Source organism: Ralstonia sp. PBBBR1 (genome assembly GCF_002256165.1).
In the GTDB taxonomy this organism is placed as follows: domain Bacteria; phylum Pseudomonadota; class Gammaproteobacteria; order Burkholderiales; family Burkholderiaceae; genus Ralstonia; species Ralstonia thomasii.
Window position 1 is genome coordinate 224,873 of sequence record NZ_NKIL01000004.1, and the last position, 115,343, is coordinate 340,215.

A 115,343-nucleotide genomic window follows, 5' to 3' on the forward strand; every position below is an offset into this window, starting at 1 on the left:
CTTCCTGCCCTGGAGCCTGGGCGTGGAAGGTGGCGGCATTTACTGCCGCCAGGTTCGGCGCGGCAATGTGGTGTTCGGCGGCGGGCGCGGCTACGTGCTGGATGTCCAGCGCGCACGCTCGTCGCACGTGGCAATCCTGCGCCAGCTGCCGCAACTGGCGGCGTTGCTGCCGCAACTCACCGGCGCCCACATCATCCGCACCTGGAGCGGCACCGAAGGCAACCTGCCCGACGACCAGCCCGTGATTGGCCCCAGTGCGCGCCGCCCCGGCCTGTTCCACGCGTTCGGCTTTGCCGGCGCCGGCTTCCAACTCGGCCCCGGCGTGGGCGATGTCATGGCCGAGCTGATCGCCGAAGGCCGCACCACCACGCCGATCGAGCCCTTTTCCATCCAACGCTTTCTGCCACCCGCAGCTTGATGCACTTGATGCCCCAGGAGATCACCATGCTTGTGAAACACGCGAAAACATCGTTCACGTCCGTCATTGCTGCGGCTGCCGGTATGGCCCTGCTCGCCGCGGGCGCCGCCCACGCCGACACCAAGACGCTGTACATCGGCATGAACGGCGGCAACATGGAACGCACCTACACGCAGTTCGTATTCCCGCCGTTCGAGAAGGCCAACAACGTCAAGGTCGTCGTCGTGCCCGGCACCTCGACCGACATCCTCGCCAAGGCGCAAGCGACCAAAGGCAAGGCGCAGATGCACGTGATGACGCTGGACGATGGCGTCATGTTCCGCGCCATCGGCATGGGACTGTGCGAAAAGCTCAAGCCCTCGGCGAACCTGTCGGCGGTGCCCGCCATTGCGCACCTCAAGGGGGACTACGCGGTCGGCTTGTCGATGGGCCTGACGGGCCTGGCCTACAGCACCAAGGTCTTCGCCGACAAGGGCTGGACGCCGCCCACCTCGTGGGGCGACCTGGCTGACCCGAAATACAAGGGCAAGGTGGTCGTGCAATCCATGCCGGCTTCGTCGTTCGGGTTGGACGCCTTCCTGATGTTCAACCGCATGAAGGGCGGCACGGAAAAGAATGTCGACCCGGCATTCAAGGCATGGCCGACCACCATCGGCCCGAACGTGGTCGAGTACATCCCCAACTCGTCGAAGGTGGTGGAGATGATGCAGGCCGGCGATGCGGCGCTGTTCCCGTACACGCTCACGCAGGTGGAGCTGATGAAGTCCAAGGGCATCCCGATGGAATTCGTCGCGCCCAAGGAAGGTGCCGTCGTTCTGCTCACAGCGCAGTGCGTGCTGGCCAACAATCCGGATGCCGAGCTGGCGCAGAAGCTGGCGGATTACCTGATCAGCCCCGAGGCCCAGGCGCTCGCCATGGAAAACGGCTCCTACAATCCAGTCAACCCCAAGGCCCCGCTCAAGGGCAAGGCGGCAGAGGAGCAGAACAAGATGAACACCATCCTGAAGACGGCCGTTGCGCTGGACTGGGACGTGATCAACGCCGAGCGCCCCGAGTGGAGCAAGCGCTGGAACCGCATCGTCGAGCGTTGAGCCTTACGCATCACCGCATCGCAACAGTTTTTCGATTGAACACGAGAGAAGAGCAAGGATTCACGCCATGTCAGATTCCCGAACACGATTGCAGACCGTACTGAAGGCCCTCGGCCTGGACCTGAAGGCCTATGAAGGCACGGACTGGACGAGCCGCGCCCCGCGCGACGGCACGGTATTGGCGACCGTGAAATCGCATACCGCCGGCCAGGCCGAGGCTGCCATCCAGAGCGCGCATCAAGCGTATCTGGCATGGCGCGTTGTGCCGGCACCCGTGCGCGGCGAACTCGTGCGCCGCCTGGGCGAGGTGCTGCGCACGCACAAGGCAGCGCTGGGCGAACTGGTCTCGCTGGAGGCGGGCAAGATCACCTCCGAGGGGCTGGGTGAAGTGCAGGAGATGATCGACATCTGCGACTTCGCCGTCGGCCTGTCGCGGCAACTGCATGGCCTGACCATCGCCAGCGAGCGCCCTGGGCACCGGATGATGGAAACGTGGCATCCGATGGGCGTGGTGGGCATCATTTCGGCGTTCAACTTTCCGGTGGCGGTATGGTCGTGGAACGCCGCGCTCGCCCTGGTGTGCGGCAACGCCATCGTATGGAAGCCGTCGGAGAAAACGCCGCTCACCGCCATTGCATGCCACCACCTGATGCAACAGGTGGTCGACGCGTTCAATGCAGAGAAGCCGGGCGCCATTCCGGCCGGACTGAGCCAACTGCTGATCGGCGGGCGCGACGTGGGCGAAGCGCTGGTCGCCAGCCACCTGGTGCCGGTGGTCAGCGCCACGGGCTCGACGCGCATGGGCCGCCAGGTGGGCGTGAAGGTGGCGGAACGCTTCGGCCGCTCGATCCTGGAGCTGGGCGGCAACAACGCGATGATCGTCACGCCGTCGGCGGATCTGGAGTTGGCGGCGCGCGCCATCACGTTTGCCGCCGTCGGCACCGCGGGCCAACGCTGCACGTCGCTGCGCCGTTTGATCGTGCACCGCTCGGTGGCCGATACGTTGCTCGCTCGCCTGGAAAAGATCTACCAGAGCATTGCGATTGGCGACCCGCTGGCTGACGGCACGCTGGTCGGCCCGTTGATCGATCAGGCCGCCTTCGACGGCATGCAGCAGGCACTCGCGCAGGCCCGCGCCGAAGGCGGCGAAGTGCTGGGCGGCGAGCGCGTGCGCGAAGACCTCGGCGCCGACGCCTGGTACGTCCGTCCTGCGCTGGTCAAGATGCCGAAGCCGACCAAGGTGATGGAAAGCGAAACCTTCGCGCCGATCCTCTATGTCGTGACGTACGACGGCGACACCGAACAGGCCATCGCGATCCAGAACGGCGTGCCGCAGGGCCTGTCGTCTGCCATCTTCACGGCAAGCCTGAGCGATGCCGAGCGCTTCATGTCGTCGGCCGGCAGCGACTGCGGCATCGCCAACGTCAACATCGGCACGTCGGGCGCCGAGATTGGCGGTGCATTCGGCGGCGAGAAGGAAACCGGCGGCGGGCGGGAATCCGGCTCGGACGCGTGGAAGGGTTACATGCGCCGCGCCACCAACACCGTCAACTACAGCGGCGCGCTGCCGCTGGCGCAGGGCGTTCGATTCGACGTTTGATCAGCGCCTGATCGATGGGATATTCGGGCGGCGGCGCCAGATGCACCGCCGCCCTGATGGTCAACGCGCGCTCAACGCGCCGCGCCGCCTACATCGGTGATCGCGCTGTAGACCAGCGTGCGCAATTGCCGGCGCACAGGGTAGGCGGACGAAGGTAGCACCTGTGTCAGGAACAGGCCGATCAGATCCTCCTGCGGATCCACCCAGAAGAAGGTGCCGGCCGCGCCGCCCCAGAAGAAATCGCCCGTGCTGCCGGGAATCAACGTGGCGGCCTGCGAGATCGTGGTCGCGAAGCCCAGTCCGAACCCGACGCCGTCATACGCGGCCTCGCTGAACATCGAAGGCGACGACAGGCTAGACATGTCGCGCCCGCCCGGCAGATGGTTGGCAGTCATCAGCGCCAGCGTTTTCGGCGCCAGCAGGCGAACGCCATCCAGCTCGCCGCCCTGCAGCAGCATGCGCGAAAAACGCAGGTAGTCCGCCGCCGTGGAAACCAGACCACCGCCGCCTGAGATGAAGCTGGGCGGCTTCAGGTAGGGGCTGGTGCGCGGATCGTCCTGCAAGACCGGTCCACGTTCAGACACCGCCTTCGAGCCCAGCGCGCCCACGGCATAGCACGCGCAGAAGCGCGATGCTTTCTCCTCCGGCACATAGAAGGCCGTATCGACCATGCCCAGCGGATCGAAAATCCGCTCCTTCAGGAACGTCTCGAACGGCATGCCGCTGATCTTGCCGACCAGGTAGCCCAGCACATCGGTGGAAACGGAGTAGTTCCACGCATCGCCCGGCGAGAACTCCAGCGGCACGCCGGCCAGCTTTTCGATCATCTCGTCGAGCGTGCCATCGGTCGCGATGTCGCCCAGCTTCAGCCGGCGGTACGCGGCGTCGACATTCGTGTTCTGGTGGAAGCCATAGGTCAGGCCCGAGGTGTGCCGCAGCAGGTCGACCATGCGCATGGCACGTTTGACCGGCCGCGACTGGAAGCCTTCCATGAAGCCGCCGGCGTGCACGCCCAGGTTCGCCCATGCGGGGATGAATTTGCTGACCGGATCGTCCAGCGCGACCTTGCATTCCTCTACCAGCATCATGAACGCCACCGACGTGATCGGCTTGGTCATCGAGTAGATGCGGAAGATCGAATCCTCAGCCAGCGGCACCTGGCGCTCGCGGTCGGCCAGGCCCAGCACGGAGTTCAAGGCCAGCTCGCCACGCCGCCACACCTGGACCAGCGCGCCGGGCAGCTTGCCGGTGGCAATGTAGGCGTCATCGATGAAGCGCTCGACCCGTTCGAGCCGATCGCGGGACATCCCCTGCGTTTGCGTGCCTTGCCTGTCCATGCATTCTCCTTGCATTGATCCCGACTCCGATCCAGCCTGCGCCGATTCTGACGCGCGCAGCCCGCCCAGCGACACTGTACAGCGCCGAATCATTGGCCGCGAGAGCGCTCTGCCAGCGCCTATGCTTCAATGCAGTTCGACCGCAACCCCGTCCCAACATGAAGCGCTTCGACGACCTGTACCTCTTCACGCGCGTGGTGGAAGCCGGTGGCTTTTCCGCTGCCGAGCGCGCCACGGGCATTCCCAAGTCACGCCTGAGCCGTCGCATTGCCGAATTGGAGGTGCAGCTCGGCACGCGGCTGTTGCAGCGCTCAAGCCATCGCGTATCGGTCACGCCGGTGGGCGAGGCGATCTATCGGCATGCGCGCGACATGGCCGATGCGTCGGCAGCCATTGAAGCGCTGGCCGGCGCGGCACGCAGCGAACCGGCTGGCGTGCTGCGCGTCGGCACGTCGCCGCTACTGGCAGAAACGCTGGTGGCACGCTGGCTGGCCGAATTTGCCGATGCGCATCCGAAGCTGCGCATCGAACTGGACTTGTCGAACACGTACGTCGACCTGATCGAGCAGCGCATTGACGTGGCGATCCGCGCGGCCACGGGGCCACTGCCCTCGCGCGACGTGGTAGCCCGGCATCTCGCGGTCTCGCCGCGCGTGCTGGTGGCCAGCCCCGCGTTGCTTGCCCGTGTGGGCGAACCCGACACACCCGCCGCGCTGGAAGACTTTTCCTGCCTGGGGCAAGGCTCGCTCACCCGCAGCCGCGATTGGGTACTGCACGATGCGCGCGGGCACCGGCTGTCGCTGCCGATTCGCCCGCGCTTTGCCAGCGACAACATCATCGCCCTGCGCGAAGCTGCCATCGCAGGGCTCGGGCTGGCCATCCTGCCGCAGCATTGCTGTCATGCCGCGCTCGGCAGCGGCAGCCTGCGTACGGTGCTGCGGGGTTGGACACCCGAGCCGGCCGACCTGCACGCACTCTATCCATCGCGTGCAGGCGTACCGCCGTCGGTGAAAGCGCTGGTGGCGTTCCTGCGCGAGCGCTTTGCCACGGAAGCCACCATGCAACCGTTGACCTGAACCGCGCGTTACTTCACCACGCGGCCAAGAAAGTCGAGCATGCGCGCACCAATTTCCGCATGGTGCGTCTCCAGCGCAAAGTGGCCGCTATCGACAAAGTGGATCTCCGCATCGGGCAGGTCGCGCTTGAAGGCCTCCGCGCCGGGCGGAATGAAAATGGCGTCATTGCGACCCCATACCGCGAGCAGCGGCGGACGATGCGCGCGGAAGTACGCATGCAGCGCCGGATACAGCGCCACGTTGCTCGCGTAATCCAGGAACAGATCCATCTGGATGTCGAGCTGGCCCGGACGGCTCAGGAAATATTGATCGAGCAGATAGCCATCCGGCGCGACGCGCGTCGGGTCGGGCACACCATCCAGGTATTGCCACTGCGTCATCTCGTCTGAAACGATCGGATGCAGCTCACGGCGATGCGCTTCGTCCGGGTTGTCCCAATACGCCTTGACTGGCGCCCACGGACCTTCGCCCAGCCCTTCCTCATAGCCGTTGCCGTTTTGCGTGACGATGGCGCTGATGCGCTCCGGGTGCGCCATCGCCAGGCGCCAGCCGACCGGCGCGCCGTAGTCGAACACATAGATGGCGTAGCGCGACAGGCCGACCGCCTGCGTAAAGCCGTCCACCACATGCGCGAGGTTGTCGAACGTGTAGCGGAAATCGCTCGGCACCTGCGTCAGGCCAAAGCCGGGAAAGTCCGGCGCCACCACGTGATAGCGCCCGGCTAACTGCGGAATCAGGTTGCGGAACATATGCGATGCGCTCGGAAAGCCGTGCAACAACAGCACGGTGGGCGCGTCGGCTGGGCCAGCCTCCCGATAGAACACGCGCACACCTTCGACATCCACCGTGCGGTGGCGCACAGCGCTGGGGGCATACGCATCGACAACCAGATCAGCGGTTCGGGCAGGGGCGTTCATGGCAAGGCTCCGGAGGGGTTTCGAGAAAGAGCAACGAAACCATTGTAACCGCTTAAACAACGTTTTTCAAGTTACATGAAATTTTCCCATCGCTCGCATGCCGATTTGTGATGTGAAACAAAACGGGCACGCCGTCTGGCGTGCCCGCGCGGGAAATGATGCAGCCGAAAAACTCAGGTGAGTCGCTCGAGCGCCTCGGAGGCAATGCGCCGCGTGATGGCTTCGGCCGAGTCTTCCGTGGCCAGCTGGCCGGCCTGGCCCGACCACAGATTGATGAAATCTCCCGAGCCGGTCGGCTCCGTCTTGGCGCGCAGCGGCGCCAACGCGCCGCCGGCTGTCGGAAAGGCCGGCGCAAACGGGCTCATCGGGCCGATCTCGCGCATCAGCCGGTTGACGATGCCGCGCGCCGGTCGGCCGGTAAACAAATTGGTGAGCGCGGTGTCGGCATCCGTTGCCTGCTTGAGCGCCGCGCGATGAATGGCCGATGTCTTGGCCTCCGGCGACAGCATGTAGGCCGTGCCGATCTGCACCGCCGATGCCCCCAGCGCCAACGCCGCCACCACACCGCGCGCATCGCCGATGCCGCCGGCTGCAATGATCGGCACCTTCACCGCATCCGCCACCTGCGGCACCAGCGCGAACGTGCCGACCTGCGATTCGATCGTCTTGGCGAGGAACATGCCGCGATGGCCGCCCGCCTCGTTGCCCATGGCGATGATGGCGTCTACGCCGCGTGCTTCCAGCCAGCGCGCCTCTTCCACTGTGGTAGCGGCGGAGATGATCTTTGCGCCTGCGGCCTTCACGCGGGCCTGCAGCTCCGGTGTCGGCAGGCCAAAGTGGAAGCTCACCACCTCCGGCTTCAATTCCTCCACCAGCGCGCAGGTCGCCTCGTCGAACGGTGCCCGGTTGACGGCCGGCGCTTGCGCATTCAAATCGATACCGAACTCGGCGTAGTAAGGCGCCAGATGGGCACGCCATTTGGCATCGCGCTCAGGATCCGGCTGCGGCGGCGTGTGGCAGAAGAAGTTCAGGTTGATGGGGCCCCGCACGGCCGCCCGGAACTGCTCGACCTGCTGGCGGATCTGGTCGACGTTGAGCATCGCGCAGGGCAGCGAACCGAGGCCCCCGCCCCGCGCCACGGCAATCGCCAGCTCCACGCCGGCCACGCCCGCCATCGGTCCCAACACGATGGGCACTTCGATGTTGAACAACTCCAGCACGCGTGCATCGGGCCATGCGCTCATGATCGTCTCCGGCTAGGAACTTGGTTGAGACATGGTAATGCGGCGGGCTTTTCATCGGACTGCTCTGCTGAAACGCGCATGCAATTTGTAACTGGAATACGCCGCTGAATTGGTTACAATTCAACTACCCGCTTTCTTGTAGACCGCCATGTCCTCACCTGCCGACGCCTCCGCTGATACGCCCCTGTTGATTGCCGACGATCCGGTGCTGGACATGCTCAACACCGTGGCCAACGTCAACGGCCAGACGCACGATTTCTGGCAGAACGACGCCGATGTCTCCGATTGGCTGGTGCGCGCCGGCTGGCTCGCGGAGCCCGTGGCAAGCCGCTATCCGCCCGGCGTGCTGCTGGCCGTGGCGCGGCACCTGCGCGGGGTGATTCGCTCCTTGGTGGAGGCACGCAAGGCGGGCCGTGCAGCCAGCGCCGATGCGCTGAATGTGTTCCTGCGGCAGGCGCCAAGCCATCCCGTGCTGGTGTGGGAAAACGGCACCCCGCGCGTCGAGCGCCTGCGGCCCTCCGATTCTGTCGAGCAATGTCTGGCGCCGCTGGCGGAAGCCGCCGCGCATCTGCTCGCCGAAGGCGATTTCCAGCTCGTGCGCGTGTGCGAACACCCCGAATGCACGCTGTGGTTTTACGACCGCACCAAGTCGCACAAGCGCCGCTGGTGCAGCATGGCCGTCTGCGGCAACCGGCATAAGGTGGCCGAATACCGCAAACGCCAGCAGGGCTGATCGCGGCCTCGGTCGTTCCAATGCTGGAACGCCGCGTCGCGGCCGAACGGGCTGCGCGCAAGCCCGCTCGTTCGTAACCTGTTCTCCGGAAACATCGCACCCATTCAGGAGAACAGCATGTCCGCAACTCAAACCACCCAGTCCACGCCCCAACGCCTGGCAGGCCGCACCGCCATCGTTACCGGAGGCTCGCGCGGCATCGGCGCCGCCGTGGCGCATCGACTGGCCGCCGACGGCGCGCGCGTGGCCGTGGTCTATCGCAGCAACGCCGCAGAAGCCGACGCCGTGGTCAACAGCATCCGCAGCACCGGCGGCCAAGCCATTGCCGTGCAGGCCGACGTGAGCGATGCCACTTCCGTCGACGCGATGGTGAGCACCGTGCGCGAGACCTTCGGCGCCATCGACATCCTCGTCAACAATGCCGGCATTCTGGAAAACCAGCCGGTCGGCAGCATCGATCTCGCATCGTTCGACGCGCAGTTCCGCACCAATGCCTTCTCGACGATTCTCGTCACGCAAGCGGTGCTGCCGCATGTGCCGGCGCGCGGCGGGCATATCGTGAACGTGTCTTCCAGCCTGGTGTACCGGCCCCGCGCAGGGCTGGCGGTGTACGCGGCAAGCAAGGCCGCCGTCAGCGCCCTCACCCACGCGTTTGCCGTAGAACTGGGCCCGCGCAACATCACCGTCAACGCCGTGGCACCGGCGCTTACACGCACTGACATGACCGCCCCGATTCCCGATGAAGTCAAAGCGCGCATGCGCGAATCGACACCGATGGGACGCCTGGCCGAACCGGACGATATCGCCGACGCCATCGCCTTCCTGGCCTCGGACGACGCCCGCTGGATTACCGGCCGCACCTTGATGACCGACGGCGGCTTCATCTGAGAAGTACCCACCCAGAACACGCGCCGCGCCGCCAACTCCCGCACGCAGAGGGTGTGGCCGTACCCTGCCCTAGATGGCGCCTTGGATTTTTGTCACGGGGAGGAAAAAGAGGGGAGACTGTCTGAGCGCAGCGAGTTTGCCTCCCCTCCCTCCCCGTGACACAAATCCAAGGGGAAGTCGCCATCTCGGGCGCGCCTTTCATTGCCTACCTTTTCTTTGGCAAGACAAAGAAAGTAGGTCGTCCCCTGCAGGGGACGAAACCCAACACAAACCAGCACTAACAAGCCGCGCCCGAAGACAAACACGAGCGCAGCGCCCAACAATTTACTCGGCCAACCGCTTCACAAGCCGATAAAGAAACTCCCGTCCGTCATACAACCGTGCAATCTCGATACGCTCATCCAGACCATGCGTGCGCAGGTCAGCCGGCTCGGTAAACAACCCCGACACGCCATACATCGGAATGCCCGCATTGCGCATGAACCGGCTGTCGGTCGCGCCCGTGCTCATCGCCGGAATCACCGGCACATTCCACATCTGCTGCGTCAGCGCTTCCACCGTCTTCATCAAGTCGCCGTTGAGCGGCGACGCGGGACTCGCCAGCGGCTTGTTGACGTAACGCACGCTGATCTTCTCGTTGCCGATCACCTGCTTCAGCTGACGATCGATATCCGCCGGATCATCGAGCGGCAGGATGCGGCAATTGACAGTCGCCTTGGCCGATTGCGGCAGCGCGTTCTCGGCGTGGCCGGCGTTGACCATGGTCGCCACGCACGTCGTGCGCAACTGTGCGTTGTAGAACGGAATGGCCGAGAGCCGATCGATCGCGGCCTGGTCCGGCTTGCCGGTGCCCACCGAACGCATATCGTCCGCCAGTTGCCCCGTGGCCAGAGGCGCGCTGCGGGCAAAGTAAGTCTGCGTCACGTCGGCCAGCTTGACGGGAAACTGATACGCCCCCAGCCGATCCAGAGTGGCTGACAACGCATAGATCGGGTTTGTCTTCGTGGGCACCGCGCTGTGGCCGCCCACGTCACGCACTTCCAGCTCGTACGTCGAGTACATCTTCTCGGCCACCTGAATGCGGTGGAGCACCGGCTTGCCGTGGCGCAACTCGCCACCGCCGCCTTCGTTGATGCCGAACTCGGCCTTCACCAGCTCGGGCTTGTTGCTGACGATCTTTAACTCCATTCCGAGGGTTTCCCCGAAGAACAAAGCCTCGTGCCACTCTTGGCTCACGCCTGCATGCGCACCATCAACGCGTTATCGAGCAAGACACCGCGCACCGTCACTGCCTGGCGTGCGATCACTTCAAACCCATTGCAGGCAAAGAAGGGCTCGGCGCTCAAGCTCACGTGCGCTTGCACACGCGGCATGTCGCGCTGCGCTGCCAACCCGAGGATGTGGCTCATGAGTTGTTGCCCGATGCCTTGTCGCGCATGGTCGCCGGATACGAAGAAGTGATCGATCTATCCATTCGCCTGCAAATCGGCGTAAGCGACAGGCTGCGCGTCGAGTTCCGCCACGAACGGCTGGATGCGGCGGATGCGCTCATGCCACTGGGCGACGTCGTAGTCGGTAGGTGCCCAGGCTTCGCATCGCTCGGGGGCGTACCGGCGAGCGGCGATGCCGTGCACAGCGCAATGGAAGACGGCGTGCAAGAGCGGCTCGTCGCCAGGTCTGAAGGCGCGGATGACAACGGGCGAGTGCTGAAGCGGTGCGTTCATGATCATTGCCCCGCATGCGGCAGATCCATCGACGCCAGCACATCCTTGATGTGCTGCGCCGCCTGCTGGGCATTCTGTGCGGCGGGCACGGGCGGCTGTTGATCGGTCGACAGGTTGCGCACGTGGTCATCAATGCTGATACCGGTACCCAGCGGCGCCAGCATCGCCGCCGATTCGTGCATTGCCCATTGGAAGTCGTTGAGCGGTGCGTTGCGTGCCGCCTGCAAACCGGCCGGGTTCGCTGCCATGGCACGGGCGACGACGGGCTCGCGGTTGTCGTCGGGCACGCTCAGCTCCAACACGTGGCCAAGGTCGGGCGCACTGGCATCGCGCGCGGTCAGCGGCGTCTGGATGTTGTACCGCATGCGCAGCGTCTTGATGATGGCGGTGTGATCGTACGGCTGCGCCACGGTCGAGCGGAAGATCGTGCCCTTGGCAATCCATGGCGACACCACTACCGCCGGCACGCGCACGCCCAGCCGGTCGAACGCGAAGAGTTGCCCCGGTTGCGGCGGGCTGGGCGGCACCACGGCAGGCGGCGGCACGTGGTCGAAGCAGCCACCGTGCTCGTCAAAGGTGATGACGAGCAGGGTCTGATGCCACTGCGGCGAACTGCGCAGCGCGTTGTACACCTGCGCGACCAGCGCATCGCCGTAGCCGACATCGTGCGGCGGATGCATATCGTTGGGCCAGTCGAGATCGGCAAAGTAACGTGGCTCGATAAAGCTGTACGAGGGCAGCTTTCCGCTGGACGCATCGTCGAGAAAATCGTCGAACAGGTGAAAATGATCCAGATGCAGCCACAGCCGCGTCAGCGTGAGCGACTGCGCGAAGTCGTGGTAATAGACAGCCCAATCGTCGGGCACCACGCCGTCGAGCGCATTGAACAGCGTCGGCATCAAGTACGGAAAGTGCACCGGCGAGTTGTTCGGATAACCGTGCGCGGTACCGGTGTGCACAAAGAACCGGTTGGGCCACGTCTGGCACGGCGCCGAGGCAAACCACGCATCGCACACGGCGTAATTGCGCGCCAGCGTGCTGAGGGCCGGCACCTGGTCTGACGTGAAGAAATGCATGATGTCGCGCGGGTCGCCACCGTTCTTGGCGTAGTTGGTGGTGAAACCCTGCATGGTGGGCGTCTGCCCCAGCGGCATCTGCTGGCCGAAGAGCTGCTGGTTGATGTCGGTGAAGAGTTCGCCCGGGTCGGGGTTGGGCAGCGTCATCACGTTGGGCGGTGCGGGCGTCGTCCACACGCGGATGGCCTGGCCGCCGCCATCCGGGTTGGTCTCTTCGCCCGACAGCCCGTCGAACTCTGCGCTCTTTGAATAGAGCGTGCCGAACAGGTTGTCGAACGACCGGTTCTCCAACATCAGCACGACCACGTGCTCGATTGCATTCAAGCCTGCCATGGTGGCCCCCTCGTTTCGTTGCGTTGTTCTGCGGGGCACTATAGGAAGAAACGAGGGGATTGGCGTTGCGCGCGTCTACTGACGTACCGCCGGCAGCACACGCCATGCAATCAGCGCGCTGCCGGCCGCCACCAGCCACACCACCGGCCACGACGACCACGCCAACACCTGCGGCAGGCACAGCGACGTCAGCCCGAGTGCCGCAAACGCGCCCGTGTTGCCGAGCCCCAGCGCCGTGCCGGCGCGCTGCGCACCGGCCAGCGTGGCCAATTCGGTATAGCCCACGCCATGCCACGCTGATACGCAGATGCCGCCCGCCACCACGGCCGCCACCAGCGCGACGCGCATGACCGACAGATCGATCGACAGCGCTGACGTCATCCACGCCACGCCGGCCAGCATGACGAACAGCACGACGCTCAACCGTGCACACGCGAGCAGATAGGCACGGCGATTGCCATGGCGGTCGGTCCAGCGGCCGCTCCACACGCGCATGACGGCCGCCCCGCCCTGCACCGCTGCCATGGTCAGGCTGAGCGTGAGCACATTGGCGTGCGCAAAGTCGCGCAGGAATACTGTGGCAAACGCGACGACCGCGCCTTGCGGCACACACAGCAGCCCAATGGCCAAGGCCATGCGCAACAGCGTCGGATCGCGCAACGGGCCCGTACCGCCGGGCGCCGCAGTGTGTGCAACTGCATTCACCGTGTCTGGTGCGTCATGCACCCACAGCCACGTCAGCGCCGCAGTCAACGCACACGCCGCCGCCAGCACCCCATACACAGCGGCAAACCCCGCGTGCGCGGCCAAGCTCGGCAGCACGAGCGCGCCAATGCCGCCGCCCAGCGGAACGGCGGTCTGGCGGATGCTCATGGCCAATCCGCGCTCGCCTTCGCGAAACCAGCCCATGACGGCGCGCCCGCTTGATCCGTTCACGCTGCCGCCCAAGAGGCCGACGCTCAGCATACCGCCCACCAGCCACGCAAGCGGCGGCACGAGGCCATGCAGCGGCGCCACACAATATGCCATCACGAACAGCGCCAGCGCGGTCAGCCCAAGCCCCGTCAGCAGCACCGCGCGGTCGCCCCAGCGGTCGGTCAGCAAGCCCCACGGCAACTCGCTGATAGCGATGCCCAGTCCCAACGCGCCCAGCGCCACGCCCAGTTCCGCATTGCCAAGGTGATACGCCGAGCGGATGAACACGGCGGTTGTGGGGATGCCCGAAAAGGCTGCCGAAAAACTCGCATTGGCCGCCACACCCACGCCCAGCACCTTCCAGCGGTGATGGCGCGACATGGGCGTCGACGTGGCCGGCAAGCCCATCGCGGTTGTCATGATCGTCTCTCCAGAAATGCGTTTGACAGCAGCAGTCTGGCGGAGCAACATCGGGCCTAAATGACGTTAATCCCTCATTTCAAGACATCATGCGCAGAATTGGCTTTTTGGTGTTTCCGGGCTGCAGCCTGCTCGATTTCACCGGCCCGCTGACAGCCTTTGACGTGGCGAACCGGCTCGCGGCCCAGCCGGCGTATCGGATCGACGTGCTGTCCGAAGGCGGCGCGCAGGTGCAGAGCGCGCCCGGCCTCGTCATGCAGACGCGGGGCCTGGACGATCCGGCCTTCGATACGTTGGTCATCTCGGGCGGCAACGGCCCGCGCGAAGACGCGTTCTCGCCGCGGCTGATCGCCTTCGTGCGGGAAGCGGCAGACCACTCGCGGCGCATGACGAGCGTGTGTTCCGGCGCGTTTGCGCTGGCGGCGGCAGGCCTGCTCGATGGCCGCCGCGCCACCACGCATTGGCGCATGGCGGCGCTGCTGCAGCGGCGTTATCCGCGCGTGCAGGTGCAGAGCGATCACATCTTCATCCACGACGGGCCGGTGTGGACGTCGGCCGGCATCTCGTCGGGCATCGATCTGGCGCTGGCGCTCATCGAAGAAGACCTGGGCGTCGACTTGTCACGCGCCGTGGCCCGCGAACTGGTGGTCTATCACCGGCGCCCCGGCGGGCAGTCGCAATTCTCCACCTTGCTGGAGCTGGACCCGGCATCGAGCCGCATTGCGCGGGCGCTGGGCTATGCGCGCGAGCACCTGCACGAAGCGCTGGACGTCGACCGCCTGGCCGAAGTCGCCCATCTGAGCCGCCGCCAGTTCGACCGCGCCTTTGTGGCGGAGACCGGCCAGACGCCCGCCAAGGCCATCGAAAAGCTCCGTGCCGAAATCGCGCGGCCGCGCGTGGAAGCGGGTGACGAATCGCTGGAACAAGTCGCGCGCGCCGTGGGCTTTGCCGACCCCGAACGCATGCGGCGGGCGTTCATCCGCGTGTTCGGCCAGCCGCCACAATCAGTGCGGCGCTCGGGGCGGTCAGGACGACCGGGGCACACACGCCTGGTGGCCTAGCGCGCCGCGCCATGCATCCGCTACCCTGGCGCGCCTGAAATCCGTAGCCTCGCATTCGCACCGATGTCCGACAATCCAGTCTTGCCCCTGCTCTACAGCTATCGCCGATGCCCCTACGCCATGCGTGCGCGCCTGGCTATGCTGCAAGCCAATCGACGCTTCCAGACGTTCGAGATCGTCATGCGCGACAAGCCTGCCGAACTGCTGGCGCTGTCTCCCAAAGGCACCGTTCCCGTCTTGCGTTTGACCGATGGCAGCGTGCTGGAAGAAAGCCTCGACATCATGCGCTGGGCCTTCGAAGCACGCGACCCGGAAGGCTGGTGGAGCCGCGCGCAATCCGACGACAACCTCGCCCTGCTGCGCGCCAACGACGGCGAATTCAAACGCCAGCTCGATCGCTACAAGTACCCCGATCGCTATCCGCAAGAGGCAACGCCGCGCGAGACGGCGCGTGCCCGGGCAACAGAAACGCTGCTGATGCCGCTGGAATCGCGCTTGCTAGATCAACGCTATCTTGGCGGCCCAACGCCGTGCGCGACGGATCTGGCGATCTTTCCGTTCGTGCGGCAGTTTGCGGCGGTGGAGCCGGACTGGTTTGCCCGCCAGCCGCTGCCCGCAGTACAGGCCTGGCTGGCCGGGTGGCTCACCAGCCACCTGTTCGAGGTCTGCATGACGAAGCAACCCGTGCAGGCCATTGCCGTGTTTCCCGAGTATCAGCATCTGGATTGATCCAGTGACCGACTGACCGACTCATCCACCGATGGAGGCGTGTAAGCAATGGACGAACCACAGACAGCATCCCCCGACAGCACCGCAGCACGCGTCGCGTTGTGGCGCGCCTTGCACATGCACAGCGATGCACCGCCGCACGTGCTGGAAGACGCAGTAGGCTTGAAGCTGCTCGCCCCGGAGCCCGGCTGGCAACGACGCGGCGACATGGACCCGCAGTTCACGCGTCCGTTTCGCGCGTCCATTGTGGCGCGCGCACGTTTTATCGAAGACCTCGTCATCGAACAAGCGGGCCGTGGCTTGAGCCAGTACGTGATTCTCGGGGCGGGGCTGGACAGCTTTGCGCAACGCCGGCCCGATGTGGCATCGCGCATGACGGTGTTTGAAGTCGATCAGCCCGGCCCGCAGGCCTGGAAGCGCCAGCGTCTGCAAGCGCTGGGCTTCGGCATTCCGCGTTGGCTGCGCTTCGTGCCGGTGGATTTCGAGGCGCGCGAATCCTGGCAGGATGCGCTGGGCGCAGCCGGGTTTGATACGCGCAGGCCGGCCATCGTGGTCTCCACGGGTGTGAGCATGTATCTGTCGAAGGAAGCCAATGCGGCGACGCTGCGGCAGGTGGCGTCGATGGCGCCGGGGTCGATGCTGGCGATGACATTCCTGCTGCCGCTGGAGATGGCGGACCCGGACGTCCGCCCCGGCCTTGAGATGGCGGAGAAAGGTGCACGCGCGAGCGGCACACCATTCATCAGCTTCTTCACGCCGCCAGAGATGCTCGCGCTGGCCCGCGAAAACGGCTTTCGCGATGCCCAGCACATTTCGGCTGACACATTGACGGAACGCTATTTCTCCGGCCGGACCGATGGCCTGCGCCCGCCGCGCAACGCAGAAGAATTGCTGCTGGCGACGGTTTAACCGCGCACGCGCCTACCGCTCGCGCAGCGGCCCGGGCAGCGCTTTCAGGCCGATCCACAGCACCCCGATGACTACGTTGACTGGCACGCTCAACGCGCTGGGCACATAGAACAGCACCGACAGCCCCGGCGTGTTGAGCCCCAGCTCCAGTACGCCGCCCAGCGTGTAGCAGAGCAATCCGCACCACAGCCAGCGTCGCATATAGGCCAGCAGCCAGTGCGCGTGCGCCTGGTTGAAACGCCAGGCGGCCGACCGTTCGAACAGGTTGCCGCGGCTGGCATCCTTGAACAGCCAGCCGAAGAAGAAGTAGCGGTACAGCAGCGTGCGAAAGGCGAGCTCTTGCATGATGGCTCCCTCGGCCAAACGAGCTTCAGGCAAGCAAGTTTGGCTCCAAAATCGCGCGGGCGCCATGCCCTGCAGCGCCGGGTTGAGCATGGCGCACCCGGCTGCATTGCCTCGCCTCTCAGCTTGCCAGCTTCTTGAACGTCTCAAGCACCGCGTCGCCCTTGAACGGCTTGACGATCCAGCCCTTCACGCCGGCGGCCTTGCCACGGTCTTTCATGGCAGGGCTGCTTTCGGTGGTGAGCATGATGACGTTGACCGTCTTGTTGCCCAGCTCGCCGCGCACCTTCTCAACCATGGTCAAACCGTCCATGTTGGGCATGTTCACGTCACTGATGACGAGCTTGACGCCGGGGTTGGCCTTGATCTTGGCCAGGCCGTCCTTGCCGTCCACGGCGGTATCCACCGCCAGACCGTGCTTCTTCAGAAAGCCGGCCACCTCATCACGGACGGTGCTCGAATCGTCGACAACCAGAATCTTGCTCATGACGCTTTCCTCGTTCTCAAACTTCCAAATCAAAACAATTCCAGCTCGCCACCGGATTCCACTTCGTCGCTCACATCGGCCACGAAATCCAGGGGAGCATGGGCACACACGCACACGGTGGCGTCCACGCGCACCGTGTCGTTGATGGTGACCGCGTAGGTGGCCACGTAGCCTGGCTTGAGCACATCCAGATACGGCAGGCAGCGCGCGCTCACCACATAGGGCGTGGACATGCCAAGGTCGGGAAACACCTGCAGCAGTTCCTGGTTCAGTGCGCCGCAGCACAGGTTGCCGATTTCCAGACGCGCTTCTTCAAAAGAACGCCCGGCGCCTTCGCCCGTGAAGTACGCGCGCGTGGCGTCGGATTCATCAAATCGCAGCACCAACAGAAGACGGAAGGCGATGGACGAGATGGTGAGGATCAGCGCCTCTTCGCCGTTGATGGAGTCGCCTTCGGCTGCGGTGCCGATCTGGCACATGTCTTCGGCCTGCCGCACAAGCCGCGTACGCGCGGCCTTGCGGAAGATGCGATCGAAACTCTCTTGTGCGTTGCTGCGGATCACGTCAGACCTGCCTAGTGAAGCTGGTGTTGAAACTGGCTCGCCAGCGCCTCGACGCTCGACAGCGATGCAGTGATCATCTTGCCGCCGGCCTGGATGTCCTGGAACGTGGCGGTGGTGGTCAGATCATTCAGGTGCAGGCTGTTGCGATAGCTCTTTGACAATTCTTCCGAACGCGCAGCCAGCGAACGCACCTCACTGGCCACCACCGCAAAACCGCGGCCCGCCGTCCCCGCACGCGCCGCCTCGATGGACGCGTTGAGCGAGACGATCACCACATGCCGGACGATGGACTGCAGTTCCTCGTTCTTCGCGTGCATGTCGTGGTTCTGCTCCATGAGCGAGATCATCTGCTCGTGCCAGCGCTCAAACGTCAGCGCCAGGCCGCGCAGGCGCACCGCTTCTTCGGCAATCTGCCCCGCGCGGCTCGCCCAGTGCTCCTTGGCAGCCGTGGCCGACTGCAGTTCGGTACGCAGTTGCTCGATGACCTCCAGCTGATCGGCAGCGGCATCGCGCATCTGGCCGACCGTGGTTTCCAGTGCAGCAACTTCCTGCATGCCCGTTTCGACCAGCGCGGCGTGCTTCGAAAGATCAGCTGACAGATCAGCAATGCGGCGATCGGCATCGCCCAAGGTGCGCACGAGCGCATTCACCTTCCGCTGCCGGATCACCCACATCAGCACACCGGCAACCAAGCCGCCAGCGATGACGGCCATAACAATCGTCCCCATCACGATGCTTCCTTATCAAGATCCACGCGTACTGCCGGTGCCACGCCGAGCGTCGCGTTCACGCTGTCAACGGCAAAGCGTTCGGGCAGGCACACCACCGTCTGGAACTGGCGGAACGCTGCGCCCTTGTGCTCGTCGGTGAAGCGCAGCTCAATGCGGCCATGCTCGCGCTTGAGGAACTCCAGCACGGCATCCATGCCAACGCCGCGCCCTGACACTTCCGTCACCTTGTCGGCAGTCGAGAAACCCGGGCGGAAGATGCACTGCGCGATGTCTTCGTCGGTGGCGTGCTGGTCTGCGCCGAGCCAGCCGCGCTCCACGGCGATACTGCGGATGCGCTCGAGCGCCAGGCCGCGGCCGTCATCGCACAGGGTGATCTGCAGCATGCCCTGGTCAACACCAACTTCGATGTCGACCTTGCCTGCGGCCGGCTTGCCGTGGGCGATACGCTCTTCGGCCGGTTCGATGCCGTGGTCGATGGAGTTGCGAAGCAGGTGCATGAACACGTTCTGCAGGATGCCGCGCGCCTCGGCGCGTACACGGTAGCCGTTGTCGTCGATGCGCACAGCCACCGGCTCCTTGCCCAGCTCCTGCGCCAGCGACGGTAGCGATTGCAGCGCGCCGGACAACAGCGTGTCCACCGTCTCGCTGCCCAGCAGGCGCAGCAGTTGATGGACGGAATCGCGCATCGCCAGGAGTTCGTGCAGGCTACCCGGGTTGGCCGATTCCACCAGGCGCAGACTTTCCTGAATGCGTGCCATCACATCGGGCGCGGCATGCGTGGCATTGCCCTGCGCCGCGTCCCCCTTGCGGCCCAGCTTCACCTCGTTGATGCGGGCGTAGTTCTCGATGGCCTCGCGCACGCGCGACAGCTCTTGCATCAGCCAGTCCTGATCCCAAGCGTGCTCGCTGTCGGGTTCGCGCAGCGCGTGGTAGGTCTGCTCGGTCTCGTGCACCACGTTGGTCAGGTGCTGCAGGTTGTATGTGCGCGCGTTGCCCTTGATGGTGTGCATGTTGCGGAACAGTGCCGCAATGGCTGCGCTGTCCGCCTGCGAATACTGGCGGATGATCCGTTCGTTCTCGTGCACGAAGGTCGTAGAGCTGTCGATGAAGTGCTGGAACTTCTCCTGGCTCACCGCCAGGATCTCGCCAATCATCTCGAGGTTGCGGCGCTGCTCGCTGGCCTCGGCGGCCAGCTTGCGCAGTTCGGTCACATCGCGCACGCACAGCATCAGGCGCAGGATCGTGTCGCTCTCATCGGTGATGGCCGACCACGACAGGTCGAGCGTCTTCACGCGCCCATCCGGCATGCGCTTTTCCACCTCGCTCGCCAGCAGATGCTGGTTGAACGCGAAGTTGATGATGTCCTGCCCGAGGCAGGCATCGACCGCCGCTTCCACCTGCGACAGCGTATCGGCGCCCAGGCTGGTATCGGCAAAGATCAGCTCCATCAACTTGCGGCCCGCGATCTCCTGCGTCTCAAAGATCGATTCGAGGTAGACCGAGTATTCCTCGTGCACCACACCGCCATCCACCACGGTCAGGATGCCCTGCTGCATGTTCTGCAGCATCGCCTGGATGTCGGCCGTCTTCTGCTTGAGCAGCGCGGCGTTCTCCTGGATCTTCTCGATCATCTGGTTGAACGCGACGACCGAGTGGCCGATCTCGTCCATGCGTCCCACCGGCACACGGCGCGTGAAATCCTGGCTGCTGGCGATCTCGCTCATTTCGGCCTGCATGCGCGTGAGCGGCCGGGTGATCTGGCGATACAGCAGCATGCCGACGGCGGTGAGCAGCACAATGGCCACGCCGCTCACCACGCCGATGGTGGTGGCCGTGCTCGCAAGCTTGCCGTTCAGGCCGGCAATGGCTTCATCCTTCTCGCGGTTCTTCTCGATGCGCAGCGTCTCGACAATCTTTTCCAGCACGTCGCGGTAGCTGGCCACGTTGGCAAACAGGAAGGCCTGTGCCAACTCGTCCTTGCCCGCGAGCTTCATGTCGGTGGTCTGCTGGATGGCGTCGACGTAGCTGTCGACGGCCTCTTTGGCCTGGGCAACCAGACCTTCCTGCGCGTGGCTGTTGGCACGTTTGGCCTGTACATCCAATGCCGCACGCAGGGCGGCTTCTTTCGCCTTCAGGTCGTCCTTGGCCTGCGCGACGATGTTGGCGTCCGGTGCATACACCAACACCATCGTCGCCAACTGCACGTCCTTGACGAGCGATACCAGGTCGGCCGACGCCAGCGCGCTCGGCACCACACCTTCGGTCACCTGGCGGACCTCTGCAGCGCTGCTGCGGGTCTGGTAGACCGCGTATCCGCCGATGGCCGCCAGCGCGACAAACATCAACACCACCAGCAATGTAATGCGATGACGAATGGTCATTTGAAATTCTCTCGATTCAACCGCTCCCCCTGAAAGAAGGGGGCGGTCCAATATGCTTTCCTAAACATCGGAGACGCAATTATTGAAGTCGGAAGATGACCACTCGATGACTGCCACATCAACCATCCGGGCATTTCGGCATTGCGTTTCCGATGATGATGGGGTTGCGGCGCGTATCCGCTCGCCACTTGGTTACCAGCGAAATCGTTTGGCACCCCTACTCAAGTGGGGAATTGTGCGAAAGCGCTAAAGTTATTTTCCCAGTCGCCGTTAATTAAGTGCCTTTTTATTTTTCTTTTTTATTTCGCGAATGATTCTTTCGCGTTGATTCCAAAAATAGAAAAAAGGTATTTCTCAGTTTCCCGGCATGCAGCCTGATGGGGCGTCTCGCCCACTGTTGCGAATTGGCTACCGGCCCATGTTCCTGCCAGAATGTTCTGCTTGGCCCCTCCACCGAGGCAGACACATGAAGAAAAGCACGCAGGACACCGCCACACCCGCATCCGAGCTGATCGACGCACGCATTGCAGAGCTGGACGACTGGCGCGGCGAGATGCTCGCCCGCCTGCGCGCCGTCATCCGCGCGGCCGACCCCGACGTGGTGGAAGAATGGAAATGGAGCGTGCCCGTGTGGTCGCACGATGGCCTGATCTGCACCGGCGAGGCCTATAAGCAGACGGTCAAGATGACGTTCGCCAAGGGCGCCTCCGTGCCTGACCCGTCTGGCCTCTTCAATTCCAGCCTGGACGGCAACACGCGCCGCGCCATCGACTTCCGCGAGGGCGACAAGGTGAACGAAAAAGCGTTGAAAGCGCTCATCCAGGCGGCCATTGCCGTGAACCAGGCCGGCGCCAAGCGTTGAAGAACGTGCAAGCTCGCGCGGGTCGGGCCGGAGCCGTTAACATACGGCCCGCCTGATCAACCAACGGAGCAACCGCAGTGATTCAACCGACCAACGTATTCAAGGACAACCTCGCCCAACTGCCCGCCATTGACGGCATCGAGCGCATCGATCTGGTCGACGGCCAGGGCGCCGTGGTCGCCGACATCGAAAACAAGCCGGGCAAACAAGGTTCGGTGGCGGTGTACCACTACCTGCAGCAGGCGTTCGGCCAGCTTGATGCCAAGGCCGCCGAGCACGGCCTCGCCGTGTTTGCCGAGCACACCATCGACGCGCGCAACCGCCCCGGCGCCCACCCGAATGTGGACCGCCTGCTGGCCATCGCGGCCGGTGAACCCGCACTGCGCATCAACGTCGTGAAGGCCTGACGACGCATCGCTGATGCCCGCTACAAGTAGCGAGTGAACCACCCGTTTTCTCGCTGCACTGCACACAGCCGCATCAACAAAGTGGAGCGCCGCCGACGCGGATTGCCAGCCATGGGCACGCGGCGTAGCATGAGGCAGCCCTTCTTCGGGAGCCGCCTCATGTCTGCCCAGCACGAAGACAAGGTCCGCCAGCACATGGCGGATGCCGTGGCCCTGGCGCGCGAACGTGCGCCCGATATTGCCGACCTGTTCGAGCCGTTCCTGCGGCACTACTACGGTCTGGCAGACCCCGAAGACGTGATCTCGCGCAGCGTGGCCGACCTCTACGGCGCAGCGATGGCGCACTGGCAGCTGGGTCAGAAATTCGTGTCGGGGCAACCGCGCGTACGCGTCTACAACCCGAGCCTCGAACAGCACGGCTGGTACTGCAGCCACACGGTCGTTGAAATCGTCAACGACGACATGCCGTTCCTGTTCGACTCCGTGACAATGGAGATCAACCGGCAGGGGCTGGCGCTGCATTCCGCCTTCCACCCGGTCTACCGCGTACAGCGCGATGGCGCAGGCATGCGCGTGGCGGTCGAGGCCGGCGGCGGCGTACAGCGCCCGGCGGCACTCGCGGGCGACATGCCCGACACGCCCGCCGATGCGGACAAAGAAGCTCACGGCGTTGCTCGCTTCGAGTCGGCCATCCACATCGAGGTCGACCGGTTCTCCGAGGCGGACCGCCTGCAGGCTTTGCACGACGGCCTGATGCGTGTGCTGGGCGACGTGCGCGCCGCGGTGGAAGACTGGAATCCCATGCAGGCTGCCGCCCAGACCGCCATCGACGCGCTGGCCGCACGTGCCGCACAGCCCTCGACCGGCGACGTGGAACGCGCCGAGATTGCCGAAACACAGGCCTTCCTCAGTTGGATGCTCGAGCGGCACTTCACCTTCCTTGGCTACCGTGACTACGAACTGATTACGCAAGACGATGGCCATTACCTGCGCGGCATACCCGGCACAGGCCTGGGCGTGCTGCGTGAAGCGCTGCGCGACACCTCCACGCCGGACACGACGCGCCTGGCACCGGGGGCCGCAAAATTCATCGACGCGCCCGAGCCCATCTTCCTCACCAAGGCCAATTCGCGGGCGACCGTGCACCGGCCCGGGTATCTCGACTACATCGGCATCAAGCTGTTCGACGCGCAGGGGCGTGTCTGTGGGCAGCGGCGTTTCCTGGGCATGTACACGTCGAACGTCTACATGGTCCCGGCCGAGGACATTCCGCTGGTGCGCCGCAAGGTGGCCGACGTCATCCGACGCACGGGCTTCCTTCCCGACGGGCATCTGGCCAAGACACTGGTCACGATCCTGGAGCAATACCCCCGCGACGAACTGTTTCAGATAGACGCCGAAGCGCTGCACGACATCGCACTGGGCATCCTGCGGTTGCAGGAGCGCCAGCGCACGCGCCTTTTCGTGCGGCGCGATCCGTTTGACCGCTTCGTGTCGTGCCTCGTGTTTGTGCCGCGCGAGAAGTTCAACACCGACCTGCGCGTGCGCATCCAGGGCCTGCTGCAGGCGGCGTATCGCGGCACCGCCGTGGAGTTCACGCCGCAGCTGTCGGAGTCGATGCTGGCGCGCATCCATATCACCGTGCGCACCCAGCCGGGCAACGTGCCCGAGGTGGACGTGGCCGAGTTGGAAGACCGCATCGTGCAGGCCGCCCGGCGCTGGCAGGACGACCTGGCCGACGCGCTGCTCGAACGCGGCGGTGAAGAGCGGGGCAACCGCCTGTTGCGCCGCTATGCCAGCGCGTTTCCCGCCGGTTTCCGCGAGGACTATGCCGCACGCCTGGCCGTGCGCGACATCGAACTGATGGAGCCGCTGCTCGCCGCCAATGCGGCGGACAACCTGCTGACCATGCAGCTCTACCGGCCGCTCGAAGCGCCGCCCGGTGCACTGCGTTTCAAGATCTACCGCGCCGGCCAGCCGACTTCGCTGTCGCACAGCCTGCCGATGCTTGAACACCTGGGCGTGCGCGTCAACGAAGAGCGGCCCTACTGCATCGAACCCGCCGATGCCGCCCCGATCTGGATGCACGACTTCGGCATGGAGACCATCGACGGCAGCGAAGTCGAACTGGACGAAGCCCGTGCACGCTTTGAAGACGCGTTCGCGCGCATCTGGAGCGGCGAGCTGGAGAACGACGATCTCAACCGCCTCGTGCTGCAGGCTGGTCTGACCTGGCGCGAGGTGCGCATCCTGCGCGCGTATGCGCGCTACATCCGCCAGATCGGTTCGACCTTCAGCAACGCGTATATGGAAAGCGCGCTGAACGGCAATCCTTCGATTGCGCGGGCGCTGGTGCGGCTGTTCCTGGTGCGCTTCGACCCCACGCTTGCCGAGGCCGAGCGCTCGCGTGCAAGCGAAACGCTGCGCAAGCAGATCGACGAGGCGCTCGAAGACGTACCCAACCTGGATGAAGACCGCATCCTGCGGCAGTTCCTGGGCGTGCTGGAAGCCACGCTGCGCACGAACTACTTCCAGAGCCCGCCGGACACGGCACACGGCCAGGGACACGGGCAGCCCAAGCCGTATCTCTCGTTCAAATTCGACCCGGCGCGCGTGCCCGGCCTGCCCGAGCCCAAGCCGATGTTCGAAATCTGGGTGTATTCACCGCGCGTGGAAGGCGTGCACCTGCGCGGCGGCAAGGTCGCGCGCGGCGGCTTGCGCTGGTCTGACCGGCGCGAGGATTTCCGCACCGAGGTGCTGGGCCTGGTCAAGGCCCAGATGGTCAAGAACACGGTGATTGTGCCGGTGGGTTCCAAGGGCGGCTTTGTCGTCAAGCAACCGCCGCCGGCCGCCGACCGCGATGCGTATCTGGCCGAGGGCGTGGCGTGCTACCAGACCTTCCTGCGCGGGCTGCTCGACCTGACCGACAACTACGTCGACGGCCGCGTCGTGCCGCCGTGCGATGTCGTGCGCTATGACGAAGACGACCCCTACCTGGTCGTTGCCGCCGACAAGGGCACGGCCACGTTCTCCGACTACGCCAACGCCATCTCGGCCGAATACGGCTTCTGGCTGGGCGATGCGTTCGCCTCCGGCGGCTCGGTAGGCTACGACCACAAGAAAATGGCCATCACCGCGCGCGGCGCATGGGAATCGGTCAAGCGCCACTTCAGCGAGATGGGCGTCGATACGCAGACGCAGGACTTCACCGTCGTGGGCGTGGGCGACATGTCGGGCGATGTGTTCGGCAACGGCATGCTGCTCTCGCGCCATATCCGCCTGCTCGCGGCGTTCGACCATCGCCACATCTTTCTCGACCCGTCGCCCGATGCCGCCACGAGCTTTGCAGAGCGCGAGCGCCTGTTCAACTTGCCGCGTTCAAGCTGGGCCGATTACGACCGGGCGCTGATCAGCCCCGGCGGCGGCATCTTCCCGCGCACGGTCAAGTCGATTGCGCTCACCCCAGAAGTGCGCGCCATGCTGGACGTAACGGCGACCGAGATGGCACCGAACGACCTGCTGCACGCCATCCTCAAGGCGCCCGCCGATCTGCTCTACAACGGCGGCATCGGCACGTACATCAAGGCCAGCACCGAAACGCATGCCCAGGTGGGCGACCGCGCCAACGATGGCCTGCGTGTGAACGGCGCCGAGCTGCGCTGCAAGGTCGTGGCCGAGGGCGGCAATCTGGGCTGCACGCAACTCGGCCGCATCGAGTACGCGCAGCATGGCGGGCGCATCAACACCGATGCCATCGACAACTCGGCCGGGGTGGACTGCTCCGATCACGAAGTCAACATCAAGATCCTGCTGGGCCTGGTCGTGGCCGACGGCGAGATGACGCTCAAGCAACGCAACACGCTGCTGGCCGAGATGACCGACGAGGTGGGCGAACTGGTGCTGCGCGACAACTACTTCCAGACGCAAGCGCTGTCACTGGCGCGTACGCGCACGGCGCTGTGGCTCGACCCGGAAGCACGGCTGATGCGGCATCTGGAACGCAGCGGTCGCCTGAACCGTGCGATCGAATTCCTGCCCGCCGATGAAGAGATCGACGCCCGCCGGGCCAGCGGCGGTGGTTTGACCACGCCCGAACGCGCGGTGCTGATGGCCTACAGCAAGATGTGGCTGTACGACGTGCTGCTAGGCAGCGATCTGCCCGATCAACCGTTCGTGGCCGATGGTTTGCCGGCGTACTTTCCACGGCCCCTGCACACGCGCTGCGCCACGTCGATCCCTCGGCACACGCTGCGGCGCGAGATCCTGGCGACGATGCATGCGAACGCGCTCGTCAACCGAGCCGGCGTGACGTTCGTGCACCGGATGGCCGAAGAAACCGGCGCGGAACCGCTTGCAGTGGTGTGGGCAAGCCTTGTTGCGCGCGCAGTCTACCGGCTCGATGGGCTCTGGGAAGAAGTCGATGCCCTCGATGCGCAGGTGCCGCACGAGACGCAAACCGCCCTGTTCACCTCACTCGCGCAACTGCACGAGCGCGCCACCCTGTGGTTCCTGCGGCGGCGCGTGTCGGACGTGCCGACTGCGGTGGAACGGTTCCGGGCGGCGGTGGATGCGCTCGCTCCCGAAATCAGCGCGCTGCAAACGGAGGAATCAGCGCAGGCCGCCGCGCAACAGCAGCAGGTGTTCAGCGAAGCCGGTGTGCCGGAAACGCTGGCGCGTGTGGCGACCGGTGTGCCAGCGCGCGTGTCGTTGCTCGACATTGCCGAAGTTGCAACCACCCGCGGCTGCGATGCACGGCTCGCCGCCCGCGTGTACTTTGCCCTCGACCAGCCGCTGGGTTACGGATGGCTGCAAGGCGGCATCCTCGGCCTGCCGACGCAAACGCATTGGCAGATGCTGGCGCGTGCAACGCTGCTCGAAGAACTGGGGCAACTGCGACGGCGGCTTACGCAGTCGGTGTTGCAAGATGCGGCGCCCGGCGCAAGCGCCGACGCCCTCATCGAGACCTGGCGGGCAACACGGCAGGAAGCGCTGGCGCGCTATAACCGCGTCATCGCCGACCAGGTGGCTACCGGCTCGCCTGACCTGGCGATGCTGTCGGTGGGGCTCCGGGCACTGGCCGAGGTCGATGCCTGATGCAGTCCGCTATCGGGCACGCGCCAGTGCCGCATTGACGCGCACCGGCGGCGTGTCGTGCGAAAACGGCGGCTGCACAACGAAGGCATCCACCACGCCGGGCTCGAAGAACAGGCAGTACGTCGAGCCGCCGTACTGGAAGAAGCCAAGCTCCTCCCCCTTGCGTACATGCTGGCCCGGCGTCACGTCGACCATGCACGACGACACCTCGGCCATGCCGATGAACACGCAACCCACGGTGCCCATGTCCGGGTCGTCGCAGGCGATGGTGATGATGGCGCGGGCGGCCATGGCCGCGCTGTAGCCTTGCGAATCGTTCAGCCCTTCCGGGTCGGCGCCCTCGGATTCCACGCACGAGTAGTACGTGCCGTCCACATGATAGGTATCAACGATGGTACCGGCGACGGGCGCGTGCCAGCGGTGGTAGTTGTAGGCGCTCAGGAACGCCTGATACACGCTGCCGCCGGCATAGCGTTCCGCCAACTGCGCCTTGTCCGGCCCGAAGATGTCGCGCAATGAGTACGGTTGCGCCTTGATCCAGAACGCATCTTCATAGCGTGTGTCGTGGCTGATGTTGTAGGGCGCTGCCTCGCAGGCGCTGACGATCAGCTTGTTGTCGTCCTCGCCCGCGACCGGCCGCACGCCGGCACGAAAGCGGCGCGTGAAGAAGTCGTTCCACGAGGTGAAGCCCCAATACGGCAGCGACGGATCACACAGAAACTGCTCCATGCCGATACGCCGTGTCGCTTCGGGGCTGAACCAGCCGTCCGGCTCGTGCGTGTTCAGGTACGCACGCGAATGCGGGCCGCCGAGGAAAGCGCTCCAGCCATTGAGCACCGCCTTGAGTGCATCGTTGAAGCGTCGATCACGGAACAGCGCATAACCGGAAGGCATGCACATCGGCCAGTCGAGCAACGCGTTGAGCGGACAGATCACCAAGGCCTTTTGGCTGAAGCGCGGCGCGCACGTAACGATGTGGTCGATGGCAAGCAGCAATTCTGTGCTGTCCTGGTAGCCAAGTTCGTATCCTCGGTCCCTCGCTTCGTCGATGGCCCGGGCGAGGTGCATGCGCAATGCGGGCTCGCCATCGATCAGGCTGGCGAGCCCGCGCACGGCAGCCACCGAGGGTGTCTTTGACGGACGTGACAGTGCTTGTGCCACAAGCTCGGTGCGAAACGCCGCCAGCTGCGCCTCGCCTTCGGGCAACCAGTTGCCGAGCCGGCGGCGCCGGTCCAACGGAACGTTCGATGCAGCTTCCAAAGAGTCCTCCTTAAGCGCGCCGTTGCCGCAGGCAACGCACCAGTTCCTCCGCATACGACAACAGCTCCAGCACCAAGAAAACCAACAAGACGGTCGCGACATAGCCCCACGGCAGGGGCAGATCTTTCCAGCGCAGCGAAAAATCGCGCGATGCAGACCCCATGCCGAACAAGCCGAGCACCTCATCCCAATGCAACTGCGCGACAACGGATAGCGCCATGAGCGGGATCAGGAAGTACATCAGGTACGACTCAAATGGCTCGCGCATGGGCCGGCTCCACGGAGATTGCGATACACATGTGCAGGCCGAGACCCCACGCAACCCGCGTTCCAGCAGCGGCGGTGGCATTGAGGTTGCTGAGAATTCCTCCCGCAGGATTCCCGCCGATGAAAGCGCCGCCGCCCACCTCCCCGAGCCCGATGAGACCGACCCGCACCAGCCGGCGTCGCTTGGCGATGCACGCGCACGCCTGCAAGACCACTTCAACAGGCCGGTGCGACATGAAGGGCGTACGGTGTTGGCAACTTGGCATCCTTCCTACGCACTTCGCGCCCCGGACCCGGCCGCGCGCGAGGGCGCCTATCCCGACATCGTGACTGCCCTCAAAGATGCGCGGCGGCTGGCCGCCGGCAAGTAGCCGCACGGGCCCGCGAGTTGCGTCGGTGGCACCGACACTGACACTTCACGAGAGGACGATGATGCATCGCACCACCTATCCGGCACGTGCATTGTGCGCGGCGGCCGCAATGTTCATGTCACTGGGCGGCGGCGCGGTATTCGCACAAGCAACGGGCGGCCAATCCGGCAGCAGCGACAACGCACGCGCAGCCCGCGCAGACAGCACCACCGCGACTGGCACCACAAGCCGTACCGACAGCCCCACGGGGCGTGATACCACGCGCAACCGCACGCGCAACGACCGCGCCAATCCTTCCGGCGAATACGTACCGCGCACGGGTTCCACTTCGCATCAAGACAGGAATGGCAACGTGGTCAAGGACAAGTCGACCGGCGGCAGCCCACAGGGGCGGGAGCGTCCACCCGCCAGCCCGGCGAACATTCCGGCCACACACCCTTGAAACGACACGTACCGCGCCACGCGCAGGAGCACCTCATGAACAATGAAAATCCACTCCCCGGCACGCCGCCCGCACCCGCTGCACCCGGCGACGAAGCGGCGCCCGGAGCGCCCGGCAGCGGCGAAGCGATCTGCCCGGAGTGCAACGGGACGGGCCAACGCGACGGCGGCAGCCCGTGCCCGTCTTGCGAGGGCAGCGGCAAGATCATTCAGGGGATTGGCGGAGGGTGAGCACCAACCTCCTCGGCGTGTGCGCGCGATGCGCGACAGACTCGGGATACCGCGTTACTTGATGAAGCTGAGCTGCTTGTTGATGCGTTCAAGCACGGGGGCGCTTCCAATTGGCGTGTGGGAAAGAGCTGAGGTGAAGGCCGGTTTAGTGAGCCACGGCCTGCGCTGCAGCCGCCTTCGACTTCTGCGTGCATGACATCACCAGCGTGAGCACAGCCGAGAGCATGAGCAGGCCGGCGACGAAATAGAGTCCGCCTGCGAAGCTACCGGTTCGGTCTTTGATCCAGCCGATCATCGCGGGGCCAAAGAAACCGCCAAGGTTGCCGATTGAGTTGATGGTGGCGATGCCAGTGGCGGCGGCCGCCCCGGACAGGAACATCGTGGGCATGCTCCAGAGCGGCGGCTTGGCGCAGCTAATCCCGACGTTCACAAGCGTGAGTGCCGCGATGAGGCCAATCACACCGCTGGCACTGCCGGCCACCACCAGACCCACGGCGGCAGCCACGCACGCAATCACGACGTGCCACGTACGTTCCCCACTCCGATCGGAATGGCGAGACCAGAAGACCATCGCGACCACCGAGACAATTGGCGGAATGGCGTTCAGCAAACCAACCCTCATGGACGACATGCCCAACTGCTTGATGATCTGGGGCGCCCAGATGCCGAGCGTGTAGAGGCCGGCGGAGGTGCCGAAATAGATCAGCGCCAACGCGATCACCCGCAGATCAGCCAGGCCACGCAGAATGCTGTGATTGGCGCTCGCTGTGTTGCTGCTGGATTCCTCGTGCATGACTTTGACCAGCCAGGCGCGTTCGTCTTCTTTCAGCCAGGACGCCTGTTCCGGGCGATCCGTCATGTAGAAGAACACCACCACGCCGAGAATGAATGCCGGAATGGCTTCGAGAATGAACATCCACTGCCAGCCAGCCAGCCCCATCACACCTTGCATTTCCAGCAATGCGGCAGATATCGGCGAGCCCAGTGCGGTGGACAGTGGCGCGGCAGCCATGAAGAATGCGGTGACCCCTGCCCGGTGACGCGCCGGAAACCAATAGCTGAGATACAGGATGATGCCGGGGAAGAATCCAGCCTCTGCGGCGCCAAGCAGGAACCGGATGATGTAGAAGCTGGTTGCCCCCTGGACAAAGGCCATCGCTGCCGAGATGATCCCCCACGTGACCATGACGCGGGCAATCCAAATGCGCGCCCCGATCTTGTGCAGCACGATGTTGGAGGGCACTTCAAACAGGAAATAGCCCCAGAAGAAAATGCCCGCTCCAAGGCCAAGAATCGACGCCGTAAAGCCGAGGTCCGCCTTCATCGTCAGGGCTGCAAAGCCGATGTTCACCCGGTCGATGTAGGCGATGAAGTACAGCAGCATGATGAACGGCACGATGCGCCAACTGATCTTGCGCAGCGTACGCTTTTCGATATCTAGTTCCATTTTTGTCTCCTTGGTGCTCCATACAATCCCAAGCTCGGTGCGGGCTCTTTCTTTATCGAGTTCTCATCGCACTTCGCTGGTCACGTTCCTGCATGCTTCATCACTGAACCTGCGCGATGCGCAGTAGGTTGGTCGTGCCGGCGACCGTGAAGGGCAGCCCCGCAGAGATCACGATGGACTGGCCACGCTCGCCGAAGTGCTCGTCGAGGACGGTCCGGCTGGCCAGCTCTGTCATCTCCAGCACGTCGACCACTTCGTGGCACAACACCGCATGCACGCCCCAGGCAAGCGCCAGCCGGCGCGCAGTGGCCATGCGTGGCGTCATGCCGAGGATCGGCACTTCGGGGCGCTCCCGCGCCATGCGCAGCGCGGAGTATCCGGAGCTGGTGTAGGCGACGGTGGCGGGCACCTTGAGCAGCCCCGCCACATGGCGCACCGCATAGCCGATGGCATCAGCGGCGTCTGCGCGCGGAGGCGTATGGGAGGCCTGGATGGCGTCGTGATAGAGCGGATCGGATTCGGTCCGTCGGATGATGCTGTCCATCATCGTCACGGCTTCAATCGGATAGCGGCCGGATGCCGATTCCGCCGACAACATGACCGCATCAGCGCCATCGTAGACAGCGGTAGCAACGTCGGATGCCTCGGCGCGCGTGGGCACCGGAGCCGTGATCATCGACTCGAGCATCTGCGTGGCAACGATCACCGGTTTGCCCGCCTTGCGGCAAACACGCACGATCTGCTTCTGGATGGAAGGCACCTGCTCGGCAGGCATCTCCACGCCAAGGTCACCGCGGGCCACCATCACGGCATCCGCTTCGTCAATGATCGCTTCCAGGCTTTGAATGGCGGCAGGCTTCTCGAGCTTGGCGACGATGCTGGCGCGCCCCTGGACGATCGCCTTGAGCTCCCGGATGTCTTCGGGCCGCTGGACGAACGACAGCGCAATCCAGTCGATGCCGAGTGTCAGACCGAAATCGAGGTCGCGGCGGTCCTTCTCAGTCAACGCCGACAGAGGCAGCACGACGCCCGGCACGTTCACACCTTTGCGATCCGACAACGTGCCGCCGTTGACAACGGTGGTGTCTGCAAAATCAGCGCCGCAGGTGTCTACGCGCAACCGGATCTTGCCGTCGTCGAGTAGCAGCTCCGTGCCCTTGTGCAGAGCGGCGAAGATCTCCGGGTGCGGCATGCCGACACGCTGGTGCGAGCCGGGTGCATCGCGGTCGAGATCGAGTCGGAATGCATCGCCGGAAGTCAGTTTGACGGGACCATTCTCGAAGGTACCGATGCGCAGCTTCGGACCCTGCAGGTCCAGCAGGACACCGATGGGCCGGCCGCGCTCGCGCTCGATCACGCGGATCGTATCCAGGCGCCGCCGGTGGTCGTCGTGTGTGCCATGGCTGAAGTTCAGCCGGAAGACATCGGCCCCCGCCTCGAACAGGGCGTCAATAACCTCCGGGGTGGTACTCGCCGGGCCCAGGGTGGCGACGATCTTCGCGTTGCGCAGGCGTCTCATGGGAGTTGCTCCAAATCAGGCGCGATCAGGATCGCGCGGAAGTCGTTCACGTTGGTCATCGTGGGGCCGGTCACAACCGCGTCGCCCAGCGCCTCGAAGAAGCCGTGTCCATCGTTGCAAGCCAGCGCGTCCTGCGCACGGAGGCCGAGCTGCCAGGCGCGCTGCAATGTGTCCGGTGTGACGATGGCGCCGGCGATCTCCTCCAACCCATCGACGCCATCGGTATCGCCCGCAATCGCGTGAACCCCAGGCTGCCCGCGCAATGCGAGCGCGAGTGACAAGAGGAATTCAACATTGCGCCCGCCCCTGCCCTTGCCGCGAACGGTGACCGTTGTCTCGCCGCCCGAGAGCAACACGCACGGGACCGGGAACGGTTCAGCGTGGCGCGCCACCTCCAGCGCCATGCCGCCTAACACCTTGCCGACGTCGCGCGCTTCGCCTTCGATGGCGTCGCCCAGAACGTATGCGGCGAGGCCGGCTTCGCGGGCCACACGCGCGGCAGCCTGTAACGCCATGCGTGGTGTGGCGATCAACCGGGTTTCGATGCGCGGCAGGCGTGTCTCGCCCGGCTTGATGGTCTCCGCGTCTTTAGAGGTAAGGACATTGCGCACCGGCGGAGGAATCGCAATGTCGTAACGGCGGATGATGTCGAGCGCATCGGTCAGCGTGGACGTATCGGGAACGGTAGGCCCAGACGCGATATCGACCGGATCATCGCCTGGCACGTCGGACAGCAGCAGATTGCAGACGCGCGCCGGATAACAGGCCGCAGCCAGGCGTCCGCCCTTGATGGCAGAAAGATGGCGCCGCACGCAGTTCATTTCGGTGATGGTCGCGCCGGAGGCCAGCAGCGCACGGTTCACGGCCTGCTTGTCGGCAAGCGAAATACCCGGCAGGGGTAGCGGCAGGAGTGATGAGCCGCCGCCCGAGATCAGGCAGACCACCAGGTCATCCTCCGTGAGCCCCGACACCAGGTCGAGCATCTCGCGGGCGGCCAGAAGGCCAGCGGCGTCCGGCACGGGATGTGCCGCTTCGACAATGCGAATCTGTTTGCACGGGACGGCATATCCGTAACGCGTCACGACAAGCCCGTTCACCGATGTGCCCCACGCCTGTTCGAAAACGTGCGCCATCGCGGCCGACGCCTTCCCCGCTCCAATCACGATCGTGCGGCCTTTCGGGCGTTCCGGCAGATACGTGGGCAACGTCAGTGCCGGCTGCGCGGCGGCGATAGCAGCGTCAAACATATCGCGCAGCAGCTTGCGGGCGGTGTCGTCGCGCATGTCATGTCTCATCGGGTTAGCCAGCAGCGCGCTGGCGCAGAGATGGCACAGCGGGATGCCGAGCTTGCCGGGTGCGCTTTACCACCGAGCAGGCACAAGGCTCGCCGAACACGCGTCGAGTCATTGCTGTCTCCTATCTGCCTTGTAGTTGACACACGCCTGCAGCTCTTTTTCGTCTGCTTCAGTGATTACGTGCTTTTCGTGCGGGGACGGTCTCATGGGCGAGCCTCCTGGCCCGCCCCGCTGTCATGCGGCTTTGGCTGTTCGGTTCGTAGCGAGGTATTGGCAGACGGCCTGGGTCACCTGCGCAGTGGTCGCCTTGCCCCCCAAATCGCCGGTGTGCAGTGCCGGGTTGCCGGTCACCGCTTCAATGGCAGCCATGACCTGACGCGCGGCCTCGGTCTCGCCGAGGTGTTCAAGCAGCATCACGACCGACCAGAAGGTGCCGACTGGATTGGCCAGCCCCTTGCCCATGATGTCGAAGGCCGAACCGTGGATCGGCTCGAACATGGACGGGTACCGGCGCTCCGGATCGATGTTTCCGGTGGGCGCGATACCCAGACTGCCGGCCAGCGCGGCGGCCAGATCACTCAGGATGTCGGCGTGCAGGTTGGTTGCAACGATGGTGTCGAGCGTGGCCGGGCGGTTGACCATGCGCGCGGTGGCGGCGTCCACGAGTTCCTTGTCCCACTTCACGTCTGGGAATTCCTTGGCAATCTGCACGGCGATCTCGTCCCACATCACCATGGCATGGCGCTGGGCGTTGGACTTGGTGATGACAGTCAGGAGCTTGCGCGGACGCGACTGCGCCAGCTTGAAGGCGAAGCGCATGATCCGTTCGACACCGGCTCGGGTCATCATCGACACGTCGGTGGCAGCCTCGATCGGGTGGCCCTGGTGCACACGACCGCCCACGCCGGCGTATTCACCTTCGGAGTTTTCACGAACGATCACCCAGTCGAGATCCTTCGGGCCGCAGCGCTTTAGCGGCGCGTCGATGCCGGGCAGGATCCGTGTCGGGCGCACGTTGGCGTACTGATCGAAACCCTGGCAGATCTTCAGGCGCAGCCCCCACAGCGTGATGTGGTCGGGAATCTGCGCGTCACCGGCCGAGCCGAACAGGATGGCGTCCTTGTCGCGCAGGGCGTCCAGGCCGTCCTCCGGCATCATCGCGCCATGCTGGCGGTAATAGTCACCGCCCCACTCGAAGTTCTCGAACTCGAAGCCGAAGCCGGCGCCCGCGGCAGCCAGCGCTTCCATGACTTCCCGACCGGCCGGCACGACCTCCTTCCCAATGCCGTCGCCAGGGATGGTTGCAATACGGTATGTCTTCATGGGGTGTCTCCTGAATGGAACCGGCGGTGCGTCGCCGTGGGGTGTGCAGCGATTCTCCGGCGTGGACACGGTTGCTGATCGGCTCTAAAGTTAATCCATTCTTAACTATGAGTTAAAGGTAAAACGGTGTCGGCTCCTGGCGTCCAACCTGCAGAACTCGGCTTTTTCGTAGCGCTGGCGACCGCCGGCAGCCTGAGCGCGGCGGCGCGTAATCTGGGCATCACCACGCCCGCAGTCAGCAAGCGCCTGGCGCAGATGGAAGCGCGCATCGGCATGCCCCTCGTGACGCGCACGACCCGGCGCATGAGCCTCACCCCGGAAGGCGAGGTCCTCCTGGAACGTGCGCGTCGCATCCTGGGCGAGATCGACGATCTGGACCAACTGCTCACACAGGCCAAGGGCCGCCCCAGCGGCCTGCTCCGCGTCAACGCCACGCTCGGCTTCGGGCGCATGCACATCGCGCCGGCCATCTCGGAGTATGTAAAGGCGTATCCAGACGTGGACGTGCAACTGCAACTCTCTGCCGACCCGCCCCCACTGAATGAGGACCTGTTTGATGTGTGTGTGCGCTTTGGCGAGCCACCCGATGCACGCATCGTCGCGCGCAAGGTGGCATCCAACCGGCGCCTGCTCTGCGCGTCGCCCGCCTACCTGCGCGAGCGCGGAACGCCCACAACGCCGGCCGAGCTGGCGCGCCATAACTGCATCGGTATCCGCCAGGGCAGCGATGCCTATGGTGTGTGGAGGCTGGCATCCGGCAAAGGTGCCAAGCGCCGGACCGAAACCGTGCACGTGCGCGGCAATCTCACCACCAATGACGGCGAGATCGCGGTGAACTGGGCGCTGGAGGGGCACGGCATTGTCATGCGCGCCGAATGGGATATCGAGCGCTATCTCAAGAGCGGCCGGCTCGTGCAGGTGTTGCCGCAATACGCAACGCCCGAGGCGGACGTCTATGCGGTGTACCACCAACGCCATCAGCTTTCATCTCGCATCCGGCTGTTCGTGGATTTTCTGATGGGCAGGTTCGAAAAGACCCGTATGGGATGACGCCCGATCAGCGATGTTCCATGTCTTCATGAACCTCGTGTGCACACTCGCGTGCCTCGTGCTCACGGAGCTTCAGGGCTTCGCGGTCACGCCGGATGTTGCGATGCTCGGCACGGAGGTCACGGTGCTCGTCGCGGCGCTCCATGTGTCGCTCACGCTCCATGCGTTCGGCACGTTCATGACCATGGTCTTCCGGATGTGTTGGCGGCATGGGCTGCGCAAGGGCAGCAGTACCGGCGACAGCAAACAACCCAGCGAGCAAGGTGTGTTTGGTTTTCATGGGGTGGCTCCTCTTGAGTTGTCATGCGTGCCTACCCCCGACGGCTGGTGCGTCGAAATTTCAGGATAGGCCTCTGCAATTGAGCAAGAAGCCGGCCCCGTGGCGCGCAGGCGCGCGCATAAGCTGCGCCCGGGCCACCGACGGTGTGTTTCTGTTTGTATCGACCGCAGGCACGTCACTTGACGCCTGGACTTTGCGCCCAGGCGGCGACTGGCTGCACTGCCATGAGGAGGATGGCCTAGTGAGACACGGCGACCGTTCGGCGGCCGCTGGTGCGAACGTGTCCGGATGCCTTGAGTAGCGCGTAGCCCTGGAGAGTCACCCGGGCATAGCAATGATCCGGGCCACGGCGCTCCAGCGTCACGAGCTGACGTTCGATGAGCGCTTCGACGTCGGCGCGGTCGAGGTCGTCGGATTCGGCACCGTCGTTGACGAGAAGCAAGACAGCAAATTCATGGGGACTCAGCACAGTTGGCTCCAGCTTGTCTGTTGGCCGTCGCACGCAATCGGTGCGGGTGGGCGGGCGTGGTTTTCACTGACACCATGAGCACTGCAAGAGCCGCCGAGAACACCGGGAGAGAGCAGCTGGGTTTGCAGGAGAAGCCAGCATAGGCACGTGCGCAGCCGCATTCAAGAGGGCAAATCCCGTGCGTCGTGCGAGGAGATCTGCGACCCCTTGGTCGATGGTGGTCCGCCAACCGTTTGCCGTGCCGTACAGCGCACAGGCGGCAACGATTGCGCATTGCAGAAAAGTCCGCCCTCCTCCGTTTGCGCTAAGTCAATTGCACAAAAGAATGCGCCCCGGTGACTCGCATCACCGGGGCGCTGAGCACTGCGCTCTGGGTTGACCTTACACGTCGTCGGCGACGACGTTGGCGCGGCGGCCAAAGCCATGCAGCGGGTCAACGCGTTCGACGCGCTGGAGTCGCGCGTAGGGGTCGTCCAATTGTGCATGCGCACCAAATGCATGGAGTGCGCGATGGCGTTCCGTGGCACGGTCCGCTGCCTGCACTGCAGCACGGCCATGCACCACGGCGGTCACGCTGCCGTAATGGCGGGCCATGCCGGGCCGAATCGCGTACGTCTGCGCCGGCGAGTCGGGCGATTGCGGCTCGACCCAATCGCTGCGGCCCAGGCGGCCGCGATAGCCAAACCGGTGGAAGCCCGCGGCATCGGCTGTCACCGCATCCACGGCCTTCACGACGTCGCGCGGTTGCTGTGCAGGCGCATCAACGCGTGCCAGCGAGGGCTCTTCGCGGTCGAGGTTCTTCAGAACGATCGCCTCGCCGACAGGGCGGGAGCCGAGCACCGGCTCGTCCGGGTCGTATTCCGGGCTGCGGGTAAACGGCGTGGGCGGTGTGGCGGTGCCGGCAGGTGCGGGGCGGCCCGCCCACTCCTGCCACGAGCGCACGTGGGTGATATCGCCGTCATCGTCGTGGTCGACCACCAGCAGGCGCGTATTGCGCGGACGCTGCCAGGCGGGTTGCTGCTGCCCATGCAGCCCCCCACGCGACGCGCGAGCGGCAGCACCGGCGGAGGCAGCCGGCGCTGCCGGCGCACGGGCGATCTTGCGGCGAATGGCGCGGTCCAGCCGCGACAGCACCATCCACACCACGAGCACCCCGCCCATGCCGGCGATGATGTTGCCGTACATGCGCAGTTGCTCGAACGGCAGGCCGCTCGGGCCCACGCTGCTGATGGAGTAGCCCACGTACAGGCCCAGCAGGCCCCAGATCGAGATCACGAGCACCGGCCGGAAGATGCGGAACCACAGCACGTGGTGCAAGGTACCGACGACACCCTTGTCCGAAAACGACTGTCGGATCGAGTTTCGCGAAACATCAATGACGAGCATGGTCATGGCGAATTCCCCTGTTGTTGTTGGATGCCCCGGTCAGGGCTGGTCCAGCGGGCACGGGCACGCGTACGCTGGAAGGCGACGGCCGGAAAGCCGACCACCGTGGTGACAAGGTTCAGGATCCAGAACGCAACCGGATACCAGACCGTGTCGATGAAATAGCGCAGGATGTTGTCGTCGTAGCGGCGATCGATAAAGCAACCAACCAGCAACTGCAGCACACAGGTGATGAAGAGCAGCGTGCCGTGCCAGCGCGGGAGCGCTTCCATACGCCATTCGGGCGGCAGGGTAATGAAGAAACCGAGCACCGACCACGTGATGACGATCAGCATGTTGTACGCCCACACCACCGACAGTGCGTACTCGAAGAAGATCGGCCACATCATCGACTGCCGCAGGCTCGCCATCGCCGGCGCGTACTTGATCAGCGCCTGGATACCGCCCTTGGCCCAGCGCAGGCGCTGCTTGTACAGGCCGCGGAAGGTCTCGGGCATCAGGATCCACGACAGCGCGCGCGGCTCATAGCGGATCATCCAGCCGCCCACCTGCAGCTTCCAGCTGATGTCGATGTCCTCGGTGAGCATGTCGTTGCTCCAGTAGCCGACATCCTCGATGGCGTGCTTGCGGAACATCACGACCACGCCCGACACCGTCAGCAGCCGCCCATAGATCTGCTGCGTCCGCTTGATGAGTCCCACGATCGACGAGAACTCGCCCACCTGCATGCGCCCGAGCAAGGTCGAACGCGTGCGGATGCGCGGGTTGCCTGTCACCGCACCAATGGTCGGGTTCTCCATCAGGTGGCGGATCATCCAGGCAATCGCATCCACATCCAGGATCGAATCGCCATCAATGCACATCAGGTACTCGGCGTCGGTCACCTGCGCGGCGGTGGTGAGGCCGATCGCCTTGCCCTGGTTTGACGACTGGTGGATCACCACCAGCTGCGGGTATTCCGCAGCGAGTTCGTTCAGGCGTTCACCAGTGCGGTCGGAACTGCCGTCGTTCACGGCGATGATGTCGTAGTTCGGATACCGCATGCGCACGAGGTGGCTGATCACCTCGCGCACGTTCGCCTCCTCGTTGTAGCAAGGCACGATGATCGACACCTTGGGGTAGCTCTTAACCCCCAGCAGCGCCAGCGGATGCCGCACATTCTGCGTGCCCCGTTCGAGCAGGAAGTAATGCAGCAGCCCGCCGATCATCCAGAAATACGACATGAAGAACGGGTAGTAGAAGACAAAGCCGGAGATCCAGCGCTTGGCGGCGAGTGCGTCCACCATCTCAGCCTCCCGCCTTGTTGGTGTGGGACGGCGCGGCCGCTTCCGTCGTCGCGGGCTTCTTGTCTGCAGCCGCCTCGCCGGCCTTTGGCGGCTGGCTCTGCGGCGCAGCGCTGCTGTTGAGCTTCTCGACGCTTGCCGCATTGCCGCCCGGCGGCTTGCGCGTCTCGATATACGTCTTGAGCGACATCACATCGCGCAGCACCTCGGTATCGGGCCGACCGGCAATGAAGTCATCCGGGTAGTAGCCGTAGTTGAGCGCACCGGCCGAGCGCAGCGCGCGCATCTGGTCACGCAGTTCGGTCGTCGGGATCGGCTTGTCCTGGTTGCGCCAGTCCACCGCCTGCAGCTCGAAGATGGTCTTCTTCAAGCCATCCTTGTGCTTGGCCACGGCGGCGGTCAGCTTCTTCATCCAGTCCTTCGGGTCCTTGGCCTCTTCCATATACGGCATGGCTTCGAGCGCCACGTAGTCGTACGCTTCCAGGAAGTCGTCATAGTTTTGCGCCGTCCACGTTTCAGCCTTCGGATCGAGCACCGGGCCCGAAAAGATGTTGCGCGCAGTCAGCATGTCGCGGCCGTTCTGATAGCCCTGCGCCACCGCGATCAACTCTTTCGAGAACGAGATCAGCGCAGCGGTCTTGGCCCGCGACCACTTGCGCATCAGCTCGGGCGACTGGCGGATCTGGTTGATGTCACCGGGCAGGCCCATGGCCTCGTAGGCCTTGAGCGCAGCGGGGCTGGCATCTTCGTAGTCATCGAGCACGCCATCGTCGTGGAACAGCACACCGTCGATGATCGAGTTCTTGGCCAGATCCTCATAGATGTCGCGGATCATCTGGCGCGCCTGCGGATCGAACGGTGACAGCCGTGGCGGCTTGACCGTGCCCGGCTTCTGCGGCGCACCCGGCAACGACTGCACGAGGTGCGTGGCGGCCGGGTTGTTGGCCGGCAGCTTGTACGACAGCATCGGCAGCCAGGCGTACACCTCCACCTTGGCCCGCGTCTTCAGCTGCCACGACACGCGCGAGAACAGGTCCGCACGCACCGGCATGTGCCGGTTCGGGAAGTACACCGCGTCCACGGCGCCGTTGCCCTTCGGATCGGCGAAGGCCTGCAGGTAGACCACGCGCGGCGCGAGGTCCTTGATGCGGTCGATCAGCTTGCCGAGGTTGGCTTCCTGCTGCTTCGGGTCCGGGTCATAGATGTAATCCATGTCGACCTGCACCACCCGCTGCACAGGGTTGATCTCGCCGTGGTGGGTCACGGGCTCGCGCAGCGAACGCTCAAGATCGCCGGTGTTGGTGTCGTAGCCCATCAGGCTTCGGCGGATGGCGGTCAGCGGCACGTCGGGCGTGTTTGGGCCCGGCTCCAGCGTGAGCATGTACTTCAGGCCCACGTTGGCGGCCTCCTGGTCAAGCATCAGGTTGTGCGCGCCATACGGCCACACCACGGTCTGCACCTTGGTGCCCACGTTCTTCTGGATGATGTCAACGCTGCGCTGCAGGTCGTCGCGCACGCGCTTGCGGTACTCATCATCGGTTTCGTACCGACCCAGGTTGCGCAGGTATTCGTGCGTGCTGGCCGCCGGCATCTCGTTGCCCTGCGGGTTACCCAGCGCGCCGTGGTGCATGTCCTGCGTATGGGTGGCGAACTCGGCCAGGCCCGAGGCCTGCATCTCGCGGATCTGGTTCCAGTTCATGAAGAAGTCCCGCGGCACGATCTGCTTGTCCGACAGCTTGATCTTCGCGCCGGGTGGGGCGTTGGTCCACTCCGTCACCAGACCGAACACGGCGGGGAACCGGAACTGCTTGAGCAGCGGGAAGACCTTCGTGTAGTGGCTTTCATAGCCGTCATCGAACGTCAGCAGGATCGGGCGCTTGGGCAGCGGCTTGCCGCCACGGCGCGCCGCATCGATCTGCGCGAGCGTGACCGGGTGGTACCCGTTGGCCTGGATCCAGCTGAACATGTTCGTCAGCATCTTGGTATCGACGGCAAACCCGTCGGGCAGCGTCTCGAAGCTGGCGCGCAGGTTGTCGCGGATGTCGTGAAAGCACAGCACGCGGAAGGTCTTGCCGTCGTCCGGATCGGGCTTGGGCAGAAAGTCGACCTGGACGGCGGCAGCAGGGCGAACGGCGGCCACGAGTGCCAGCACCACGGCCAAGGCCATCCAGGCGATGAATCGTCGCAATGACGGTTGTCGGAGAGCTTGCATGGGCATCACAGCGGAATGTTGAGGTTCAGGTACAGGAACTTGCGGTTCTCGGGCTGGCCGTCGTAACGGTGGCGGCCAAAGCCGATGCCGTAGGAAACCTGCGTCTTGCGATTGATCTGCCACACATGTTCCAGCCGCGCTTCGACCATCGGGCTGTTGCCGAACGACTGCTGGTTGTACACGCCGCCAGTCAGGTACAGGCGCTGCGTGAACGACTTGTCGGCATAGCGCCAGGGCGTCCACGACCAGATGGCGGTGGCCGTTCCGCTGTAGTCGCGCGACGGCGTGAAGTAGTTCAGGCCGGTCATGGTGTTGGTGCTGGTATCGGCCCCCAGCAGCACGCCGACGGTGTGGCGCGGCGAGGTGAACACCTGCTGGTAGAAGTTCGCCGCCCAGCGCTTGCGAAGGTTGTTGTCGGTGTAACGCGACACGCCGTACGTCAACGACGCGTAGCGCGTTTCATCCCAGGTGTAGCGCACGTTCCCGCTGAGGGTCTTGCCGGTCACGCCCACCTGGTACGCCTTGTAGGGCACCTCCAGGTCATCGTTGGTGACCATGCCCGACACCTTCCAGTGATCGCTCGGGATCCACGCGGCATCAAGCGTGCCGCCGGTCTTGCCCGCCGCACCCACCGACTGGTGCACCTCGCCATTCACTTCGACGCCGGTGTCGAACCACTGCAGGCCAGCGCCGTTGCGCACGCGGCTTTGCGATGCGCCGTCAAACTGCGCACGGCCGGCAAAATTGTGGAAGAACAGGCGGTAGTGATCGGCAAACGGGCCGCTGTAAGCCTTGGTGCTGATGCCGAATTCGTTGTTGGCGAACACTGAATTGCCCTTGTCCGCCGTGGATTCGATGATGAGCTGTGGGCTCTGATAGACGTCCAGATCCTTGCGCAGCGCGTGCACGGAGCCGTTCTCCGGAAAGCGCTCGTCCAGTCCGTTGGCGACATCCTTGGCCGTCTTCAGGTCGTCCACCGCCAGCGACGCGCGGCCATAGCCAGCCACCACGCTCAGGTCATCCGGGTGCTCGGCAAGCGCCGTCTTGTACATGTCGCGCGAGCGGTACGGCTCGGTCTGCACCATCGCGCCGTCGGCACGAGCGCTGACGAGCGAGGCGGCGAACGGCGCTTCGTGGCGCCACTTGTCCAGCTCGGCAATGCCCTGGTGCGTGCGGCCCGTCAGGATCAGGTACTGCGCTTCCAGCCGCTTGATGCGCGAGTAATCGGGGTTGGGCGTGCCGGCTTCCGGCGCCAGCCGCACGTATTCCGGGTTGTCCGCCTTCATCTTGTCGAGCAGCGCGCGGGCGTCTTCAAAGCGGCCCGTATCCAGCATGGCGTAGAACAGGCCTTCCTGAACGTCACCGGTTTCGATCTCGCCGGGGCTCGCATCCTTGAGCGCACGGGCGTAGGCATCGGCAGCCTTGTCGGGCGTATCGAGATACGCATACGCATCACCTGCGGCCACACGCGTGTACGCTGGCACCTTGCCCGCCTGCGACATGGACTGGTAGCGCTTGACGGCGTCTTTCATGCGCCCGCGCGAGGCCAGAGCCACCACTTCATCGGCCACAATCTCCTGGCGGAACTCTGCGTTCTCTGGCGTATCGGGCACCTTCTTGAGCAGCACCTCGATCTCGGCCACGGCCTGATCGATGATGACGAAGCGTTCCGGCCCGTTGATGACCTTCAACTGCTGGCGCCCCCAGCGGATGCGCTGTGCGGCGGCCGCATGGTCGACGTGCCACGATTCGCTCTCCTTGAACCAGTCCGGGTGCTCGCGCAGATGCTCTTGCGCCAGCGTGGCTGCGCCCTCGCGCGACTCCCGCATGACCTCATCGTGAAAGGCCTGGCGGTCGGTCGGCATCGGGCCGACAGGCGCGTTGTCGGGGGCATTGCCGGCGGCATGTGTGGCGGCGGCATTGGCGGCTTCCGGCGACACCTGTAGCGGTTCCAGGGCACCCGGACCCTGAGCGCTCGGGCCCGACGGCATGGCCGGCGCCTGTGCAGCCGGGTCCGGTGTCGGAGCGCCCGGCGGCAGGATCACCGTAGGCGACGGCGGTGCAGACGGAGGCGCCGGGGGGGCTGCCTGGCCAGCAGGCATCGGCGATGCGGGGGCCTGCGTGGTTGCCGCGGGCGATGTCGTGACGGACGACTCTGCGGGCGGCACCGCCTGTTGTGCAACCAGCAGCGTGCTGGCCGGAGACACCGGCAGATCGTCACCGCCGACGATGACGGTGGTAGATGCAGAGGTGGCCGGGCCCTTGCCCGCCGCGTCGGCCAACTGCGTGTCGATCAGGCGACGCGTGGCCGCGCTGGAAGCAGCGTCGGTCGCGGCGTGCGCGATCATGGGCACCGTACCGACCACCACAACGGTGGCGGCAGCAATTGCGCAGCGGCGGGGATGCCATGCCACAGCCGCGCGGGTGCGCTCGGCTGGCAGGCTCCAGGAGAGTGGCTCGTGGGGTGTCATTGTTGTCATGTCCAGTGGGCGGCCCGTGCAGGCGCACGTCATCCGCATTGCATGAAGAGGTGCCTGGGCTGCGTCAGCCGAGGCGGGCCGTACCGTTGGCGGTGCGCACCGGGGCGCGCATCGGCTTGGCAGGAGCTACACCGCCGGTCACGCCGCCAAAGGCCCGCGTCATGGCGGCCCAGCGGGATTCGGCGCCCAGTTCAGTGACCGATGCGTTCACCGATGCATTCGTCCGCTCGGGCGCCCCCATCTGGGGGGAGGAAGACGCCATCACCGCGTCTCGGGCCGGTGCGCTGGCCTGGAGCGGAGTCGGTGTGCGTGCAGCGGTTTGCACGAACAGGTCTGCGTCTTGCGCATCGCCAGACACCTGGACGGATGTCTGTGCAGATCCAGCGCCGATGGTGGCGGCAGCCCCGCCCTGCAGTTCCAGCGGAATCCCCAGGCGCATGGCGGCGTAGACCGCCTCGCTCTTGTTGCGCACGTTCAGGCGTCGATACAGCGTGCACGCGTGCGTCTTGACGGTGGCTTCCGAAATGCCCAGCAGGCGACCGACACCCTTGACGGAGTGGCCGCGCGACAGCAACACGAGCACTTCGTACTGTCGCAGCGAAACATTCAGCCGCTGCGCCGCTTCGGACGCATCCAGCGAGAGCATCGGCAAGGCCGCGCTGGCCGCACGTGGCATCAGCGCCGGATACGACTGGCCGCCGGCCAGCACGAGCCGCAGCATGGCCAGCAAGACTTCCTGCGGTTGCGATTTGGCGCAGTAAGCGTCCACACCGCACGTCATGGCAACGTGCGCCTCGTCGGCAGACAGGCTGGCCGCGAGCAGCACCACCCGGCTGGCCTCGCTGCTGTCGATGGCCTCGCGCAATTGGGCAGCGAGTTGGCCGGCGTCAGTCGGGCCATCGGCCTCGTCCAAACCGATGACGAGCAGGTCGGCGCGTTCATCGCAAGCATGCAGTTCGCCAGGGACGCCAGCAGGCAATGCCGGGGCGATGACCTCCAGGCCGAGGGTGGGATGCGCGAGCAACTGCGCAAGTCCGGCTCGTAGCAACGGATGATTCTCCAGCAGGACTGCTTTCATGGTTTCCTCGTTTTCTTGTGAAGCGATTCCGGTCAAGCGCGCACACACCTGCAGCTGCGAGCGAGCACGCATATGACCGTCGAAACCCCGGGACCGTCCAAAAGAAGCGCCCTGCCGCCGGCGATGTGCCGGCTCTGGAGAAGCGAAGTGCGAATGCCGTGGGGACCGTGGGGACCAATCCGGTTCCGGATTCGCTTATTGGAAAAACCTGTCTGCATGTGGCGGAACTGCCTTGCACATACAGAGTGACCGCAGGACATAGAGCAAGCATCGGGCCACCTACGTGCAGCGCAACATCTGCTTACACTTGGAGCACAAATGACGTCGTGCAGAAGGCGGTGGAAACCCACTGTGGCAAAGGATTGGCGGCCAGCAGCAGCGATTGGTGCGACGCCGCAAATCCACTCCATTTCTGTAACGATTTGGTTACGAATCGGAGGCGTGTGACGACAGGCTGGATCATCCCGCCGGTTGTCCACTGAACGTTTTTACAACCTGTTTTAAAACTTACCGAGTGAGCGCGACAGGCGCCACATCATCGCCTGGACCGCGGGCGCATAGATGGCCGATGCGCCCCATCAGGGCTTATGGCGCATGGCAAAGAGGAAAAGGCTGTCGATGGCGCCCACCACGAAGATGAGGCCGGCGGCCGTATGCAGCATCCAGGCCCCGTCGGCGAACGGCAGTTGAATCGAAGTGTGCGGAATGGCTGCCACCACGCCCGCGGCCACCGACATGCGCAGCACCGGCACCCACCATATGCGCTTGGCGGGCGGATCGTCGCGATGGCGCGGCGCGGGGTCGGGCGTCGAACGGGGCATGCGGCAGGGACGAGAAGTGATGGCCATGCTGCATTGTTGAACACAACCGATCGAAGCGAAACAGAAAACAGCGCCGTGCAATGCCCGCAATTCCGCTGACTGAAACTGGCTAGGCGGGGTGCGCAGCCAAGTGCCCCAGGTTCTGCAGCATGTCGGCCGTCATCTCTGCCACACCGTATTCGGGCTTCCAGCCCCAATCGCGCCGGGCAACCGAGTCGTCGATGGAATTGGGCCAGTTGGCCGCAATCGCCTGGCGGAAATCCGGCGCGTAAGCCACCTCGAACGACGGACGGTGCCGGCGGATCTCCGCAGCCAGCTGCGCCGGCGTAAAGCTCACGCCTGCCAGGTTGTAGCTACCGCGCTCGCTGATGCGTTCGGCGGGCGCCTCCATCAACTCGATGGTGGCGCGCACGGCGTCGGGCATATACATCATGGGGAGCGCCTCGTCGTGCTCAAGAAAGCACGTATAACGCTCGCCCTTGACGGCCGAATGGAAGATGTCGATGGCGTAGTCCGTCGTGCCGCCGCCCGGCGCGGTCTTGTACGAGATCAGGCCCGGATAACGCAGGCTGCGCACGTCCACACCGTGGTGCTCGAAATACCAGCGGCACCAGCCCTCTCCCGCCAGCTTCGAAATGCCGTAGACGGTCCTCGGCTCCATGATCGTGCTCTGCGGCGTGTTGTCCGCAGGGGTGGTGGGCCCGAACGCGGCGATCGAGCTGGGCCAGAAGATGCGCTCGAGCTGATGATTGCGCGCCGCTTCCAGCACGTTCAGCAAGCCATTCATATTGAGCGCCCAGCCCCACGTGGGCGATTGCTCTGCCGCGGCCGACAGCGCCGCCGCCAGGTGATAGATCTGCGTGATGCCGTGGCGCTCGATGATCTCGCGCAGCTGGCCGCGATCGGTCACATCCAGCGTTTCGTGGCGGACCTGCGGGTGGCGGCCCCGGGGCACCATGTCGCTGGTCACCACGTTGCCGTTGCCGTAGCGCTCGGCCAACGCAGCGGCCAGCTCCGTCCCCAATTGCCCGTTGGCGCCGATGATGAGGATGCGCGGCGCCGTTCCAACATTCGCGCTGATACCGGTGCTCATCAGATAATCCCCAGTTCCTTGCCGGCGGTTTCAAACGCCTTGAGCGCCGCATCGAGTTGCACGCGCTCGTGCACTGCGCTGATCTGCACGCGGATGCGCGCCTGCCCCTTGGGCACCACCGGGTAGAAGAAGCCGACCACGTAGACGCCCAACTCGAGCAGGCGTTTGGACAATGCCTGCGCCTTCTGTGCGTCGTACACCATGATCGGCACGATGGGATGGTCGCCCGGCTTGATATCGAAGCCCAGTTCGACGATCTTGCGGCGGAAATACAGCGCGCTATCTTCCAGCTTGTCACGCAGCGCGGTGTCGGCTTCCAGCAGATCGAGCACCTTGATGGTGGCCCCGACAATGCACGGCGCCACCGTGTTCGAGAACAGATACGGCCGCGAACGCTGGCGCAGCAGTGCCACCACTTCCTTGCGCGCACTCGTGAAGCCGCCCGATGCACCGCCCAGGCCCTTGCCCAGCGTGCCGGTGATGATGTCGATCTTGCCAAACACGCCGCGGTGTTCGTGCGAGCCGCGCCCCCGCTTGCCGAGAAAGCCCGTGGCATGGCATTCATCAATGCCCAGCAGCGCACCGAATTCATCGCAGATGGCGCGGATCTCATCCAGCCGGGCGATGGTGCCGTCCATCGAGAACACGCCGTCGGTAAACACAAGCTTGAAGCGCGCGCCCGCCGCGTCGGCGGCCTGCAATTGCGCGCGCAGGTCGTCCAGATCGTTGTGCTTGTAGCGATAGCGCTGCGCCTTGCACAGGCGGATGCCATCGATGATGGACGCGTGGTTCAGCTCGTCGCTGATGACCGCGTCTTCCGCGCCCAGCAGCGTTTCGAACAGCCCGCCGTTGGCGTCGAACGCCGAGCCGTAGAGGATCGTGTCTTCGGTGCCGAGAAACTTCGCCAGCCGCGCTTCCAGCGTCTTGTGCAGGTCTTGCGTGCCGCAGATGAAGCGCACCGAGCTGAGGCCAAAGCCGTGCGTGTCGAGCGCCTCGTGCGCCGCCTTGAGCACCTCCGGGTGCGACGACAGGCCGAGGTAGTTGTTGGCGCAGAGGTTGATGACCTCCTTGCCGTCAGCCGTGCGGATCACAGCGCCCTGCGGCGAGGTGATGATGCGCTCGGTCTTGTAGAGACCGGCTTCCTCGATGGCGTCCAGTTCACGGCGGATGTGCGCGTAGAAGGCGTCGGTCGTAGCGCTGGCCTGCGTTGTCCCCATGGTGCTGCTCCTGTAGACTTTGTTGATCGATAAACCGAACAAGTTCGATATATCGAATAATTTGTTCAATTTACAAGATACCAACCGATGGCACAAGCCCCCGCCACCGATGTCCTTGCCGACGGCCCGCCCGCCGTTGGCGCCAAGCTGCAAGCGCTGCGCCAGGCGCGCAAGCTGTCGCTCGATGAACTGTCGCGGCGCGCAGGCGTGTCCAAATCCATGCTCTCGCAGGTGGAGCGCAACCTGGCCAACCCGACTGTCGCCGTGCTGTGGCGCCTGGCCACCGCGCTTGGCGTGGGGCTGGCCGATTTTCTGTCGCCCGAAGGCGCGGCCGATGCGGCGCCCGCGGTAACGGTCATCCCCGCTCACTCCATCCCAGTCATCAAAAGCCCGGATGGCAAGTGCGAATTGAAGATTCTTGGCCCCGTCGACCTGGCAGCGCGCTTTGAATGGTATGAACTGGCGATCCAGCCCGGCGGCGTGCTGGCGTCAGAGCCGCACGAGCTGGGCTCGAAGGAGCACATCTCGGTGCTGAGCGGCACGGTGACGGTGCAATCCGGCCCGAGCGAGAAGAAGGTGCGGCATGGGGAATCGGCGCGCTATCCGGGGGATGTGCAGCACGCCATCTCAAACGCCGGCAAGACGGTGGCGACGGCGTTGCTGGTGGTGGAATACGCGCAGTAAGCGCTGCAGATCGGCTGCTGCCTAGGCTGCCTGCAGTTCAGGCGCGCGCCACACGCGCGGCAGCAGCACCCCGAGCATCAGCCCACGCAACGCCATGAACCCCAGCATCGACAACCACAGCCCGTGGTTGCCCCACAGCGGCTGCAGCGTGACTGACAAGCCCAAGAACGCGGCAGCCGCCACGGCCATCGTCACCAACAGTTCACGCGTGCGCGTCGCGCCGATGAACACCCCGTCAAACTGGAAGCCCCATACCGACACGATCGGCAGCAACGCTGCCCACACCAAATAGTGGCGCGCGGCTTCACGCACAGCGGCCTGATCGGTCAGCATGCCGATGATGCCGGCGCCCACCAGCGCCACGGCTGCGTGTGCGAAGCCGTCCAGCCCGTAAGCCATGAAGGTCAGGAAGTTGAGCAGCAGCGCGTTGGCGGCCAGCACCACATCGCCCTGCCTGGCCCCTGCGTGGGCAAACCAGCCGAAGGCAGCCAAAAGGCAAAGCGTGCGCAGGAAAATGTCGGTGTTCAGCCCCATCAGGCGGCGCCAAGCGTTGCGGGCAAGCAGTTCGGCGCGCGTGAGCGGCGGCAGACCAGTGGGCCGTTGCAGCCAGAGCAGCAGCATGCCGAGCCCAAACCCTGCGATATCAGCCAGCGCCGTTGCGGCGCCAATACCGCCGACGCCCATGCGGGCACCCAGCACGAGGGTCAGCACGGCCAACATGTTGACGGTGTTGATGAACACCTGCAGCAGCAACGCCCGCCGCACCTGCTGTCGCCCGAGCAGCGTACCGAGCACCACGTAGTTGGCCAGTGCAAACGGCGCCGACCAGATGCGTGTGTGGCAATACACCTCGGCCATGCGGGTGACGGATTCGCTCGCACCGAGCAGCGCCAGCGTGATCCGGATCGCCGGCACCTGCAGCACCAGCAATACCGCTCCAATGGCAAAGGCCAGTAGCAGCGCGCGCACCACGCTCGCCCGCAACGCCTGTGTGTCGCCCGCGCCGTGTGCCTGCGACACCAGCCCCGTGGTGCCCATGCGCAAGAAGCCAAACCCCCAGAACACGAAGTTGAAGAAGACCCCGCCCAGCGCCACGCCGCCGATGTATTCCGGCCCCGGCAAGTGCCCCGCCACGGCGGTATCCACGGCCGACAGGATCGGCTGCGTCAGATTGGCCAGCACGATGGGAAACGCCAGCGTCAGCACGCGCCGGTGCCACCGCGCGGGTGACGCAGGTGCAACCGAAGGGGCGAAAGAGGACTCCATAGGGAGGAAAAACTGCGAGGAACGATGAAAAAGGCGGTGCAACCGCTCACGATTTCGCTATCATTGCGCCCCATTGCGGGCTCCGGAATCGGGCGGCAAGTGTGGTACCCCGCACAACGTCGCCGATGACTATACGCGAATCCCCCCGGAAGGCAGACACCGTGTTTTGCCTTTCATCGCGGCCGGACAGGTGCGGTTGATGCTACGCGTCACCCAGCACACGCATGTCCTGGGCTGGTGAGACCCACCACATAGGACGGCGGGCGGCGCCCAAACAGCGTCGCCTCGGTAGAACTAAGCGGACTGGTAAGCAAACCGCGGTGCCCTGTCGAACTTCCGACTCGCCGGGGCGGAGACTCCTCTTGGAAAAAAACGTACAACGCAATCTCGGCGCCTGGGCATTGATGTTGACCGGGTTGGGCTCGATCATCGGCTCCGGCTGGCTGTTCGGCGCCGGCCACGCTGCAAAGGTCGCGGGCCCCGCAGCCATCTTTACCTGGATCATCGGCGCCATCGTCATCCTGGCCATTGCCCTGACGTATTCCGAACTGGGCGCAATGTTTCCGGAATCGGGCGGCATGGTGCGCTATGCGCGCTACTCGCATGGCTCGCTGGTGGGCTTCGTGGCGGCCTGGGCCAACTGGATCGCCATCGTCACCGTCATCCCCATCGAAGCCGAGGCGTCCATCCAGTACATGAGCAGCTGGCCGTGGCCCTGGGCGCAGTCGCTGTTCCAGCACGGTGAGCTGACGCCGCCTGGGCTGGTGCTGTCGGCAGTGCTCGTCGTCGTGTACTTCCTGCTCAACTACTGGGGCGTGAAGGTATTTGCCAAGGCGAACAACGCCATCACGATCTTCAAGTTCATCATTCCGGCCGCGACGGCGGTGGCGCTGGTTGCCGCGGGCTTCCACCCAGGCAACTTTGGCATGAGCACGGGCGCGAATGTGGCAGGACAGGGCTTTGCGCCGTACGGCTGGTCTGCCGTGCTGACCGCCATTGCCACCAGCGGCATCGTGTTTGCGTTCAACGGTTTCCAGAGCCCGATCAACCTGGCGGGCGAGGCACGCAACCCGGGCCGCAACGTGCCCATCGCGGTGATCGGGTCGATCCTGCTGGCCGCAGTGATTTACGTGGCGCTGCAGGTGGCCTTCCTGGGTGCGGTACCGCCTGAGGCGCTGGTGGGCGGCTGGCACGGCATTGACTACCACTCGCCGTTCGCACAGTTGGCGATTGCGCTGAACCTGAACTGGCTGGCCATCGTGCTGTATATCGATGCCTTCGTCAGCCCGTCGGGCACCGGCAGCACGTACATGGCCACCACCACCCGCATGATCTATGCGATGGAGCGCAACAACACCATGCCAGCCATCTTCGGCCGCGTGCACCCGTTGTTTGGTGTGTCGCGCCCGGCCATGTGGTTCAACCTGGCGGTGTCGTTCATCTTCCTGTTTTTCTTCCGCGGCTGGGGCGCGCTGGCTGCTGTCATCTCGGTGGCGACGGTCATCTCGTACCTGACCGGCCCGATCAGCGTGATGTCACTGCGCCGCACTTCGCCGCAGTTGCATCGTCCGCTGCGTCTGCCGGGGCTGTCGCTCATCGCGCCGTTCGCGTTTGTGTGCGCATCGCTCATCCTGTACTGGGCCAAGTGGCCGCTGACCGGAGAGATCATCGTGCTGATGCTGGTGGCCCTGCCCGTGTACTTCTATTACCAGGCCAAGGCCGGCTGGCCCGACTTCAAGACCGAACTCAAGGGCGCGTGGTGGATGATCGCCTACCTGCCGACCATCGCCGCGCTGTCGTACTGCGGCAGCACGGAGTTCGGCGGCCACGGCTACATCCCGTACGGCTGGGACATGGGCATCGTGGCGGTGCTCTCGTTGTTCTTCTACCACTGGGGCGTGGCCAGCGGCTGGCACACGCGCTACCTGGATGAGGTGGACAGCGTGCACGAAGAGCAGACCGAGGTGCGCAGCCGCAAGCGTGCACCGCGCGAAGTCCCGCAAGGCGTCTGACACCGTTGTTGCACGCTGGAGAAAAACGCCCGACCGGTTCTGCCGGCGGGCGTTTTTTCTTGCACTGCTGCGGTGATGCCGCAGCGAGAGCCACGGCCGCTAAAGCTGGGATCGCGTCCTAGTCCGAACCGGCCTTGACGAAATCAATGAACGCCCTGAGCGGAGCCGGCACAAGCCGCCGCCCCGGATAGTAGAGATACGGCCCTGGGAACGGACGCCACCATGCCTCGAGCACTGGCTCGAGCGCCCCGCTGGCCAAATGTGGACGCAGCCAGTCTTCGTAGAGATGCACGACGCCGACGCCGGCAACGGCGGCGTCCACGACAAGATCGATCGCGCCCCCAATACGGACGAGCAGCGGGCCCGATGGGTCAACATTGACCACTTCACCGTCGCGCTCGAACTCCCACGGCGGCATGGCGCCGCTCGCAAATCGCCCACGCAGGCAAGCGTGGTCCAGCAGGTCGCGCGGATGGTTTGGGCGGCCGCGTCGATCGAGATAGCCGGGTGCCGCTGCCGTTGCGAAGCGCTGCGATCGCGGGCCGATCGGAACGGCGATCATGTCCTGTTCGAGCCGCTCGTCATAACGGATGCCTGCGTCGAAACCCGCAGCCAGGATGTCAACAAAGCTCTCTTCCGCCACGACCTCCAGCTGTATCTCGGGATAGGCGTCGAGAAAGCCCGGGATGATGGCGGGCAACACGAGCCGCGCGGCGCTCATCGGCACATTGAGCTTTAGCGTGCCGGCCGGCCTTTCGCGGAAACTGTTGACGACATCGAGCGCGGCTTCCACCTCGCTCAAGGCCGGCCGCAGGCGGCTCAGCAGACGCTGCCCCGCTTCGGTGGGTGAGACGCTGCGCGTGGTGCGGTTCAGCAGGCGCACACCGAGCTGCGTCTCCAGCCGCCGCACCGCCTCGCTGAGCCCGGATGCGCTCGCGCCCATCAGTCTTGCACCTTCGCGGAAGCCCTTGGCCTGCGCCACCGCCGCGAAGGCATTCAGATCACCCAGATCGATTTTCATTGTTCGCCTTTTCGCACAACCCGTGCGGATTATGTCCCCTTATCGCGCACCGCGCTTGCACCTAATCTGCTGTCACCCGTTCTTCTTAGATCTTCGACACAGGAGTGTGACCATGTCTCTCATCGTTCAGTCCGGCACGTTTTCCATCGGCGGCCACCAGGTGCGCCGCCTCGGCTATGGCGCCATGCAGCTCGCCGGCCCCGGCGTCTTCGGCCCACCCAAGGATCGCAACGCCGCGCTTGCCGTACTGCGCGAGGCCGTGTCCTCGGGCGTCAACCATATCGACACGAGCGACTTCTACGGCCCGCACATCACGAATCAACTGATCCGGGAAGCCTTGCACCCTTATCGCGACGACCTGCTCATCGTCACCAAGATCGGTGCGAGGCGCGATGCCAGCGGCGCGTGGCTGCCGGCGTTTTCCGCGCAGGCGCTGACCGAAGCCGTGCACGACAATCTGCGCAACCTCGGCCTGGATGTGCTGGACGTGGTGAATTTGCGGATCATGTTCGACACGCATGGCCCGGCCGAAGGGTCGATCGAGGCACCCCTCACCGCCCTGGCGGAACTGCAACGGCAGGGGCTGGTGCGGCACATCGGGCTGAGCAACGTCACGGCCAACCAGATCGCAGAAGGACGGCGCATCTGCGAGATCGTCTGCGTGCAGAACCACTACAACCTCGCCCACAGAAACGACGACGGGCTGATCGACGTATTGGCCGCCGACGGCATCGCGTATGTCCCGTACTTTCCACTGGGAGGTTTCAGCCCGCTGCAGTCGTCCGCGCTCAACGATGTCGCAGCGCGGCTTGGCGCCACACCGATGCAGACCGCACTCGCCTGGCTGCTGCAACGGTCGCCGAACATTCTGCTGATCCCGGGCACCTCGTCGGTCGCCCACCTGCGCGAGAATCTTGGCGCAGCGGCGATTGCGTTGCCGGAAGATGCGATGCGCGAACTCGACGCTGTCGCACTTTCCACGGACGAGGCCGCCTGATCCGACGTCCCGCCCTTGGCATCTGCGGCGCCCGTCGATTCCGTTCGGGCGCTGCTCTATCATTGCCGACGACCTGACTGCGCGGGACCATCATGGAGCTTCGGCATCTTCGCTATTTCATCGCTGTTGCCGAGCTGCGCAGCGTGCGGGCGGCTTCGGAGCAGTTGCACGTCACGCAGCCGGCCATCTCGCGCCAGATCCAGGACCTTGAAGACGCCATCGGTGCAGCGCTGTTCGAGCGCACGCCACGCGGCCTGAAGCTGACGGCCGCAGGCAGCGCATACCTCGATGAGGCCCGCGACATCCTCACGCGCGTGGACGCGGCAAACCGTCTGGCGCGGCGCATTGCAGACGGCGTGCACGGTCAACTGCGGATCGGTTTTGTCGAGAACGCCGCGTGGATCGGCATCGTCTCGCAGGCATTCAGCGCCTTCCGGCAGATCGCGCCCGACGTCGCGCTCGAACTCACGCCGATGAACACGCCGGAGCAGTTCGACGCGATTGCCGCGGGCCAACTCGACGGCGGCTTCTGTTACCGCTTCGGCACGTTGCCTCAGGGCATCACCGGCGTGCCCGTGCTCGAGCAGAACGTCGTGCTTGCGGTGCCGCAGTCTTGGTCCCTCGGCAGCGAACACGCAGTTCTCGCCAGCGAGCTTGCGGGCACGCCATTCATCGCGTTTCCGCGCCGCATTTATCCCGCCTACTACGACCGCCTCCTGTCAGCCTGCGCCGAACGCGGGCTCACGCTCGATATCCGCCAGGAGGCATCGACGGAGACCGCCATCCTGTCGCTCGTATCTGCCGGCATGGGCGCGGCCATCGTCAACGCCGCCAACCGCCATCGACCACCTGCCCGCGTGCGCTTTGTCGAACTGCGCGATCTCTCGGTGCCGCTGCCGCTGGAATTCTGCTTCCTTTCGGCGCACACCAACGCGGCACTCAAGCGTTTCATCGCCCAGTTGCAGTAGCGCCCCAAGGGCACGCCGGACGCGATGCCTGCAAGGCATCGGCCGCCGCAGAAATCAGCATTGGTCGCGCTTTTCAGCGTCGGCGATAGTGAAGACACCTCATCTTCACGCTTGCCGCCATGACAACTTCTGCCTCGCTCATCGCCACCGACATCGACTTCGACCGCGTCGGCTTCCAGACCGGAACGCTGCGCCTGCCGTGGTCACATGACCGCTCCGCCTACGGGCATATTCCGATTCCCATTGCGGTGTGCAATGCCGGCGCCGGCACGGGCCCGACCGTGCTGCTCACGGGTGGCAATCACGGGGACGAATACGAAGGCCCTGTCGCCCTGATGAAACTGCTCCAGCGGCTTCCATCGATGGCCACGCGTGGCCGGTTGATCGTGATTCCGGGCCTGAATTTCCCGGCCCTCATCAATGGCTCGCGCACCTCCCCGATCGACCGGGGCAACCTGAACCGCATGTTTCCTGGTGTGCGCAACGGACAGCCGACCGAGATGATTGCGCACTATGTCGAAACCGAACTGCTGCCGCGCGCAGATGTCGTGATTGACCTTCACGCCGGCGGCGCATCGTTCGACCATCTGCCGACGCTGCTGGCGTCCCCGCCGGCGCACGGTGAACAACGCGCGCTGTACCTGGACATGGTGCGCGAGTTCGGCGCGCCGCACACCATGATCATGGATCTGCTTGGCGAAGACCGGACCTTCGCCGCTGCCGCCGAGCGCCACGGCAAGCTCTTCCTCTGCGGCGAATTCGGTGGCCATGCCGGCTGCGACGCCGCCAACCTTGCGATCGTCGAAGCCGGTTTGCAGCGCGTGCTGCATCGGCTCGGTGTGATACCGGAGCCAGCGATGTCAGCGCCGCAACAGACACGCTTCCTGCGCGTGGAAGGTGCGCGCCACTACGTGTACGCACCGCATGCCGGCGTATTCGAGCCGACCTTCGCCCTGGGCGACCAAGTCCGCGCCGGTCAACTGGCAGGGCGCCTTTTCGACCCACACCGCCCCTGGGCAGCGCCAGAGAGCATCGCGTTCCGCGGCGACGGCACGGTCATGTGCATGCGTACGTTTGCTCGTGTCGAGCCAGGCGACTGCATCGCGCTGCTGGCCTCGGAAGCCAGTCTCGACTGAGCTGGCAGCCATTCGATTCACATCACCCCATCACAAGACAAGACGGAGACCCACCATGCCTAGCCAAACCCTTTCAACGGAGCCGCCCAACGACGTTGCGCGGCACAGCCTTGCTAGCAATGTCGGCCACCCGGCCTACATCGTTCTGCTGTTCTTTGTGTGCTTTGCCTTCTCGTACCTGGACCGGCAGGTCGTCAGCATTCTGGTGCAGCCGATCAAGCAGTCGCTTGCGCTTACCGACACGCAAATCGGGCTGCTGCAAGGCTTCTCTTTCACGATGTGCTACGCAACGGCGGGCGTGTTCGTCGCCCGGCTTGTCGATCGGTCCAATCGCGTCAAGCTGATCGCCGCCTGCATTGCCATCTGGGCGATCTCGACCACCGCATGCGGATTCGCGACGAATTTTCCGGAGCTGCTGGTCGCGCGTGCCGGCACCGCCATTGCCGAAGCGGCGTTGAGCCCCGCGGCACTATCGATCTTCAGCGACATCTTTGCGCCGCGCCGGGTCGCACGTGCAAGCAGCGTCTTCATGCTCGGGCCGTACGTAGGCGGGGGCCTGGCGCTGTTCGGTGGCGGCATGTTGTTGTCTGCGGCGGCGGGCGGCGCAAATGCCTGGCTTGCCGCGCACCACATCGCACCTTGGCAAGCAGTGTTCATTGCGGTGGGCCTGCCCGGACTGGTGCTGGCCGCGCTCGTTGCCCTGACCGTGCGCGAGCCGCAGCGGCGTGAAGTGCTCGCCCACGCGGCGCGCGCCGAAGACGATGTGCCACCGCTCAAAGACGTGCTGAGTGAGCTGTTCGTGCGCAACCGCTTTTGCCTCGCGTACTTTGCAGCGTATGTCGCGCTCATCACGCTGTTCTACTCACACGCGGCGTGGTTTCCGACGCTGTTGATGCGCCGGTTTGATCTTGCACCGAATGTGGTCGGCCAAATGGCAGCACCCGCTTACATGATTGGCGGCATGCTCGGCGTCGCATGCGCCGGCATACTGGCCGCACGCGTCACCGACGAGACGGCATTACGGCGCGTGTTGGGCTTCTCGGCGTGCGCTGCCGCCGTGTTGGTGCCTGCAGCCATTGCGATGCCGCTGGTGGTGCAAAGCGGCGTTGCGGTGCTGCTCTACGGCGTCTGCGCATTTGCCGCCAGCATTGCGATGGGCCTGGCACCCGTGCCGCTGCAGATCGCCATGCCAAATCGCATGCGCGGCCGGTCGCTCGCCTTGCTGGTGTTCATGACCAATGCAATCAGCGGCGGTGTCGGCCCGCTGTCCGTCGGCTACCTGAATGAGCGCATGGGGCAAACTGGCACCAGCCTGGGAATGGCACTTGCAGTGGTGGGCGGTGTGTCTGCGCTGGTCAGCGCGGTGCTTTACACAATTGCGACACGGCGGGTGCCCGCTGCCAACGCCCGATGACTTTCGGAGAACCGTCATGCTGGTGAAATCTGCTTCCCCCGTCCATCACGTTGGCGCGGCAACCATCACACGCGTTGACGAGACCGATTTTGCGCTGCCGCCGGAACGCCTGTTCCCGCTCTGGAACGAAGAAGCGGGCCACGCGCTCGAAGAGCGCTTTGCCACCGCGAGCCTTGATCTGACCAACCGCCGCGTGCCACTGAAAACGCATCTGTGGGTGGTGCAGGCCGATGGGCTCACCGTCGTCGTCGATACCGGCATCGGCAACGGCAAATCGCGGCCATTCAGCGCGTTGTTCGACAGGCTCGACAATCCTGTGCTCGAGCGTTTTGGGGCCGCCGGCTTTCGGCCGGAACAGGTCGATTACGTCCTGCTGACGCACCTGCACGTGGACCATGTCGGCTGGAACACGCATTGGCAGAACGGGCGGTGGACGCCGGTCTTTCCCAACGCGACGTATGTGTTCGGACAGCGCGAGCGGGACTTCTTCGCGATGCCTGAAGGCGAGCCGCGGCGCATGGTGTTCGAAGACAGCGTGCAGCCGCTGATTGAAGCGGGGCAGGCCCGCGCGGTGAGCGACGCGGGCGAAGAGATCGTTGACGACATTCGCTTCGTGCCCACGTTCGGGCACAGCTTCGGCCATATGGCGGTCGAGATGCGCTCACGCGGCGAAACGGCGCTGTTCTCTGGCGACGTCATGCACAGCGCGATCCAGGTGCACCAGCCGGAATGGAACTCGGTGTTCTGCCTGGATCAGGCGCAGGCGCGTGATTCGCGGCGCTGGCTGTTGGACCGGGCGGCCGAAACGGATGCAATCGTCTTCGCCGCCCATTTTCCGGAAACGTCGGCGGGCAAGGTGCAGCGTTCAAGAAACGGTTTCGAATGGAGCTACGCGCAGGCGCAGGTGTAGCACTGGCAGCCGCACGCCACAGGCCGGCGGCATGCTATGTGGATTGTGCAAACGACTGACGGGCCCCTCTGTCATCACGGAAACGCGATGGAACCCGCCCCGCCGTCTGCAGCGGCGCCACTATGCCGCCTTCATCAGTCCCTCCATCGCCTCACGCACATAGGCAATCAGGTCCGGCCCCATCCACGGGCTGGCGGAAAGCCCCGGCTCCCGCTCCATCGCCAGGCGCACCTTGGCCTGCGTCTGCGGATCGTTCCCTGCATACGAGCGGAACAACGCGATCCAATGCCGCGCAAGCTGCTGCATGGCAGGTGCATGCGCCGGCGTGCCCTTGGCCAGATGCTGCCGCACCTCGGCAATGAGGGTCGGCCACTCATTGGCACGCTTGCCGAAGTTCTCACGCATGAACTGTAACTCTTGGGCCGACAGATACTTCGCGTAGATCGCCAGCTTGGTCTCGTTGGCCGCCTCCATGATGAAGTCGAGCATCTCCAGGCTGATACCGGTGCGCGCCTGCAACACCGGCTCGTTGATGTGCATCGTGTGCAGCTTGGCCGTGAGGATTGGGTCCAGCGCCGCATCCTGCGCGAGCAGCGCCATCCATTGTTTGGCGAGCGCCTGCGCCTCGCTGCTGCGTGAGGCCACCTGGCGCTTCATCACATCCTGCACGGTCGACACCAGCGCCGCCCACCGCTCATGACGGGCCATATCGGCGTCCATGCGTTCGGCGCGGGCACGTTCTTCCTGCGAAAGATATTTGTCGTACATGGTCATCCATTCCAAGGTCGTGAGCCACTCGGTCAATTCGGGCTCCTCCTCGCGCACGAGCTGGCCGTGCAGGCGCAACAGCCGATCGCGCAGCACGCTGGCTTGCGTGATCTGCTGATCGAGCATCGCAATCTGCCGTTCCACGATCGTGGTGAAAGGGATGTCCGGATTGGCCAGGAAAGCCCCGACATCGGCCAGCGACATGCCGAAGCGCCGCAACGCCTGTATCTGGTGCAGGCGCGCGACGTCAGCCTTGTCGTACAGCCGGTAACCGCTGTCGGAGCGGGCCGAAGGCGTGAGCAGGCCGATGGTGTCGTAGTGATGCAGCATGCGCACCGAGAGGCCGCAGCGTTTGGCGAGATCGCCCACTTTCAACAACATGGTGGCTCCTGTCTTCTGGCTTGGACACAGGCTAGGACCTCACACAATGTGAGGGTCAAGCCCGGTGTGGATGGATCGCAATGGACAGCGCCCCGTGAAGATGCAGGCGCTTCCGGCATTCTGAACCAGGCCCCTCTGTGGTGGGGACCATGTCCCGCGAACCCGCGCCGCTGCGTGCGTCACAAAAAATTCATTCAACTCTGTGTTCAGCGGGTCGTTTAGCAGAATGTCCGATCTAGCGTCTGCTGCCAACGTCATGACTTTCTCACCGACTCCCTTGCCCACGGGCATTGCGCCCGAGATGCTGCGCACGGTGTTTCAACCGATCTTCCGCCTGTCGACCACCGAGGTGCTCGGCTACGAAGCACTGCTGCGCGGGCCGGCAGGCTCCGCCATGGAGTCGCCCGCTGCGCTGTTTGCCGCGGCATCGGACACCGCAGGCACGATTGCGCTGGAGACGACCGCCGCGCGTCTGGCCATCGCCAATTTCTCGGCCATGCGTCTGCCGGGCAAGCTGTTCCTGAACTTCAGTGCGCAAGGCGTGCGGCAGTTGCTGCAAGACCACGCGCGCCTGCTGCATGCCATTGCCGACCACGACCTCCACCCCTCGCGGATCGTCATCGAACTGACCGAGCAGACGCCCATTGATGATCTGGCCAGCTTTGCCGAGGCGCTGTCGGTGGGACGCGATTTTGGCCTGCAGTGCGCACTGGACGATTTCGGCACCGGCAATGCCAACCTGAACCTGCTGATCGAACTGACGCCCGACTTCATCAAGCTCGACAAATATTTCCTGCGTGACATTGCCAAGCATCCAGCCAAGCTGGACATCGCGCGCACGCTGCAGCAGACGCTCAAGGGCGGCGCCACCAGCATCATTGCCGAAGGGCTGGAAACCGAGGACGAACTGGGCGTGGTGCGCGACCTGGGCATCCGCTTCGGACAGGGTTTCTTCCTTGCACGCCCCCAGGACAAGCCCACGAGCGACATGTCTAGCCAGGCGGCGCGCGTGCTGCAGTCTTCGCAGATTGCGGTGTTTCCGCAGGCCGTGCGCGTTGGCTGGCGCGCCATCACGGCCAGCAAGCTCTTGCGAATGGCACCCACCCTGCCCCTGCGCAGCAGCAACGACGACGTGCTGCACCTGTTCAACCGCCACCCCGATCTGCACACCGTGGCGCTGCTCGATGAAGACAAACGCCCGCTCGCGCTTATCGCGCGCCGTGCATTCATCGACCGCTATGCGATGCCGTATCACCGCGAGCTGTACGGCAAGAAGCCGGCGCTGGCATTTGCCAACCGGCAGCCGGTTCTGGTGGAAAAATCCGCATCGCTGGAAGACATGTCGGCGCTGCTGATGAGCGAAGACCAGCGCTACCTGACCGACGGTTTCATCATCACCGAGCATGGCCGCTACCTGGGCCTGGGCACCGGCGAAGAACTGGTGCGCACCGTGACCGAAATCCGCATCGAGGCCGCGCGCTACGCCAACCCGCTTACGTTCCTGCCGGGCAACATTCCGTTGAACCTGCATATTGAACGTTTGCTGGAAGCGCGGGCGGAGTTCTATGCCTGCTATGTGGATCTGAACCACTTCAAACCCTTCAACGACCAGTACGGCTATTGGCAGGGCGACGAGATGCTGAAGATGGCCGCCGCCGTGCTGGCCAACGCATGCGAACCCACGCGGGATTTTCTCGGCCACGTGGGCGGGGACGATTTCCTGATCCTGTTCCAGAGCGCCGACTGGCAGGCGCGCATCACGCAGGCCATGGCGGCATTCAACACCAACGCGCTCGCCATGTACACGCCGGCTGACCGCGCCGCGGGCGGCATGCATGCAGAAGACCGCAAGGGGCTGCCGGCGTTCTTCCGCTTCGTGACCATGGCGGTGGGCGCGCTGCACGTGCTGCCCGGCGCCGCACATAACAGCGACGACATCGGCACCGCCGCCGCCCTCGCCAAGCGGCGCGCCAAGCAAAGCGACAGCGGTTTCCATCTGGAAGCCATGCGCCCCACGCAACCCGTGCGGGCCATGGGCTGACACATCTCGGACAACGCTACAGCGTTGCTGGAATCAGCCCCAGTAGCGCGGCCTTCACCACGGCATGCGTCTTGTTGGCGGCATTGAGCTTGGTGACGGCATTGCGGATGTGGAAGTTCACGTTGCGCTCGGTCATCTCCAGGATGGCCGCAACTTCCGCCGCCGTCTTGCCTTCGGCCGTCCAGTGCAGCGTCTGGCGTTCAACCTCTTTCAGGCGCGTGGCGGCATCGGGCAAGACCTTCTCGGCCATGAGCGTGCTGATGCTGGCGTGTGCGCGCTGGCTCAGCCAGATCATTTCGGGCTCGCTGGCGGCCAGTTCGTCTTCGGTGATGGGCGTGGCGCGGCGCACTAGGCTGAAGGTGCCGAAGATGCCGGTGTGGTCGCGAATGGTGTGTGACCACCCGTGGTTGAGCCCGTGCTGGCGCGCGTCCGCCCAGAACGGCGCGTCTGCCGTGGCGATGCCGGACCACAGCACGGGCTTGACGCAGCGCTGCCCAAACTGCAACACCGGGTCGATGGCCAAATAGCGGTTCACACGGTAGTGCTCGCGCCAGGGCTCCGGGTAAGTGCTCCAGCAGAGGGTGTTGAAGCGCGTGATCGGAATCGCTGCACGCAGGGCATAGGCGCAATAGTCGAAACCGAGTAGTGCCACCGCCGGTTGCAGACAGCGGATGACTGCATCGGCATCGCGCAGGCCGTTCAACTGATGCAGCAATGCTGCACGCCAGGCTGTTGCGCGGTCATGCGGCAATTGATCGTGAGCGCCCATCCCATCGGCCTCCAGAACACACACTGAATCGCCGTGCGCATCCCGCTAACCGGCCTTCCTCATTTCAAACGGACGGAAAGCGTGATCGGCCTTGTGTTTTGCTGAGCGCAATCGCTGGCGTTTTGAAACTATACATAATCCGAAACGAATTGCGCGCCGTGCATAACCGATGCAATTACTAGAATTTCTCGAATATTGGAATAGCGCAATACAGAGATAAATACATGGATAGCCAAACGGCTTTGCGCAAAAACACGCCCATTATTTGAATCTGACTTTTAGGCGCGGCATGCCCACATTCCCCCACCACTGTTTGCGCGGGTGTGTTTTTTACAAGCTACCGGTAGGCGAAATTCGTATCATCGGCTTCCATCATTGCCAGCCCCCTGGCACCCCAGGTGCGCCTCTGGGCGCGTCGGCGCATCGCGCTGTCGAAAACACCGCAAAGCGTGCGCCAGCGCCACATTGGGGTGGTGCGATAACGCGACACCCAGCAAGGAGCGCACCCCTCTCCCGCGACAAAACGCCGCAGTAAAAATAACAATCTCGACGTCGTACGTGCAGGTTAATCAACGTTCGGGAAAATTGACGTGTCAGATTTACACACACGTGTGGCGATTTGCTCCCACAGCGGAGAATTAAGGCAAGAACGGCTTTCTTATTGGGGTTTCGCTCTGTCAGCGAAACCCTTACAGTCTGGTCCGCGACTCGCCCTCTCGATGTAGTCGAGACCCCGACAAAAACACGACGGTACGAAGCAACAGGGTTTTTGGCGCGTCTTCATCCTCGTCACTTCCCCGGTTTGTGGCGCTTTTTCAAATCCGGATTGCCCGGAATTGGCGGAGCTTTGCCCAAATCCAGAAATGTGGCGCGGACTTAATGCGGCGGTTGCCCGCTCCACTAACCCACTTGTTTAGGAAGTTCCGTTTCATGCGCTCCACTCTGATTTCACTTGGTCTTGTCGCCAGCGCCGCTCTCGGCCTGTTCTCTGCCGGCGCCCAGGCCAACTGCGTTGCCAATCCGCCCACGCAATCCAACACGACCTTCCCCGCCAGCCTGACCGGCAAGCTCGCGTATCACAGCTACGTCAGCTACGGCGACGGCACCAGCCAGATCTTCATCTACGACTTTTCGGCCCGCACGCTGCGACAGGTGTCGAAGGCGGCCTGGGGCATCCAGGACCCGATGAATGCCGTGTTCAGCCCTGACGGCAAGTGGATCGCCTTCATGGGCATCACCAATAACGCGTGGAATGTGTTCTTCTGGCAAGTCGGCTCGACTAGCATGCCGATCAACCTCACCAATAGCACCGGCCAGACGCGCAATGAAGACCCGAAGTTCAGCACCGATGGAAAATCGCTGTTCTTCAAGCAGAACGGCGATGTGATGCAAGCCGCGCTGTCGTACACCAGCTCGGGCCCGGTCTTCACCTCGACTGTGAACCTGACGCGCACGGCACCGACGCTGGAAAACTCGATGCCGTTTGCAACGCCGGACGGCACGGCCATCTACTACACCACCGGGACGGGCTCGGACATGGGGCTGTACAAGCAGACCGTGGGCAGCACCGCCAAGGTGGCGTTCGACACGCCCGCCGGCCTGGCGACGTACTACCCGATCGTGCGCGGCGACGGCACCGTCTTCTACGCCCGCTGGCTCGACGCCACCAGCCAGGCTGACCAGATCTACACCAAGGTCAACCCGAGCGACACGCCAAACCAGCTCACGCTCAACGATTGCAACAGCAACAACTCCGACCCATCGCCCGTGAACAACACGAACTACGTGTTCTTCTCCTCGACCAGCGCCGGTGGCTATCAGCTCTACCTGGGCGATGCGAGCACCGGTCAGCGCTGGAGCCTGTCGCAGTTTGGTGTGAACTCGGACACGACCAAGGCGAAGCTCGGTTCGAACTACTACGCTGGCACGCCGACGGTCGCTGCGCAGGCGGTGACGCTGCTCTCGCAGGGCAAGCCGGCCAGGGCGTCGTCCAGCTACAGCGCCAGCCTCGGCCCGGCCTACGCGTTCGACGGCGACACGACCAACACGCGCTGGGATTCGGTGGAAGGCGTTGCCGGCGCACAATGGCTGATGGTCGATCTGGGTTCGACCCGCACCATCACCGGTGTCGACCTGTACTGGGACGCGGGCGCCAAGGTGTACTACATCCAGACCTCGAACGACGGCTTGACCTGGACGAACATCTACTCGACCTCGAGCGGCGCTTCGTGGGGTCACACAGCGCTGGCCAACCTCAAGGGCAGCGGTCGCTATGTGCGCATGTACGGCACGCAGCGCGCCACGCAGTGGGGTTACTCGCTGGATGAAATGCAGGTGTGGGGCTACTAAGCCGCGGTATCCGCATCAGCATCGTCTGACATGACAAACGCCCCGGTGGCTTCGGCCATCGGGGCGTTTGTCATTGGTCATGGGGTCGATGAGCGACCCGCATTGGGACCTACCCCTAGATTGTCAAAAGCTGAACATTCAGCCTGGGCACGACTCGGCACGATGGCGTCTCCGCACCACGCCAGAGGATCGACGATGCCCACCCACAAATCGCCGCACCCCCCTGCGCACGGCATGAGCCGGCGCGATTTCCTGACGCTCAGCACTGCCGCCGCCGGCCTTGGCGCGCTGGGCCTGACCCTGCCGGAAGGCGCGCATGCCGCCGACGCCAACTGGCATGCGGGCCAGCTCGCGCACCTGATCCCGGCAGCCAGCCACGAACGCTTTCTCATCAAGGCATCGTTCCACGCACCGCTTGCACGTGCGCCGTGGCTGATGGTCAACGGCACGCGCGTCGCCGGCGAGCAAACCGATGCCGCCGGCCGCTTCTGGCGCTTCGATGCGCGCGGCCTGCAGCCTGCCACGCAATACACGCTGCGCATTGTCGATGCCGGCGGCAAGCCGCTGGCCGACGCGTGGCCGCTGCGCACCTTTCCGGCGCCCGATGCCGCGCCCGCGCGCCTGCGCATCCTGGCCTACACCTGCGCTGGCGGTTATGACGGCCCCCCGGTGGCCGGCAAGACCGCGTGGCTCGACATGAACGCACGCCGCCGGCTGCTGGCACGCGGTATGTCGTTCGCGCCCGACACCGTCATCGCCAACGGCGACCACATCTATTGGGATCTGCAGACCTCGCAGAACAAGCCCTTCGCACGCCAGGTGCGCGAACTGATGTGGGCGAAGTTTGGCGGCGCGATCGACACATCGGTGCCGATGTCGCACCCGAAGAACGAAGCCATCTTTACGCGCGTGTGCGACTACCAGATCCGCGGGCTGTACGGCACCACACTGCGCTCCACACCCGCGTATTTCCTGACCGACGACCATGACACCTTCGAGAACGACGAGTTCGACGACAAGGTCGCCACCCTGCCGCCGGAGCCTTACGGGCTGGTCGGCGCAGAGCTGACGCAGCGCCGCTACTACCCCGAGTTTCTGCCCGACGCCAACCGCCCCGTGTGGCTGCCCGGTGGAGACAAGGCCGGCATGCCCACCGACACCAACAGCGCCTTCGGCACGCTGCGCTACGGCGCGCTGCTCGAAGCTGTGCTGTACGACTGCCGGCGCTTTCTCGACAACAAGGGCATCCACGCACGCGTGGTGCCGCAGTGGGTGGAAGATTGGCTCGTGGCGCGCACACGCGCTGAAGACACCGCGCACTTCTTCCACGTGCCCTCGCTGCCGTTTGCGTATTCGTCGGGCAAGCTGGGCGACTGGTATCCGGACCTGCTCGACAGAAAGACCGGCCGCCTCGTGGCCAACCAGCCCAAAGCTGGCTGGCAGAGCGGTTGGCATGCACAGCATCAACGCTTGGTGGCTGCGCTAGCCCAGCAGACACAACGCGCAGCCGTCATCGTGCAGGGCGACTTCCATGCATCGGCGGCCGGGTCGATGTCGCGTTCGGGTGATCTGGCGCTCGCGCAACCGGTGCATACGGTCATGACTGGCACGCTTGGCACTGGCGACCTCGCCTTCCCTTCAGCATTCCGCAGCATCGAGACCACGCCGGCACTATCCGTCGCCATGCAGGAGGCGCTCCGCCCGACAGAGAAAAACGGCTTTACCATCATCGACGTGACGCCCGAGAAGATGACCTTCTCGCTGTTCATGTGGCGCCCGCCCGAGCCGGTGGACGCCATCGATACGCTGCAGCCGGCCCTGGTGTACGAGGTGCCGCGCCTGGCTTGAGATGCCAGCACACAACAACAAGGAGACGCATGGCGAAGATCTGCATCGTGGGGGCAGGCTCGATCGGCTGTTATCTGGGTGGCCGTCTGCTGGCGGCCGGCGCCGATGTCTCGCTCGTGGGCCGCGCACGCATCGGCAAAGAACTGAGCGCGCACGGCCTCACCTTGACGGACTACCGCAATGGGCGCTGGCACGTGCCGCCGGCTGAGGTGCGCTACATGGCCGATCCCAGCGCGGCCGCCGATGCCGATCTCGTGCTGGTGACCGTGAAGTCCGCTGCCACGCAATCCGTGGCCGATGAACTGAAGCCCGTGCTGCGCGCGGGCGCCATTGTCGTCAGCTTCCAGAACGGTCTGCGCAATGCCGACGTCCTGCGCGCCGCGCTGCCGCAGCAGATCGTGCTGGCCGGCATGGTGCCCTTCAACGTGATGCAGCCTGGCCCGGGCGCCTTTCATCAGGGCACGGCCGGTGAATTGGAAGTGGCGGCATCCCCCGCGCTGCAGCCGTTTCTTGATGACTTCCGCCGCGCCGGTCTGCCGCTCTCAGAACGCACTGACATGGCAGCCGTGCAATGGGCCAAGCTGCTGCTCAACCTGAACAACGCCATCAATGCACTGGCCAACCGGCCGCTGAAGGAAGAGCTGTCGCAGCGTGCGTACCGGCGTTGCTTGGCACTGGCACAAACGGAGGCACTCCGGCTGCTGTCGCGTGCGGGCATCCGGCCCGCCAAGCTGACGCCGATACCGCCGACGTGGATTCCACGCCTGCTTGCCACGCCCGATGCGGTGTTTGCGCGACTGGGCGGCAAGATGCTCGCCATGGATCCGCTCGCACGTTCGTCCATGTCTGACGATCTGGCCGCCGGGCGCACGACTGAAGTCGACTGGATCAACGGCGAAGTGGTTCACCTGGCGGAGCGCCTCGGGCAACGCGCCCCCATCAATGCGCAGCTGTGTGCGATGGTGCATGCCGCCGAATCTGCCGCCGCGCGCCCGAGCTGGTCGGGCAACGACCTGCTGGCGGCCTTGGGGGCGCCGAGCTAGGCGCGGCGGGTTAGTCGGCGCCAGCTTCGCTCGCGCCAAGCAACAGCGCCATATCCTGAATCTCGATATGGCCATAGCGCAGGCGGATCGCACCGAGCTTGACCAGCGCTTGCAGCTCCTTGCTGAGCGTCTGCCGGCTGATGCCCAGCATCATCGCCAACGCGTCTTGCGAGGTGGATATGCTCGCACGCCCCTCTGCCCATTGCGACACATCGCCGTGCGCGAGCGAAGCAATACGCCGCGCCACACGCGCCCGCGTACCGTGCAGCGCCGCACTCGCCAGCGAGCCATACGCCAGCCGCAAGCGCGTCGCCACCAGCCGCGCAATCGCTCCGGCAAATGCAGCATCGCGCATCAGTACTTCAAATTGCACCACGCTCACGGCCAGCACTTCCGACGCTTCCAGCGCGATTGCGCAATGGCCGCGCGGTTGTTGATCTAGCGTCGAGACCCCGCCAAACCAGTTGCCCGGCTCCACCAACGTGAGGATGGCTTCATCTCCGTCGGCATTGAAGATGGAGAGCTTGAGCGCGCCGCTGGCCACGCCAAAGAACGCATGCGAACCGGCATCCATCGGATCGCCCTGACGAAAGAGAAATGCGCCGGCGGCGATTTGCACGGGCACCGTGGCTTCGAACAGCGCGTCGGCAACGTGCGGCGCGAGGCTCCGGAACCAGGGGTTGGCGGCAAATGCGTTCATCACGATTCAGTTTCCGGCACTGAGCCTCGGCGCCCTAACACCCATCCGACCGACAGCACGTACCGGCTGCCGGCTACCACGCGCGTCACGCTGTGCTCGCACGCGTCGGGGCGGAACAGCTTGATACGCCGTGTCTGGAAGATCGGTTTCGCGCAGACAAACTCGCCGCCCGCGCGTGGCGACTTCAGCACGATGTTCAGCCGATAGTGCCGGCCGTTGGTGACGGGGTCGGTATGTGGGGGAATTTCGGAACCATCCGGGTAGCGGATCAGGTAGCTGTCGAACGGGATGGGCCACGGCGCGGTGGCCAGCAGCATCTTGTCGTAGCCCGTGCCCTGGCGGCCGCGCTGCCAGCGAAAGGCGGTGCCGAAGAATGCGCGCAAGGAAGACATGGAAACGAAGCGGCCGGGATGGAATCCGGGCATGTTAGCCGGGAACTATAGGCGCTTGTCGAATTTCTTCCGGTACTGGAACGGCTCCCCGGTGGCACTCATAGTCCAGCTCGGCTACGCGCGTCTGCAGACGTTCCAGCGCCTCCTGCACGGCGAGGTTGTAGACCGCGGGGCCGATCTCTTCGAGAAAGAAACCGAGCAGCGCGCCGGCCTGGATGTTGCCGATGCGCTCGTCCAACTGCTCGGTGAAGTAGCGCTGGATGGATTGGACGGCTTCTTCGCGGACGTCGCGGAAAGCCAGTGCAGAAAAGGAGACGCCGACAGCGTTGTCAAATCGGCAGGCTTTGCGCAAAACGCCGGCGTGCCGAAGCGGCTGAAATGGCGCCATATCGGGCTCTGCGGGCAAGGAACTTGCTGATGCGCGGCGCGGTTGCGCATGCGGGCATGCGTCGCCTATCGTGTCATCAGCACGATTGCATCGCACGCCACGCCTGGGAACCCGCATGCGTATCGAACTGAACCACACCATCGTCTGGTGCCGCGACAAGCAGAAGTCCACGCGCTTTCTGCGCGACATCCTCGACCTGCCCGAGCCAATCCCGTTCGGGCAGATGCTGGTCGTGCCGCTATCGAACGGCGTATCGCTCGACTTTTTCGACAGCGATGCGCCCATCGCCATGCAGCACTACGCCTTTCTCGTCAGCGATGCCGAATTCGAGCAGGCGTTCGCACGCATCCAGGCGAAGGGACTGGCGTACTGGGCAGACCCCGCGAAGAAGCGCCTGGGTGAAACCTACGAACACAACGGCGGGCGCGGCCTGTACTTCGACGATCCGGATGGGCATTTTCTGGAGATCATGACGCGGCCGTATGACCTGGGATCGTAGCTCGCATACCTTGCGCCTCTCGGGCAGCGCGACCAAGGCACACATCCGCCGGACTTCGTAAGGCATCGGCACGATCTTGTACGGCACCGCGACAGGCAGCCGCGCGGATTGCCGTTGCCTTGCGCGCGACGCTACGCCACCGCAGCCACGTTGACCACATCGGCCGCGCAGATGCGATCGCGCCCCTGATGCTTGGCGTCGTACAGCGCGCGGTCTGCGCGTGCGCTCAGCCGATCGAACGATTCGCCGGGCTGCCAGGCCGCCACGCCACCGCTGATGCTGTAGCTGCAAGACTGCGCTCCGGCCGTGACAACGTGCGCGGCAGCGGCCTTGCGCAAGCGTTCTGCCAGGTGCATGGCGCTGCTGCTGTCCGTGTCGGGCAGCAGCAACGCAAACTCTTCGCCGCCAATGCGCCCGAGTACGTCGGTGGGCCGCAACTGTGCTTGCGCCATCTGCACGAACGCGCGCAACACGGCATCGCCAGCAGCATGGCCGAGGGTGTCGTTGATGCGCTTGAAATGATCCAGATCGAGAATCAGCAATGCCAGCGGCCTCGCGTCCCTCAGCACACGGCCAACATGACGGCGCGCCAGCGCCTCGAAGCCCTGGCGCGACAGCGCACCGGTCAGGAAATCGCGGTTGGCCGCATCGCGCGCGTCGGCCAGCAGGGCGTCATGCACCATCAGCATGGCCGACATCGACAGGATGGGCATGATGGCCGCTGCCACCACGAGCAACAGCACGCTGCCGGCGGTGGCAAACATGCTCGGATTGGACGCCGCGTGCAGCGTCAGGAAGTAGACGCCGCGTACGAGCTGACAAACGCCGAACACGAAGGCAATGATGGCCGTGACCCGATACGGATACGTCGATCGACCGGCGGGCGAATGGCGCAACAGCATCCACACCAGTGCCGTACAGAAGGCGGCTGAAAACAGCGTGGTCGAAAACACCCGCATGGGGATGCTGTCGACAGCGTAGCGCCAGTAGATGACCGCCACCCCCACCGCCGTCACACCTGCCAGCAGGATGGGCCACTGCGGCCGGCGGCCGAGAAAACGCGCACAGCCTGCGTAGTACGCAGCCCCACCCAAGGCCAACAGGACATTGGCCACGACAACCGACAGGCCATCGGGAATCTTCCCGCGCAGCAGGATCAACGGCAGTGCCACCACCACGGCCAAGTTGGCGCCAAACCATTCGGCGATGCCTGCCTTGCCGGCGCGCAGCAACGAACCGAGCAACCCCAGCAGCACGAAGCTCATCAGCGCCGACGTGGCAATGGCGACGCCTGGATCCAGCATGAGCACTCCCGCAAGGTCTTTTGTGGCGGGGATTCTACGAAAAGCCGCGCGTTGCGAACATCACCGGGTGGTGGGGCACACCGCAGCCGCTACCGCGGCCAAACTCAACGCTTAGGTCCGAGGTCGTCTACGGCATATCCGCCGGCGGGTTGCAACGCGGCTTCGGCGGCGTCCACCTGGGCAGGCTCGGCGTCAACGGTCAGCACAAAGCGCCCCCCGATCACGACGTTCTGGAATTTGCGCTCGTAGGTCCCGGCGCTTTCGCCGCCGGGCTCGTAGTCGCCGCACAGGAAGTTGCCGCACAAGGCACCTGCCTCGTCACCCTGGTGCGACAGCGCGACGTGCTCTCGGGTAAGGCCGGTGTTCAACACGGCTTGGCGAGCTGCTTCAGCAGCAGCATGGTCTGTGAAGATGCGGACGATGGTCGGCATGGGGGTTCTCCTCGTCGTGGTGAACCCAAGGTTGACGCATCGGCCGTGCCCAGCAACACGCCGGGCCGCCCGCTCAGAACAGCGCCATCTGCCGCATCCCAAACCCGATTGCCTCCTCCACCCGCATGCGTGCGTGCGTGAGCGACCCCTCGATGCCCGAGAGCGTGCCGGCCAGCCAGCGGTAAAGCAGCGGCGCCTGACCGCGGGGGCTCAGGTGGATTTCACCGAGCTTCTTGCCACGCTTGTCGCGGTAATAGTGGGAGCGGTAGCCGCGTTCCCAATGCGTGATTGGGCCGCGCCATCGGCGCAAGCGGCGGGGTTTGGTCGGGAAGTTTTCGGCGGACGATGCCGACGCCGGTTCCTCCCAGCCGAAAGCGGGTTTGGCAAACAGCGGCAAACCTTCCAGATCGGGGTAGAAATCCATCGTCGTATGCTCAGCTAGCCGCGCCGCCGCAGGCTTTGCAGACAAAAACGGCGCGCAGCCCGCATGATACCTGGGTTTATGGCAGACAGCACGTGCAAATGGCCTAGCGGCGCGCATCGGAACAACGCTGCGCACGCCGGACACTTCTCGCTTCGGTATGATGGCCGCTCCCAACCTCATGACACGCGGCAATCGGCCGGTACCGAGCATGAAGAACGCCTTTAACACGTTGATGACACCCCGAATTGCTTGCGCCCTGTTGTTGGCGGCAAGCTGCGTCGCCCCGGCTCACGCGCAGGAAAGCGCCTTCGCGCCATTGCTCCGCCATCTGGCCGATCGCCTCGTTACCGCGGATCAGGTCGCACTGAGCAAATGGGACAGCGGCCAGCCGGTCTACGACCCCGCGCGCGAAGCCAAGGTCATCGCCAACGCCTCGTCGCAGGCGACCGCCTACGGCCTGGCGGCGGCGGACGTGAGCGACGTCTTCACAGACCAGATCGAGGCGAACAAGGAAGTGCAGTACGCCCTGCTGAACGACTGGCGCCGGACTGGAGCCGCGCCCACCGCGCAGCGGCAGAGCCTGCCGGAGGTGATTCGCCCCAAGCTGGACGAACTGCAGAAATCCATCCTGCAAGCCTTGCGCGAGGCTGCCACGGCACGCGGCCAGGCGGACTGCCCCGTGCAGGTGGCGAACGAAACCGGCCGTGTGGCGCAGGAGAAATCGCTCGATTCCCTGCATCGCATTGCACTGGACCGTGCAACGGCACGGCTCTGCTCCACCCGCTGATCCCATGAAAAAACGGCGCGGTCCTCAACGGGCACGCGCCGCAGACGAGAACAAAAAAGCCGGCCCAAGAAGACCGGCTATGCGAGAAGAGGCGATGTTCTCAGCGCCGCGACTATCGGCCAAAAATATGGTTCTCATTTCCGGCGCTTGCAACGCCTTGATTGACAAACGTGCCCCCTGGGCCTGCCGGGTCAAACTTCTCATCCGGTAGGCCTGCGCTGCAGCTAGAAATCCGCCTCACCCGCCAAAGTTTTCATTCGCGGTTCCAAAACAAAGAACGAAAATGCCGAAATCGCTCGCAGCGTCTCAAACGTAGCGCATTCGTGGGATGAGCCATTCTTCAATCGCTGCACCCCGCCAGCAAGGCCTGGTGGTCAACTTCTGCTGAGCGAATTCAAGGTCTCGAGCAACACTTCCATGGCCGCGTTGCAATCGGTAGAGTCCTGAGGGTCGGCTAGCAGCGCCGCCAATGCGCGGTCAATCGCTTTGTCCAGAAGTTGCCAATCGTCCGGTGCTCTGGGCCTCAAGCTGGCTTCAGCCGAGTCCCAGGCGACCTCGAGATCCTTGATTCGCGTTTTCGCGGCTGCCAGGTTTCCCTCATCCACGAAGTTGGCCGCGTCGGCGACGATGATTCGGAACGAGGTCAGGTCTCCGAGTTTGGACGCCGAGCGCGCTGCGAAAGCGCTATCCGTGCCCGCAGAGTTTGCATCTGTCGGTTTGGAACAGCCTGCCCCAAGCGACACGAAGACAGCGGCAGCCGCAACGGCGACAGAGCGAGCGATTGAGCAATGAGAATGGCGCATGGGTGTTCCCTCGAGGCTGGCGGTGCGGATGAGTCGGAGGGCCGTCGGTCAATAGATCCGTGCTCTGGGTACCGATCACGCTCACTAGGACAGCGGACAATCAGTAGATCCATGGGATGCAGCGCTTCGTGCGCTACTGCACTATCAGGGCAACAGCCGGTAGTGACGCCATTGCCAAACGGGTTACACCTGACCAAGGCCAGCGCAAACCGCGAGGAAGACGGCGGTAGTTTCTCCGACGGTGGGGGATAGGCTCTTGGGCACGCAGAATGAGAAAGTCACATTAGGAACATTGCTAAGCCATCGCTTGAATCGGGACGATCTGAGCGCATTCACGAGACATGCCTCCTGTTGGGTGCCTCCATCGAGGGCAGTCTGAGTGGCAAAACATAGATGAGGCATAGGGCGTTCTTTCCCGCTCACATGGAACTGCCGTTGCTTCACGCCTGTTGAATGCCGGTTATGCCGGTGTCGTATCCCTAAGCCACCCGCGAACCATCGATACGCTCGGCGCTGCCATCAGCGCGAACATAGCGCCGAGCAGTCAATCCCGCTGCGTGCCCGCTGCCGCTCGTGCAGCCGGCGCCAGCAACTGAGTCCTGCCCCGCCTTTCCGCCGGCAACTGGCTTCAGCGGACGCCCGTGCCGAGCACAAACAGGATGCCGGCCCGAGCAACCCGATGCGGACGCGGTTTGCGCCCCGGATAGCGCAAGCGCCATGGCTTCGCCGGCGGGGCAGCAAATCGATCGATGCCCACCGGTCGTCGATCGGAGGGCGATCCATGCCGTGCTCCTCCGTCTCACCACATGCGGGTTGCGCGCACACCATCGACCACGTTATCGGGTGATCTGCAGGCCCAGATAGACCAGCAGTTGCTGCCCATCTTCGGCGGGCGCTCCGAACTCGCGGCCGACCGCGCCCAGCAGCGTGTAGGTGTCATTGATCTTCCAGTGCATGCCGAGGTTCAGCAACGTGTGGTGTACGCCGGGGGCCTGCGTCCTGCGCACCTCGGCAATGCACTCGCGCCCTTCACCGCAGGCGTGGCCAGCAACGATGCCCGCAATCCATTGGCTATCGCCGCCGCCCGAAACGAAGTTGCGGCCAACCTCGGTCGAGACCCCGAAACCTCCGACATCGGTTGCCAACTCAAGCGGCAGGAAGAACTCGTGCCCGTCGCTCGCAATGCCGCGCCGCGTGGATCCATCGAGCATGCTGTGGCTGTACTGCGGATAGGTCGACACCGAGAACCCCGCCTGCTCCTGATCAATGAAGCGCCATTTCACGCCGAAGTTGCCGGTTCCCAGCCCCGACTTCCACCGCTGGCCATCGTCACGGACAAACGTCCAGGGAATGTCGGCCTTGAGCTGGATGTGATCGCCCCAGCCGTAGTTGATGTCGGCGTCGGGTGCGGCCACCTCCAGGCGCCCGTGCGTACGGGTTGCGATCGCGCCGAGGTTGACCTCCCAATGGCCATCGCCGGGCGTTTCGGGGTCGTCTGTCACCATAGGCGGGCCGCCTTGCGCCAGAGCGGGCCCGGCGATTGCGGCACTCGCAATGAGTGCCAACCAGCGCGCTGTGCGGCGCAGACGTGCTCTCACGCTGCTCGAAAATGGCTGATGCATAAGCGTCTCTTGATGGGTGAAGTAGGAAATGAATGCGTCCGCTCAGGATTGGGAGGAGATGGCGGACATGGGCTCCGGACGCGCGCGCGACGCGCCAAGCGAGTCAAACCCGAGGTAAAGCACCGGCGCGATGAACAGCGTGATCAGCTGCGAGAGCAGCAGGCCGCCCACGATCGAAACGCCGAGCGGCTGGCGCGGCTCAGCGCCGGCGCCAATGCAGGCGCTCGCGGGCGAAGTTCGCACTTGCGTCATACAGCGGCTTGCTCCAGACAACGCTCGTGCCGTACGCAGCAGCATTGCCCAGGGTTAGAGAGCGTGCGAGAAGGGCGCGGCAGGCGCAGCGCGCCCCGGCGACACGCAGGTCGCACAGGGATGCGCCCGACGCTGCAGCGCTACTTCGCGTTGCCGGGCAGCACGTCGTAACGCAGCAGTCCGGCCTTGGTGTCCGCCGAACCGCCAACGGCCACGTACAGCCGGTGGAGTTCGGGTACCAGGAACGCCGTCTTTGCGCCCTTTTCCGAAGGCACCCGCGCGATCTCGTCATAGTGGTCGGCATCGCGCTGACGGAACACGGCAATGTAGTCGTCGCCGGCTGCGTAGATGCGGCGGTTCTTTGCGTCGAACATCATGCCGTTGGTGCGGCCCGGCGCATCGAAGCTCGCCACCGATTGCCCGGTCTCCGTATTGATGACCACGAGCTTGAACGGCTTGCGGGTGATCACGAACAAGCGCTTGTTCGTCTCGTCCAGATCGATCTGCGAGTTGTCCTTCCCTTCCTTGATCTGCCAAGTGTTCAGCAGTTGCCCCGTTCTCTTGTCGAGCACGGCAATCTCGCCCTTGCCGGCAACATTGACGAACACGCGCGATCCGGCCTGCTCGGCCACGATGCCTTCCGTAAAGTCGGTATCAAACGTGGTTTCGCCCAGTGTCTTGCCCGAGTCAACATCCACCCGCGTCACCAGGGTCTTGGCCATCTTGGTAGGCGCGTTCTTCCCACCGGTGACAAACCACAACCGGCGCAACGAGGGGTCGTAGCTCATCACGTCAGCGCCCGGCGTCAGCTGGATCGTGCCGATCACTGCGTAGCTCTTGCCGTCGAGCACCTTGCTCAGGGTGGCGCCGCTGTTGCTGACAAACAGCCGATTGGTCTTCGGCTCATAGTGGATGGCGTGCGGCGTCTCCATGCCTTTGACGGTCTTTAGGTGTGCGCCGCTGCGCAGATCGAAGACCTCCAAGGTTCCGCCGTCTTCGCCGGCCAGAAACAGCCGGTTGCCTTTGATGTCCGCACCGAAGTGATCGAAATCACCGTCGTACCCGGGCAGATCCGTGCGGCTGAGCAGGTGCAAAGGCTCGCCCGCCAAGGCAACGTTGGACAGCAGCGTCGATGCTGCGAGCGCCACGGCGGTGGCGACCGTGCGAATGTTCACTTTCATGGGAGTCTTCACCCTTCACATATGCGGCGCACCGCTTCAGTTGGCCTGCTCGAACAAGGCGTCGTAGCTTGGGATCTTCTTGGCCAGTGCATCCCGCAGCGCGTTCGACTTCTTCAGGTACGCCATTTCCTGGCTGCTGGTGTTCGGGTTGGCCGGCGGATTCTTGAACGCGTAGACCACGAGGCCGATGTTGTTGCCTTTGGCATCGCGCATGGGCATCAGCACGACGAACTTCTTCGGGTTGTCCTTGGTGCGGTTCCAGCGCGGGTCGACAATGGTGATGCCCTTCTTGATCACGTCGATGTCATCCGGGTCGTCCGCATTGCCGATACGCTCTGGGTAGGAACCCGCAAACATCGTGAAGATGTCGGTCTGGCCCGGCGGCGTGCCATGCAGCGTGATGCTCAGCAGTTCCGGATGCTTGGACATCGTCTCGTCAGACAGCTTCTGGCCGTAGATCTTGTGGGACGGCGGTGTCCAGTTCTTGTCCGCCCAGGAGGGCGCACTGCTCAAAGCGGCCATGCCGGTCAGTGCCGTTGCCAGCGCCAGCTTGAAAAACTTGTTCATGGGTGTCTCCGTTCTTGAGATGTCGTTGGTCGCATCCGATCTGTGGAAGCGTGAGCCCAGTCTAGGGGGGGACTCTGTACGCTTCCTGTAGTGATCCTTAAAATTCATTCAGCCAGGCTGGCGCCGGATCGAATAGCATCAACGGGAACGCGATCGCGCAACCAAACGCGAACGATCTTCCGCGCTATAAGACTGGAGCACCCCGCATGAAGTCGATCGGTAGCCGCATCACCCTTTGGTATGCCATTACCGTCACGGCAACGCTCGCTTGCCTCTTCATCGCGGGCCATTTCTTGCTCGACCGCTATCTCGTCCGGCAACTCGATGAACTCAACGAGGCGCAGTTCAAGCACCTCAAGGCCACCCTCGGCCGGGACTACGCCAAGCTGACGCCGCCGGAGATCGACGATCGCATCCGCCAGGCCACGGAGTCAGCGTCGTCGCTGTTCTATATCGACATGCATGCGTCGATGGCGAACCGGTTCTTCAAGTCGCGCAACCTGCATGGGCAGTCGATTCCCGACATTGCGGGGGAGCGTGCGTATTCGATCAACATGAGCACGATTGGCGAGGTGCGGGTCAGTGAGTTCCAGCTCGCGCCGTTCGATGTCATCGTGGCCACGCCGCTGGCCCCGGTGAAGGATCTGATGGCCGGATACCGGCTGGTCTTCTTTGGCTTGCTTGGCACCGCGCTGGTGATCAGCGTTGCGGTGGGCTACGGCCTGAGCCGGCTGATCCTCCACCCCGTGCGCGTGATCCAGGCCACCGCCAACCGCATCCGCTCCGACGACCTCAGCCAACGCATCCCGGTTGGTGATGTGAAAGACGAGATCGCACAGCTGTCGGCGTTCCTGAACCAGATGTTCGACCGGCTGGAGATGTCGTTTGCCGAGATTCGGCGCTTCGCGGCGGAGGCATCGCATGAACTCAAGACGCCGATGTCGCTGGTGGCGCTGCATGCCGAGCGACTGCTCGTCAGTGAGGGCCTGACGCAGCAGCAGATGGATTCGGTGGCCGTCATCCTGGAGGAGCTCGGCCGCGTGAACCGGATCATCGATGAGCTGCTGTTCCTCTCGCGCGCGGATGCCGGCGCCGTGCTCCTCGAACTGCGCCCGCAGTCTCCGGTCGCGCTCCTGAGCACCTTCGGCCAGGATGCCTCGGCCCTGGCCGAGCATGGCGGCAAGGTCTTCGATTGGTCACACCGCGGCGAAGGTGAGGTCAACATCGATGGCCCCCGCATCCGGCAAGTCCTGCTGAACCTGCTGACCAACGCCTTGCGGGTGAGCCCCCAGGGCGGTGTGGTGTACCTCGATTCGACATTGGCGGCCGGCATTTGGCGCATCAGCCTGGTGGACGAAGGCCCCGGCCTGACACCCGAGGAATGCGAACGCATTTTTGAACGGTTCGTACGCCTTCCCTCGCCCGGACAGGATCAGCGCGGCAGCGGCTTGGGCCTGGCCATCTGCCGCAGCATTGTGGCAATGCACAAGGGAAAGATCTGGGCCACCAGCCGCGACGTCGGGCGCGGGCTGCGTGTGGTGATCGAGATTCCCGCCGCGCCCGCGGCGTGATACCGGCGGCGGGACCAGGATCGACACTTCGGCCTGCCGTTGCGACGCAAAGGTTTGCCGCGAGCAGTGATCGATCCCGCTGGAGTGATACCGCGCCATCCGCGTCCTTGCACGCGGCCGCTCCGTGACGGGTCCCAGCGCGGCACTCGCTCCAAAACCACCGGGCCCGCTGCTAGCGCCTGGTCATCTCCACGGTTGCTCGGGCACACCCCTCACAGAGCACCGGCATGTAGGGAAAACCCACCCCGAAATCCGGCGTGACCTGAACGCGCTTTCAGAAACAGTTCACGTTCGAGACAGGCTGGCTGTCTAGTGTATGGGCACGGTTGGAACGACCCAACTACCACGTGATCCCTCGCAACCTAGGACGCATAACGATGAAAACCCGAGACAAACTCCTGCTGTGTTCCGCCGTCGCCGGCATGATGGCCGCAGCTCCTGCCGCACAGGCGGCCGACAAGATCACCCTGATGGTGGGCGGCTACGAGAAGATCATCTACCTGCCCGCCAAGCTGGCCGAAGGCCTGGGCTACTTCAAGGAAGAAGGCCTGAACGTCGAGCTGCTCAACGAAGGCGCCGGCGTGGATGCAGAGAATGAGATGCTGGCCGGTGCTGTGCAGGGCGTGGTGGGTTTCTACGACCACTGCGTCGACCTGCAGTCCAAGGGCAAGTACATCGAGTCGGTCGTGCAGCTTGCCCATGCACCGGGCGAGGTCGAGCTGGTGTCGAGCAAGCTGCCGCAGGTCAAGAGCATGGCCGACCTCAAAGGCAAGACGATGGGCGTGACCGGCCTGGGTTCATCGACCAATTTCCTGACGCAGTACCTGATGGTCAAGGCCGGTGTGCCGATCGGACAGTTCACCTCGCTGCCGGTGGGCGCAGGCACGACGTTCATCATGGCCATGCAGCAGGACAAGATTCAGGCCGGCATGACAACCGAGCCCACGATCACGCGTCTGCTCAAGACCGGCGAAGCACGCGTCCTGGTCGACCTGCGTACGGCAGAGAAGACCAAGGAAGCACTCGGCGGCACCTATCCGGCCGCCTCGCTCTATATGCCGACGGACTGGGTCGAGAAGAACAAGCCCACCGTGCAGAAACTCACCAACGCCTTCGTGAAAACGCTGCGCTACATCAACACGCACAGCGCGGCAGAGATTGCCGAAAAGATGCCCAAGGATTTCTACGTGGGTGACAAGGACGGTTACGTCAAGGCGCTGGAAAGCGGCAAGGCCATGTTCACGGCAGACGGCGTGATGCCCAAGGGCGGGCCGGAAACCGTGCTGTCGGTGCTGAGCGCGTTCTCGCCGAACGTGAAGGGCAAGAAGATCGACCTTGCAAAGACGTACACGACCGAGTTCGTAACCAAGGTGAAGTGATCATGGGCGCAGCAATGGCACCAACGGCAGCAACCTCCAATCCGGCCATCGAGCTGATCAACGTCAGTCGCCGTTTCCTGACACCGGACGGCAAATCGATGACGGCGATCCGGGATTTCACGATGACCGTCGAGCGCGGCGAGTTCGTTGCCGTTGTCGGCCCGACCGGCTGCGGCAAGTCCACCACACTCAACCTCATCACTGGCCTGGCAAAACCCTCCGCGGGCGAGGTGCGGCTGTTCGGCAACGCGATCGACGGCATCGACAGCCGCATCGGCTTCGCCTTCCAGACTGACGCGCTGTTTCCGTGGCGCAGCGTGATCGACAACGTCGTCGCAGGCCCGCTGTTTCGCGGCGTTGCGCGCGATGAGGCCTACGCCAGCGCGCGCCAATGGCTGGCGCGCGTCAATCTGTCCGGGCACGAAAGCAAGTTCCCGCACCAGCTCTCGGGCGGCATGCGCAAGCGTGTTTCGCTGGCGCAGACCTTCATCAACGGTCCGCAGATCCTGCTGATGGATGAGCCCTTCTCGGCGCTCGACGTGCAAACCCGTGTGCTGATGCACGACGAGCTGCTGCGCCTGTGGTCGCAATCCAAGGCGTCGGTGGTGTTCGTCACGCACGATCTGGAAGAGGCCATCACGCTGGCCGACAAGGTCTACGTGCTGACCTCCGGCCCGGCAACCGTCAAATCGGTTTACACGATCGATATCCCGCGCCCCCGCGTGGCGAGCGAGATCCGGTACGACCAGCAGTTCATCGATATCTCGCGCACGATCTGGAGCGATCTGCGCGAAGAAGTGCAGCGCGGGGCCTCGCAAGAGGAAGCGCGCGTGGCAAAGGAGGCCGCGTGAACAATCAAGCCACCCTCAAACCCCCGGTCGGCGTCTCCGTTCCATCGGCGGCAGAGATTGAAGCCGCCGCCGCGCGCAGTGCAAAGCGTCGCCGGCAGACCGTCTACTTCTGGCGCTACTTCATTCTCATCGTCTTTCTGGGCGGGTGGGAAGTGCTGGTCCGGATGAAGCTGATCGATGAGTTCTTCTTCTCCAAGCCGTCGGAGATCGTCGCGCGCCTCTACACCTGGTTGACCGAAGGCACGTCCGACGGCCCGCTGTGGTACCACCTGTGGGTGACCATGGAGGAGTCCATGCTGGGCTTCATCACGGGGGCGGTCGCCGGCATCATCGCGGGCATCGCGCTGGGACGAAATCGGATGCTGTCCGATGTCTTCTCGGTCTACATCAAGGTGATCAACTCAGTGCCACGCGTGGTGCTGGCGCCAATCTTCATCATGATCTTCGGCTTGGGCCTGACCTCCAAGGTGGCACTGTCGTTCGTGATGGTGTTCTTCGTGGTGTTCGCCAACGCATTCCAGGGCGTGCGTGAGGCCGACCGCAACCTGCTGGCCAATGCGCAGATCCTGGGTGCGCGCGGCTGGCAACTGACGCGCTCGGTGGTCATCCCGTCGGCTATGAGCTGGATCTTCGCCTCGCTGCACGTCAGCTTCGGCTTTGCCATCGTGGGTGCCATCGTCGGCGAGTTCGTGGGCGCGCGATACGGCATCGGCCTGCTGATCAACATCGCCAAGGGCTCGTTCGATGCAGCCGGGATGTATGCGGCGATCGTCATCATCATGGTGGTGGCGCTCGCGGCCGAATACCTGATGACGCTGGTCGAAATGCGCCTGGCCAAATGGCGTCCGGCACCGCTGCAGGACACGCACTGAGTCGGCACGGGTTCGCTGGAAACCGGCGAACCCTTTCCCTCTCGTTCCCGGTCGGTGCCCCACCCGAACACTTCATCATGATGACCCACAAGACAAGCGCCCAGGCATTGGCCAAGCGGGTACCAAAATGCGCCATCGCCGCCGTGGCACTCGTTGCCGCATCGGTTGTGCAAGCCCAGGTTCCGGCAGCGTTTCCCGTCAAGAGTTACGCCCAGGAACTCGTTGACCGCACCGTCGCACAGCATCCCGACCTCCGGGCCGTCGTGATGCACGTGACCCCGCCCAACGCGGCGGACAACGTCATCATTGCCTCTAACATCGGCCGCATCGGCAAGGCTGCCGATGCCGATGATCTCGACGTGATCGCCACCGGCAAGAACCGCATAGCCATGGACCAGGGCAACAAGCGCATCGAGATCGAACTGCCGCTGCACGACGTGGGCGGGCAGACCATCGGCAGCCTGGGCCTGGTCTGGCGGTATCCGGTCGGCGGCAACCACGCGGAGTTCGAGCGCATCGCCGGCGTTATCCGCGATGCGCTGTCTCGACGCATCCTCAGCCTGACGAACCTGATGGACCCCTACCCGTTCGCGCCGCTGGTGACCACCAAATCCAGGGCGCAGACGCTGGTGGAGGAAGCCCTCCAGCGCCACCCCGAAGTGACGGTGCTGGCCCTGCGTGCAAAGGTGCAGCCCAAAGGCGAGCTTGTCCTGCTGGGCTCTACCTTCGGGCGCCATGGCAAGAAAGCCGATGCAGATGACATGAAGGTGCTCGACACCACCGCTCCCATCACCGGCGTGTATTCCAACGGCAAGCGCTTCGGCGTCGACCTCCCGATCCGCAACCGCAGCGGCATCGCCGTCGGGACACTCAACGTCGGTTACGCCTTTGGCAGCGGTCAGGACACGAAAACCCTCACAACCCATGCCCTTGCGCTGCGCGACGAACTGCAGACGCGCATTGCGGCAACACCGGCGCTAGAGGAGATCGACCCGTGATGCTCAAGCTCAGGAAGGCGTTCGCCCCGCTGCTGGCGGCCACGCTGCTGACCGGTGCGGCCTGCGCGACCGCTGCTGTGCCCGCACAACCGGGCACCGGCACCACGGCGCTGTCCAGCATCGGCAGCCGGGAGATGGGCCCGCTGATGGACGCGTGGCTGCAGGCATTGCTCCAGCGGCAGCCCGGCTTCAACCGGGGCCCGCGCTGGCAGCATGTGGGCGATGCCGCGGCAATCGGCGCGCTGATGTTTGAACTCGCGGACGTCGCCCCGATGACGCGCCCGCCGCTACCGGCCGAGCTCGCGCCCTACGCGCACCAGTTCGCCGGCGACATGATGAAGACGCCGATGCTCGTGCAGGTGGCCCAACGCAACGGCAAACCCGTCTACCTGGCGTTCAACAAGCGGCCCGACGCGCCGCTGCCACCGGCGGTGAAGGATTTCGCTACGTTTGCGTTGAGCCCCGAGGGGCAGCAGATCGCCGCACGCCAGCGCGGCTTTGCACCGTTGCCCGCCAACCAGATCGCGCAAGAACTGCCCAGGCTCGATGGCTATCGCGCCACGCTCGACCCCGCGCTGCCCCGCTACGTTGCGGGTGCGCCGGTCAAGGGCGAGATCCGCAGCGTCGGCAGCGACGGCATGAAATCGTTGATGGAGCGCTGGATGCACGACTTTCACGCGCTGCAGCCCGGCGTTCGCAAAGGTGACCGCTGGGAGCACCTCGGCACACTGAACGGCTTCCATGCGCTGATGGCCGGCGAAACCGATCTGGCCCCCATGGGGCGCGAACTCTGGCCCGACGAGGCGGCATCGTTCGCCCAACTGAATGCCGGGCGCGAACCCTTCGAGATCCGCGTCGCGCGGGGTGGGTTCGACACCCAGCAGCGCACCACGGCGCAGGCGGTGTTCGTCAATGCGGTCAACCCGATCGAGCGGCTCACGCTGCAGCAGCTGGCCGCGATTTTCGGCCAATCGCCCACCATCACGCGCTGGGGCCAGCTCGGCCTGACGGGCGAATGGGCCGATCGCCCGATCACGCTCGACGTACCGCCCCTCGTCACGCCAAACGCCATGTCGATGCAGATCATGGCGCTCAAGGGTGGCGCGTGGAGCAACACCGTGCACGAGGCGTCCGTGGTCGACACCGCAAAAGCCATCGCGGCCGACACGGGAGCAATGGGCTTCGGCGGTTTCGAAGACGGCGGGCCGGGGGTGAAGCCCGTTCCGATAGCCCGGGACGCCGACAGCCCCGCCATCAACGGAACGCACGAGACTGCATCGAATGGCCGCTACCCGCTGACGCGCTACATGTACGTCCGCCTGCGACGCAACCCGGGCGAGCCGGTGCCTGCGGCGATCAAGGAGTTCCTGCGCTACGTGCTCAGTCGCCAAGGTCAGGAGCCCATCCTGTACTCCGGCTACTACCCCCTGACCGCGCAAGAGGTGAAGGAAGAGCTTGCCAAGCTCGAATAGGCTGGAAGGCGAACACGAACCGGCATAGAACGACAACACGAGAGGAGATAACCGCCATGCACCGATCCATCACGCTAGCCGCCACGGCGCTGGCTGCCGCCGCATCGCTGGCGATGCTGGCGCCGGCCCACGCGCAGGCACAGTCGAGCGCGACGGCCATGCTGATGTGGGTCACGCCAACGACCCCGACGAACACGCCGCAGACCGAAGCACAGGCCAAGGCCGGCGTGGAGCACGGCCGAGACCTGCCGGCGCCGGAAGTCCTGCAGCCCACGCTGGATACGCAGCTCCCGCCCTATCAGCCGCGGCGCGACATCAAGATCAGCGGCACCTTCAAGGGCGCGGCGTCCGACGTGCTGGTGGTCCTCGCTCAGAAGTGGATGGAGAAGTTCAAGGCCTACTACCCGGAAGTCAACCTGTCGATCTCGCCACCGTATGCGGGCAGCCTGGGGGCCATCGAGCTGATCAAGGGCGACCTGGATTTCGTCTTCGTCTCGCGCGAGTTGAAGCCCGATGACATCAGCAAGTTCAAGGCCAAGTTCGGCTACGACCCGTTGAGCGTGCCGATCTCGGGCGGTTCGTACCGGCACTTCGGCGCACTCGACACCGTCGCCTTCTTCGTCAACAAGGACAATCCGATCGAGCAGATCACCTTCCAGCAGCTCGACCAGATGTACTCGTCCACGCATGCCCGTGGGGGTGCCGCCATTACCAAGTGGGGCGACCTGGGCCTGACCGGCGAGTGGGCCGACAAGCCGATCAACCTGTACGGCATCCGCCCCTGGAACGGCTTTGAGGAGTTCGTGCGCCAGCGGGTGCTGAGCGCGGACGGCAAGCGCGGCGAATGGCGCGATGGCATCAAGTTCGAGAAGCTCGTGTTCCCGATGGCCAAGGACGTCGCTACCGACCGGTACGCCATTGGGTATTCGGGCATGGCCTACATGGATGCGCCCGTCAAGCTCGTGCCACTGGTCGAGAAGGCTGGCGACACACCGCAGGCCCCGACTTATGAGAACGTTGCCCTGGCTACGTATCCGTTGAGCCGCCTGACCTACTTCAACACCAACAAGACCCCGGGCAAGCCGCTGCCCCCGGCACTGGAGGAGTTCCTGAAGTTCGTACTCAGCCGCGAGGGGCAGCAGGTGGTACTCGACCATGCACGCTATGTGCCGCTACGAGCATCACAGGTGAGCACGGCGCGGGCATTGGTGGAGGGCCGCGCCAACTGACCACGCCACGGACCTGCTGACACAGGCCGATGCCCGCGACGGCATCGGTCGGGCAGTACCAACACGCACCAGGCCGACATGACAGGCCGGGCAACAATAAAGGTGGAGACAATATGAAACTGGCCAAGACAACCCTGGCCCTGGCGATCCTGTTGGCGATCCCGCAAATGCGGGCGCTGGCTGCAGATGCACAAACGCCGAGTGCGCGGGACAGCCAGGTCGATCGCAAGGGCGGGGTGCAATCCTATGCGCAGTATCTCGTCGACAGTTACGCACGACGGCATGCGGAACTGGTCGGCATCGAGTTGCACGCCGCACTGCCAGGCGGGCAGAGCACGATCGTGGCTTCGAGAACGCCCGCACTTGTGGGCACCCCCTCCAGCCCGGAAGACGTGGCCGTGTTCCGCACTGGACGGGCAATGGTCGAGATCAACCGCAAGGGCGACCAAAACGTCGAGGTGACCCTGCCGCTGTTCGACATCGCCCGGCGGCCCATTGGCATTGCGGAGCTGACCTTCCCTTATGTGCCCGGTACCGATGAAGACGCCCTGCTGCATCAGGCCGCGCAATACCGCAATGACCTTAGCCGCCGCATTCTCGATCCGGAGAGCCTGACGGCGCCGATGCAGCTCGACGAACGCATCCCCACCGAGTCCTATGCGCAGTTCCTGATCGACGACGCGCTTGAGCAGTATCCCGGCGTGGAGGTTCTGGCGCTGCACGCGCGTACGGCGAAGGTTGCGGGCTATCCCATCATCGCGTCCAACATTGGCCGATACGGCAAAGCAGCAGAGCCCGGTGACCTGGCCGTCATTGAAAGCGGAACACCCCACGGGGCCGTCGATGCACGTGGCGCCCGCTATGAATGGAAGGTGCCGGTCAAGGACGCGGTGGGCACCACGATCGGTGTCCTGGCTGTGGTGTTTCCGTATTCCTCCCGCACGGATCCGGAGGCGTTACGCACGCAGGCCGAGCGCATCGCCGACCGTTTGCGCAGCCGCATTTCGATCGCGTCCGGGCTCGATGCGCCGTACGCGGCCGCGGGCGTGGCGCCGCGCAGCGACGCCATCAAGGAATACAACAAGCCCGAGCTGGCCAACGAGCAGAGCCTGCCGATGACCAAGGAGGTGTCTTCCGGCCACGCACTGAGCCAGACGCAGGAAGGCTATACGGAGGCGATCAAGAACGTGGCCGGCGTGGTGTCCACCAACTCGGCGGGCAGCGCCAATGATGCCTTCGCCATTCGCGGCATCAAGCTCAACCTGTTCTCTAATTACCGCCTGGACGGCGGCCTGCCGATCACAGGCGTCATCACCAACCCGATCGAGAACAAGGAGCGCGTTGAAACGCTCAAGGGCGCCAACGCGCTGATGTTCGGGATCGCCAGCCCGGCCGGCATCATCAACTTCGTCACCAAGCGCGCGGGCGAGCAAGATGTCACCACGTTCGGCCTGGCGGGCAACACGTTCGGGCAGTACGGCGGCAGCGTCGACATTGGTCGGCGCTACGGCCCACAGAAGCAGCTTGGCGTGCGGCTGAACGCCTCAGCCACGCACTACGAGAACGGCGTCCACGATCTGGGCGGCAACGGCGAATTCGTCAGCCTCGGCCTGGATCTGAAGGCCACCTCGCGGCTCACCTTCCAGAGCGACTTCGAGTACTACCGCCGCGAGGTACCTGAGCAGGCCGGCATCTCGCTCAAGCCAGCCGTCAATGGCGTCATACCGATCACGCGCGTGCCGGACCCGCGCAACCTGCTCTCTGGCCGGTGGGACTTGTACACCCCTGAAACCTTCAACTGGCAGGGCCGCGCCGACTACCAGATCAGCGACGACTGGAAGGTCTTCACCCAACTCGGCTATTCGGGCTCGCACCGCCACCGCACCACCGTGCGCATCTCCGGCTACGATCTGAACACCGGCGCCAACGGCCTGGTGAACGTGCAGCCGGTCACCAACGAATATCGCAATACCTTCATCCGCACCGAAGTGCTGGGCCATTTTGCGACCGGGCCCATCACGCACGATCTCACCCTGGGCGTCTCGCGCACGTCGCGCTATTCGCTGGCCGCCGACGTGCAGAACATGACGCTGCCACAGCGCCAGAACATCTTCGACCCGATCGTCCTGAACCCACCGGTCTACACCAAGCCCGGGGTGACCAGCCCGTCGCAGACGAGCACCGACGCAGCGGTGTACGCCTATGACACGATCGCACTCACCAAGCGCCTGAAGCTGCTGGTGGGGGCGCGCCAGGTGCTCGACACGGAGGAATCCGGCTCCGTCACGTCGCAGAACCATGTGTTCTCGCCTGCGTATGGCGTGCTGTTCGACGTGCTGCCCACCACCACGCTGTTCGCCAGCTACATGCAGGGGCTCGAAGCTGGCGGCACAGCGCCCGCGAATGCTGCAAACGCGAACGTGATCCTGGCACCGGCCATCTCGAAGCAGAAGGAATTCGGCATCCGCGATTCGTTCTTTAAGGGGCTGTCGGTTAGTGCGTCGTATTTCGAGATCACGCGCGGTAATGCGGTGACCGACCCGGTCACCAACATTTTTGGCTACAGCGGCGACCTGTCTTACAAGGGTGTCGAGGCCACGGCAACCTATGAGATCAACCGCGCCTGGCGCATCCACGCTGCGGTGCTGCGTCTGAAAGCTCGACAGGAGGCCCCGAACCAGCCCCTGATCAACGGCATGACACCGGAGAACACACCGGACTGGACCGGCAACCTTGGCGTGTCGTACAGCCCTGCTGCGGTGCCTGGGCTGACGTTGCGCGGCGGCGTTGCATTGATCTCCAAGCGGCCCGTCAACGCGCAGGACCAGGGCTATATCCCGGGCTACAGCCTCTACAACATCGGTGCCAGCTACACCACCCGCATTCAGGGGCGCCGCACCACATTCCAGCTCGCGATCGACAACCTCGCCAACAAGCGTTACTGGAACTCCGTGACGACCGGCACCTACGGCATCGGCATGGACCGCACCATCAAGTTCAACGTCAAGTTCGACATGTAATCGGGGCCCCGTGGCAGACGTGCGCACGTTTCACGTTTGCCAGAGCCAATCCTGAACGAACTTTCAGGTCACATTCATCCTGCATTCGGGTGCGGCACCTAAGGTAGAGACGATCACGCCCAACCGAGCGTCGACACCCAAACTAGGAGACATCCATGACAAGGACAGCCACCCTGGCCGTCAGTATCGCAGCCGCAATCTGCGCGCTGAGTTCCGTACCCGCCCATGCACTGAAGTACGCAGCGCCGGAGCATTCGCTGAAGGCCGACCCGTCGATTCCGAAATGGAATCCGGGCCCGGTCGAAAGCAAACCCGAAGAGGAGCTGAATATCGTCGGCGCCGACATCATGGACGAGATGGTGATGGAGTGGACCAAGATCTATCGCAAGCAGTATCCGCGCCTGTCGCTCACGATGGACCTGCGTGCTTCCGGAGCCGGCGCACCAGGCCTGGTCTCGGGCAAGGGAGACCTTGCGCCCGTCGGCCGCGAAATGTTTCCGGCCGAGCGCAAGGCCTTCGTCGACAAGTTCGGCTATGAGCCGCTCGAGATCAAAGTCGCCACGGGCAGCGTCGGCTCGCTGGGCAAGACCGCGGCCAGCATCATCCTCGTCGACAAGGACAACCCGATCGATTGCCTGAGCCTGCCGCAACTCGATGCCATCTACTCGAAGACGCGCAAGCTCGGCTACAAGGAAGTCAACACCTGGGGCGATCTCGGCGCTACGGGGGATTGGGCTTCACGCCCGATTCATCTCTACGGCCTGAAGCCAGTCAACGGCATCGAGCAGTACTTCAAAGAAGTGGCGATGCACGGCGGCGAATACAAGGACAACATCCAGTTCGTCAAAGGCAAGGGCTTCACGCACGCGTTCACCGTCGCGGCTGAGGATATGGCCACGCACCCGGGGGGCCTGACCTACGCGCTGATGGCAAACGTCACGCCCAACGTGAAGGTCCTGAAGCTCTCTTCCACGCAAGGCGGCACCTGCTATGCGCCGACGGTGGAGAGCGTCTATGCGCACAAGTATCCGTTCAGCCGCTACGTCTACATCTACGTCAACAAGGTCCCCGGCAAGCCGCTTGAACCGAAGGTCAAGGAGTTCCTCAAGCTCGTGCTGAGCGAGGAAGGCCAGCAGGCGGTGGCCAACGAACGCGTCTTCATTCCGCTTCAGCCGGAAGTGGTGAAGGAGGAGTTGAAGAAGCTCGACTAAGAAGACACGACCGTATTCGCCCCGGCGCAGCCGTTGACCACAACGGAAGCGCCGCGAGCGGACGGACGGGGATGGAAGACAACTCCATGCATGCAATCTCCGTCCGCAAGAGGAACCGCCAAGTGGGATGCATCATCGCTGTGGTGCGACTTTCGCGGTATCCGCAACCGCGGCTGCAAGCAATGCCCGCGAGCGTGCCGAAGAACTGCGGCAGCTGTCTGCGCCGGACTGATTTCATGCAATCGGCGCCGCCGGCGCGCCCCCAGGGCAGGGTCAAAGGAGCTGGTATCCGACTCCGCGCACGGTCTTGAAAAGCGGCTTGCCCGGTACTTCGAGCTTGGCACGCAGCCGGCTCATGTAGACATCCAGCAGATTGGTATCAACGTCGTAGTGCGCCGACCAGATCTTTTCTGAGATCAGCGTGCGAGGCAGGATCCGCCCCTGGTTCTGCATGAAGACTTCGAGCAGCGCGTACTCCCGGCTGGTCAGGTCGACCGCCTTGCCGTTGAGGGTAACGGTATGGCTGAGCAGATCAAGGCAGATGCCGGCATGTTCGAGCACCACCTGCTTGACGGCGGCATGGCGGCGGACCAGCGATCGCACGCGCGCAAGCAGTTCTTCCAGACTGAATGGCTTGGCGAGGTAATCGTCGGCACCGATATCCAGCCCTTTCACGCGGTCCTGTACGCCATCACGTGCGCTCAGGATCAGCACCGGCTCTTGGAACCCGCCCTTGCGCCAAGTACGGAGCAGATCAAGACCATCGCCGTCCGGCAACCCCAGATCGAGGATCACGACATCGTAAGCAGACTCAACGATGGCATCGGTCGCGGCTGCGCAGGTCCGGGCCAGCGTGACGGTGTATGAGCACTCCGTCAGCCCCTGCTGAAGGAACCGGCCTAACCGATCTTGATCTTCAACAATCAGTGCCTTCATACACATCCTCGGCTAGTTCCATCTGGCATTTCGCGCACCACAAGCGGACGCAGCGCCTCAACTCCAGATGATGCTTGCTTATCAGCTGATTGCAATCAGGACTGGTACGTAGAGAACGATTTCCCACAACGATTCCGACGATACCAAACACGCGCAGGGCACGAAAACTGCCCATCCATGCGTGACATAAGTCTGCAGGAAGAAACTTGCGCACCAGAATTCGACATACCGTCACTCGCATGCGTCCCAGATGTGGCCCTGCTCAATGAAACGGAATCTCGAAAATCCACTTGATCGTCCAGCGGTCCGTAGCACGCGTCAGGCCGCGGCCGATGCCGAGATTGAAAACGAACGGTTTGCGATCCACGTCGAATGCAAGGAAGACGGTGTGCTGCTGCTCGCGCAACGGCGCAAGATGGTTAATGCGACCCAAGCCCGCGTAGTACTCCAGCCCGGTGCGCACACCGGGCGCCACCGTACGGGCAACCTTGAAGGCAGGCACCGCTTCGGGAACACCGCTGCGATCGGGCCCGCTCAGGTTCCAATCGAGCACGGGGTTGAGGCCCACAACCATTGTTCGTTCTGATAGCCATAGATGGGGCGTAACTCCCCCGCCTGCTGAGACTGTTCGAACCGGGATACGACGTGGGCAAGCTCAACGTTGATACCAGCGAAGCGGCCAACGCCGTCCTCCGTCCGCACTGGCATCCACTTCATGCGCACCTTGGGGCTGGTGACGTAGAAGGTGTTGTCCCGCGTGAGTGTGGTCGGACCGTACAGCCCAAGCTCGATTGACGGTGTCAAGCCATAGGAGAACTCGGCGGTTGTGCGCCAGCCCTGCGGCGTCGTGACCTCGCCCTGATACGACCGTTCCCCGATACCGCTGGGGGTGGTGTTGAGATGCAACTCCAAGCCCAGTTCGCCCGGCGCATTGATGTCGCCGGTGTACACCTGGATTTCATCAGGAAGTGCGGCATGGGCCGACCATGCGGACAAACCCAGCACGGCAGCGAGCCCGGCGGCGCGCACAGCGCGCGATAACGGCATCGCTTACTTCCTCGCAGTGTTCGCGGAGCACAGCACGCATCAGCGCAGGGTCTTGAGCGCTTCGTCAACGAATGCGTTGGTATAGGTCCGGTCGATCTTCACCGATCCGTAGCTCGGGTTGGCTGCCGCCAGGGTGCGCCATTCCTTCTCGGCACCGTCTTCCGGCATGCGTCCATCGTTGGCGAACATCGGAATCTCTTGCTTGAGCACCGTCAGATAGGCGGCACGATCCTTCCCGCTGATCTCCTTCGGGATGACCGCCAGGATCTCTTCAGGCGTATGGGTGTTGATGTAGCGCAGCGTACGAACAAATGCCCGCGCCAGATGTCGAGCGATTTCCGGATGCGCCTGCACGCGCGCGCTCGACATGTACACCGTGCTCGACGGGAACAGCGCGCCCAGATTCCGGCGCGTGCCGTCAACCGTGGTCAGGTCGGCAAACACGGTGGCAACGCCTTTCGACTCATAGGCATCTCCGTCGGGGGTAGGGGCGACAACGAACTCTGCCCGCCCGTCGCGCAGCGCTTCGATGTTCTTCTCCTTCCCGTCCGTCCCGAGACGCGTGTAATCGCCGATGCCGTGTCCGCCTGCCAGCACCAGTGCGTTGGCCAGCGTGCTCTTCGACGAGCCAGCCCCGCCGGCAATAAAGCGCGCGCCCTTGAGGTCGGCTACGCTGCGGTACTTCTCTTTTGCTTGGTTGGCCACCAGCACCTTGGCGCCAGGCGTGACACCCAGCGTGACCACCGCCTCGGTAGCGATGCCGCGCGACTGGTTGACCACGTTGTGGTGGTAGTACGCCATCACGGCGTCAACGCGGCCATCGTTAAGCATCTCGGCGGTCGATACGTCGTCACGGATGTTCATGACGGTCACGGTGGTCCGTCCATCGTTCAGATAGCCGAGGCGTTCGGCCAGAACCACGGGGAAATTGCGGATCGCCTTGATCTCGTCAACCAGCAGGACAATGCGCTCCGGCACAGCAACGGCATCAGAAAAAGCCGGCTCGGCAGCCAGCGCGCGGCCCGCAAGCAGGCCAAGGAACGTCAGGGCAACGATTCTGGTTTTCATTGGAGAATCCTCAACAGCGCGTTATTCATGGTTCACGGCGAGACGATCGGCGACCACCACCTGCAACTCCGTACGCACGTCTTTCTTGCCGTCGCTGATCGCCTTCCATTCCGGGTTGGCCTTCAGCCGCGCGCGCACTTTCGCGACGACCGCCTCACGCGCGCTCAACGCGGCTTCGTCCTTGTATTGCAGCACCACCATCGCGTTCCACGGGCGTCCGGCCGGGAACCGGCTCGTATAGAGCGAATACCCCTGCAGCACGCCCTCTTCCATCCATCCCTTGAACTGCGGAATGACATAGCCGTCTGCGTACTTCTCATAGTCGGGCTCCGACACCAGCGTCTTGTAGGGGATGACCACGTACACCGCATGCGCAGACTTGCCATCCAACGATGCCAGCCGCTTCATATCGACCGGTGTTGTGTGGATCGAGGTCGTGACCGTCGCCGCCTCCTTCGGAAGGCCCGCTGGTCGTGTCCGCTCGATGTCTCGCCAGCGATACAGGTCGTCCGGTGTAGCGAATGTCAGCACGGCCAAGGCATCCCAGTTGTCCGAATCGGCGTAGCGATTGAAGAGCAGGTTGTACTGCTTGATCCGTCCGTCCCGCTTCCAGCGCGCAAGCTCGAGCGCGGTCGACTGCTCCATCGCCCGACGAAGCGCCGGCCGGTTCGCGGGAGTGGTCTGGTAGGTGATGATCAGTGACTGCGCCTCGCTGGCGGCAGGCTCCGCCGCACCGGAAACGCCGGCATGAAGTGCCCCCATCAGCGCGGCGACAGCTCCGACGGTGCGCGCGATTGCTCGAATCGAGTTGAGTGCCATGAGTATTCCGTCAGGACGACATCGTAAGAAAACAAGAAACTGCGGCCCGCGTGGTGCGGGCATCCCCGAGGCGGTCAGATGTCCAGCACAAGAAGCTCGCCCTTGGCGCGCGAGCAGCACGGCGTGAAGTGCCCGCTCCTCTGCCGCTGCGCGTCCGTGAGCACGCAATCGAGATGTTCCACCTCTCCGGCAATCACCCGCGTGACACACGTGCCGCAGACGCCCGCCTCGCAAGAGGTCGGAATCTTCACGCCGTGCTCGGCCAGTAACGCGGTGACCGTCATGTGCTGGGGCACCCGGTAGACCTTGCCGGTGCTGGCGAGCTGCACATCAAAGGCATGCGTGGTGGAGGGCCTGCCCAGAATGGGCCCGAAGCGTTCGCAGTGCAGTTGCCGCTCCGGCCAGCCACGTTGCCGTGCAGCGGTCAGTACCGCATGAACGAAACCCGACGGTCCGCACACATACACGTGCGTACCGGCCGGCTGCCTGTCGAGCACCTGTTCGACATTGATCCGGGGCAGCGGACCAGCATCGCTGAAGTAACACGTCACCCGGCGTGCAAACGGTGCCTGCGCAAGCCGCTGCAGAAAGGCCGCCCGGGGCCGCGAGCGCGCGCAGTAGTGCATTTCGAATTCCGCCGCGCGGCGCGACAGCCGCTCCGCCATGCACACGATGGGCGTGATACCGATGCCACCCGCAAGCAGCAGCGAATGCGGCGCGGACTCGTCCAGCGCAAAGCGGTTGCTGGGCCTGCCGATCTCCAGCAAGTCCCCTTCGCGAACGTGCTCGTGCATCGCAATCGATCCGCCGCGCGAAGGATCGGTCCGCAGTACTGCAATCACATAACGGTGCTGCTCCTGCGGGTCATTGCACAGCGAGTACTGGCGCACCATACCGTTGCTCAAGTGCACATCGATATGCGCACCTGCAGAGAACTGCGGCAGCTTTTTCCCGGCCGGGTGCACCAGCTCGAATGCGCAGACGGCATCCGCTTCCTTCATCTTCTTCGCAACACGTACCACCAGGCGTGAGCGGTTCGACGTACTGCGCCGCATCCGACGCAGGGTGTTGCAGATACCGGTGTAAGCCAGCACGGGCACGCAAAGCGCACCGAACATGAGGAGCAATTTACCGAACACGCCGCCGACCAGGCCGGTGTGCCACGACAGCAGCCAAAAGTAGAGCTTGTGCCCCAGACTGCTTTGCGCGTAAGGAACGTACTTCAGCACCTTCCCCGTATACGCATCCAGGTACAGCATCGTGCGTGCGTTTGCGTGCGGCGCATCGCGGTCGATCAGGTACATCTCGACCGGCGCACGCGGCTTTTCCGGAATGTGCATCAGCGCATCGCGCGGCTGGGGCGAAAGCGACAGCGCTGTCTGCCAGAACCGCTCAAGCGGCAGGTGCGTTGCGCCGGTCGCGGGCACCTCCGACTTTGGCGGCTTGGCGGGTGTAGGTGAACCAACGAGCGTGTACAGACCATGCGCATACCAGTCGAACGCCTGCGGCAGGCCGCTCAGCACCATCGACAGCAGGATCAGACTGCCATAGATGCCCGCCGTCCGATGCAGGCGATATGTCGACACCGCGCGCGTCGTTCCGGACCTGAGCGAGAACGCATCCCGCCAGCCACTGCGCGGCCACCACAACATCGCGCCACCACAGACCAGCAGCACGCCAAACACCATCGCGCTTGTCCCGGTGATGAGGCTGCCGTTCTTCATGAAGCGGAAGCGGTGAATCTTTTCAATGGTGCCGAGCAGACCGCCATAGCGAGCCCGCTCGCCCAGCACAGCGCCGGTACATGGATTGAGGTAGACGAAATGCTGATCAGTGAACCGGACCATCGCAGACGGCATGCGCGGTGCGTCGGGCTCGCCAGCAACCAGCCGGACGTAGTCGAGCGTTGCGATGGGCCGCAGCACGGCTGCATTGGCTGTGAGCGTGTCGACCGGCACGCGGCCCGTGCAGGTCGGCACCGTCAGCAGTTCGCGATTGAACACCGGCTCCAGTTCTGGACGGAATGCGATCGATGCCCCTGTCACGGCCATCAGCAGGATCACGAGCCCAACCGTCAAGCCGGAATAGCGATGCATCTGAAGGAGGCGGGACCGGAAAGCGGGTGTCATGCGCGGCTCGGTTGATGACTGTTCATGCCGCCATTCTTGGTTCACGAACCTGAACGGAAACTGAATCCTGGGAGAAAGTCAGGGTAAGTCCTAAGGGGACTTCAAAACACACGCGATCCGGCCCTAAAGTGGCCACAGGATGTCTAAGATTGGGGTGAGGACCTGTCTGGTTCGCCCACAATGCAGCGAGGGGTCATCAGCGCGTCAAGCCTGCTTGACCTTGGAGCTTCGCATCGTCTCAGTGCCGACCAAGTTATCGGAATCAAACACGACAGGTAGCCTCTTTCGAGCCAGAATCGGATGAGGAGGATGGCTCTCGACTCAGTTCAAACCTCACGATATCCGCCTGCATCGATCATGTTGGTGAGAACGTAGTGACGCTTCAACTGGTCGCGCGCACCCTGTACCTGTTTCGACGGGACATCGATCGCTTGCCGCAGCGGCATCTTCGGACGGAAACCAGACGAAGCACGAGTCAAGATGCTGGCCGCAAAATTCGGTGGACGGCTCTTGGAGCGCGTTCATACATGCTCCCTGCTTCCTAGAGCAAAACCATTCCTTGCAAATCGGCATGGTCATCAATCGCTGCATCCGATCTGCGGCACCCGCCAGAGCGACCTGGACACGATCGTCGCACGGCTAGGATTGACGCACGACTTTGACAGCATCGTCGGCGCCCCCACCGGAAAGCGAGATGCCTTCTTGTCCATCCTCGTGGGAGATCAAATGCTTCCGCATCAAGCGTTAACCATCGGCGATTCGATGACTGAACTACGGGCAGCACAAGCACTTCGCATCCCGTTCATTGGAATCGCTAGTCCAGATGCGCCGGACACGTTTCCTGCCGAAACGGTCGTCCTACCCAACCTTGCGGCGGCCGACGCTATGTGGAACTGCGGCCGGTAAGTAGCAGAAAATCAGCACGTGTGCCTCGGTGGTGAGCCGTCGACATCGATCCCAGACACATGGTGCCAACAGCGCAAGATCCCCCAATGGTGTACGCCAATCTCACGCGCTGGCGATAAAAATAGCCGGTCCAAAAGACCGGCCATCCTGAAGACACTACTTCCAGCACTTCAAAAATTCCACATGAATTCTATATTTTACGAATGAAAACCCTTTTATAACTATGAGGACTATTTTTTAATCCGATAACGGCGCCGGGATTTACGTCAGCCCAAATCCACAGGCACAAAAATCTTCGTGTCGTCACGCTGCACCAGCAGGGCGACATGCTTGCCGGCGCGGTCCACCAGCGTGCGCAGCTCCTGCACCGACGACACTGGCGTGCCGTTGAGCGACAGGATCACGTCGCCCGGTTGGATGCCGACCTTGGCCGACGGGCCGGTCACGTCCATCACCACCAGGCCGCCGGGCAGGCCGTTCTGGCGCTTCTCTTCCGGTTGCAGCGGCCGCACCGCCAGGCCCAGGCGGCCTTGGTCCGGCGCCGCCTTTTCACTGGACGCCACTTTGGCATCCTTGGCGGCGCCCACGGTCACAGTCAGTGTGGTCGGCTTGCCCTGGCGGATGATCTGCAGCGGCACGGTTGAGCCCGGCTTGATGTCGGCCACCTGCTCGGGCAGATCGCCCGACCGGTCGATACGTGCATCGCCAATCTGCAGGATCACGTCGCCAGGTTGCAGGCCGGCCTTGGCTGCGGGGCCGCCGTCTTCCACCGAGTTCACCAATGCGCCTTCCGGCTTGGGCAGCTTGAAGGAATCGGCAAGCGACTGGTCGACCTCCTGCACCGCAATGCCCAGGCGGCCACGCGTGACCTTGCCGGTGGACACAAGCTGCTGCTCCACCTTCATCGCCACATCGATCGGCACGGCAAACGACAGGCCCTGGTAGCCGCCGGTCTGGCTGTAGATCTGCGAGTTGATGCCGATCACCTCGCCGCGCTGGTTGAACAGCGGGCCGCCCGAGTTGCCGGGGTTCACGGCCACATCGGTCTGGATGAAGGGCACATAGGTGTCGTCCGGCAGCGAGCGCGACTTGGCGCTCACGATGCCCGCCGTGACGGTGTTCTCGAAACCGTACGGCGAACCGATCGCCAGCACGGGCTCGCCCACCTTGGTGTTGGCGGGGCTGCCGATCTGCACCACCGGCAGGTTCTTGGCCGAGATGCGCAGCACTGCCACGTCGGATTGCTTATCGACGCCCAGCACCTTGGCCTTGAACTCGCGGCGGTCGGTCAGCTTGACGTTGACCTCCTGCGCGCCATCGACCACGTGGGCGTTGGTGAGGATCAGCCCATCTGCCGAAACGATGAAACCCGAGCCCAGACCGCGCACGATCTGGTCGCCACGCTGCTGCGGCATCTGCGGCATGAACCGCTTGAAGAATTCGGAGAACGGATCATCCGGGCTCATGCCGGGCGGCAGGCCCTGCATGCTGGTGCGCTGGGCATGCGCGGTGGTGCTGATGTTAACCACGGCTGGGCCGTAACGGTCGACGATGCCGGAGAAGTCCATGGGCGCTGCCACGGCCACCGGCGCCACGCCGGAAGCGGGCGCGGTCGTTGCCGTTGCGGTGGCAACGGGTGCCGCCACCGCACGTGAAATCATGTCTTTCTGAAGATAGGCATAGCCGCCTGCAACGGCGACCACAGCGGCCAGGCCAGCCGCACTGCGTGCCAGGGTTTGACGCGTCATTGTCGTGTCCTCTCTTGCTGAGCACGAGGGTCACGGCCTGCGGAGTCGCCTGCCGTGCCCATCGGTTGAAGGCATCGTAGGCGGGAAGACTTAAACGAGACTTAAAGGTGGACGACGCACCCGGACATCACACGAAACCAAATGTTTCTACGCGTTGGATTTGAAAGGGAAGCGCAGCACCACGCGCAAGCCGCCGCCTTCGCGCGCTTCCAGCGCCAGGGTAGCGTCATGCGCCTGCGCGATCTCCCGAACGATGGCGAGCCCCAGGCCGCTGCCTCCGGTGGGCGCCTGCGCGGGACGATAGAACCGATCGAGCACGCGCTCGCGTTCCTCCGCGGGGATGCCCGGGCCGTTGTCCTCGACCACGAGCTGCGCGCCGCCGTCGGGCGTGTGTGCGGTCGACACATCGACGCGCGCACCGCGCGGGCAGTAGTTCAGCGCGTTGTCGACAAGGTTCACCAGCAGCACGCGCAGCGCATCGGCATTACCGATGACGGATGCGGGCTGCGACTCCACCGCGATCCCCAGGTCAATGCCCTTGAGCACTGCCGCCGGTGAAAGTTCGGCAACCACATCGGCCGCCACGGCGTCGAGCGCAACCGTTGCGCGCTGCGTATCGGCAGCGCCCGGCTCCTGCCGCGCGAGCGTCAGCAACTGGCCAACGAGGCGAATCATGCGTTCCACACCACGATGCAGATCGGCGTGCGCGGCGCGGCGTTCGTCTTCGTTCTCGGCACGGTCGGCCACCTGCAGCTGCAGCTTGAGCGCAGCCAGAGGCGTACGCAGCGCGTGGGCGGCGTCGGCGACGAACGCGCGCTGGTGCGCAAGTGCGGTGCCGAGTCGCGCCAGCAGATCGTTCAACGCATTCGTCAGCGGGCGGATCTCGTCAGGCAACCCCTGCGTGGGCAACGGCGAGAGCGCTGCCGCATCGCGCGCCTGCACCTGCCTGGCCACCGAGCCCAGCGGCGCCAGCCCGCGCCCGACCGCCAGCCAGACGATCCAGCCCAGCAGCGGCAGCAGGATCAGCAACGGGGCCACCGTGCGCAACGCCATGCGCGCCGCCACCTCGTGCCGCGCGCTATAAGGCTGGGCGATCTGCACTACGGCAGGCCCGAAGGCGACGCTGTAGATGCGCCACGGGCCTTCCGGCGTATTTGCGTCGGAAAAGCCCAGCTCCGCCTGGTCCGGCAGATTGGGTCGCGCGTGAGAGAGATACAGGCTGCGGCCGGTGCCGTCCCAGATGCGGATCACCACATCGTCGTCACGCGCAATGCCGGCAAGCGCCGGCGGCGGCGGGTCGATCCACTGGCTCGGCAGCGCGGCGGCCACCTGCTGCATCTGGTAGTCGAACAGCGCGTTGGCTTCCTGGCGTGCCTGCGCGTAGATCAGGCCGGTGGCGATGACGATGCCCGCCAGCAGGCCGCCGGCCAGCCACCACAGCAGGGTTTTACGGATCGATTGCATGGCTTATTGGTGCGCGTCGCCGTCGGCAGGTTCCGCAGGCGACGTTGACGCCTCACGTGGAATCACATACCCCACGCCGCGGATGTTCTGGATGAAATGGCTGCCGAGCTTCTTGCGCAGCGCATGGATGTAGACCTCGACCGTGTTGCTGCCGACCTCTTCGTCCCAGCCGTAGAGGTTGTCCTGCAACTGCGCGATCGACCACACCTTGCCCGGCCGCGCGAGCAGCGCATGTAGCACCGCAAACTCACGGCCCGACAGCTTGACCGGCACACCGGCGCGCAGCACCTCGCGGGTGACGGGGTTGAGCAGCACGTCGCCGTGGCGCATGAGCGGATCGGCACGGCCGCCCTGTCTGCGCAGCAGCGCGTGCATGCGCGCAGCCAGCTCCTGCAGGTCGAAGGGCTTGACGAGGTAGTCGTCTGCGCCGGCATTGAGGCCGGCTACGCGGTCGGCCACAGCATCGCGCGCGGTGAGGATCAGGATGGGGATGGCGATGCCGCGCTGGCGCAGCTCGCGCACCACGTCGAGTCCGTCGCGCTTGGGCAGGCCGAGGTCGAGCAGCATGAGGTCGAACATGGTGGTGCCGGGTTCCGCACCGGCGGCACCGGCGGCGCCGGGCGCGGTCACGGCGTGCACGGCAGCCTCGCCGTCACGCACCCAATCGATGGCGAAACCGTCGTGGCGCAAACCCTTGCGCACGCTATCGCCGATCATGTCGTCGTCTTCTACGAGCAGTACGCGCATGGACGCATCAAAAATAGGCCGGGGAAGACCCATTGTAGAACTGCCGCGCGGACGGCCCACACTTTGTGCAGAGCCGCCCACAAACTCACCTCCGCATCAGAACCCGCCCGATTTGATCAACTGATTCAGCGCGCCGATGTTCAGGCTGCCCCAACCCGTCGGGTAGTCCCAGCCCGTGGCGGCGCTGTAACCGTAGCCCTGGTAACCGTTATTGCCCGAGACCACGTCATAGCGCAACAGCGACGCGTTGGCCGGAATGGCGCTGTACAGGCGCGCCGCCGGAAAGCCCAGGTTGCCGTTGGCCGCCAGCAACCGTGCCCAGAAGCCGACAAAGATGGGCGATGCCAGGCTCGTGCCGCCAATCTGCTGCAGTTGCCCGTAGTTGTAGATGTAGGCACCGGTGCTTTGCGCCGCGTCGAACGACACATCGGGCAACAGCCGCGCATTGCCGCCCTGCCAGCTCGGTGCCGGCAGGATCTGGCTGACGCCGCCGCCCGTGGCCCAGAGCTTGCCGTTGCCGTCCAAGCCTTCGTTCCACACGGTCTCGCTGGCGAAGCTCGATCCGCTGGTGTACAGCGTGGTGCCGCCAATGGCAAGCACGTGCGGCGACGATGCCGGCCAGGACACGCTGTAGCTGCCGCCATCCGGATAGCCGCGGTTGTTGCACTCGTAGACACCCTCGTCGCCGGAAGACACGGAGAACGTCTGCCCCTGCGCGGCGGCCGTGGTGAAGATGGCCTCTTCGGCATCGAGCGTGCCGTCGGCGCTGGCGTCGTTCTCGCACCAGCCGAGCGACACGTTGATGATCTTGGCCGTGTTGTCGGTCACCGCCTTGTTGAAAGCCTTGGTCAGGCCCGTGTTGCCGGGCGCATTCAGATCGGCCATGTAGAAAGCCAGCTTGCCGACCGCGCCGCCGGCCGCGCCCACGATCGACTGGCTGTCGAGGTTCCACTCGCCCTGGCCTTCCTGATCATCGGTGTAGTTGCCGCTGGTGCCGTTCGTCTTGATCGTGGTGGTGGACACCGTGGCGTAGCCGTTGTTGCTCGTGAACGTGCGCAAGTCGCGCAGCGTTTGCGATACCCCGCCGATGGTGATGACGCCCACGGTGGTGCCGGCCGCCGTCGGCACGCCGGTCGCGCCGTACAGCGCCGGGAATTCCTTCGGGTAGTGGCCCGTCGCAGTGCCCGCCGCCAGCGTGCGCGCTTCGGCCACATCGCCCACACGCAGCAGCGGACGCGCACGCGCCACGTTCTGCAGGCCCAGTACCGAGCCCACGATACCGCCCAGCGCGCGAGGCACCTGCGCCTTGCCGCTGTTCGCAAACCCGCTGCGGCCGGCCAGCTGGTAATGCACCAGCGGCGTGTTGAACGCCGCCTTGACCGTGCCTGCCGTACCGCGCGCCGACACCAGCAGCCGGTTGGACGCAACGTCAATATCGATAAAACCGTTCTGCCGCAGATAGCGCACCACGGCGTCCACCTGCGCCTGCGTGGGCGCGTGGTCCGCCAGGAACTGCTCGCTGGTCAGGTACCTGCGGTAGTGCGGGCTGCGCGGATCGTTCACATCGTGCGCGAGCGCCTTGAGCTGAGTCTCGTTGCGCAGCTTCAGGCTGATCAGCACGTCGGCGGTCTGACCGGGAGCGACCTCGTTGGCGGCGCCGCGCGCCATGAGTTGCGGGCCGGTCACGAAAGCCTTGGTGTGGGTGTCGACCCAATCGGTAGCGGCATGCAGCGGCCCAGCCGCGAGCATCAGCGGCCATGCATATGCCAGTTGACGGCACAAGGTGGAGACGCGCTGCATGGGGAGAGCAGTACGGAGCATCGGATGTCCCTTTGAGGAGTACGACGTTGCAGAACCACGCCGCTTGTGACGACGTGGGCGTCGTTCACCGTAGCCAAGGCGCTCGCCTCTCAACAGTGCAAAAACAGTCAGTTGCACTTGGGGCGCGCTGCGTCTAACAACCCCTCGCCAGGCGGTTGCGCACGGCTGCGCTTGCCTTTATCGTGATGCGATCCGCCATTCGAACCCGCGCGCAGATGAGCGCCCAGCAAGCCACTTCCCCCGCCACCCCCGATACACCCACCGACCTGCGCGAACGCATTCGCGCGGCGCGTCCGTCGCTCTCTCCGGCTGAACGCCAGGTGGCCGACTGGGTGCTGCGCCAGCCCGGTACGGTGCTCAGCCTGCCGGTAGCGGCCATCGCGCGTGAGGCCGGCGTCAGCCAACCTACGGTGATCCGCTTCTGCCGCTCGATGGGCTGCCACGGCCTGTCGGATTTCAAGCTGCGGCTGGCGCAAGGCAACGTCGCCCGCGATACCGCGCCGGCCCGCGTCGCTCCCCCCTCGGGCATGCGCGTCCTGCAGAACGCCATCGATTCGCTCACCACCCTGCAGGGCCGCTTCGACCCGCACACGCTCGATGCGGCGGTGGCGCTGGTCGACAGCGCACATCGCATCGACCTATACGGCTTCGGCAGCTCGGGCGTGGTGGCGCTCGACGCGCAAACGAAATTCTTCCGCTACGGCATTCCCGCGAATGCGTATAGCGATCCGTATCTGGTGTCGATGTCGTTGAACGTGCTGCAGGCGGGCGACGTGGTGATCGCCATTTCCAAATCGGGCGCGTTGCCCGAACTGCAGACAGCGGTGGAGCGCGTGCGCGAACTCGGCGTGCGCGTGATTGCCGTGACAACGCCTGGCAGCCCGCTCGCGGCACTCGCCGATGTCGTGCTGCCCGCGGGCGTGGACGATGCCGTGGCCGACCGTTCGATGGTCGCGCGCCTGTTGCACCTGGCGCTACTCGATGCGCTGGTGCTGGAAGTGGCGCTGCGCAAGGGCAGCGCCCTCCAGCACGCGGATCAACCCGAGTAGCGCTGAAGCGGCGTCAGTGTCCCTGGGCCACGGCGTGGTCCATGGCAGCACAGAGGCCGATCAACCCCGGGTACGGTGAATGAATCACATACACCGGCATTGATGCCACATAGGCCGAGAAGCGGCCCTTGTCTTCAAAGCGCCGCCGGAACGGTGAGTTGGCAAACGCAGGCCCCAGACGCGGCACGATGCCGCCGCCGATGTACACGCCGCCGCGCGCGCCCAGCGTAACCGCCAGGTTGGCCGCGATGGTGCCGAGGAACGCGCAGAACGTATCGACGGCATAGCGGCAGCGTGCGTGGTCGCCGGCGTCGTCTTCCATCTCGCCGAGTGCGATGGCGGTGATGTCGGCGGCGCGGCGCAAGGTGGGGCCTTGCTGCCAGAGGTCGAAGCACGCACCCAGGGCCTCGTAGATCAGTTCCAGACCCATGCCGGAAATCAGCCGCTCGGCTGACACATGACCGAAGCGCTCACGTGCGAAGCGCCAGATCGCGGCTTCCTCGTCGTTCATCGGCGGAAAGGCGACATGACCGCCCTCGCCGGCCACGGCAATGTAGCGGCCTTCCGGCGTCGGCAGCAGCGATGCGACGCCCAACCCCGTGCCGGCGCCGAGCAGCGCACGCGGTGCATCGGCCAGGCTGGCACCCCCGCCCACCTGCTCCAGTTCGTCTGCAGGCAGATACGGCAACGCGTGCGCCAGCGCCGCGAAGTCGTTGAGCACGACGAAGGTGTCGAATCCCAGCGACTGGCGCATCGCCTCGATCGAGAACGCCCAATCGCGATTGGTCATGCGGATCTGGTCGCCCAGCACCGGGTTGGCGATGCCGATCGCGGCATGGCGCACCCCAGCGGCTGCGATTTCCGGCGGCAACGATGCGAGGTACGCGCGCATGGCCGCTTCGAGCGACGGATAGTCGTCGCCAGCCAGCACGCCAATGTGGGCCAGGCGCATGGGTGCCATCTCGAGCGCAAAGCGCACGTTGGTGCCGCCCACGTCGGCCACCAGCCGCGGGTAGGCCAGCGTGTCGGCCACGGTGCCCGCGCTCACCTCATGTAGACCAATAGACATCGAGCGGCACCTCCCGCTGATGAATGACATAGCTCACCGGCAGCGCGCGCTGTGCCCCGCCTTGCGCGGCCTCGTCGAACACGCCGCGCTTGACCGGCCCAGAGATCGAGAGGAACAACCGCCGCGCCGCACACAGCGCAGACAGATTCAGGCTGATACGCCGATGCGGCGCAGCGCCCGGGCGCACCGGCAGATACGCCGGCGCCTGCGTGCGGTCGATGCCATCGTTCAATTCAGGCGCGTCGGGAAACAACGATGCCGTATGCCCATCGTCGCCCATGCCGAGAATCACTACGTCGGGTTGCTGAAACGGATCATTGGCAGTCGCCACACATGCATCCACGTCAACCGATTCGCCATGCACATGCGGTGACAACACGAGAGGAAAGAAACGCGCCGCCGCCGCCGCATCCTGCAACAGGTGCTCGCGAACGAGGCGCGCGTTGCTGTCGGCATGCCCGGGCGGCACGGCACGCTCGTCGACCAGCGTGATCGACACATCGGCCCAGCGCAGCGGCAACACGCGCAGCGCGGCAAACAGCGCGATGGGCGAACGCCCGCCCGAGACGGCCAGGCACACGCTGCCCTGTTCCTCGATCACATGCGTGAGCGTGTTGGCAATGGACGCGGCCAACGCCTGCACCTGCGCGGCGGCGTCCGGAACTGCGTGCCAGCGCATTGCCATTACATCTCCTCGTGCCAGGCGGCGTTGTCGCGCGAGAGCAGCGCGCTCGACGCCGCCGGCCCCCAGCTGCCCGCGGTGTAGCCCTTGGGCGGGATGCGTGCTTCGTTCCACGCTTCAATGATCGGTTCGACCCAGCGCCAGGCTTCGGCCTGTTCATCGCGGCGCACGAACAGACCGAGCTTGCCGTTGACAGCGTCCATCAGCAGACGCTCATACGCGCCAGCATGGCGCACTCCGCCGTGGTTGGTGAAGTCCAGGTCCAGCGTGGAGGGCTGCAAGCCCAGCGCCGCGCCCGGCGTCTTGGTCAGGAACTGCAGGCGGATGCTTTCTTCCGGCTGCAGACGGATGACGAGGCGATTCTCCGGAAACTGGATCAACGGCTTCGGAAACAGCGCATGCGGCACGTCATGAAAGCGCACCACGATCTCCGCCAGCCGCTGCGGCATCCGCTTGCCGGTGCGCAGGTAGAACGGCACGCCAGCCCAGCGCCAGTTGGCAATCTCGGCCTTGATGGCGACAAACGTTTCGGTACGGCTGTCGGGCGGAATACCCTGCTCATGCAGATAGCCCTGCACCGGCTGCCCCGCGATGGCGCCTTCCTGGTACTGGCCGCGCACGGTCTTCTCGGGCACCTCTTGCAGCGGGATCGGCTTGAGCGCCTTGAGGATCTTCAGCTTTTCGTCGCGGATGGCATCTTGCGACAGGCTCGACGGTGGCTCCATGGCGACGATGCACAGCAGTTGCAGCAGGTGGTTCTGCACCATGTCGCGCAGCGCGCCGACGCCGTCGTAGAAATCGCCGCGCTTTTCCACGCCGAGCTGCTCGGCAATGGTGATCTGCACGTCCTTGATCCACTCGCGGCGCCACAGCGGCTCGAACAGCGCGTTGCCGAAGCGGATTGCCATCAGGTTCTGGACGGACTCTTTCCCGAGGTAGTGATCGATCCGGTAGATCTGGTCTTCGGCAAAGAACTCGGCCACGGCCGAGTTGATGCGCTCGTTCGACGCGAGATCAGTGCCCAGCGGCTTTTCCAGCACCAGCCGCACATTCGGCGTATTCAGCCCGACACGGGCAAGCTGCTTGCAGATATCGATGAAGAAGCCCGGCGCCGTGGCCAGGTAGCAGACCGTGACCGGGGCGCGGTCCTCGCCCAGTGCGGCGGCCAGTCCATCGAACTGCTCGGGTTTGCGGGCGTCCACCTGCTGATAAACGATGCGCTCAGCAAACGAGGCCCAGGCGTCGTCGGAGACGGGCGCGCCGGAATACAGGCGCATGGTCGGGCGCGTTTCGCGCTCCAGCAGGGCGAGGTAGCCGGCTGTCTCCAGCGGCTGCGTGCCGATGGCGAAGATCCGCCCGCGCGGGTGCAGTTCGCCGCCCTGATGCGCATCGAACAAGGCAGGAATCAGCTTGCGGCGGGCAAGATCGCCCGTACCGCCGAACAACACCATGTCGAATGCGGGCACCGACATCGTCATCTCCTGTGTATGAGCCATTGATTAGGCTAGCCTAGCTGACTAGCGGGACAACACGTGCTTTAAGCTCATTTTGTAGTATTACTACATCGCGAGCAAGGCGTTCTTGAAACTGCCCGGGCAAGCGTTTCCCGCGAATCTTTTGCCCGGAAGCGTGGCCTTCCGCGTGGTTTCTGGCACGCAATTCGCGTGCTCGCCGGTATGACTGGCGCTGCATCGGATACGGTACCTGTGGAAAACCCTGCACCACATTCGGCGCATTTGTAGGAAAATTACAGCATTCCGTCCCGCCCGGACCTACCCCCCAGGAGAACCCGCATGGCCCTGCACCGCACATTGGCCGCCGTCACCCAGCGCATCATCGACCGCAGCCGCGGCCCCCGCCAGGCCTATCTGGACGTCACCCGCAAGAATGCCGGCCGCAGGGTCGAGCGTACGCTGCTCTCGTGCACGAACCTCGCCCACGGTTTTGCGGCCATGCCGGGCGAAGCGAAGATCCGCCTGAAAGCGCTGGAGCGGCCGAACCTCGGCATCGTCTCGGCGTACAACGACATGCTGTCGGCGCATCAGCCGCTGGAGGCATTCCCTGCATGGCTCAAGCAGGCGGCGCTGGACGCCGGCGGCACCGCGCAGTTTGCCGGCGGCGTGCCGGCCATGTGTGATGGCGTCACGCAGGGGCAGGACGGGATGGAGCTGTCGCTGTTCTCGCGCGACACGATTGCCCTGTCGACGGCCGTGGCGCTGTCGCACCAGATGTTCGACGCGGCGCTGTACCTGGGCGTGTGCGACAAGATCGTGCCGGGGCTGGTGATCGGCGCGCTGTCTTTCGGCCACCTGCCCGCCGTGTTCGTGCCGGCCGGCCCCATGACCACCGGCATCAGCAACGATGAAAAAGCCCGTACGCGCCAGCTGTACGCAGAAGGCAAACTCTCGCGCGCCGACCTGCTGGAAGCCGAATCCAAGTCGTACCACGGGGCCGGCACCTGCACGTTCTACGGCACGGCCAACTCCAACCAGATGCTGATGGAGGTGATGGGCCTGCACCTGCCGGGCACCGCGTTCATCAACCCGAACACGCCGCTGCGCGAGGCGCTCACGCGGGAATCGGCTCGCCAGGCGCTCAAGCTCGTCTTCAGCGGCGACCAATACACCCCCATTGCCGACGTGCTGGATGAGCGCGCCTTCGTCAACGGCATCGTCGGCCTGCTGGCCACCGGCGGCTCGACCAACCACACGCTGCACCTGGTTGCGATGGCGCGTGCGGCCGGCATCCTGCTCACGTGGGACGACTTCAACGATCTGTCGGGCGTAATTCCGCTGCTGGCACGGGTGTATCCGAACGGCAAGGCCGACGTGAACGAGTTCCAGGCCGCGGGGGGCCTCTCCATCGTCATTCGCGAACTGATCGACGCCGGCCTGCTGCACGACGACGTGACAACGATCATGGGCAAGGGCCTGCGCCGCCATGCGCAGGAGCCGTTCCTGGACGGTGAGAAACTCGTCTGGCGCGATGGCGCAGCTGCCTCGCTCGATACCAACATCGTGCGCGGCGTGGCCGAGCCGTTCTCGCCGGACGGCGGCCTGCGCGTGCTCGACGGCAACATCGGGCGCTCGGTCATCAAGGTGTCGGCGGTCAAGCCGGAGCATCGCTTTGTGGAAGCGCCGGCGCGCGTGTTCCTTGCCCAGGACGATCTGATCAACGCCTTCAAGGCCGGTGAACTCGAGCGCGATTTTGTGGCGGTGCTGCCGTACCAGGGCCCGGCCGCCAATGGCATGCCCGAACTGCACAAGCTCACGCCGACGCTGTCGGTGCTGCAGGAGCGCGGATTCAAGGTGGCGCTGGTGACGGACGGCCGCATGTCGGGCGCGTCGGGCAAGGTGCCGGCCGCCATTCACATCACGCCCGAAGCGCTCAACGGTGGGCCGCTGGCGCGCGTGCGCGATGGCGACATCGTCGTGCTGGATGCGGAAGCGGGCACGCTGCAAGTGCGCGTACCGGAGGCTGAGTGGAATGCCCGCCAGGTCACCGCGCCGGATCTGTCGCACTACCACGCAGGCGTCGGGCGGGATTTGTTCTCGGGTTTCCGCCGCAATGTGTCGCCGGCGGAAGAAGGCGCCTGCACGTTGTTCGTCTCGGCGGGCGCATAAGCTGAAGCCAGACCGACCGGTCCAGGCCCATGCCTGGGCCGGTTGTCTCTACAGCATCGACTTGTCGATCGAGATGCCCAACTCACCGGCCATCTGCTCGACAAGCGCCTGCAGCCGGGCCACCTTGTCGGCCAACTGCTTCTGCTCCGCTTTCAGCGCCTCGAACTCGGACGGCGCGATCGACTCGTCAACGCCGCCGGCCTGCCGCATGTCGGCTTGCGCAACGTCGCCGCACAGCAGGTGCATCCAACGGCTTTCACGCTCCCCGGGCATACGCGGCAGCTTCACGACGTAGGGCGGATCGTTCTCAGCCAGTTCCTCCAGAAATGCTTCAACGGATGAGATGTCGGCAAAGGCGTGGAACCGCGCCGCGTTCAGTCGCAGCTCGGCCGCGGTCTGCGGGCCGCGCAGCAGCAGCACGGTGAGCAGCGCGATGGACTGGCTCGGCACACCGAGCACGCGGTTCATGTTGTGCTCGAAGCGCGGTACGCGGCTGCTGCTGCCCTCCATGACCAGGCTGAGCGATTTCAGCCCATCAATGGCCGTGAGGATCTCGGCTTCGGTGACGGACATGACAGGCGCACGTGCGGTTTTCTGATTGCAGCCGGCCGCCAGCGCGTTCAGCGTGAGCGGGTAGGTGTCGGGCACGGTGTGCTGCTTCTCGACCAGAACGCCCAGCACGCGTCCTTCAAGCGCGGTCAGGGTACGGATGGCGCGACGCTGTGGAGCGTCGGAATGGATGTTCATGATGGGACGGCGACGGATACGCTGCAGGTTGGAGCCAATCGGACCCCAGCATCATATCCGCCGCGCGCAGGCAGGCGGCCCTGCCAGCGTAACAACAACCGAAGCTCAGCCCTTGGCCGGACCGCGCACCAGCAACACCGGCGTGGTTGCCTGACGGATGAACTTCTCAGCCACGCTACCCAACATTACATGGGCCAACCCACGGCGGCCGTGCGTGCCGATCACCACCACATCGGCGCCGCTGCGCACCGCTTCGCCCTGCAGGGCGCCCGCCACATCCTCGCCCACGCTCTGCGTTTCCACCAGCACCGTTTCCTGCTGCAAACCGGCAGAGGTGAGCGTGGCGGCGGTGTCGGCCAGCAGCGCGGTGCCGGCCTGGATAAACGACTTGCGCAGCTCGGTCGGATCGTAATAGCCGACATCGAACAGCATGGCGGGGCTGTCGACGATATAGACGGCGCGGACGGTGCTCTGGAATGCCTTGGCCAGGCGCACGGCCTCGGCCAGGGCCAGCTTGCTGGTTTCGCTGCCATCAATGGCGACCAGGATCTTCTTGTACATGGTTCAAGCCTCGCAGGGGAGTGGTTGTCGGAATACTGTGCCGGGGCAGCAACATGGCCGCCCACGCACTATTCTGTGACATCCACGGCCCTTTTGCGTTGCGCCAGATCAGATGGCCGCGACCATGCGACGCAACAATGCACCACCTTCCACCCGCCCCTACGCCTGAGTTGATTGCCGCTTACCGCAGCGCGCGGTATCGCGTCAGCACGCCGGAATGCGACGTGCTGCTGCGCGTCGACGCCATCAACCCATGCGTGGCGGCCTTGCTCGCCCAAGCCGACTCACCGTGGGCCGTCTTTGTGACGGCGCATCAGCCTTTCTCCCGCGCGGTATCTGCCGATGAAAACGCTGCGCGGCAGGCCAAGCTGCTTGCCTGGGCTATCGCGCGCGGCATGGCATGGCTGCCTGGCGAAGGCGGCCCGCCGGGGGATGCGCCTTCGAACACGTGGCCGCCCGAGCCGAGCCTGCTGCTGTTCATCGAAGACGAGGCCATCGCCGACACGCTGATGCTCACGTTCGAGCAGAACGCCGTCGTGCTGTGTGATGCGCATGGATTTTGTACCTTGCGTTGGCACCCGTATCTGCCAGACTGATTCTGCACAGGGCACTTGGCGCACAGCGCTTTGCGGCACCGCAAGTGGCGCTTCCGATTCCCAAGTGCTTGCGTAGATACATCAGCAGGAGGTTTGTATGGAACTGCACATGCAATCGCATCATTGGGAGCGCCGCATGCCAGACTGGCTCGCCGCCAGCGTGGCAGGCCTCGTGGGCGGGGCACTGGTCATCGTGCTCGAGTTCTTCTGGTCGACCATGGTGCTCAATGAAAGCCCCTGGCGCCCGACCCACAAGATCGCCGCCATGATCATGGGCCGGGGCGCACTGGAAGAGATGTCGTTGTTCAGCTACAGCATCGTGGGCACGGCGCTCGTGCTGCACTTCGTGCTGGGCGCCATCATGGGGATGATCCTCGGGGCCATCATCGCGCCGTTCCACTTTGATTCGAGCCCCGGCATGCTCGCGGCCGTCGGCGTGGCCTTCGGCATCGTGGCGTACGTGGTCAACTTCTACGGCATGACGGCGGTGTTTCCGTGGTTTGTTTCGGAGCGCGGCTCGGGGCCACTCCTGGCGAACCTGCTGTTTGGGGTGGTGACGGCCATCACCTACGGCATGCTGGAGCGGCGCGTGCGCGAACCCATGCACTGAACCATCGACCTTTTTCCTGCGGCGCCGCAAGCTGAGCGGGGCCATCAGGAAGCGGCCGCCTCTGGCAACACACGCCAGAGGCGGCCGTTTTACATTGCGGCGCAGCACACAGATGCCACATCGGCGCTCTCCGTACGCGGGATGCGCCTCGTCCTTACGTTGCCTTGCACGATCCGGGTGCGCGACCTAGCCTGTCTTTAGCGTGTTGAGGGAGTCCCTCGCCGGAGGTGCCCATGGCCCTTGCGATTGCGCTCGTGCTGATCGTCGTGCTGGCGGTGGGGTTTCACTTTGCCAGCCCGTGGTGGATCACCCCCATCGCCTCCAACTGGGTGCGCATGGACGACACGCTGACGATCACCATCGTCATCACCGGCGTGCTGTTTGTCGCCATCAACCTCTTCGTCGTCGCGGCGCTTCTGCGCTATCGCCATCGCGATGGCCAGCCCAACCGGCGCGCCGCCTACGAGCCGCACAACAAGCGCCTGGAATGGTGGCTGATCGGCATCACCACCGTGGGTGTGGCAGCGCTGCTCGCGCCCGGCCTGTTCGTCTATGCCGATTACGTACGCCCCCCGCCAAACGCCCTGCAGATGGAAGTGCTCGGCCAGCAATGGCAGTGGCGCTTCCGCTTTGCCGGGCCCGGCGGCAAACTCGGCACGACCGACGTGCGCTACATGAGCAACGACAACCCGTTCGGCATGAACCCGGCTGACCCGAACGGGCGCGACAACTACCTGATCGAAACACCCGAACTGCACCTGCCGATCAACCGCCCGATCCAGGTGCTGGCGCGCTCGCGCGATGTGCTGCACGACTTTTATGTGCCGCCGTTCCGCGCGCGCATGAACATGGTGCCGGGCATGATCACCACGTTCTGGTTCACACCCACCAAGGCAGGCCGCTACGACATCCTGTGCGCGCAGCTCTGCGGCATCGGGCATTCGAACATGCGCGGCGTGGTGGTCGTGGAAGACGAGGCATCGTTTGCACGCTGGCTGGCACAGCAGACCACCTTCGAGCAGAGCCAGAAAGCGAAAGTGCAGGCCGCCTCAGGTGTTGCCGGCGGCAGCGGCCAGGCATTGGCCGAGCAAGGCCAGACGCTCGCCCAGGCCAAGGGCTGCGTCGCCTGCCACTCGGTGAATGGCAGCCCTGGCGTCGGCCCGACATGGAAGGGTTTGTACGGCTCCACACAGATCATGGCCGACGGCTCGACCGCTGTGGCCGATGAAGCCTATCTGCGTGCCTTCATCCGTGATCCGAAAGCGCGCGTGGTCAAGGGCTTCGCGCCGATCATGCCGATGTTCGACCTGAGCGAGCAGGAAGTCTCGGCGCTCGTGGCCTACATCAAGGCGCAAGGTGGGCCGGCACCCGCCACAGCCGCAAAACCGTAGCGAGGAGGCACGATGTCCTACGGCAAGAATGACCACGGCGACCACAGCCACGCACCGCAGAGCTTCTGGACGCGCTATGTCTGGAGCCAGGACCACAAGGTCATCGCGGTGCAGTACTCGCTCACGGCCATCGCCATCGGGCTGGTCGGGCTTGTGCTGTCGAACCTGATGCGGCTGCAGCTGGGCTTTCCGGGCAAGTTCGACTTTATCGACGCCAACCACTACTACCAGTTCGTCACCATGCACGGAATGATCATGGTGATCTACCTGCTCACGGCGCTGTTCCTGGGCGGCTTCGGCAACTACCTGATCCCGCTGATGCTGGGCGCGCGCGACATGGTGTTTCCGTTTCTGAACATGCTCAGCTACTGGGTGTATCTGCTGGCCGTGCTGGTGCTGGTGGCGAGCTTTTTCGTACCAGGCGGGCCCACCGGTGCGGGCTGGACGTTGTATCCGCCGCAGGCGATCCTGCCGGGCACGCCGGGCACCGAATGGGGCATCGTGCTGATGCTGGTGTCGCTCGCGATCTTCATCGTGGCGGCCACCATGGGCGGGCTGAACTACGTGACCACCACGCTGCAGGCGCGCACGCGGGGCATGACGCTCATGCGCATGCCGCTCACGGTGTGGGGCATCTTTACGGCAACCGTGCTCGCGCTGCTGGCGTTTCCAGCGCTGTTCGTGTCGGCCATCATGATGCTGCTCGACAAGACGCTGGGCACCAGCTTCTTCGTGCCGGCGGTGGTGTCGATGGGGCAGCAGCTCAAGCACAGCGGCGGCAGCCCGCTGCTGTTCCAGCACCTGTTCTGGTTCTTCGGCCACCCCGAGGTCTACATCGTCGCGCTGCCCGCCTTCGGCATCGTGTCGGACCTCATCAGCACGCATGCGCGCAAGAACATCTTCGGCTACCGGATGATGGTGTGGGCCATCCTCATCATCGGTGTGCTGTCCTTTGTCGTCTGGGCTCACCACATGTTCGTGGCGGGCATGAACCCGTACTTCGGCTTCTTCTTTGCCACCACCACGCTGATCATCGCCATCCCGACCGCGCTCAAGGTCTACAACTGGGTGCTGACACTGTGGCGAGGCGACATCCACCTGACCGTGCCGATGCTGTTCGCCATCGGCTTCATCAGCACGTTCGTGATCGGCGGGTTGACGGGGCTGTTCCTCGGCAACGTCAGCGTAGACATTCCGCTGTCCAACACGTACTTCGTCGTCGCGCATTTCCACATGGTGATGGGTGTCTCGCCGATCCTGGTGGTGTTCGGCGGGCTCTATCACTGGTATCCGAAGGTGACGGGCCGCATGCTGAACGACACGCTGGGCCGCGCGCATTTCTGGATCACCTTCATCGGCACGTACCTGATCTACTTCCCGATGCACTACCTGGGCGTGCTAGGCATGCCGCGCCGGTACTACGCGTATGAGGGTTACAGCTTCATCCCACCCTCCGCGCAGACGCTGAACACGTTCATCACCGTCATCGCCATCATCGTGGGGCTGGCGCAGCTGCTGTTCCTCTTCAACCTGGCGTGGAGCCTCGTGCGCGGCAGGAAGGCCGAGGCCAACCCGTGGCGGGCGACCACGCTCGAATGGCAGACGCCGCAGACACCGCCCGTGCACGGCAACTGGGGGCCGACGCTGCCGGTGGTCTACCGGTGGGCATACGAGTACAGCCAGCCCGGCCGTGCGGATGACTTCGTGCCGCAGAACGAACCGCCCACCGGCGCTCCCGACATGGGAGCGGAAACGGAAGCGGCGCCGGCAACCTCCATCCTCCCCGCCAGCGGGGTGCGCACATGACGACCGTGCCCCGCCACTTCGCGCCCGATGCATCTCCTGCATTGCCGCACGCCGGGCGCATGGGCTTGCGCGTCTTCATGGCCGTGGTGACGGCGCTGTTCTC

General features: G+C 64.4%; 101 protein-coding genes and 3 pseudogenes (2 of these 104 running past the window's edge). 47 read left to right on the top strand and 57 right to left on the bottom strand.

From position 1 onward, the window contains the following. From CFE42_RS07220 to CFE42_RS07230, 3 genes are all read left to right on the top strand, one after another. A protein-coding gene (locus tag CFE42_RS07220) for an FAD-dependent oxidoreductase (protein WP_004631364.1) crosses the window boundary here: on the top strand, positions 1-418 show its 3' end. 716 nt of this gene lie to the left of the window's left edge; only the last 418 of its 1,134 coding nucleotides appear in the window; its start codon lies off the left edge, out of view; its stop codon occupies positions 416-418. Positions 419-444: 26 nt separating this feature from the next. Beyond that, positions 445-1,509: an ABC transporter substrate-binding protein gene (locus tag CFE42_RS07225; RefSeq protein ID WP_004631363.1), complete on the top strand. Its 1,065-nt coding sequence runs from the start codon at positions 445-447 to the stop codon at positions 1,507-1,509. Between the two features lie 67 nt (positions 1,510-1,576). Further along, on the top strand, positions 1,577-3,109 hold the full coding sequence (locus tag CFE42_RS07230; protein WP_004631362.1) for an aldehyde dehydrogenase family protein: 1,533 nt from the start codon (positions 1,577-1,579) through the stop codon (positions 3,107-3,109). A gap of 71 nt (positions 3,110-3,180) precedes the next feature. Here CFE42_RS07230 and CFE42_RS07235 read toward each other — a convergent pair whose 3' ends face one another. Continuing rightward, positions 3,181-4,446, bottom strand: a complete 1,266-nt coding sequence (locus CFE42_RS07235; protein WP_004631361.1) for a serine hydrolase domain-containing protein — start codon at positions 4,444-4,446, stop codon at positions 3,181-3,183. Between the two features lie 158 nt (positions 4,447-4,604). Here CFE42_RS07235 and CFE42_RS07240 point away from each other — a divergent pair, with 158 nt between their 5' ends. Then, on the top strand, positions 4,605-5,522 hold the full coding sequence (locus CFE42_RS07240) for a LysR family transcriptional regulator (protein WP_004631360.1): 918 nt from the start codon (positions 4,605-4,607) through the stop codon (positions 5,520-5,522). Between the two features lie 8 nt (positions 5,523-5,530). On the opposite strand, the gene CFE42_RS07245 is transcribed toward CFE42_RS07240, so the two are convergent. Continuing rightward, entirely contained in the window at positions 5,531-6,439 is a 909-nt protein-coding gene (locus tag CFE42_RS07245) for an alpha/beta hydrolase (RefSeq protein ID WP_004631359.1), read from the bottom strand. A gap of 173 nt (positions 6,440-6,612) precedes the next feature. Next, positions 6,613-7,683, bottom strand: a complete 1,071-nt coding sequence (locus CFE42_RS07250) for a nitronate monooxygenase family protein (RefSeq protein WP_004631358.1) — start codon at positions 7,681-7,683, stop codon at positions 6,613-6,615. Between the two features lie 148 nt (positions 7,684-7,831). Here CFE42_RS07250 and CFE42_RS07255 point away from each other — a divergent pair, with 148 nt between their 5' ends. Next, positions 7,832-8,416, top strand: coding sequence for an ABATE domain-containing protein (locus CFE42_RS07255; RefSeq protein WP_004631357.1), 585 nt, complete (start codon positions 7,832-7,834; stop codon positions 8,414-8,416). A 117-nt stretch (positions 8,417-8,533) separates the two neighbouring features. After that, positions 8,534-9,304: a 3-oxoacyl-ACP reductase family protein gene (locus CFE42_RS07260; RefSeq protein ID WP_004631356.1), complete on the top strand. Its 771-nt coding sequence runs from the start codon at positions 8,534-8,536 to the stop codon at positions 9,302-9,304. Between the two features lie 324 nt (positions 9,305-9,628). On the opposite strand, the pseudogene CFE42_RS07265 reads toward CFE42_RS07260, so the two are convergent. The 5 genes and pseudogenes from CFE42_RS07265 to CFE42_RS07280 all read right to left on the bottom strand — a co-directional run. Then, a pseudogene (locus tag CFE42_RS07265) lies at positions 9,629-10,480 on the bottom strand (M20/M25/M40 family metallo-hydrolase); the annotation flags it as partial. 56 nt (positions 10,481-10,536) lie between these two features. Then, complete coding sequence (locus tag CFE42_RS23895) at positions 10,537-10,713, bottom strand: hypothetical protein (protein WP_004631354.1); 177 nt, start codon at positions 10,711-10,713, stop codon at positions 10,537-10,539. 57 nt (positions 10,714-10,770) lie between these two features. Continuing rightward, on the bottom strand, positions 10,771-11,028 hold the full coding sequence (locus tag CFE42_RS23900) for a hypothetical protein (protein WP_310722463.1): 258 nt from the start codon (positions 11,026-11,028) through the stop codon (positions 10,771-10,773). A gap of 2 nt (positions 11,029-11,030) precedes the next feature. Further along, positions 11,031-12,437 carry an alkaline phosphatase family protein gene (locus CFE42_RS07275; protein ID WP_004631352.1) on the bottom strand — a complete coding sequence of 469 codons (1,407 nt, stop codon included), beginning with the start codon at positions 12,435-12,437 and terminating at the stop codon, positions 11,031-11,033. A gap of 75 nt (positions 12,438-12,512) precedes the next feature. Then, entirely contained in the window at positions 12,513-13,772 is a 1,260-nt protein-coding gene (locus CFE42_RS07280; protein WP_004631351.1) for an MFS transporter, read from the bottom strand. An 89-nt stretch (positions 13,773-13,861) separates the two neighbouring features. Here CFE42_RS07280 and CFE42_RS07285 point away from each other — a divergent pair, with 89 nt between their 5' ends. The 3 genes from CFE42_RS07285 (at position 13,862) to CFE42_RS07295 (ending at position 16,471) form a co-directional block, all read left to right on the top strand. Next, the gene (locus tag CFE42_RS07285; RefSeq protein WP_004631350.1) at positions 13,862-14,833 is read left to right on the top strand and encodes a DJ-1/PfpI family protein; all 972 of its coding nucleotides are present in this window, start codon (positions 13,862-13,864) and stop codon (positions 14,831-14,833) included. A 63-nt stretch (positions 14,834-14,896) separates the two neighbouring features. Continuing rightward, entirely contained in the window at positions 14,897-15,562 is a 666-nt protein-coding gene (locus tag CFE42_RS07290; protein ID WP_004631349.1) for a glutathione S-transferase, read from the top strand. A 48-nt stretch (positions 15,563-15,610) separates the two neighbouring features. Beyond that, positions 15,611-16,471 (top strand): class I SAM-dependent methyltransferase, encoded by an 861-nt coding sequence (locus CFE42_RS07295; protein ID WP_004631348.1) that lies wholly within the window; start codon positions 15,611-15,613, stop codon positions 16,469-16,471. 12 nt (positions 16,472-16,483) lie between these two features. Here CFE42_RS07295 and CFE42_RS07300 read toward each other — a convergent pair whose 3' ends face one another. From CFE42_RS07300 to CFE42_RS07320, 5 genes are all read right to left on the bottom strand, one after another. After that, positions 16,484-16,816, bottom strand: coding sequence for a hypothetical protein (locus CFE42_RS07300; protein WP_004631347.1), 333 nt, complete (start codon positions 16,814-16,816; stop codon positions 16,484-16,486). 118 nt (positions 16,817-16,934) lie between these two features. Beyond that, positions 16,935-17,300, bottom strand: a complete 366-nt coding sequence (locus CFE42_RS07305; RefSeq protein ID WP_004631346.1) for a response regulator — start codon at positions 17,298-17,300, stop codon at positions 16,935-16,937. A gap of 29 nt (positions 17,301-17,329) precedes the next feature. Then, positions 17,330-17,863 carry a hypothetical protein gene (locus CFE42_RS07310; protein WP_004631345.1) on the bottom strand — a complete coding sequence of 178 codons (534 nt, stop codon included), beginning with the start codon at positions 17,861-17,863 and terminating at the stop codon, positions 17,330-17,332. A gap of 11 nt (positions 17,864-17,874) precedes the next feature. Further along, a complete protein-coding gene (locus tag CFE42_RS07315) occupies positions 17,875-18,591 on the bottom strand; it encodes a methyl-accepting chemotaxis protein (RefSeq protein WP_004631344.1) in 717 nt (238 codons plus the stop codon). Then, positions 18,591-20,975: a HAMP domain-containing protein gene (locus CFE42_RS07320; RefSeq protein ID WP_004631343.1), complete on the bottom strand. Its 2,385-nt coding sequence runs from the start codon at positions 20,973-20,975 to the stop codon at positions 18,591-18,593. The genes CFE42_RS07315 and CFE42_RS07320 overlap by 1 nt, the downstream gene beginning before the upstream one ends. A gap of 466 nt (positions 20,976-21,441) precedes the next feature. Here CFE42_RS07320 and CFE42_RS07325 point away from each other — a divergent pair, with 466 nt between their 5' ends. From CFE42_RS07325 to CFE42_RS07335, 3 genes are all read left to right on the top strand, one after another. Then, entirely contained in the window at positions 21,442-21,837 is a 396-nt protein-coding gene (locus CFE42_RS07325) for a DUF1801 domain-containing protein (RefSeq protein ID WP_004631342.1), read from the top strand. Positions 21,838-21,914: 77 nt separating this feature from the next. Then, on the top strand, positions 21,915-22,244 hold the full coding sequence (locus tag CFE42_RS07330) for a DUF2322 family protein (protein ID WP_004631341.1): 330 nt from the start codon (positions 21,915-21,917) through the stop codon (positions 22,242-22,244). Positions 22,245-22,403: 159 nt separating this feature from the next. Next, positions 22,404-27,338, top strand: coding sequence for an NAD-glutamate dehydrogenase (locus CFE42_RS07335; protein WP_004631340.1), 4,935 nt, complete (start codon positions 22,404-22,406; stop codon positions 27,336-27,338). Positions 27,339-27,347: 9 nt separating this feature from the next. Here CFE42_RS07335 and CFE42_RS07340 read toward each other — a convergent pair whose 3' ends face one another. After that, the gene (locus CFE42_RS07340; RefSeq protein ID WP_037044275.1) at positions 27,348-28,598 is read right to left on the bottom strand and encodes a phosphatidylserine decarboxylase family protein; all 1,251 of its coding nucleotides are present in this window, start codon (positions 28,596-28,598) and stop codon (positions 27,348-27,350) included. A gap of 10 nt (positions 28,599-28,608) precedes the next feature. Further along, positions 28,609-28,866, bottom strand: a complete 258-nt coding sequence (locus CFE42_RS07345; RefSeq protein WP_004631338.1) for a hypothetical protein — start codon at positions 28,864-28,866, stop codon at positions 28,609-28,611. On the opposite strand from CFE42_RS07345, the gene CFE42_RS07350 reads away from it, so the two are divergent. The 3 genes from CFE42_RS07350 to CFE42_RS07360 are packed head-to-tail and all read left to right on the top strand — an operon-like array spanning position 28,865 to position 29,908. After that, a complete protein-coding gene (locus CFE42_RS07350) occupies positions 28,865-29,236 on the top strand; it encodes a hypothetical protein (protein ID WP_152458820.1) in 372 nt (123 codons plus the stop codon). The genes CFE42_RS07345 and CFE42_RS07350 overlap by 2 nt on opposite strands. Before the next feature lie 58 nt (positions 29,237-29,294). After that, complete coding sequence (locus tag CFE42_RS07355; RefSeq protein WP_037044272.1) at positions 29,295-29,678, top strand: hypothetical protein; 384 nt, start codon at positions 29,295-29,297, stop codon at positions 29,676-29,678. 35 nt (positions 29,679-29,713) lie between these two features. Further along, entirely contained in the window at positions 29,714-29,908 is a 195-nt protein-coding gene (locus tag CFE42_RS07360) for a hypothetical protein (RefSeq protein ID WP_004631336.1), read from the top strand. Between the two features lie 145 nt (positions 29,909-30,053). Here the strand turns inward: CFE42_RS07360 and CFE42_RS07365 are convergent, their stop codons facing one another. The 4 genes from CFE42_RS07365 to CFE42_RS07380 all read right to left on the bottom strand — a co-directional run bounded on the left by CFE42_RS07365 (position 30,054) and on the right by CFE42_RS07380 (position 35,492). Next, the gene (locus CFE42_RS07365) at positions 30,054-31,355 is read right to left on the bottom strand and encodes an MFS transporter (RefSeq protein WP_004631335.1); all 1,302 of its coding nucleotides are present in this window, start codon (positions 31,353-31,355) and stop codon (positions 30,054-30,056) included. A gap of 100 nt (positions 31,356-31,455) precedes the next feature. After that, the gene (gene pyk / locus CFE42_RS07370; protein WP_004631334.1) at positions 31,456-32,874 is read right to left on the bottom strand and encodes a pyruvate kinase; all 1,419 of its coding nucleotides are present in this window, start codon (positions 32,872-32,874) and stop codon (positions 31,456-31,458) included. Further along, positions 32,871-34,157 (bottom strand): glycerate kinase, encoded by a 1,287-nt coding sequence (locus CFE42_RS07375; RefSeq protein ID WP_004631333.1) that lies wholly within the window; start codon positions 34,155-34,157, stop codon positions 32,871-32,873. The genes pyk and CFE42_RS07375 overlap by 4 nt, the downstream gene beginning before the upstream one ends. Before the next feature lie 246 nt (positions 34,158-34,403). Beyond that, positions 34,404-35,492, bottom strand: a complete 1,089-nt coding sequence (locus CFE42_RS07380) for a tartrate dehydrogenase (protein ID WP_004631332.1) — start codon at positions 35,490-35,492, stop codon at positions 34,404-34,406. 126 nt (positions 35,493-35,618) lie between these two features. Here CFE42_RS07380 and CFE42_RS07385 point away from each other — a divergent pair, with 126 nt between their 5' ends. Together CFE42_RS07385 and CFE42_RS07390 are read left to right on the top strand one after the other, a co-directional pair. Further along, on the top strand, positions 35,619-36,542 hold the full coding sequence (locus CFE42_RS07385; protein ID WP_004631331.1) for a LysR family transcriptional regulator: 924 nt from the start codon (positions 35,619-35,621) through the stop codon (positions 36,540-36,542). Positions 36,543-36,555: 13 nt separating this feature from the next. Further along, positions 36,556-36,891: a hypothetical protein gene (locus tag CFE42_RS07390; protein ID WP_037044269.1), complete on the top strand. Its 336-nt coding sequence runs from the start codon at positions 36,556-36,558 to the stop codon at positions 36,889-36,891. A 169-nt stretch (positions 36,892-37,060) separates the two neighbouring features. Here the strand turns inward: CFE42_RS07390 and CFE42_RS07395 are convergent, their stop codons facing one another. From CFE42_RS07395 to kbl, 9 genes are all read right to left on the bottom strand, one after another. Then, a complete protein-coding gene (locus CFE42_RS07395; RefSeq protein ID WP_004631329.1) occupies positions 37,061-37,291 on the bottom strand; it encodes a hypothetical protein in 231 nt (76 codons plus the stop codon). Positions 37,292-37,672: 381 nt separating this feature from the next. Beyond that, positions 37,673-38,683 (bottom strand): hypothetical protein, encoded by a 1,011-nt coding sequence (locus tag CFE42_RS07400; protein WP_004631328.1) that lies wholly within the window; start codon positions 38,681-38,683, stop codon positions 37,673-37,675. Continuing rightward, complete coding sequence (gene pgaC / locus CFE42_RS07405) at positions 38,680-39,963, bottom strand: poly-beta-1,6-N-acetyl-D-glucosamine synthase (RefSeq protein ID WP_004631327.1); 1,284 nt, start codon at positions 39,961-39,963, stop codon at positions 38,680-38,682. The genes CFE42_RS07400 and pgaC overlap by 4 nt, the downstream gene beginning before the upstream one ends. Position 39,964: 1 nt before the next feature. After that, positions 39,965-42,127, bottom strand: coding sequence for a poly-beta-1,6-N-acetyl-D-glucosamine N-deacetylase PgaB (gene pgaB / locus CFE42_RS07410; protein ID WP_037044265.1), 2,163 nt, complete (start codon positions 42,125-42,127; stop codon positions 39,965-39,967). 50 nt (positions 42,128-42,177) lie between these two features. Further along, a complete protein-coding gene (gene pgaA, locus CFE42_RS07415) occupies positions 42,178-44,643 on the bottom strand; it encodes a poly-beta-1,6 N-acetyl-D-glucosamine export porin PgaA (RefSeq protein WP_004631325.1) in 2,466 nt (821 codons plus the stop codon). 73 nt (positions 44,644-44,716) lie between these two features. Continuing rightward, the gene (locus CFE42_RS07420; protein ID WP_004631324.1) at positions 44,717-45,730 is read right to left on the bottom strand and encodes a response regulator transcription factor; all 1,014 of its coding nucleotides are present in this window, start codon (positions 45,728-45,730) and stop codon (positions 44,717-44,719) included. A gap of 578 nt (positions 45,731-46,308) precedes the next feature. After that, complete coding sequence (locus CFE42_RS07425) at positions 46,309-46,551, bottom strand: hypothetical protein (RefSeq protein WP_004631323.1); 243 nt, start codon at positions 46,549-46,551, stop codon at positions 46,309-46,311. 109 nt (positions 46,552-46,660) lie between these two features. After that, positions 46,661-47,644, bottom strand: coding sequence for an NAD-dependent epimerase/dehydratase family protein (locus tag CFE42_RS07430; RefSeq protein WP_004631322.1), 984 nt, complete (start codon positions 47,642-47,644; stop codon positions 46,661-46,663). Beyond that, on the bottom strand, positions 47,644-48,861 hold the full coding sequence (gene kbl / locus CFE42_RS07435) for a glycine C-acetyltransferase (RefSeq protein WP_004631321.1): 1,218 nt from the start codon (positions 48,859-48,861) through the stop codon (positions 47,644-47,646). The genes CFE42_RS07430 and kbl overlap by 1 nt, the downstream gene beginning before the upstream one ends. 87 nt (positions 48,862-48,948) lie before the next feature. Here kbl and CFE42_RS07440 point away from each other — a divergent pair, with 87 nt between their 5' ends. After that, positions 48,949-49,545, top strand: a complete 597-nt coding sequence (locus CFE42_RS07440) for an XRE family transcriptional regulator (RefSeq protein WP_004631320.1) — start codon at positions 48,949-48,951, stop codon at positions 49,543-49,545. Between the two features lie 21 nt (positions 49,546-49,566). Here CFE42_RS07440 and CFE42_RS07445 read toward each other — a convergent pair whose 3' ends face one another. Next, entirely contained in the window at positions 49,567-50,811 is a 1,245-nt protein-coding gene (locus tag CFE42_RS07445; protein WP_004631319.1) for an MATE family efflux transporter, read from the bottom strand. Positions 50,812-51,173: 362 nt separating this feature from the next. Here CFE42_RS07445 and CFE42_RS07450 point away from each other — a divergent pair, with 362 nt between their 5' ends. Next, entirely contained in the window at positions 51,174-52,823 is a 1,650-nt protein-coding gene (locus CFE42_RS07450) for an APC family permease (protein WP_024542347.1), read from the top strand. Positions 52,824-52,941: 118 nt separating this feature from the next. Here CFE42_RS07450 and CFE42_RS07455 read toward each other — a convergent pair whose 3' ends face one another. Beyond that, positions 52,942-53,844 carry a LysR family transcriptional regulator gene (locus tag CFE42_RS07455; protein WP_004631317.1) on the bottom strand — a complete coding sequence of 301 codons (903 nt, stop codon included), beginning with the start codon at positions 53,842-53,844 and terminating at the stop codon, positions 52,942-52,944. A 112-nt stretch (positions 53,845-53,956) separates the two neighbouring features. Between CFE42_RS07455 and CFE42_RS07460 the strand changes: the two genes are divergently transcribed. The 5 genes from CFE42_RS07460 to CFE42_RS07480 all read left to right on the top strand — a co-directional run bounded on the left by CFE42_RS07460 (position 53,957) and on the right by CFE42_RS07480 (position 59,269). Further along, positions 53,957-54,841 carry an aldo/keto reductase family oxidoreductase gene (locus CFE42_RS07460; protein ID WP_004631316.1) on the top strand — a complete coding sequence of 295 codons (885 nt, stop codon included), beginning with the start codon at positions 53,957-53,959 and terminating at the stop codon, positions 54,839-54,841. A 92-nt stretch (positions 54,842-54,933) separates the two neighbouring features. Further along, the gene (locus CFE42_RS07465; RefSeq protein ID WP_004631315.1) at positions 54,934-55,809 is read left to right on the top strand and encodes a LysR family transcriptional regulator; all 876 of its coding nucleotides are present in this window, start codon (positions 54,934-54,936) and stop codon (positions 55,807-55,809) included. A 119-nt stretch (positions 55,810-55,928) separates the two neighbouring features. After that, the gene (locus tag CFE42_RS07470; RefSeq protein ID WP_004631314.1) at positions 55,929-56,945 is read left to right on the top strand and encodes a succinylglutamate desuccinylase/aspartoacylase family protein; all 1,017 of its coding nucleotides are present in this window, start codon (positions 55,929-55,931) and stop codon (positions 56,943-56,945) included. Positions 56,946-57,000: 55 nt separating this feature from the next. Beyond that, complete coding sequence (locus CFE42_RS07475; protein WP_004631313.1) at positions 57,001-58,359, top strand: MFS transporter; 1,359 nt, start codon at positions 57,001-57,003, stop codon at positions 58,357-58,359. Positions 58,360-58,375: 16 nt separating this feature from the next. Continuing rightward, positions 58,376-59,269 carry an MBL fold metallo-hydrolase gene (locus tag CFE42_RS07480; protein WP_004631312.1) on the top strand — a complete coding sequence of 298 codons (894 nt, stop codon included), beginning with the start codon at positions 58,376-58,378 and terminating at the stop codon, positions 59,267-59,269. A 120-nt stretch (positions 59,270-59,389) separates the two neighbouring features. Here the strand turns inward: CFE42_RS07480 and CFE42_RS07485 are convergent, their stop codons facing one another. Next, positions 59,390-60,418, bottom strand: coding sequence for a MerR family transcriptional regulator (locus tag CFE42_RS07485; RefSeq protein ID WP_004631311.1), 1,029 nt, complete (start codon positions 60,416-60,418; stop codon positions 59,390-59,392). Positions 60,419-60,674: 256 nt separating this feature from the next. Between CFE42_RS07485 and CFE42_RS07490 the strand changes: the two genes are divergently transcribed. After that, positions 60,675-62,459 (top strand): phosphodiesterase, encoded by a 1,785-nt coding sequence (locus CFE42_RS07490; protein ID WP_235202083.1) that lies wholly within the window; start codon positions 60,675-60,677, stop codon positions 62,457-62,459. A 16-nt stretch (positions 62,460-62,475) separates the two neighbouring features. On the opposite strand, the gene CFE42_RS07495 is transcribed toward CFE42_RS07490, so the two are convergent. Beyond that, entirely contained in the window at positions 62,476-63,228 is a 753-nt protein-coding gene (locus CFE42_RS07495; RefSeq protein ID WP_004631309.1) for an autoinducer binding domain-containing protein, read from the bottom strand. A 930-nt stretch (positions 63,229-64,158) separates the two neighbouring features. Here CFE42_RS07495 and CFE42_RS07500 point away from each other — a divergent pair. The 3 genes from CFE42_RS07500 (at position 64,159) to CFE42_RS07510 (ending at position 68,468) form a co-directional block, all read left to right on the top strand. Then, positions 64,159-65,577: a discoidin domain-containing protein gene (locus CFE42_RS07500; protein ID WP_004631308.1), complete on the top strand. Its 1,419-nt coding sequence runs from the start codon at positions 64,159-64,161 to the stop codon at positions 65,575-65,577. Between the two features lie 195 nt (positions 65,578-65,772). Continuing rightward, positions 65,773-67,425 carry an alkaline phosphatase D family protein gene (locus CFE42_RS07505; protein ID WP_024542337.1) on the top strand — a complete coding sequence of 551 codons (1,653 nt, stop codon included), beginning with the start codon at positions 65,773-65,775 and terminating at the stop codon, positions 67,423-67,425. 29 nt (positions 67,426-67,454) lie between these two features. Further along, positions 67,455-68,468, top strand: coding sequence for a 2-dehydropantoate 2-reductase (locus CFE42_RS07510; RefSeq protein ID WP_004631306.1), 1,014 nt, complete (start codon positions 67,455-67,457; stop codon positions 68,466-68,468). Positions 68,469-68,478: 10 nt separating this feature from the next. Here the strand turns inward: CFE42_RS07510 and CFE42_RS07515 are convergent, their stop codons facing one another. From CFE42_RS07515 to CFE42_RS07525, 3 genes and pseudogenes are all read right to left on the bottom strand, one after another. Further along, the gene (locus CFE42_RS07515) at positions 68,479-69,168 is read right to left on the bottom strand and encodes a Crp/Fnr family transcriptional regulator (protein WP_004631305.1); all 690 of its coding nucleotides are present in this window, start codon (positions 69,166-69,168) and stop codon (positions 68,479-68,481) included. Beyond that, positions 69,168-69,560 (bottom strand): hypothetical protein, encoded by a 393-nt coding sequence (locus CFE42_RS07520; RefSeq protein ID WP_024542334.1) that lies wholly within the window; start codon positions 69,558-69,560, stop codon positions 69,168-69,170. The genes CFE42_RS07515 and CFE42_RS07520 overlap by 1 nt, the downstream gene beginning before the upstream one ends. A 45-nt stretch (positions 69,561-69,605) precedes the next feature. Continuing rightward, a pseudogene (locus tag CFE42_RS07525) lies at positions 69,606-69,912 on the bottom strand (DUF2164 domain-containing protein). A 151-nt stretch (positions 69,913-70,063) separates the two neighbouring features. Here CFE42_RS07525 and CFE42_RS07530 point away from each other — a divergent pair. Then, complete coding sequence (locus tag CFE42_RS07530) at positions 70,064-70,447, top strand: VOC family protein (RefSeq protein WP_024542333.1); 384 nt, start codon at positions 70,064-70,066, stop codon at positions 70,445-70,447. Positions 70,448-70,578: 131 nt separating this feature from the next. Here CFE42_RS07530 and CFE42_RS07535 read toward each other — a convergent pair whose 3' ends face one another. The 3 genes from CFE42_RS07535 to CFE42_RS07545 all read right to left on the bottom strand — a co-directional run bounded on the left by CFE42_RS07535 (position 70,579) and on the right by CFE42_RS07545 (position 72,606). Beyond that, positions 70,579-71,751: a GGDEF domain-containing protein gene (locus CFE42_RS07535; protein ID WP_004632711.1), complete on the bottom strand. Its 1,173-nt coding sequence runs from the start codon at positions 71,749-71,751 to the stop codon at positions 70,579-70,581. 104 nt (positions 71,752-71,855) lie between these two features. Beyond that, entirely contained in the window at positions 71,856-72,182 is a 327-nt protein-coding gene (locus CFE42_RS07540) for a hypothetical protein (protein ID WP_004632709.1), read from the bottom strand. Between the two features lie 73 nt (positions 72,183-72,255). Further along, entirely contained in the window at positions 72,256-72,606 is a 351-nt protein-coding gene (locus tag CFE42_RS07545; protein ID WP_004632707.1) for a hypothetical protein, read from the bottom strand. A 160-nt stretch (positions 72,607-72,766) separates the two neighbouring features. Here CFE42_RS07545 and CFE42_RS07550 point away from each other — a divergent pair, with 160 nt between their 5' ends. Then, entirely contained in the window at positions 72,767-73,393 is a 627-nt protein-coding gene (locus CFE42_RS07550; RefSeq protein ID WP_004632705.1) for a chorismate mutase, read from the top strand. Between the two features lie 374 nt (positions 73,394-73,767). Here the strand turns inward: CFE42_RS07550 and CFE42_RS07555 are convergent, their stop codons facing one another. The 5 genes from CFE42_RS07555 to CFE42_RS07575 all read right to left on the bottom strand — a co-directional run bounded on the left by CFE42_RS07555 (position 73,768) and on the right by CFE42_RS07575 (position 77,818). Then, positions 73,768-74,196, bottom strand: coding sequence for a hypothetical protein (locus CFE42_RS07555; RefSeq protein ID WP_004632703.1), 429 nt, complete (start codon positions 74,194-74,196; stop codon positions 73,768-73,770). A gap of 836 nt (positions 74,197-75,032) precedes the next feature. Then, a complete protein-coding gene (locus CFE42_RS07560; RefSeq protein WP_024974334.1) occupies positions 75,033-75,701 on the bottom strand; it encodes a hypothetical protein in 669 nt (222 codons plus the stop codon). Between the two features lie 159 nt (positions 75,702-75,860). Continuing rightward, on the bottom strand, positions 75,861-76,070 hold the full coding sequence (locus CFE42_RS07565) for an efflux RND transporter permease subunit (protein ID WP_004632699.1): 210 nt from the start codon (positions 76,068-76,070) through the stop codon (positions 75,861-75,863). Between the two features lie 140 nt (positions 76,071-76,210). Then, entirely contained in the window at positions 76,211-77,251 is a 1,041-nt protein-coding gene (locus tag CFE42_RS07570; RefSeq protein WP_004632697.1) for a PQQ-binding-like beta-propeller repeat protein, read from the bottom strand. A 36-nt stretch (positions 77,252-77,287) separates the two neighbouring features. Continuing rightward, entirely contained in the window at positions 77,288-77,818 is a 531-nt protein-coding gene (locus CFE42_RS07575; RefSeq protein WP_004632695.1) for a hypothetical protein, read from the bottom strand. A gap of 206 nt (positions 77,819-78,024) precedes the next feature. Between CFE42_RS07575 and CFE42_RS07580 the strand changes: the two genes are divergently transcribed. From CFE42_RS07580 to CFE42_RS07620, 9 genes are all read left to right on the top strand, one after another. Further along, positions 78,025-79,389 carry an ATP-binding protein gene (locus tag CFE42_RS07580; protein WP_004632694.1) on the top strand — a complete coding sequence of 455 codons (1,365 nt, stop codon included), beginning with the start codon at positions 78,025-78,027 and terminating at the stop codon, positions 79,387-79,389. A gap of 377 nt (positions 79,390-79,766) precedes the next feature. Continuing rightward, positions 79,767-80,768 (top strand): ABC transporter substrate-binding protein, encoded by a 1,002-nt coding sequence (locus tag CFE42_RS07585; RefSeq protein WP_004632691.1) that lies wholly within the window; start codon positions 79,767-79,769, stop codon positions 80,766-80,768. Positions 80,769-80,770: 2 nt separating this feature from the next. Beyond that, a complete protein-coding gene (locus tag CFE42_RS07590; protein WP_004632689.1) occupies positions 80,771-81,619 on the top strand; it encodes an ABC transporter ATP-binding protein in 849 nt (282 codons plus the stop codon). Continuing rightward, on the top strand, positions 81,616-82,491 hold the full coding sequence (locus CFE42_RS07595) for an ABC transporter permease (protein ID WP_004632687.1): 876 nt from the start codon (positions 81,616-81,618) through the stop codon (positions 82,489-82,491). Before CFE42_RS07590 ends, CFE42_RS07595 begins: the two co-directional genes overlap by 4 nt. Beyond that, positions 82,458-83,489, top strand: coding sequence for a hypothetical protein (locus CFE42_RS07600; protein ID WP_296157063.1), 1,032 nt, complete (start codon positions 82,458-82,460; stop codon positions 83,487-83,489). Before CFE42_RS07595 ends, CFE42_RS07600 begins: the two co-directional genes overlap by 34 nt. Beyond that, positions 83,489-84,961, top strand: coding sequence for a substrate-binding domain-containing protein (locus tag CFE42_RS07605; protein WP_004632683.1), 1,473 nt, complete (start codon positions 83,489-83,491; stop codon positions 84,959-84,961). Before CFE42_RS07600 ends, CFE42_RS07605 begins: the two co-directional genes overlap by 1 nt. 56 nt (positions 84,962-85,017) lie before the next feature. Next, complete coding sequence (locus tag CFE42_RS07610) at positions 85,018-86,190, top strand: substrate-binding domain-containing protein (RefSeq protein WP_004632681.1); 1,173 nt, start codon at positions 85,018-85,020, stop codon at positions 86,188-86,190. 113 nt (positions 86,191-86,303) lie between these two features. After that, positions 86,304-89,210, top strand: coding sequence for a TonB-dependent siderophore receptor (locus CFE42_RS07615; protein ID WP_004632679.1), 2,907 nt, complete (start codon positions 86,304-86,306; stop codon positions 89,208-89,210). A gap of 155 nt (positions 89,211-89,365) precedes the next feature. Further along, positions 89,366-90,421, top strand: a complete 1,056-nt coding sequence (locus CFE42_RS07620; protein WP_004632678.1) for a substrate-binding domain-containing protein — start codon at positions 89,366-89,368, stop codon at positions 90,419-90,421. A 273-nt stretch (positions 90,422-90,694) separates the two neighbouring features. Here CFE42_RS07620 and CFE42_RS07625 read toward each other — a convergent pair whose 3' ends face one another. The 5 genes and pseudogenes from CFE42_RS07625 to CFE42_RS23905 all read right to left on the bottom strand — a co-directional run bounded on the left by CFE42_RS07625 (position 90,695) and on the right by CFE42_RS23905 (position 96,420). Then, entirely contained in the window at positions 90,695-91,357 is a 663-nt protein-coding gene (locus CFE42_RS07625) for a response regulator transcription factor (protein WP_004632676.1), read from the bottom strand. Between the two features lie 262 nt (positions 91,358-91,619). Further along, positions 91,620-92,404, bottom strand: a pseudogene (locus tag CFE42_RS07630) (hypothetical protein). 39 nt (positions 92,405-92,443) lie between these two features. Further along, a complete protein-coding gene (locus CFE42_RS07635) occupies positions 92,444-93,472 on the bottom strand; it encodes an ABC transporter substrate-binding protein (RefSeq protein WP_004632671.1) in 1,029 nt (342 codons plus the stop codon). Between the two features lie 21 nt (positions 93,473-93,493). After that, positions 93,494-94,291: a hypothetical protein gene (locus tag CFE42_RS07640; RefSeq protein WP_004632669.1), complete on the bottom strand. Its 798-nt coding sequence runs from the start codon at positions 94,289-94,291 to the stop codon at positions 93,494-93,496. A 74-nt stretch (positions 94,292-94,365) separates the two neighbouring features. After that, complete coding sequence (locus CFE42_RS23905) at positions 94,366-96,420, bottom strand: PepSY domain-containing protein (protein ID WP_004632667.1); 2,055 nt, start codon at positions 96,418-96,420, stop codon at positions 94,366-94,368. 480 nt (positions 96,421-96,900) lie between these two features. Here CFE42_RS23905 and CFE42_RS07655 point away from each other — a divergent pair, with 480 nt between their 5' ends. Further along, positions 96,901-97,326, top strand: a complete 426-nt coding sequence (locus CFE42_RS07655) for an HAD family hydrolase (RefSeq protein ID WP_052035689.1) — start codon at positions 96,901-96,903, stop codon at positions 97,324-97,326. A gap of 266 nt (positions 97,327-97,592) precedes the next feature. Here CFE42_RS07655 and CFE42_RS07660 read toward each other — a convergent pair whose 3' ends face one another. The 4 genes from CFE42_RS07660 to CFE42_RS07675 all read right to left on the bottom strand — a co-directional run bounded on the left by CFE42_RS07660 (position 97,593) and on the right by CFE42_RS07675 (position 103,106). Beyond that, on the bottom strand, positions 97,593-99,074 hold the full coding sequence (locus CFE42_RS07660; protein WP_004632664.1) for a DegQ family serine endoprotease: 1,482 nt from the start codon (positions 99,072-99,074) through the stop codon (positions 97,593-97,595). A gap of 147 nt (positions 99,075-99,221) precedes the next feature. Next, the gene (locus CFE42_RS07665) at positions 99,222-100,538 is read right to left on the bottom strand and encodes an ATP-binding protein (RefSeq protein WP_004632663.1); all 1,317 of its coding nucleotides are present in this window, start codon (positions 100,536-100,538) and stop codon (positions 99,222-99,224) included. 3 nt (positions 100,539-100,541) lie between these two features. Then, on the bottom strand, positions 100,542-101,285 hold the full coding sequence (locus CFE42_RS07670; protein ID WP_004632660.1) for a response regulator transcription factor: 744 nt from the start codon (positions 101,283-101,285) through the stop codon (positions 100,542-100,544). A gap of 96 nt (positions 101,286-101,381) precedes the next feature. Beyond that, positions 101,382-103,106, bottom strand: a complete 1,725-nt coding sequence (locus tag CFE42_RS07675; RefSeq protein WP_004632658.1) for a S53 family peptidase — start codon at positions 103,104-103,106, stop codon at positions 101,382-101,384. A 215-nt stretch (positions 103,107-103,321) separates the two neighbouring features. On the opposite strand from CFE42_RS07675, the gene CFE42_RS07680 reads away from it, so the two are divergent. Then, positions 103,322-104,155, top strand: coding sequence for a MurR/RpiR family transcriptional regulator (locus tag CFE42_RS07680; RefSeq protein WP_004632656.1), 834 nt, complete (start codon positions 103,322-103,324; stop codon positions 104,153-104,155). 13 nt (positions 104,156-104,168) lie between these two features. On the opposite strand, the gene CFE42_RS07685 is transcribed toward CFE42_RS07680, so the two are convergent. The 3 genes from CFE42_RS07685 to zwf are packed head-to-tail and all read right to left on the bottom strand — an operon-like array spanning position 104,169 to position 107,378. Continuing rightward, positions 104,169-105,224, bottom strand: a complete 1,056-nt coding sequence (locus CFE42_RS07685) for a glucokinase (RefSeq protein WP_004632654.1) — start codon at positions 105,222-105,224, stop codon at positions 104,169-104,171. Beyond that, the gene (pgl, locus tag CFE42_RS07690; protein WP_004632653.1) at positions 105,205-105,909 is read right to left on the bottom strand and encodes a 6-phosphogluconolactonase; all 705 of its coding nucleotides are present in this window, start codon (positions 105,907-105,909) and stop codon (positions 105,205-105,207) included. The genes CFE42_RS07685 and pgl overlap by 20 nt, the downstream gene beginning before the upstream one ends. Next, complete coding sequence (gene zwf, locus CFE42_RS07695) at positions 105,909-107,378, bottom strand: glucose-6-phosphate dehydrogenase (RefSeq protein WP_004632651.1); 1,470 nt, start codon at positions 107,376-107,378, stop codon at positions 105,909-105,911. Before zwf ends, pgl begins: the two co-directional genes overlap by 1 nt. A gap of 321 nt (positions 107,379-107,699) precedes the next feature. Between zwf and edd the strand changes: the two genes are divergently transcribed. Next, on the top strand, positions 107,700-109,529 hold the full coding sequence (gene edd / locus CFE42_RS07700) for a phosphogluconate dehydratase (RefSeq protein ID WP_004632649.1): 1,830 nt from the start codon (positions 107,700-107,702) through the stop codon (positions 109,527-109,529). A 48-nt stretch (positions 109,530-109,577) separates the two neighbouring features. On the opposite strand, the gene CFE42_RS07705 is transcribed toward edd, so the two are convergent. Continuing rightward, a complete protein-coding gene (locus CFE42_RS07705; RefSeq protein WP_004632646.1) occupies positions 109,578-110,276 on the bottom strand; it encodes a YceH family protein in 699 nt (232 codons plus the stop codon). Between the two features lie 105 nt (positions 110,277-110,381). Continuing rightward, on the bottom strand, positions 110,382-110,837 hold the full coding sequence (locus tag CFE42_RS07710; protein WP_004632644.1) for a universal stress protein: 456 nt from the start codon (positions 110,835-110,837) through the stop codon (positions 110,382-110,384). 137 nt (positions 110,838-110,974) lie between these two features. Here CFE42_RS07710 and CFE42_RS07715 point away from each other — a divergent pair, with 137 nt between their 5' ends. From CFE42_RS07715 to CFE42_RS07735, 5 genes are all read left to right on the top strand, one after another. After that, positions 110,975-111,433 carry a DUF3293 domain-containing protein gene (locus CFE42_RS07715; protein WP_004632641.1) on the top strand — a complete coding sequence of 153 codons (459 nt, stop codon included), beginning with the start codon at positions 110,975-110,977 and terminating at the stop codon, positions 111,431-111,433. Between the two features lie 97 nt (positions 111,434-111,530). Continuing rightward, on the top strand, positions 111,531-112,043 hold the full coding sequence (locus tag CFE42_RS07720; protein WP_004632638.1) for a hypothetical protein: 513 nt from the start codon (positions 111,531-111,533) through the stop codon (positions 112,041-112,043). A 233-nt stretch (positions 112,044-112,276) separates the two neighbouring features. Continuing rightward, positions 112,277-113,434 carry a c-type cytochrome gene (locus CFE42_RS07725; protein ID WP_004632636.1) on the top strand — a complete coding sequence of 386 codons (1,158 nt, stop codon included), beginning with the start codon at positions 112,277-112,279 and terminating at the stop codon, positions 113,432-113,434. A 12-nt stretch (positions 113,435-113,446) separates the two neighbouring features. Beyond that, positions 113,447-115,240 carry a cytochrome c oxidase subunit I gene (ctaD, locus tag CFE42_RS07730; protein ID WP_004632634.1) on the top strand — a complete coding sequence of 598 codons (1,794 nt, stop codon included), beginning with the start codon at positions 113,447-113,449 and terminating at the stop codon, positions 115,238-115,240. Further along, positions 115,237-115,343, top strand: partial view of a cytochrome c oxidase subunit 3 gene (locus CFE42_RS07735; RefSeq protein WP_004632632.1) — the 5' end (the start) only. The gene runs 502 nt beyond the window's last position; 107 of the gene's 609 nt are visible here — the first part of the coding sequence; the start codon lies at positions 115,237-115,239; its stop codon lies beyond the right edge, outside the window. The genes ctaD and CFE42_RS07735 overlap by 4 nt, the downstream gene beginning before the upstream one ends.

Bases quoted from the DNA above. Each gene is read 5' to 3' on its own strand.
- CFE42_RS07225 (WP_004631363.1), top strand. From the start codon at position 445: ATGCTTGTGAAACACGCGAAAACATCGTTCACGTCCGTCATTGCTGCG.
- CFE42_RS07230 (WP_004631362.1), top strand. From the start codon at position 1,577: ATGTCAGATTCCCGAACACGATTGCAGACCGTACTGAAGGCCCTCGGC.
- CFE42_RS07235 (WP_004631361.1), bottom strand. From the start codon at position 4,446: ATGGACAGGCAAGGCACGCAAACGCAGGGGATGTCCCGCGATCGGCTC.
- CFE42_RS07240 (WP_004631360.1), top strand. From the start codon at position 4,605: ATGAAGCGCTTCGACGACCTGTACCTCTTCACGCGCGTGGTGGAAGCC.
- CFE42_RS07245 (WP_004631359.1), bottom strand. From the start codon at position 6,439: ATGAACGCCCCTGCCCGAACCGCTGATCTGGTTGTCGATGCGTATGCC.
- CFE42_RS07250 (WP_004631358.1), bottom strand. From the start codon at position 7,683: ATGAGCGCATGGCCCGATGCACGCGTGCTGGAGTTGTTCAACATCGAA.
- CFE42_RS07255 (WP_004631357.1), top strand. From the start codon at position 7,832: ATGTCCTCACCTGCCGACGCCTCCGCTGATACGCCCCTGTTGATTGCC.
- CFE42_RS07260 (WP_004631356.1), top strand. From the start codon at position 8,534: ATGTCCGCAACTCAAACCACCCAGTCCACGCCCCAACGCCTGGCAGGC.
- CFE42_RS23895 (WP_004631354.1), bottom strand. From the start codon at position 10,713: ATGAGCCACATCCTCGGGTTGGCAGCGCAGCGCGACATGCCGCGTGTG.
- CFE42_RS23900 (WP_310722463.1), bottom strand. From the start codon at position 11,028: ATGAACGCACCGCTTCAGCACTCGCCCGTTGTCATCCGCGCCTTCAGA.
- CFE42_RS07275 (WP_004631352.1), bottom strand. From the start codon at position 12,437: ATGGCAGGCTTGAATGCAATCGAGCACGTGGTCGTGCTGATGTTGGAG.
- CFE42_RS07280 (WP_004631351.1), bottom strand. From the start codon at position 13,772: ATGACAACCGCGATGGGCTTGCCGGCCACGTCGACGCCCATGTCGCGC.
- CFE42_RS07285 (WP_004631350.1), top strand. From the start codon at position 13,862: ATGCGCAGAATTGGCTTTTTGGTGTTTCCGGGCTGCAGCCTGCTCGAT.
- CFE42_RS07290 (WP_004631349.1), top strand. From the start codon at position 14,897: ATGTCCGACAATCCAGTCTTGCCCCTGCTCTACAGCTATCGCCGATGC.
- CFE42_RS07295 (WP_004631348.1), top strand. From the start codon at position 15,611: ATGGACGAACCACAGACAGCATCCCCCGACAGCACCGCAGCACGCGTC.
- CFE42_RS07300 (WP_004631347.1), bottom strand. From the start codon at position 16,816: ATGCAAGAGCTCGCCTTTCGCACGCTGCTGTACCGCTACTTCTTCTTC.
- CFE42_RS07305 (WP_004631346.1), bottom strand. From the start codon at position 17,300: ATGAGCAAGATTCTGGTTGTCGACGATTCGAGCACCGTCCGTGATGAG.
- CFE42_RS07315 (WP_004631344.1), bottom strand. From the start codon at position 18,591: ATGGGGACGATTGTTATGGCCGTCATCGCTGGCGGCTTGGTTGCCGGT.
- CFE42_RS07320 (WP_004631343.1), bottom strand. From the start codon at position 20,975: ATGACCATTCGTCATCGCATTACATTGCTGGTGGTGTTGATGTTTGTC.
- CFE42_RS07325 (WP_004631342.1), top strand. From the start codon at position 21,442: ATGAAGAAAAGCACGCAGGACACCGCCACACCCGCATCCGAGCTGATC.
- CFE42_RS07335 (WP_004631340.1), top strand. From the start codon at position 22,404: ATGTCTGCCCAGCACGAAGACAAGGTCCGCCAGCACATGGCGGATGCC.
- CFE42_RS07350 (WP_152458820.1), top strand. From the start codon at position 28,865: ATGGGCCGGCTCCACGGAGATTGCGATACACATGTGCAGGCCGAGACC.
- CFE42_RS07345 (WP_004631338.1), bottom strand. From the start codon at position 28,866: ATGCGCGAGCCATTTGAGTCGTACCTGATGTACTTCCTGATCCCGCTC.
- CFE42_RS07355 (WP_037044272.1), top strand. From the start codon at position 29,295: ATGATGCATCGCACCACCTATCCGGCACGTGCATTGTGCGCGGCGGCC.
- CFE42_RS07360 (WP_004631336.1), top strand. From the start codon at position 29,714: ATGAACAATGAAAATCCACTCCCCGGCACGCCGCCCGCACCCGCTGCA.
- CFE42_RS07365 (WP_004631335.1), bottom strand. From the start codon at position 31,355: ATGGAACTAGATATCGAAAAGCGTACGCTGCGCAAGATCAGTTGGCGC.
- pyk (WP_004631334.1), bottom strand. From the start codon at position 32,874: ATGAGACGCCTGCGCAACGCGAAGATCGTCGCCACCCTGGGCCCGGCG.
- CFE42_RS07375 (WP_004631333.1), bottom strand. From the start codon at position 34,157: ATGCGCGACGACACCGCCCGCAAGCTGCTGCGCGATATGTTTGACGCT.
- CFE42_RS07380 (WP_004631332.1), bottom strand. From the start codon at position 35,492: ATGAAGACATACCGTATTGCAACCATCCCTGGCGACGGCATTGGGAAG.
- CFE42_RS07390 (WP_037044269.1), top strand. From the start codon at position 36,556: ATGTTCCATGTCTTCATGAACCTCGTGTGCACACTCGCGTGCCTCGTG.
- CFE42_RS07400 (WP_004631328.1), bottom strand. From the start codon at position 38,683: ATGACCATGCTCGTCATTGATGTTTCGCGAAACTCGATCCGACAGTCG.
- pgaC (WP_004631327.1), bottom strand. From the start codon at position 39,963: ATGGTGGACGCACTCGCCGCCAAGCGCTGGATCTCCGGCTTTGTCTTC.
- pgaB (WP_037044265.1), bottom strand. From the start codon at position 42,127: ATGGCCTTGGCCGTGGTGCTGGCACTCGTGGCCGCCGTTCGCCCTGCT.
- pgaA (WP_004631325.1), bottom strand. From the start codon at position 44,643: ATGACACCCCACGAGCCACTCTCCTGGAGCCTGCCAGCCGAGCGCACC.
- CFE42_RS07420 (WP_004631324.1), bottom strand. From the start codon at position 45,730: ATGAAAGCAGTCCTGCTGGAGAATCATCCGTTGCTACGAGCCGGACTT.
- CFE42_RS07425 (WP_004631323.1), bottom strand. From the start codon at position 46,551: ATGCCCCGTTCGACGCCCGACCCCGCGCCGCGCCATCGCGACGATCCG.
- CFE42_RS07430 (WP_004631322.1), bottom strand. From the start codon at position 47,644: ATGAGCACCGGTATCAGCGCGAATGTTGGAACGGCGCCGCGCATCCTC.
- kbl (WP_004631321.1), bottom strand. From the start codon at position 48,861: ATGGGGACAACGCAGGCCAGCGCTACGACCGACGCCTTCTACGCGCAC.
- CFE42_RS07440 (WP_004631320.1), top strand. From the start codon at position 48,949: ATGGCACAAGCCCCCGCCACCGATGTCCTTGCCGACGGCCCGCCCGCC.
- CFE42_RS07445 (WP_004631319.1), bottom strand. From the start codon at position 50,811: ATGGAGTCCTCTTTCGCCCCTTCGGTTGCACCTGCGTCACCCGCGCGG.
- CFE42_RS07455 (WP_004631317.1), bottom strand. From the start codon at position 53,844: ATGAAAATCGATCTGGGTGATCTGAATGCCTTCGCGGCGGTGGCGCAG.
- CFE42_RS07460 (WP_004631316.1), top strand. From the start codon at position 53,957: ATGTCTCTCATCGTTCAGTCCGGCACGTTTTCCATCGGCGGCCACCAG.
- CFE42_RS07465 (WP_004631315.1), top strand. From the start codon at position 54,934: ATGGAGCTTCGGCATCTTCGCTATTTCATCGCTGTTGCCGAGCTGCGC.
- CFE42_RS07470 (WP_004631314.1), top strand. From the start codon at position 55,929: ATGACAACTTCTGCCTCGCTCATCGCCACCGACATCGACTTCGACCGC.
- CFE42_RS07475 (WP_004631313.1), top strand. From the start codon at position 57,001: ATGCCTAGCCAAACCCTTTCAACGGAGCCGCCCAACGACGTTGCGCGG.
- CFE42_RS07480 (WP_004631312.1), top strand. From the start codon at position 58,376: ATGCTGGTGAAATCTGCTTCCCCCGTCCATCACGTTGGCGCGGCAACC.
- CFE42_RS07485 (WP_004631311.1), bottom strand. From the start codon at position 60,418: ATGTTGTTGAAAGTGGGCGATCTCGCCAAACGCTGCGGCCTCTCGGTG.
- CFE42_RS07490 (WP_235202083.1), top strand. From the start codon at position 60,675: ATGACTTTCTCACCGACTCCCTTGCCCACGGGCATTGCGCCCGAGATG.
- CFE42_RS07495 (WP_004631309.1), bottom strand. From the start codon at position 63,228: ATGGGCGCTCACGATCAATTGCCGCATGACCGCGCAACAGCCTGGCGT.
- CFE42_RS07500 (WP_004631308.1), top strand. From the start codon at position 64,159: ATGCGCTCCACTCTGATTTCACTTGGTCTTGTCGCCAGCGCCGCTCTC.
- CFE42_RS07505 (WP_024542337.1), top strand. From the start codon at position 65,773: ATGCCCACCCACAAATCGCCGCACCCCCCTGCGCACGGCATGAGCCGG.
- CFE42_RS07510 (WP_004631306.1), top strand. From the start codon at position 67,455: ATGGCGAAGATCTGCATCGTGGGGGCAGGCTCGATCGGCTGTTATCTG.
- CFE42_RS07515 (WP_004631305.1), bottom strand. From the start codon at position 69,168: ATGAACGCATTTGCCGCCAACCCCTGGTTCCGGAGCCTCGCGCCGCAC.
- CFE42_RS07520 (WP_024542334.1), bottom strand. From the start codon at position 69,560: ATGTCTTCCTTGCGCGCATTCTTCGGCACCGCCTTTCGCTGGCAGCGC.
- CFE42_RS07530 (WP_024542333.1), top strand. From the start codon at position 70,064: ATGCGTATCGAACTGAACCACACCATCGTCTGGTGCCGCGACAAGCAG.
- CFE42_RS07535 (WP_004632711.1), bottom strand. From the start codon at position 71,751: ATGCTGGATCCAGGCGTCGCCATTGCCACGTCGGCGCTGATGAGCTTC.
- CFE42_RS07540 (WP_004632709.1), bottom strand. From the start codon at position 72,182: ATGCCGACCATCGTCCGCATCTTCACAGACCATGCTGCTGCTGAAGCA.
- CFE42_RS07545 (WP_004632707.1), bottom strand. From the start codon at position 72,606: ATGGATTTCTACCCCGATCTGGAAGGTTTGCCGCTGTTTGCCAAACCC.
- CFE42_RS07550 (WP_004632705.1), top strand. From the start codon at position 72,767: ATGGCCGCTCCCAACCTCATGACACGCGGCAATCGGCCGGTACCGAGC.
- CFE42_RS07555 (WP_004632703.1), bottom strand. From the start codon at position 74,196: ATGCGCCATTCTCATTGCTCAATCGCTCGCTCTGTCGCCGTTGCGGCT.
- CFE42_RS07560 (WP_024974334.1), bottom strand. From the start codon at position 75,701: ATGGTGACAGACGACCCCGAAACGCCCGGCGATGGCCATTGGGAGGTC.
- CFE42_RS07565 (WP_004632699.1), bottom strand. From the start codon at position 76,070: ATGACGCAAGTGCGAACTTCGCCCGCGAGCGCCTGCATTGGCGCCGGC.
- CFE42_RS07570 (WP_004632697.1), bottom strand. From the start codon at position 77,251: ATGAAAGTGAACATTCGCACGGTCGCCACCGCCGTGGCGCTCGCAGCA.
- CFE42_RS07575 (WP_004632695.1), bottom strand. From the start codon at position 77,818: ATGAACAAGTTTTTCAAGCTGGCGCTGGCAACGGCACTGACCGGCATG.
- CFE42_RS07580 (WP_004632694.1), top strand. From the start codon at position 78,025: ATGAAGTCGATCGGTAGCCGCATCACCCTTTGGTATGCCATTACCGTC.
- CFE42_RS07585 (WP_004632691.1), top strand. From the start codon at position 79,767: ATGAAAACCCGAGACAAACTCCTGCTGTGTTCCGCCGTCGCCGGCATG.
- CFE42_RS07590 (WP_004632689.1), top strand. From the start codon at position 80,771: ATGGGCGCAGCAATGGCACCAACGGCAGCAACCTCCAATCCGGCCATC.
- CFE42_RS07600 (WP_296157063.1), top strand. From the start codon at position 82,458: ATGGCGTCCGGCACCGCTGCAGGACACGCACTGAGTCGGCACGGGTTC.
- CFE42_RS07605 (WP_004632683.1), top strand. From the start codon at position 83,489: ATGCTCAAGCTCAGGAAGGCGTTCGCCCCGCTGCTGGCGGCCACGCTG.
- CFE42_RS07610 (WP_004632681.1), top strand. From the start codon at position 85,018: ATGCACCGATCCATCACGCTAGCCGCCACGGCGCTGGCTGCCGCCGCA.
- CFE42_RS07615 (WP_004632679.1), top strand. From the start codon at position 86,304: ATGAAACTGGCCAAGACAACCCTGGCCCTGGCGATCCTGTTGGCGATC.
- CFE42_RS07620 (WP_004632678.1), top strand. From the start codon at position 89,366: ATGACAAGGACAGCCACCCTGGCCGTCAGTATCGCAGCCGCAATCTGC.
- CFE42_RS07625 (WP_004632676.1), bottom strand. From the start codon at position 91,357: ATGAAGGCACTGATTGTTGAAGATCAAGATCGGTTAGGCCGGTTCCTT.
- CFE42_RS07635 (WP_004632671.1), bottom strand. From the start codon at position 93,472: ATGAAAACCAGAATCGTTGCCCTGACGTTCCTTGGCCTGCTTGCGGGC.
- CFE42_RS07640 (WP_004632669.1), bottom strand. From the start codon at position 94,291: ATGGCACTCAACTCGATTCGAGCAATCGCGCGCACCGTCGGAGCTGTC.
- CFE42_RS23905 (WP_004632667.1), bottom strand. From the start codon at position 96,420: ATGACACCCGCTTTCCGGTCCCGCCTCCTTCAGATGCATCGCTATTCC.
- CFE42_RS07655 (WP_052035689.1), top strand. From the start codon at position 96,901: ATGCTGGCCGCAAAATTCGGTGGACGGCTCTTGGAGCGCGTTCATACA.
- CFE42_RS07660 (WP_004632664.1), bottom strand. From the start codon at position 99,074: ATGACGCGTCAAACCCTGGCACGCAGTGCGGCTGGCCTGGCCGCTGTG.
- CFE42_RS07665 (WP_004632663.1), bottom strand. From the start codon at position 100,538: ATGCAATCGATCCGTAAAACCCTGCTGTGGTGGCTGGCCGGCGGCCTG.
- CFE42_RS07670 (WP_004632660.1), bottom strand. From the start codon at position 101,285: ATGCGCGTACTGCTCGTAGAAGACGACGACATGATCGGCGATAGCGTG.
- CFE42_RS07675 (WP_004632658.1), bottom strand. From the start codon at position 103,106: ATGCTCCGTACTGCTCTCCCCATGCAGCGCGTCTCCACCTTGTGCCGT.
- CFE42_RS07680 (WP_004632656.1), top strand. From the start codon at position 103,322: ATGAGCGCCCAGCAAGCCACTTCCCCCGCCACCCCCGATACACCCACC.
- CFE42_RS07685 (WP_004632654.1), bottom strand. From the start codon at position 105,224: ATGTCTATTGGTCTACATGAGGTGAGCGCGGGCACCGTGGCCGACACG.
- pgl (WP_004632653.1), bottom strand. From the start codon at position 105,909: ATGGCAATGCGCTGGCACGCAGTTCCGGACGCCGCCGCGCAGGTGCAG.
- zwf (WP_004632651.1), bottom strand. From the start codon at position 107,378: ATGTCGGTGCCCGCATTCGACATGGTGTTGTTCGGCGGTACGGGCGAT.
- edd (WP_004632649.1), top strand. From the start codon at position 107,700: ATGGCCCTGCACCGCACATTGGCCGCCGTCACCCAGCGCATCATCGAC.
- CFE42_RS07705 (WP_004632646.1), bottom strand. From the start codon at position 110,276: ATGAACATCCATTCCGACGCTCCACAGCGTCGCGCCATCCGTACCCTG.
- CFE42_RS07710 (WP_004632644.1), bottom strand. From the start codon at position 110,837: ATGTACAAGAAGATCCTGGTCGCCATTGATGGCAGCGAAACCAGCAAG.
- CFE42_RS07715 (WP_004632641.1), top strand. From the start codon at position 110,975: ATGCACCACCTTCCACCCGCCCCTACGCCTGAGTTGATTGCCGCTTAC.
- CFE42_RS07720 (WP_004632638.1), top strand. From the start codon at position 111,531: ATGGAACTGCACATGCAATCGCATCATTGGGAGCGCCGCATGCCAGAC.
- CFE42_RS07725 (WP_004632636.1), top strand. From the start codon at position 112,277: ATGGCCCTTGCGATTGCGCTCGTGCTGATCGTCGTGCTGGCGGTGGGG.
- ctaD (WP_004632634.1), top strand. From the start codon at position 113,447: ATGTCCTACGGCAAGAATGACCACGGCGACCACAGCCACGCACCGCAG.